The sequence below is a fragment of the Geothrix mesophila genome (assembly GCF_022808835.1).
Lineage (GTDB): Bacteria > Acidobacteriota > Holophagae > Holophagales > Holophagaceae > Geothrix > Geothrix paludis.
On the sequence record NZ_JAKZLD010000002.1, the window covers coordinates 55302 to 168735 of the forward strand.

Genomic DNA, 113434 nt, shown 5'->3' on the forward strand with positions numbered 1-113434 from the left:
GTGCGGGCGGAGGGGCTGGAGGGCGCCCTGAGCCCGGAGCAGGCCACGGCCTTCTTCCGCATCACCCAGGAGGCCCTCACCAACGTGGCCCGGCACGCCGGGGCGAAGGCCGTGGAGATCGCGCTCAAGGTGGACGAGGCCCAGGCCGAACTCTGCATCCGGGACGACGGGCGCGGATTCGGGGACGCCGGGCCGGGCGACCACCTGGGCATCCTCGGCATGGAGGAGCGGATCGGCCTCCTCGGGGGGCGCCTGCAGCTGGGGCGGGCGCCGCAGGGGGGCGCCGAACTGTGCGCGATCCTCCCCCGTGGCATCCTGCCAGGGGAGGACGGAGGCCATGTGGCGCATCCTGCTGGCGGATGATCATGCCCTGCTGCGGTCGGGTCTGCGGCGCATCCTGGAGGAGGCCCTTCCCGGCGTGCAGGTGGGCGAGGCGGGCACCGCGGAAGAGGCGCTGGCTGCCCTGCCGGACGGGGCCTGGGATCTGCTGATCCTGGACATCTCCATGCCCGGGCGGAGCGGCCTGGACATCCTCCCGGACCTCAAGGCCCTGCAGCCCAACCTCCCGATTGTGGTGCTCTCCATGTTCGGCGAGCAGCAGTTCGCCATCCGCGCCCTGAAGGCCGGCGCCTCGGCCTACCTCACCAAGGAACGCGCCCCCGAAGAGCTGATCCAGGCGGTCCGCACGGTGCTCGGCGGCCGGCGGTACATCGGCGCCTCCCTGGCGGAGGCCCTGGCGGCCCATGTCTCCATGGACCGGGAGGGCGCACCCCACGAGCGGCTCAGTCCCCGCGAGTTCGAGGTGCTGCGGCTCATCGCGGCAGCGAAGACGGCCAGCGAGATCGCAGAGGAGCTGGGCCTGAGCGTGAAGACCGTGAGCACCTACCGGGCCCGCATCCTGGAGAAGATGCAGCTCTCCACCAACGCCGAACTCATGCAGTACGCCCTGCGGCACGGCCTGGTGGAGTAGGGCCGCCCGCGGACTGTAGGACGGACACCGACACGGTTCTTCCGCCCGGCCCGCTACCGCGCCCCTGAGCGGCGCCGGATGCTGGGGAGCGGAGGAATCCCATGGCGACGGCCCATCCCAGCCGGGTGACGCAAGCGAGCCTGCTGCGGGTCTGCGCCAGAGAGGCCCGGGAAGGGCTCGCGCGGCTGAACCCCGCCTACTTTTCGCTGGTGATGGCCACGGGCATCCTCGGGACCGCCTGCCACCTGCTGGGCATCCCCCTCCTTCCGAAGCTCCTCCTCTGGGTCAACCTGCCGGCCTACGGCCTCCTGTGGCTCCTCACGCTCCTGCGGCTGGTCCTCCAGCCCCGGGCCTTCGCGTCGGACTGGGCGGACCACGGCCGGGGACCGGGCTTCTTCACCACGGTGGCGGCCACCAGCGTGGTGGGCGTCCAGCTGCTGGCGACCCACCGCTTCGAGGCGGCGGTGCCGCCCCTCTGGTGGCTGGCGCTGGCCCTCTGGGGCGGATGCATCTACGGCGTCTTCGCGGCTCTCACCGTCAAGGAGGGGAAGCCCGGCCTCGCGGAGGGCATCAATGGCGGCTGGCTCTCCGCCGTGGTGGCGACGCAGTCCGTGGCGGTGCTGGGCGCGCTGGCGGGCCCGCGCCTGGGCCTGGACCCGGAGCTGCTGGACCTCCTCCTCGCGAGCTTCTGGCTCATGGGAGGCATGCTCTACATCTGGATGATCTCCCTGATCTTCTACCGCTACACCTTCTTCCGGTTCCAGCCCACGGACCTCCTGCCGCCCTACTGGATCAACATGGGCGCCATGGCCATCTCCACCCTGGCGGGGGCGCTGCTCGTCCGCCGGGCGGAGGGTTCCGCCCTGCTGGCCGGCCTCCTGCCCTTCCTGAAGGGGTTCACGCTGCTGTTCTGGGCCACGGCGACCTGGTGGATCCCCATGCTGGCGGTGCTGGGCGTCTGGCGCTACTTCATGCGCCGGATCCCGCTCCTCTACGATCCCCTCTATTGGGGGGCCGTGTTCCCCATGGCCATGTATACCTTGGCCACCTGGCGGCTGGCGGAGGCCTTCCGGCTCCCGGCCCTCGCCGCCGTGCCCCGGGCCTTCGTCGCTTTGGCCCTCACCACCTGGATGCTCACCTTCCTCGGGCTCGTCCTCAGCCTGCTGCGGGGGCTGCTCCGCCTCCTGAGGCGGCAGGCCCGCCCGTCTGGGGCCCGGCTCCAGCCCTCACCTTCCCATTCCTAGGAGGCTCCCATGCCCGGCCGACACACCCATGCCCTCAAGCACTCCGACACCCTGGCCCTTGCCCAGGAATCCCAGCGGGCCGTGGCCCGCGTCCGCGAGCGCGGTCGCCGCTGGATCCTCACAGGCTGGGCCATCAGCCTGGTGGGCGTCTTCCTCTACTGCCGGGCCCTCTTCGCCGCGGAGGCGGACGGGGACCTGGCCACCCTGCTGAGCCACACGGGCGTCTCGGGCTGGGCGGCCCTGTTCCTCATCGCCATCGGCGTGGTGTTCTGGCTGTCGGGGAACCTCGTGTACCTGAAGGACGCGCTGGACTCCCAGGAGACGGGCCCGGACGGGAAACCCAAAGACCACGGGACGCTCTAGGTGCTCCAGATGCGGCCGCGGGTGCTCAGCAGCGCACCTCGGCATCCTTCCGCACGTAGTACCACCAGTTCAGGGCGAGGCAGAGCACGTAGAAGGCGGCAAAGCCGTAGAGGGCATTCTCCACGGTGACGGCGCCGGGCCTGATCTGGCTCTTGAAGACCGTGGGGATGATGAAGCTGCCGTAGGCCGCGGCCGCACCGGTCCACCCCAGGACGGGGCCGGCGAACTGGGGCTCGAAGATGAAGGGGACCATCTGGAAGGTGCTGCCGTTGCCGATGCCGCTGCCGAGGAACAGCAGCATGAAGCTGGCCATGAAGGCCGCGAAGTGGACCGCGGGGTCGGGCGCGGCGACCGCGGCCTTCACGAAGTGGGCCACCAGGAGGGCGCCCAGGATCTGGATCACGGTGGACCACTGGGTGACCACGCTGCCCCGCAGCTTGTCCGAGAGCCAGCCGCCCACCGGGCGGATCAGGCTGCCGAGCAGGGGGCCCAGGAAGGCGTAGGCCGAGGGGTCCTTCTTGAACACGATCTTGATGAGCAGCGGGAAGGAGGCGCTGTACCCGATGAAGCTGCCGAAGGTCATGATGTAGAGCACGGTCATGATCCAGTTGTGCTTCATGCGGAAGATGGCGAACTGGCGGCCGAGGCTGGCCTTCACCTTGCCGGGGAAGAGCTTCATGGCCCCGAGGCACAGCGCCACCACCAGCAGCACCAGGCCCAGCTGGAGCCCCAGGGGCAGGGCGGGGTTCTTCACGAGGATCCAGGCCCCGACGCCGCTGACCGCCAAGCCCACGGCCTGGAGGGCCAGGATGCGCCCCACGGCCGCGCCGGTGGGCTCGCTGTCGTGGGCCGGCAGGTTGTTCATGCCGAACCAGGAGGCCGCGGTGAAGACCACCAGCAGGGGGACCCACACCAGGGCGCCGTTCTGGATGTAGAGCGCCTTCCCGGCGGCGGTGAGGTGCGGCGCCCCCGCGAGGCCGCCGAAGAGGGCCCCGGCCATCACCACGGGCACGAGGAACTGCATCACGGACACGCCCAGGTTGCCGATGCCGGCGTTGAGGCCCAGGGCCAGCCCCGCGAGGCGCTTGGGGAAGAAGCCGGTGATGTTGGACATGGAGGACGAGAAGTTGCCGCCGCCCACGCCGGACAGCACCGCCAGGGCCGCGAAGGTGGCGAAGGGCGTGCTCCGGTCCTGGAGGGCGATGCCGGCGCCCAGGGCCGGGGCGATGAGGAGGGCCGTGGTGATGCCCACCACATTGCGTCCGCCCGCGAGGGCCACGAGGAAGCTGCTGGGGATGCGGAGGGTCGCGCCCGCCAGGCCCGCGATGCCCACGATGGTGAAGAGCTGGGCGTCGGTGAAGGGGAAGCCCGCGTCCTTCATCTTGGCGGTGAGGATGCTCCAGAACATCCAGACGCTGAAGGCGCACAGGAGGCTGGGCACGGAGCAGGTCAGGTTCCGCCAGGCGATCCGGCTGGCGCCGGCGCGCCAGGACTGGGCGTCCTCGGGTTTCCATTCGGTGAGCTTGGCCATGGGGTCTCTCCAGGGGCGGTTCAGGCGGGTTCGGCGGCGCCGGGGCCGGCGAGGGCAGGGGCGGACGCCGGGCGTTCGAAGCGGGTGAAGAGGGTCTCATTCTGCTCGCGGGTGAGGCGGCGCACCACCGTGTGGAGCCAGACCAGGCAGACGACGGAGAGGGCGGCAAGGAACAGCCACATGGTGGTCCACAGGCCCGTGGCCTTTAGCAGGTAGCCGAAGAGGATGGGCCCCACGAAGCCTCCCAGGCCACCGATGACCCCCACGATGCCGCCCACCACGCCCACCTCGTCCGGGAAGTAGTCCGGGATGTAGCGGTAGACGGCGGCCTTGCCGATGCCCCACACGATGCCCACCACGAAGACCAGGAAGGTGAAGATCCACACGTTGGCCTGGAAGAACACATGGGTGGTGCCCGAGGCCAGCAGCTGCTTCTTCTTCACGCGGTCGCCCACCTTCACCATGGGCGTCTGCCAGAAGCGGCTCTGGGGCAGCACCATCATGCGCCCGTCCTGCCCCTCCGGTTCGGCTCCCTTCGTCCGGAAGGTGTAGGCCGCCCCTCCCACCACGATGCGGTCGGGGCCTACCTCCGTGACCACGCCGCCCACCTGGGCCAGCACCGAAGGTCCCGGACTCTCGATGGACATGCGCGGCACCATGAGGGCCGCGCAGGCGAAGATGCTGAGGCCGAAGGTCCAGTACATGACAGTCCGGGCGCCGAAGCGGTCGGACATCCAGCCCCCCGCCGCGCGGATGAGGCCGGAAGGGAGGCTGAAGAGGGAGGCCAGGAGGCCCGCCATAGCCAGGCTCATGCCGTAGACGCCCACGTAGTAGGGGATCAGCCACTGGGCCAGGGCCACGAAGCAACCGAAGACCAGGAAGTAGTAGAGGCCGAAGCGCCACACGCGCAGGTGGCGCAGGGGTGAGAGCATCTGGACGAAGGTCTTGCCCTTCGCGCCCTCCGCCTTCTTCTCGTGGGTCAGCAGGAAGAAGGCCACGGCCATGACCAGCAGGACCGCCGCATAGAGCTTGGGCAGCGTCCGCCAGGCTTCCAGGTTCGCCCCGCCCGCCGTGAGCTTCTTCAGAAGGAAGGGCGCCCCCATGCTGGTGAGGGCTGAGCCCGCGTTGCCCGCGCCGAAGATGCCGAGAGCCGTGCCCTGGCGTTCCTTGCTGAACCAGACACTGGAATAGGCGATGCCCACGGCGAAGGCGGCACCCGACAGGCCGAAGCCGAGCGAGGCTAGGAGGAAGCCTTGGTAGCTCTGGACGCTGCCCAGCAGCCAGGTGGGCAGGGCCGCCAGCAGGAGGAGGATGGTGTAGACCTTCCGCCCGCCGAAGCGGTCCGTGAGCAGGCCCACGGGCAGGCGCATCACCGAGCCCGTGAGCACGGGGATGCCGATGAGCCAGCCGATCTGGGCCGTGTCCCAGCGGAAGAGGCCGTTCTCCACCAGGAAGGTGACGAGGACGCCGTTCAGGGTCCACACGGCGAAGCAGAGGGTGAAGGCCAGGGTGCTCATGGCCAGGGCGGTGGCGGCTCGGGATCGGTCCGACATGGGCGGCTCCGGGTTTGAATGAAAAGCGGATTTAAATATCCTAAAATAATTCGCGGACTCGATTTCAGATCGTGATGGGGATCACGCGCTCTCGAATATCTATACGGGGGCGGCCACCGCGAGATCCGGGTCCTCGGGCGGTCCGGGGGCGGACTGGGCCGCCTGGAGGTCACGCAGCGAGGTCTGGGCCAGGACCCGGGTGAGGAGGGTCTGGAGGACGTCCCAGGCGGGCCGGATGGGACAGTGGCAGTCCTCGCCTTCGGCCGCGTGGCCCAGCAGGCAGTCCTCGAAGGGCTCCGGCCCCTCCATGGCCAGCACCACCTCCCGCAGGGTGATGTGCTCCGGGGCGCGGGTCAGGCGGAAGCCCCCCGTGGGGCCGCGGAGGGACTCCAGGAGGCCCGCGTGGCAGAGGGCCTGGAGGATCTTGGCCAGGAAGGGGCCGGGCAGGTCCAGCTCCGCGGCCAGGTTCCGGGCCAGCCGGTAGGTGCCATCCCCGGGCATCCGCACGAGGGCCTGCAGGGCGTAGCGCGTGGGGGCGTGGAAGAGGCTGCGCGGGTGCGGACAGCCGGGCTGGGGATGGTTCATGGACCTTCCGGAAGGGAAATAAAAGGAATTTGTAGTCTGAATATAGATCACTCATAAAACGGCGCCATGTCTGAATTTTGTGATTTTGTCACTGCGTAGGTGGGGAGTGCCCTTGCCTCGAGATCTTGAAGAAGACGGAGTCTCAAGATGATGACAAATGTCGATATTCATACTTAATCACTGATAATGAAACATTTTATTTAAATTTCAAATTCCCACAACTTCTGATGTGACCCCCCTTGCGCGGCCAGGGGAGGTGGAGCCATACTTGGCCGAATTTCAGAACAATCATTCCTAAAATTGCCGCGCCTCGTGCCGGCTGCTCCCTCGAGGAGGTGTTGTGTTCCCCAGGATCACGCCAAGGCAGGTGCTCGCCTGGATCTTCCTCGCCGTCCTGGCTCCGGCCCTGGTCGCGCAGGATGCGGAGGCCCAGTTCCGCAAGAGCTGCATGAGCTGCCACACCATCGGGGCGGGCCGGAAGGTGGGTCCCGACCTCAAGGGCCTGGGCCAGCGCCGGCCCCACGAGTGGGCGGCCAAGTTCATCCAGATGCCCTCCGCCCAGCTCGACGGTGGGGATCCCACGGCCGCGGCCCTCCTCCGGGAGTTCAACGGCACGCGCATGCCGGACCTGGGGGTGACCGCCGCCGAGGCCCTGGCCCTCCTCAAGCTCATCGACGACTACACGGCCGCCGGAAGGACCCTCGGCAGCGCGGCCATCGCCCGGGCCGCCACGCCCGCCGACATCCGGAATGGCCAGCAGCTCTTCATGGGATTCACCCGGTTCGCCTCTGGCGCGCCCGCCTGCATGTCCTGCCACAGCGCCCAGGGGCTGGGCGGCTTCGGGGGCGGACGCCTGGGACCGGACCTGACCGGGGCGTCTGGGAGACTGGGCGTGGGCCTGGTGCCCGCCATCGAGAACCCCGCCTTCCCCACCATGCAGGGCGTGTTCCAGAAGACGCCGCTCACGGCGGATGAGGCCTTCCAGGTGGGCAGCTTCATCAAGAGCCTGGCCGCCCAGCCCCCGGCCCGCACGGACATGGCCTTCCCCGTCCTCGGCATCGTGGGCCTCGTCTCCGGGATGCTGCTGGCCGGCCGCCTGGGCCGCCGGCGCTTCCGCGGCCTGCGCCGCAACCTCAAGCCACGCGCCTGATCCGGAAGGAACCGAGACATGACCGAGCGCAAGCAGAGCCACTGGATCACCGACATCGTCGATCCCGAAACCCGCTCCTGGGAGGAGTTCTATCGGAACCGCTGGGCCCACGACAAGGTCGTGCGCAGCACCCACGGCGTGAACTGCACGGGGAGCTGTGGCTGGAACATCTATGTGAAAGAGGGGATCGTCACCTGGGAGATGCAGGTGGTGGACTACCCCCTGCTGGACGAGAAGGTGCCGCCCTACGAGCCCCGTGGCTGCCAGCGCGGCATCAGCTTCAGCTGGTACCTCTACAGCCCCCTGCGGGTGAAGTTCCCCTACATGAGGGGCGCCCTCATGGACCTATGGGAAGAGGCCAAGGGCAAGCACCAGGACCCCGTGGCCGCCTGGGCCAGCATCCAGAACAACCCCGAGAAGCGCTCGCGCTACCAGCGCGCCAGAGGCAAGGGCGGCTTCCGCCGGGCCTCCTGGGGCCAGGTGGGTGAGCTCATCGCCGCCGCCAACATCCACACCATCAAGACCCATGGCCCCGATCGCATTGCCGGTTTCAGCCCCATCCCCGCCATGTCCATGCTGAGCTACGCCGCGGGCTCGCGCTTCCTCCAGCTCATGGGCGGCACCAACCTCAGCTTCTACGACTGGTACTGCGACCTGCCCCCCAGCAGCCCCGAGATGTGGGGCGAGCAGACGGACGTGCAAGAGAGCGCGGACTGGTACAACGCCAAGTTCCTGGCGGTCATGGGCAGCAACCTGAACATGACCCGCACGCCCGACTGCCACTTCGCCGCCGAGAGCCGCCACAACGGCACGAAGATGGTGGTGTTCAGCCCCGACTTCAACCAGGTGGCCAAGTACGCGGATGAGTGGATGCCCGTCCACCAGGGCCAGGACGGCGCCTTTTGGATGGCGGTGAACCACGTGATCCTCACGGAGTTCCACCACCAGAAGCAGGTGCCCTTCTTCCTGGAGTACCAGAAAACCTACACGGACGGGCCCTTCCTGGTGGAGCTGGTGGAGGCCGAAGGCGGGCTCCGCCCCGGCCAGCTCCTGCGGGCCGGGCGCCTCGCGAAGTACGCGGACGAGGAGCACGGCGAGTGGAAGTTCCTCATGTGGGACGAGGCCAGCGCCGCGCCCAAGATGCCCAAGGGCGCCGTCGGCCACCGCTGGGGCACCAAGCCGGGCCAGTGGAACCTGCTGCTCCAGGACGGGAAGGACGACAGCCCCATCGCGCCGTCGTTGACGTTCCTTGGCGAAGGCGTGGAACAGGTGTCGTTCGACGACTTCGCGGGCGGGAGCACCTGCCTGCGCGGCGTGCCCGTGCGGCGCGTGAAGCTGGCCGATGGCTCCGAGGCCACGGTTACCACCGTCTACGATCTGCTCATGGCCCAGTTCGGCGTGGAGCGCGGCTTGGGCGGCGCCTACCCGAAGGACTACGACGACGCCTCCGCCGTCTACACCCCCGCCTGGCAGGAGCGCATCACGGGCCTCTCGCGGCAGAACGTCCTGCGCTTCGCCCGCGAGTGGGCCCGCACGGCCGAACTGACCAAGGGGAAGTGCACCGTCATCATCGGCGCCGGCATCAACCACTGGTACCACAACAACCTCATCTACCGCGCCGCCCAGCACGCGCTGGTCTTCTGCGGTTGCATCGGCACCAACGGCGGTGGCCTCGCCCACTACGTCGGCCAGGAGAAGCTGGCGCCCGTGGCCTCCTGGTCCGCCATCGCCATGGCCCGGGACTGGGTGCCCGTGAACCGCCTCCAGAACGGGCCCAGCTGGCACTACGTCAACTCGGACCAGTGGCGCTACGAGCGCGAGTTCAAGGCCTACAACACCGTGCCCGACGGCAGCAGCCTCGTGGAGGGCCACTGCATGAACATGCAGACCCGCGCCGTGCGCAGCGGCTGGCTGCCCTTCTATCCCCAGTACAACGAAAGCCCGGTGGCCGTGGTGGCCGAAGCCCGCAAGGCCGGCGCCAAGGACGAGGCCGCCATCATCGCCAGCACCGTGGATCGCCTCAAGAAGAAGGACCTCCGCTTCTCTGTGGAGGATCCCGATGCCGCCGAGAACTGGCCCCGGGTCTGGTTCATCTGGCGCGGCAACGCCATCGGCACCTCCGCCAAGGGCCACGAGTTCTTCCTCAAGCACTACCTCGGCACCCACAGCAACGCCATCGCCGAGGAGGTGGCCGAGGGCACGCTGAAGGACGTGACCTGGCGGCCCACCGTGACCGGGAAGATGGACCTGGTGGTGGACATCAACTTCCGCATGGACACCTCGGCCCTGTACAGCGACATCGTGCTGCCCACGGCCACCTGGTACGAGAAGACCGACCTCAACTCCACGGACATGCACAGCTTCATCAACCCCCTCTCGGCGGCAGTCCCGCCCTGCTGGGAATCCCGGAGCGACTGGGACATCTTCAAGGACATGGCCAAGCGGGTGAGCGAGTTGGCCGCCAAGCACCTGCCCGAGCCCATCGAAGACCTCGTCTCCTCGCCCCTCACCCACGACAGCCCGGCGGAGATCGCCCAGCCCCACATCCGCGACTGGATGGCGGGCGAGTGCGAGGCCATTCCCGGCAAGACCATGCCCGGCCTCAAGGTGGTGACGCGGGACTACAAAGCCATCCACGAGAAGTTCATCGCCCTGGGTCCGCTCGTGCGCGAGCAGGGCCTCGGCGCCCATGGCGTGAAGTACCCCATCGAGGACATCTACGACCGCATGCTGGAGACCCACCCCACCGTGGAGGCCGGCGGCCAGAAGCGGCCCAGCCTGGAGGAGGACGTCCACGCCGCCAACGCGCTGCTGCACCTGGCGCCGGAGACCAACGGCGAGCTGGCCTACCGGGCCTACCAATACATGGAAGGGCGCACGGGCCTGCCCCTGAAGGATCTGGCCGAGCCTTACCGGAGTGTGCGGCGCACCTTCAAGGACCTGCTGTCCCAGCCTCGCCGGGTCATCAACAGCCCCTGCTGGTCCGGGCTGGTGGACGACACGCGGCCCTACTCCGCCTTCACCTACAACGTGGAGCGCATGGTGCCCTGGCGCACCCTCACGGGCCGCCAGCACTGCTACCTGGACCACGAGGGCTACCTGGCCTTCGGCGAGCACCTGCCCACCTACAAGCCCACGCCGCCGGCCCAGGTGCTCGGCGACCTGCGCTGCTCCAAGCGCGAGGGGAACACCCTGGCTCTGAACTTCCTCACGCCCCATGGGAAGTGGCACATCCACTCTACCTACGGCGACACCGAGCGCATGACCACCCTGTCGCGAGGCCAGGACCCCCTCTGGCTCAGCGAGGAGGATGCGGCCTCCATCGGCCTCAAGGACAACGACTGGGTGGAGATCCACAACGACAACGGCGTGGTGGTGGTGCGCTGCTGCGTCAGCGCCCGCATCCCGCGCGGCGCCTGCATCCAGTACCACGCCACGGAGCGCACCTACAGCGTGCCCAAGTCCCCCCTGCGCGGTATGAAGCGGGCGGGCATGAACAACAGCCTCACCCGCGCCCGTCTGAAGCCGAACCTCATGGTGGGCGGCTACGGGCAGTTCACCTACCACTTCAACTACTGGGGACCCACCGGCGTGAACCGCGAAACGGTGGTCTACGTCCGCAAGCTCGGCCAGCTGGTCTGGTAGGAGGCGGCCATGACTCATTCAATGGAACAAAAAAGCAACCGCGAAAGGCGCGAAAGGGCGCGAAAGCAAGTCCCGGGTTTTCCTTTTCGCGTATTTTCGCGTGATTTCGCGGATTCAGATTTTTCGCTGAGAGGTCTCTGATGGATATCCGCTCCCAAGTGGCGATGGTGTTCCACCTGGACAAGTGCATCGGGTGCCACACCTGCTCCATCGCCTGCAAGAACGTGTGGACGGACCGCAAGGGCGCCGACTACATGTGGTGGAACAACGTGGAGACCAAGCCCGGCACCGGCTACCCCACCCAGTGGGAGAACCAGGAGGAGTACAAGGGCGGCTGGGTGGTGAAGGACGGCAAGCTCCAGCTGCGCCTCACCTCCAAGGGCAAGTTCCTCCAGAAGATCTTCCACCAGCCGTCCCTGCCCACCATGGACGAGTACTACGAGCCCTGGACCTACCGCTACGAGGATCTCTTCAACGGGCCGGAGCAGGACGACCAGCCCACGGCCATCCCCGTCAGCAAGGTCACGGGCCAGTACATCGACATCGAGGCCGGCCCCAACTGGGACGACGACCTGGGCGGCTCGCCCCTCTACGCCCGAAACGACGTGAATCTCTCGGCCCTCAGCGAGGAGCAGCGGCTCCAGCTGCTCTCCATCGAGACGCTGGTGATGTTCTACCTGCCGCGCATCTGCAACCACTGCGCGAACCCGGCCTGCGTGGCGGCCTGCCCCAGCGGCGCCATCTACAAGCGGGGCGAGGACGGCATCGTCCTCATCAACCAGAACGTCTGCCGCGGCTGGCGTTACTGCGTGTCGGCCTGCCCCTACAAGAAGGTCTTCTACAACTGGAGCACGGGCAAGTCCGAGAAGTGCCTGCTCTGCTACCCCCGCGTGGAGACGGGCCAGGCGCCGGCCTGCTTCCACTCCTGCGTGGGCCGCATCCGCTACATGGGCGTGCTGCTCTACGACGCGGACAAGATCGAGGCCGCGGGCCTGAAGCCCGACGCCGAGCTGGTGACGGCCCATCGCGATCTGTTGGCCGACCCGAACGACCCCGCGGTGATCGAGTCCGCCCGGAAGAACGGCGTCAGCGAGCAGGTGCTGAAGGCCGCGCGGCAGAGCCCCGTCTACCGCTTCGTGAAGGACTGGGGCCTGGCCCTGGCGCCCCACCCCGAGTACCGCACCTTCCCCAGCCTCTTCTACGTGCCGGCCCTGGGCCCCGTCACCTACGCCATGGAGAACGGCGTGGCCCTCAATCCCACGTCCGTGGAGGAGATCTTCGCGCCCCTGGACCAGGCCCGCCTGCCCATGTCGTACCTGGCCAGCCTCTTCGGGGCTGGGCAGGAGGCGCCCGTGCGCTACGCCATGAAGAAGATGCTGGCCATCCGCACCTGGAAGCGCGCCACCGAGGTCGGCGACGTGGACCTGAAGGTGGCCCTGGCGGGCCTCCGCGAGGCGGACTGCGACCCGGAACAGGCCGAGGCCATCTACCGCCTCACGAGCCTCTGCAGCTTCGAGGACCGCTTCGTCATCCCGGCCTCCCACCGCGAGCAGGCGGTGGAGGTGCTCACCAACCCGCTGGAACAGAAGGGGGCGGCGGGATTCGGCTTCCGCGAAGCGCCCCAGAGGGGGTTCTGATCATGCGCATTCCGACGCACCTCATCCCCGGCATCGCCGTCCTGCTGCGCTATCCCGACGAGCGCACCCAGGCGCTGGCGGCCTCCCTGGCGGATGCGGCCATGGGCACGGGCCATCCCTGCCAGGAGCACCTGGAGGCCTTCGCCCTCACGGCCCGCGGCCTGGACCTGCGGGAGCTCCAGGAGCTCTACACCCGGGCCTTCGACCTCACCCCCGAGGGCACGCTGGACATCGGCTGGCACCTCTTCGGCGAGACCTATCAGCGGGGCCAGTTCCTGGCCATGATGCGCCACCACCTTCAGCTCCACGGCCTGGAGGAGGGGGGAAATCTGCCGGACCACCTGCCGAACCTGCTGGACCTGGGCATGCGGCTGGAGCGCCAGGACGCCATGGACCTGGTGGACGACTGCCTCCTGCCGGCCCTGGAGAAGGTGATCCCGGCCCTCCGGGAGAGCCCCTACCACCACGTGCTCCAGGCCCTCTTCCTCATCTTCACCGTAGACCGCAAAGCGGCGGAGGCGGCCTGTGCTGACTAACTTCCTCTTCGTGGGCTTCCCCTACGTGGCCCTGGTGCTGGCCATCGTGGTCAGCATCCTGCGCTTCACCTGGCGGCCCTTCAGCTACTCCAGCCTCTCCAGCCAGTTCCTGGAGTCCGAATCGCTCTTCTGGGGCTCGGGTCTCTGGCACTGGGGCATCCTCTGGGTGCTGTCCGGGCACCTCTTCGCCTTCTTCCTGCCCGAGGCCATCCTGGCCTGGAATGCCCGTCCCCTGCGGCTCTACCTGCTGGAGATCACCGGGCTCTCCATGGCCCTCCTGGCCCTGGTGGGCGTGGTGGCCCTCCTCGTCCGCCGCTTCACGGACCGGCGCGTGAAGGTGGTGACGAGTCCCCTGGACCTCGTGCTGCTCGTGGTGCTGCTCTACCAGGTGGCCAGCGGCATCGACGTGGCCATCCGCTACCGCTGGGGCAGCGCCTGGTTCTCCACCAACGCGGCGCCCTACCTCTGGAGCCTGATCAAGCTGGCGCCCCGGCCCGAGCTCATCGCGCCCCTGCCCTGGATGGTGAAGCTCCACTTCCTGAGCGGCTTCATGGTCATCCTGCTGCTGCCCTTCACGCGGCTCGTCCACTTCCTGGTGGTGCCCATCTGGTACTACTGGCGCCGGCCCCAGGTGGTGATGTGGAACCGGAAGGGGCTCCGGTGAGAGTCAGGACCGTCGCCATCACGGGCGCGGTGGCCCTCGGCGCCTCGCTCATGATCTTCGCCCTGAGCCTGGACACGCGCCTGCTCGGGGACCAGAGCGGCTACAAGCCCGCCCAGCCCATCCCCTATTCGCACGCGCTCCACGCGGGCGAGCTGAAGATGGACTGCCTCTTCTGCCACACCTCGGCGGAGAGCAGCCGCCACGCGGGCATCCCGCCCCTCAGCACCTGCATGAAGTGCCATGAGACGGTGCTGAACCGGGCGGGCACGCCCGTGGGCAAGTCGGATCCCAGCCCGGAGATCCAGAAGCTGCGGGACGCCTACGCCAGCGGCCGGGGCTTCGAGTGGGTCCGCATCCACCGCCTCCCCGCCCACGTCACCTTCCCCCACAGCCGCCACGTGCGGTCGGGCGTGGCCTGCCAGTCCTGCCACGGCGAGGTGCAGGGCATGGAGCGGGTGGAGCAGGCCATGGCCCTGACCATGGGCGAGTGCCTGGCCTGCCACCGCCTTGAAAACCAGAAGCAGCTCCTGGCCGGCCGCCCGCCCCAGGCCCCGACCGACTGCTCCGCCTGCCACCACTGAGGAGAAGCCATGAAGACCTGGAAGAGCCTCGGGGAACGGCGCGGGATGGTCCGGGCCCGGAAGGCCGAGTTCGAGGAGGAGCTGCCCGTGGGCGAGAGCGTCCGGCAGATCAGCCGCCGCGACTTCTTCCGCTTCTCGGGCCTGGGCTTCGCCGCGGGCCTGGCCCTGGGCTGCAAGAGCAAGGTGGTCGAGAAGGCCATGCCCTACCTCAATGCCCGGGAGGGCCTGACCCCCGGCGTGGCCCAGTGGTACGCCACCACCTGCGGCGGCTGCGCCGCGGGCTGCGGCGTCCTGGCCCGCAGCCGCGACGGCCGCCCCGTCAAGCTGGAGGGCAATCCCGACCATCCCGTGAGCCGCGGCGGCCTCTGCGCCATGGGCCAGGCCCAGACCCGGGGCCTCTACGACGAGGACCGCCTGCGTGGCCCGAAGCTGGCCGGGAGGGCCGTGGACTGGGCCGCCCTGGACGCGGACCTCCAGCGCCGCTTCGCCGAGCTGCGGGCCTCCGGCGGCGCCGTGCGCGTGCTGGCGGGCACGATCCTCAGCCCCACGCTGCGGGCCACCGTGCAGGGCTTCCTCGGCACCTTCAAGGACGGCCGCCTGGTGGAGGCGGACGCCCTCAGCACCGCGGCCCTGGCCGCCGCCTACGAGCGCACCCACGGCCAGCGGCTGATCCCGCACTACAAGCTGGAGGAGGCGGACCTCCTCCTGGGCGTCGAGGCGGACTTCCTCGGCACCTGGATGGATCCCGTGGGCTTCACCCGCGCCTACGCCGCGCGCCGCGGGCCCGACAAGCCGCGGCCCATGTCGAAGCACATCCAGGTGGAGAGCGGTCTCTCGCTGACGGGCAGCAACGCCGACGAGCGGGTGCGGCTCGCGCCTTCGGAGGCGGTGCCCTTCCTGGAGGCCCTGGCCCGGCACCTGGGCCTCGTCGTGGAGGGAGGAGCCCTCCCGACGGCCCTGACGGCCAAGGCGCAGGCCCTCGCCCACGAGCTGGAGGCGCACCGGGGCCGGGGCCTCCTGCTCTGTGGCCTCAACGATCTGCGGGCCCAGGAGCTGGTGGCCCGCCTCAACCATGTGCTCGGCCACGAGGGCACCACCGTGGATCTGGCCCGCCCCAGCCTCCAGAAGCGGGGGGATGACCGGGCCCTGGAGGCCCTGGTCCGCGAGATGGCCGAGGGCCGCGTGGGGGCCCTGCTGCTGCTAGGCTGCAACCCCGTCTACGAGCAGCCCGCGGCCTTCGCCGGGGCCTTCGCCAAGGTGCCCCTGCGCCTGTCCCTGGCCCTGACCGAGGACGAGAGCGCCGCCGCCTGCACCCACCTGGCCCCGGACCACCACTGGCTGGAGGCCTGGCGGGACGCTGAGCCCGTGGCGGGCACCGTCTCCCTGGCCCAGCCCCTCCTCCAGCCCCTCTTCGCCACCCGCGACGCCCTGGAGAGCTTCGGCGCCTGGGCGGGACGGCCGGCGCCAGCGCTCCAGGTGCTGCGCGAGCACTGGAAGACGGCCGTATTTCCCCGCCAGAAGGTGGCGGGCGATTTCGAGACGTTCTGGAACACTGCGCTCCAGAAGGGCGCCGCGCAGGTGGACACGGGGCCCGCGCCCCGGTACCGCGAGGGCCGCGTGGGAGGCGCGCCGCGCGGCGCGCGCAAGGACGGCTACGAGCTACTGCTCTACGCCAAGGTGGGCCTGGGCGACGGGCGCCATGCCCACATCCCCTTCCTCCAGGAGCTGCCGGATCCCATCACCAAGGCCACCTGGGACAACTACGCCCAGGTTTCCCCGGCCGCGGCCACGCGGCTGGGGCTGGAGCAGGGGGACCTGCTGCGCCTGCGGCCCGAGGGCCATGCCCTGGAGCTGGAGCTGCCCGTGGTGGTGCAGCCGGGCCTGGACGACCGCACCGTGGCCGTGGCCCTGGGCTACGGTCGCACGGCGGGCGGGAAGGCGGGGCTCGGCGTGGGGAGGAACGTCTATCCCTGGCGGACCTTCGCTTCAGGCTTCCTGGTGGCCGAGGCCGCGCCCCTCCAGGTGCGGCGTGGCTCAGGCCGCGTGGACCTGGCCTGCACCCAGGACCACCACAGCCTGGAGGGCCGGGAGCTGGTGCGGGAGATGGCGCTGGCGCCCTACCTGCGCGATCCCGCTTCGGCCCGCCCCCACGAGCAGCCCGGCCCTTCGGTCTATGGGGAGCATCCCCACGGCGCCCACCGCTGGGCCATGGTCATCGACCTCAGCGTCTGCACGGGCTGCTCCAGCTGCGTGATCGGATGCCAGGTGGAGAACAACATCCCCGTGGTGGGCCGCGAGGAAGTCCGGCGCAAGCGCGAGATGCACTGGCTGCGCATCGACCGCTACTACACCGGCTCCGAGGCCGAGCCCGGCGTCGTCCACCAGCCCATGATGTGCCAGCAGTGCGACCAGGCCCCTTGCGAGAACGTCTGCCCCGTGCTGGCCACGGTGCACAGTGAGGAGGGCCTCAACCAGCAGGTCTACAACCGCTGCGTGGGCACCCGCTACTGCGCCAACAACTGCCCCTACAAGGTCCGCCGCTTCAACTGGTGGGAGTACCCCCACGCCAGCGAGCTGGAGCGCCTGTGCTTCAACCCGGATGTCACCGTGCGCAGCCGCGGCGTCATGGAGAAGTGCTCCTTCTGCGTGCAGCGCCTCCTGGAGGCCAAGATCACGGCGAAGAACGAGGGCCGCGAGCTGAAGGACGGCGAGGCCCTGCCGGCCTGCATGCAGAGCTGCCCGGCCCAGGCCATCGTCTTCGGCGACATGCAGGACCCGGGCAGTCGCATCAGCCAGGTGCTGCGCGACCCCAAGCGCTTCCTGGTGCTGGGCGAGCTGGGCATCGGACCCGCCGTGAGCTACCTGACGAAGATTCGGAACATTGCCGCTGAACCGGCGCAGGGAGGCCACCATGGCGCATGATGCCGACGTGCTGAGCGCCAGCGGGATCCCGGCCGCCGAGGCCGAGCGCTACGGCCACAACCTGCCGCTCATCGACGGGAACAAGACCTACCGCCAGGTCACGGAGGAGGTCTTCGCGCCCACGGAGCGGCGCCCGCCCCTGCGCTGGTGGCTGGCCCTGGCCGTCACCCTCTCCATGCTTTCCCTGGGCGCTTGGGCCGCCACGCAGACCCTCACCCGGGGCATCGGCACCTGGGGTCTCAACCGCACGGTGGGCTGGGCCTTCGACATCACGAACTTCGTGTTCTGGGTGGGCATCGGCCACGCCGGGACGCTGATCTCCGCCATCCTCTTCCTCTTCCGCCAGCGCTGGCGCACCTCCATCAACCGCGCGGCCGAGGCCATGACCCTCTTCGCCGTCATGTGCGCCGGCACCTTCCCCATCATCCACATGGGCCGGCCCTGGCTGGCCTTCTGGGCCACGCCCTACCCCAACACCCGCGGCTCCCTCTGGGTGAACTTCAAGAGCCCGCTGCTCTGGGATGTGGTTGCCATTTCGACCTACTTCATCATCTCGCTCACCTTCTGGTACATCGGCCTCATCCCCGACCTGGCCACCCAGCGGGACCGGGCGAAGACGAAGCTGAAGCGGGCGATCCTCAGCGTCTTCTCCCTGGGCTGGAACGGCTCGAACCGCACCTGGAGCCGCTACGAGACGGTCTATATGCTGCTGGCGGGCCTCAGCACGCCCCTGGTGGTCTCCGTGCACACCATCGTGTCCATGGACTTCGCCACGTCGGTGATCCCCGGCTGGCATGCGACGATCTTCCCGCCCTACTTCGTGGTGGGCGCCGTGTTCAGCGGCTTCGCCATGGTGCTCACCCTCATGATCATCGCCCGCTCGGTGATGGGCCTAGAGGAGTACATCACCCCCCGCCACCTGGAGGCCATGACCAAGGTGGTGTTGGCCACGGGAATGATCGTGGGCATGGCCTACGCCACGGAGTTCTTCACGGCCTGGTACAGCGCGAACCCCTACGAGCGCTACGTCTTCCTCAACCGGGCCCTGGGGCCCTACCAGTGGGCCTACTGGACCATGGTGGGCTGCAACGTGCTCAGCCCCCAGTTCTTCTGGTTCAAGCGGGTGCGCACCACGCCCTGGATGATCTTCGTCCTCACCATCTTCGTGAACATCGGCATGTGGTTCGAGCGCTTCGTCATCATCGTGACCAGCCTCCACCGCGACTACCTGCCCTCCAGCTGGGCCATGTACCGGCCCACCTTCATCGAGGTGGCCATCCTCATCGGCAGCTTCGGGCTCTTCTTCACGCTGTTCCTGGTCTTCACCCGGGTGCTGCCCATGATCGCGGCGAGCGAAGTGAAGGGGGTACTCCAGCATGGCGACCACTGAGATCCGCAACTCCCGCTTCCGGGCCTCCTTCGCGGATCCGGAGCAGCTCCTCCGCGCGGTGGCGCACCTGCGGGCCGCCGGACACCGCGTGCTGGACACCTACACGCCCTTCCCCGTGCACGGCATGGATGAGGCCCTGGACCAGCGCCCCTCGCGGCTGCCCCGGGCCTGCCTGGCCTTCGCCGCCCTGGGCTTGGCCATCGCCGCTGGCCTCCAGATCTGGACCTCCGCCGTGGACTACCCGCTGATCATGGGCGGCAAGCCCCTCCTGGCCATCCCCGCCTTCATCCCCGTGGCCTTCGAGCTGACGGTGCTGCTGGCGGGCCTGGGCGTGGTGGCCAGCTTCTTCCTCGTGGCCCGCATGCGGCCGCGGTGGCGCGTGCCGGACCTGCATCCGGGCGCCAACGACGACCGCTTCATCCTGGCGGCGGAGCTGGCCCCCGATGTGCAGTTCCCCGCCGTGGCCCGCGACCTGGCGGACCTGGGCGCCCTGGAATCCAGCCTGCTGGTGGAGGACCGCTTCCAGCGGGGCGGATCCTTCTGGGATCGTCCCGCAGGCGTCGGCGCCCTGCTGCTGGCCTGCCTTCCGGCCTTCCTCATTCTGCTCCTGGTGCCCGTGCTCAACCGGGACTTCCAGCGCCGGAACCTGGCCTGGGACGGCGGCATGGGCGCGCCCCTCTCGGCCCAGGCCTTCGATGCCAGCGGTGTGCTGCCGGGCGGCAAGGTGCTCCAGGCCCCGCCGCCGGACACCCTGTCACGCCGCGGCGAGCCACCCCTGGCCTACGGGCCGGGCAAGGCGGAGGCCGAGCGCGCCGGGCGCGAGCTGCCGAACCCCTACCAGCCCACCCAGGCCCGCTTCAACCGCGGCAAGCTCGTCTTCGAGCGGGTCTGCGCCACCTGCCACGGCCGGGAGGGCGACAACAACGGCAGCGTCATCGTGGCCCGCGGCGCCTTCGCGCCCACGGTGCTCGTCTCCCCCGTGGTGCGGGACATGCCGGATGGCCGGCTCTTCCACATCGCCACCTTCGGCGGCCCCATGAAGATGAAGGGCTACGGCGACCTCCTCAGCCGCGAGGACCGCTGGAACGTGGTGCTCTACATCCGCGAGCTGCAGAAGGCCGCCCGGCCCGCGCCCACCGCCTCGACGCCCGCCTCCACGGGAGCCCAGCCATGAGCGAGACCTTCACCGTTCCCGTCCGCGACCTCACCAAGTCCGGCATCCCCACGCTGGCGGACATCGGCGAGCGCCTCCGGGGCGGCGCCTGGGCCTTCGTGCTGCTCGGCGCCGGACTCCTGGCCCTGGGCCTCGTGCTCCAGGCGGAGCGGGGCTGGGGCAACCTGCTGCTCACGGCCTTCAACCTGGCCTGCGTGGGCCTGGGCGGCCTCTTCCTCCTGGCCATCCAGTCCATCACCGGGGCCCGGTGGAGCGATCCCATCCTCAAGGCCCACCGGGCCATGCCGGCCCTCCTCCCCCGGGCGGGCCTGCTCATGCTCCTGCTCTGGTTCGGGGCCGCCACGCTCTACCCCTGGGCCCGGCCCCAGGCGACGGTCGACCACGTGCTGCACGGCCGCCTGGGCTGGCTGAACCCGCCCTTCTTCTTCGCCCGCGTGGTCCTCATCTTCGGCGCCTGGATCTGGACGGGGCGCCGGCTCACCCAGCAGGGGAAGGGCGCGGCCCCCTTCATCCTCGTCTTCGGCCTCACGTTCTCCGTGGCCAACTTCGACTGGCTCATGTCGCTGGAGCCGGTGTGGTCCAGCACCATCTTCGCCATCTACGGCTTCTCGGGGATGTTCCTCCAGGGCATCGCCATCGTCACCATCAGCGCCATCGTACTGCGGCGCGTGGGCCTGCTCCCGGCGGTGTCGAAGGCCCAGAACCACGACCTGGGCAAGCTGCTCTTCGCCTTCAGCTGCTTCTGGGCCTACATCTTCCTCAGCCAGTTCCTGCTCATCTGGTACGCCAACCTGCCCGAGGAGACCGGCCCCATGCGCCTGCTGCTGCAGGGCCGCTGGATGCCCCTCTTCTACCTGAACCTGATCCTGAACTTCGGCCTGCCCTTCGTGCTGCTGCTCGGGCGGAAGGCCAAGACCAGCGAGACCGTGCTGCTGGCCACCTGCGCCCTCCTCCTGGCGGGTCGCTGGCTGGACCTCTACCTCCAGATCATGCCGCCCGTGCTCCACGGCCTGGCTCCGGCCTTCGGCCCCGCCGAGCTGGGCGGCATCCTCCTCCAGCTGGGCTTGGGCCACCTCTCCTGCTGGCCCGTCTTCATGAAGGACGCCAACCCCGCCCAGGAGCTGCCCCAGGCGGGGTGAATGACCCTCGGGAAAGATCAAAGCCTCCACGAAGGACACGAAGACGCCCTTCGGGCGCAGGAAGAGCACCAAGAAGCAGGGACCTGCCAAAAACCTGGAGAGTCCCTGCCGCACTGGCTTTCGTGCCCTTGCCTTCCCTTCGTGTCCTTCGTGGAGATCCTTTTTCTCTGAGTGGTCGATCCCTATTCCTTCGGCCCGTATTCCACGGTGCTGCGGAAGGCCAGGAAGAGGCTGATGGCGGTAAGGGCCAGGGAGACGAAGAAGGCGCCGGGGAGGACGCCGCGCTGGCCGTCCAGGACGGCGCCCAGCACAGTTTCGAAGAGGTAGAGCTGGATCACCAGCAGCACAAGGATGACGCCCAGGGCAGCGGGGGAGATGCGGACGCGGGAGGAGGGGGTCGGATTCATGCGGTCACCTCACCCTTCTCGCGGGGGCAGGCCGCGCGGTGGTCCAGGGTCTCCAGGGTGGGCTTGGGCAGCTCGCCCACGGCCCAGAGGGTGCCGTCGGGGCGCACCTCCAGGGCGATGGCGGCCAGGGGCCGGCTGGGCGGGCCCTGCACGGGGAAGCCGCGGTCCGGCTCGAAGAAGCCGCGGTGGCAGGGGCACTCCAGACGCTCGCCCGCGTAGCGCACCGCGCAGCCCAGGTGGGTGCAGGTCTGCCGGTAGGCCCGCAGCTCGCCCTTGGGGGTGCGCAGCAGGATGCAGGCGTCGTGGGCATCGCGGAACTTGAAAAGGCGGCTCTGGCCGGGCTGAAGGTCTGCGGCCAGGCCCAGGGCCACGGGCAGTTCGGCGTGTCTGGCCTCGGGATCGGAGGCGCCCTCCAGGGGCGTCTTCCGCCACCAGAGGTAGCCGATGCCGGCGGTGAATCCGGCGCTCACCACGGCCAGGAAGCGGGCGAACTCGCGGCGGGAGAAGTGACCCTCCTCGGCGAGCTCCAGGGGGAAGGCACGGCGCCACCAGGTCATCAGAGGCCTCCGGCAGTAGGCAGGGAATCATTGATGAGCAACGCCGCATCCAGGTGCAGGGGCGTGTCCGGATCGGGCACCATGATGGCGTTCTTGGTCTTCACCCGCACGCTGCCGATGAGGAAGTCGCGCAGGGGCTTGTTGTGGCGCAGGTTGGCGACCTCGTCCTTGCGGACGAAGAGCAGGGCCTGGCTGGGGCAGACGGTGGCGCACATGGGCTTGTGGCCCACAGAGGTGCGGTCGTAGCAGAGGTCGCACTTCAGCATCTGCTCCAGGCCCGAGAACACGATGGGCACGCCGAAGGGGCAGCTCAGCTCGCAGTTCTGGCAGCCGATGCAGCGGGGCTTCTGGGCGGCGTGCACCACGCCGTCCTCGCTGCGCTTGATGGCGTCCGAGGGGCAGACCTGGGCGCAGATGGGATCCTCGCAGTGCATGCAGACCGTGGGAACCGTCTGCGGGCTGTCGAAGCGGTCCATCTCATCCAGGTGGATCATGGAGCGGCCGCGGTGGGTGCCGCACTCGGCGCAGGCGCCCACGCAGGAGCGGCAGCCGATGCAGCGCTGCGGGTCGATGAAGAAGCCGTAGTCCTGGGGCACCATCAGAACACCCGCTCAGGCATGTCGGTCTGGTTACTGCGGGCTTCGAAGGCCATGCGCTGCAGTTCCGCCAGCTCGGGTGAGAACTGGTCCTTGGTGGTCTTCTTGAGCCGCACGGCGCTCACCTTGAACTCGGGGATCTTCGAGACGGGATCCAGATGCCTCGCCGTGAGCCGGTTGGCGGACAGGGCCCCGGCCCAGTGGTAGGGGATGAACACGGTGTCGGGGCGGATGGTCTTCACCACCTTGGCGGGCAGGATCATGGAGCCCCGCCGCGAGGTGATCTCCACGGCATCGCCTTCCGCCAGGCCGTACTTCTCGGCGAGGCGGGGGTGGATCTCCAGGTAGGGATGCGGGCACTGCTCCACCAGGAAGCCGATGCGCCGCGTCTGGGTGCCGCTCAGGTAGTGGAAGACCACGCGGCCCGAGGTGAGCCAGATGGGATATTCGTCATCCACCACCTCCATGGGCGGGCGCCAGGGCGTGGGGATGAACTTCGCCTTGCCGTCGGGGTGGAAGAACTGGCCGCCTTCGAAGAGACGCGGCGTGCCCGGGTGGTCCTCCGAGGGACAGGGCCAGAACACGCCCATGTTCTTGACGATCTTGTCGTAGGTGATGCCCGCGTAGTCAGCGGTGCCACCTTTCGATGCCACCCGCAGTTCGTTAAAGATGTCTTCGGGCGTCTTGAAGTGGTCGAAGTACTTCCCGCGGCCCAGCCGCTTGGCCAGCTCCACCATGATCTGCCAGTCGGGACGGGCGTCGCCGGGGCATTCCACGGCCTTGTTGATCTTGATGACGCGCCCCTCGGCGCTGGTGGTGGTGCCCTCGTCCTCCTCGTGGAGGGCCGAGGGCAGCACGATGTCGGCGTGCTGGGCGCTCTCGCTGAGGAAGAAATCCAGGCAGACGAAGAACTCCAGCTTGCTGAGGGCCTCGCGGGTGAACTGGCTGTCCGGCAGGGAGACCAGCGGGTTGAAGCAGAGCAGCAGGAGGCCCTTGATTTCGCCAGCGTGGATGGCGTTCATGATCTCCTGGGCGCTCTGGCCCACGCCGGGCAGCTCGTCGTCCGTGCAGCCCCAGACCGAGCAGATGTACTTCCGGTGCTCGGGGTTGCTGATGTCGCGGTTGCCCGGCAGCTGGTCGCACTTGTGGCCGTGCTCGCGGCCGCCCTGGCCGTTGCCCTGGCCGGTGATGGTGCCGTAGCCGCAGCCGGGCCGTCCGATGCGGCCCGTGGCCAGCACCATGTTGATGCAGCCGAGGACATTCTCCACGCCCTTGCTCTGGTGCTCGATGCCCCGGGCATGGAGCAGGAAGCTGGTGCGGGCCTCGCCCCAGATGCGGGCGGCCTTCTCGATGGCCTCCACGGGCAGGCCGGTGACCTGGCTGGTCCACTCCGGCGTGCAGTCCTTCACGGCCTCGACGGCCTGCTCGAAGCCGCTGGTGCGGGCGTTCACGAAATCCCAGTCGATGAGCTTCCACTTGTTCAGCAGGTGCAGAATGCCGTTGGTGAGGGCCGTGTCCGTGCCGGGCTTCAGGGGCAGCACCAAGTCGGCGGTGCGGGCCAGGGGCGTGATGCGGGGATCCACCACGATGAGCAGGGCGCCGCGGTCCCGGGCCCGCCAGATGTAGTCCGTGGTGATGGGCGAGCACTCGGCCACGTTGGAGCCGGCCACCCAGATCACTTCGGCCAGCTCGATGTCCGCCCAGGAGTTGGCGGCGCGGTCGACGCCGAAGGCCTTCTTGTTCCCCGCGCCGGCGCTCACCATGCAGAGGCGGCCGTTGTAGTCGAGGTTCTTCGTCTGTAGGCCCAGGCGCGCGAACTTGCCCGCCAGGTAGCTCTTCTCGTTGGTCAGCGACACGCCGGAGAGCACGGCGAAGGCGTCCTTGCCATGTTCCTTCTGAATGCGCTGGATCTCCGCCACGGTGCGGTCCATGGCCTCGTTCCAGCCCATGGGCTCGAAGCCGTGCTCCGTGCGCTTCATGGCCTTCGTGAGGCGATCCGGGTGGTTGCCCTGGAGGTAGCGCTTCACGCCCTTGGGGCAGAGCTTCCCCTGGTTGAAGGGGAACTCCTCCCAGGGATCGAAGCCGATGACCTTGTTGTCCTTCACCTTGAGCTTGATGCCGCACTGCTGGCCGCAGAAGCAGCAGTGGGTCTCCACCACCTTGTCGGGGGTGGGATCGGACAGCCAGCCCCCGGGAGGGGCGAGGTTCAGGTGGGGGCCGAACTGGGCGCGGAGCTGGTCCTGCGAGAGGGGAAGCGTGCTCATGGTCAGGCCCTCAGGGAGGTGGGATCGGGGATGGGCTCGGCGTGGACCGGGATGGTGGCGAAGGGATCGAAGGCCCCGTGGAGCCGGTCCCCCTGGGCCTTGGCCACCAGACGCCGCTTGCACCTGGGGCAGAGGTCCAGGTGGTGGACGGACGCGCTGTGCCGCGCGCCATCCAGCTCCAGCACTTTCCACAGCTCCCCGAGGTCGCGGCGCTGGTTGGCCCGGATGAAGGGCGCGCCGCAGCCCTTGCAGGCCAGGCGGCCTTCGGCCTCGCCCTCGGCCTTGTAGATCGTCACGCCCAGCTGGGCGGGCCGCTGCACCACGTGGAAGAGCTTGCCGAAGGGCAGGCCCAGCAGCAAGAGAATGACTGTCAGCTCGTGGAGGAAGGCCAGAGTGGCGAAGTTGCGGCCCTGGAGCCACTTCTCCGAGGCGGTGAGCATCAGGCCCGTCATGCTCACGGCGATGAGAAGCACCAGGGGCAGCAGGTCCAGGTCGAAGCGCTGGGTGGCGGTGTCGCCCTCGTCCTGCTTGCGGCGGATGAGGCTCAGCACGCAGCCGGCGATGACCATGACGGCGGCCAGGTCGAGGATGTGGAAGCTGCAGAAGGCGATGAAGCTGTCGAGAGGGAAGGAGCCCGCGGGGAAGCCCAGCACCCAGGCCTGGTAGCGGGTGGCGTCCAGGCCCTCGCTGGTGAACCGGACCCAGCCGAAGACCAGCGGGATGGTCACCGCGAAGCCCAGGAGGCAGCCCCAGGCCAGAAGGGCGTGGGCGCCCCAGCGCTTGAGGGAGCGCTTCTCGATGAAGCGCTGGAGGAGGATCTGGTCCAGGGCCAGCAGGGCCATCTTCGGCAGGGCCCTGAAGACCCGGGGCGAGAGCAGGGTCCGCAGCGTGTGGCGGAAGTACATCCGCGTGGCAGGCCGCTCGATCCAGGAGATGTAGCGGTAGGCCACGCCGAAGCAGGCGAAGAGGGTGGCCAGCAAGTAGCCCAGGAGGGCCGGATCCAGCCAGCGTCCGCCCCGGCTGCCCAGGGCCACGGCCACGCCGAGGGCCAAGGTGGCGAGAGCGGCTCCCAGCAGGGGCCGGGCTTCGAGGTCGAGTTCGGCGAGGAGGCTCATGGCTGGGCTCCAGGGGCAGGCAGGGTGGAAACGGACCGATAAGTCCTAATTTAGGGCAAAACCGGGGCGATTCAAGGCGCAGGATCCAGATCCAGGCCTGAACTCAGGGCTTCTCGCAGGGCGGCCGGCCCTTGCCATCCTTCTGGTGCCGCAGGTCCATGAGCTGGAGGTCCCGGATGGTGGCCTCGGTCATGGAGGTGGCCACCTGGGCCTTCACGGCGCCCCAGGCCTCGTGCAGGGGGCAGGGGTGGTCGCCGCCGCAGGTGGGGAAGCCCATGATGCAGCCGTCCATGGAGTTCGGACCCTCCAGGGCCACGACCACCTCGCCCACGGTGATGCGGTGGGAGGGGCGCAGCAGGCGGAAGCCGCCCTTGGGGCCCCGCACAGATTCGAGGATCTCCGCCTGCACCAGGCCCTGGAGGATCTTCGCCAGGTAGGGGCCGGGGATCTCCAGACGGGACGACAGGTCCTTGGCCAAGCAGAAGCTTCCATCCTCGGGAAGGGCGGCGAGGGCACGGAGAGCGTAGCCTGTGGCGGTCGAGAAGATCATTCCGGAATATTACTTCTGATTTGTAGCACACGGGGGGTGATTCGGGAGTCCATCCCGAGTTGTGATCGAGATCAGAGCAGGGCCCGCCAGAGGAGCAGCAGGCCCAGCACGCTCAGGCCACCCTCCCGCCAGCCCAGGGTGCGGGCAGGGAGGGGCCTGTAGGGGAGCAGGGCCCGGAGGTAGAGCAGGCCGGTCCAGGCGGTCCACAGGAGGCCGCTCGTTCCCCGGGGCGCGAGCAGGATGGCCGACGCGCCGATCAGCAGCAGATGCAGGACATGCACGGGGGTTCGCCGGCGGTTCAGTTCCTCCGGGGCGAGGTGGTGGGCATGGCCCAGGAGCCGTCGGACGTGGGCGAGGTTGGCGCCACCCATCAGGGCCGTCAACAGCCAGGCCCGGCCCGCTTCGGGAAAGGAACTCCCGCCGGCCGTGAGGATGGCGGCAGCCAGGCCCGCGAAGGCGCCCTGGGCGGCCAGCTCCACGGCCAGGGAACGCACGGCCCGCTGAAGGTCGGCCCGGAGGGCGAGGAAGACCAGGGGGGCCGCGAGGGCGAGGGGAATCAGGAATCGTGGGCCCGAAAGCCAGAGGGCGAGACCCCCGAAGGCCCCGGCGAGGCATCCAAACATCAGAAGGGCGCGGACCTGGAGGAGGTCCCGCTGCCCCGTGAGCACCCGCCGGAGGGGTGGCCGAGCCAGGAAGAAAGCCAGGGCGGCCAGGCCCAGGCCCAGCCCGGCCAGGCTCGGCCGGACCAGAAGCCCCAGCACCAATGGGAATCCGAGCATGAACCAGCTCCCGTGCTCCGCGGGCAGGAGGGTGCGCATGGGGGGCAGGATTCGGGACATTTCGGCCCTTTCAGGTCCGAAATAGAGTCTGACCCCAGATCCGCCTCCTGGCCATGCCGGAGATCACAGAGGGGCGGGAAAGAAAGGATCGGAACGCGAAGGGCGCGAAGAAAAGCGCGAATACCGCGAAATCGGGGTCTGGGGCTCTGCGAGGAAGTGTCGACCGCAAGCCGATATCCCTTCGCGCTTCGCGTTCCAGTCCCTGTTCTTATTGTTCCGAGGCGATGACCCGCAGGCCCTCCAGGGCCTCCTCCATGGTGAGGAAGACCGGCAGGCCGGCTTGGCGGAGGCCCTGGCGGTAGGCGTCGTAGATGGCGCCGCCCTCCACGACCACGCCCACCCACTTGCCGCTTTCCAGGGCCAGGTCCTTCAGGGCCCGGGCGAAGGGGCCGAAGGCCGTCGGATCCGCGGTGCCCAGGCGGCGGGTGAGGGGCACCAGGCCCACCACTACGGCATCGGCCTCCGACTGGAGCAGCAGCCTGGTGCCGGCCAGGTAGGCGGCCTCGTCGGCCATGGGCGTGAGGTCCAGGGGCAGGCGGGCGCTCACGAGGCCCGTGAGGCCGTGGGCCTCGATGGCGGCCGCGAGGGCCGCCGTCTCGGCTTCCGTGAGCTTCGCGCCCCGAAAAGGCCCCGTCAGCAGATCCGCTGAGGCCACCGACTCGAAGCCCGCGTTGGTCACGATGGCCACGCGACGGGGCGTCCCCTCGGCATAGGCGGCCAGCCAGGAGAGGGCCGCGTCGAAGGCCTCGATGCGCTCGGCGAGCATGGCGCCCGCCCGGCGCAGCAGGCTGGCCTGGAGCGCGTGGTCGCCCGCCAGGGCGCCGGTGTGGCTGCTGGCGGCGGCCATGCCCTCCTGGCTGCGCCCGCCCTTGTAGAGCAGCACGCGGCGACCCGCGGCGCGGAGCTGCTTGGCGGCTTCGGCCGTGGCCCGGAGGTCCCCGGGGGCGAAGCCCTCCAGGTAGGCGCCCACCACCTTCACGGCGGGATCCGCGCCGAAGCCCGCCAGGAAGTCCGAGCAGCGGAGGTCCATCTGGTTGCCGATGGCCACGGCGGCCCGCAGGCCCAGCTCGGGCCGGCGGCTCAGGCGGGTGATGAGGAAGGCGCCGCTCTGGCTCACCAGGGCCGCATGGCCGGGCCGGGGCCGCAGAGGCAGCTTCTCGTCGGGGATGAAGAGGGTGTTCAGGTCCAGGTCCGGGCTGTAGAGGCCCAGGCCGTTGGGTCCCACCAGGGCCGGCGTCCACTTCCCGGCGCGGCGATGCTCATCCAGGCAGGCCACGAGCTTCTTGCCGAGGCCCTCGGTGTCCGCGCCGTCGCCCAGGCCCCCGGCCACCACGTACACCACCGTGGCGCCGCCGCCCTGGCGGCAGAGCTGCTCCACCACCTCCAGGGTCAGGGGCGCGGGCAGGGAGAGGATGAGCTGGTCCGTGGGGGCCGTGGCCAGGTCGGCGACCGAGCCGAGGCAGGGCAGGCCCAGGAACTCCGTGGCGCCGGGCTTGATGAGGCGGATGGCCCCGGCGGGGAGGGCGGAGCGCTGGACGTTCTCCAGGATGATCCGGCCCACGGTGCCTTCGCGACTGGAGACGCCAGCGATCACCAGGTCGCGGGGCGCCACCAGGGCCCGGTACCAGGACGGGTCCGGCGTGGCGGGCGGTTCGGTCGCGGCCGCCTCGAGGGTGCCCACGCCGTCCAGGGCCGTGGGCAGGCCGTCGCTGTCCAGCACCACGGGATTCAATTCCAGGAGGGTGACGCCTTCGCGGGCCAGACCCTCGGCGGCTTTCCAGAGGCCCTGGAGGAAGGCGAGGAGCTTCCCTTCGTCGGTGAGCGCCTCGGCGCCCCGCTGGCGGCCCAGCCAGGTGCGGCCCAGCCAGTGCTCGCGCAGGTCCGCCAGGGCCTGCTCCGGCGTGCAGAGGGCCAGGGGCCAGATCATGGGCGGGGCCAGGGCGGCCCAGGCGTCCGCCTGGAGGCCACCGATGCCGCAGACCACGAGCCAGCCGGCCTCGGGATCGCGCTTCAGGGAGACCAGGGCCTCCGTGGGCAGCCCCGCCAAGCGTTTGAACGCGACCCTCTCGCACACCAGCCCGCCGATCCAGGGATGGCTGGAGACGCGCTGCTTCATGGCGGCCGCCTCGGCCTTCAGGGCCTCCGGCTCGAAGGGCCCGAAGTGGACGGCGCCCTGGTCGGACTTGTGCCAGAGCTGGTCCGCGATGCCCTTGAGGACGATGGGCTCGCCGGGGACGAAAGGCAGGGGCCCGGCCTCCAGGAAGCCGTGGCGGGGCACCCGCAGGCCGGCGGCGGCGAGCAGGCCGTAGGCCCGCCCCTCGTGGAGGAATCCCGCGGTCGTGTGCATGTCAGGCTCCTACGGGGTCGTGGATCAGGCCGCGGCCGGCCTCGAAAGCCTCGAGGTTCTTCTCGGTGACGCGGGCACCCTTGGTTTCGAAGCGCTGGGCGATGACCTCGCGCCAGACCTCATCCTCGATGGGCAGGAACCGGGAGGCCATGCCCAGCAGGGCCATGCCGCCGGCCTGGCGGTGGTTGAGGCGCCGCGCCAGGTCCTCGGTGTCGATGAGGTGGGCGCCCCGTACCGCCTTGAGGGCGGCGTAGACGTCGTCCAGGGGCGGGTAGCCAGCCATGTCCATCTGGGGCTCCTCCGAGACGACCAGGTGCCCGTCCATGCGGAGCATGGATACGTAGCGCAGGGCCTCCAGGGGTTCCAGGGCGATGAGCAGGTCCGCGCCGCCCTCGTCGAGGATGGGCGAGGTGAGGGGCACCTTCGAGTAGCAGACCTGGGCGTGGACGCTGCCGCCCCGCTGGCTCATACCGTGGATCTCGGATTGCAGCGCATGGAGGTCGCTGCGGCGCAGGGCCTCCAGCAGGATCTGGGCGAGGGAGAGCACCCCCTGGCCGCCGACGCCGGACAGGACGATGCCGTGGATGCGGGACTCGCTCATGGACGGACCTCCGCGCCGCAGCAGGCGGTTTCCTGCCGGGCCTTCTCCTCCCGGTCGTGCTCCTTCAGCACGCCCCGGCGGATGGACTGGATGCACTCGCGACGGAACACCACCACGGAAGGACCGGGGTGCCGCAGGGCCGCCTCCATGGCGGCCACGTTGGTCTCGTGCTGCTTGGGCACGGGCAGCAGCACCTGGAGCTGGTCCTCCGCGATGCCCATGCCGCGCACCATGCGCTCCACCTGGTCGAGGGCCTGGCTGGGCTGCTGGCCGGTCATGCCCACCACGCGGTTGTCGAGGATGACCACGGTGACGTTCACGCCCGCGTCCGCCGCCGTGAGCAGGGCCGGCAGGCCGCTGTGGCCGAAGGTGGAATCGCCGATGACCGCCACCGCGGGGGTCTGGCCCGCCAGGGCGGCGCCCACGGCCATGCTGATGCTGGCGCCCATCTCCACCACCGCGTGGATGGCGGCCATGGGCTCCTGGGCGGCCAGGGTGTAGCAGCCGATGTCACCGAAGACGCGGGCATCCGGGGCGCCCACGTTGGCCAGGGCCTGCTGCACGGCCCCGTAGGCATCCACGTGGCCGCACCCGTCGCAGAAGCGGGGGGCGCGCACGGGCAGTTCCAGGCTGATGGCCGCCTTTCCCGTGGGAGGCTCCAGGTCCAGGGCCTTCTTCAAGAGGCGGGGGGACAGCTCCCCGGTCCGGGGCAGGGCGCCGTCCAGGCGGCCCCGGACGGCGGCCGTGCCGCGGAGGCCGAGGCGCTCCTCCAGCACCGGGTAGTCCTCCTCGAAGACCAGCACCTCGTCCACCTGGCCCAGGAAGGCCTGCTCCAGGGCGGGGTCCACGGGATACGCGGCGATCTCCAGGCGGGGCAGGGCGGCGAGCCCGGGGTTCTCGTGCAGCAGCTGGCCGAAGTAGGCCCGCCCCATGCCGGCCAGGGCCACGCCGCGGCGGACGGTGCCGGGGATCAGGCGGTTGAGGGGGGTGGTCTCGGCCATGAGGCGGGGCTGCTTGTCCAGCAGGTCCACATAGCGGCGGCGGGCGTTGGAGGGGATGAGCACCCAGTCCTGGATGGTGGACTCGGGCGCCAGGCCGAGGCTGGTGGGAGCCTGGGTGGCCCGGCGGGCCAGGGCGGCCCGGCAGTGGGCTAGACGCGTGACGATGCGGAGCATCACGGGCACCTGGAGGGCCTCGGACAGCTCGAAGGCCCGGAACGTGAAGTCGTAACATTCCTGGACGGTGGAAGGTTCGAGGCATGGCAGCCAGGCGAATTCGGCCAGGCGGCGGCTGTCCTGCTCGTTCTGGCTGCTGTGCATGCCCGGATCATCGGCCACCAGGAGGACCAGGCCGCCCCGGACACCCGTCAGGGCCGAGTTGGCGAAGGCGTCCATGGCCACGTTCAGGCCCACGTGCTTCATGGTCACCAGGGCGCGGTGCCCGGTGTAGCTCAGGCCAAGGGCCAGGTCGTAGGCCACCTTCTCATTGGCCGCCCACTGGGCCACCCGGCCGTCCTGGGCGCCATGGATGAGCAGCTCGACGGCCTCGAACCCCTCTGTGGATGGCGTGCCCGGGTAACCGAACGCGCCCTTGATGCCGGCATCGAAGGCGGCGCATCCCACCGCCTCCACCCCCAGCGCGAGGGTGCTCTGTGTCATTGAAAACCTCCAACCTTTTCCAAGCCGGAAGTATGCAGAGTCGCGCCAGTGCCCGGGGTCACAGGGAGTGTGGTCCGACCAGGGGAAGCAGACCGGATGTCCGGGAGCGGACACTTGGCCCCGTATTCCGCGAACCCGGGGTTCCCATGCCAGAAATCCGGCCTCGAAGGCGGGAACCTTCACCCAGTGTCAAAGGTCACAACTTTGTCCGCTGAGGGTAAATCTGTTGGAACCGAAATCCCTCGAATGGTCTATTCCGGGGCATCGTCATTGATCCAAATAGATAATTTTAATTGCTTTAATAAAAATGGGTGAATGCCTTCAAATGTCTTAATTAACCATACGTTCATGAACGAATCGAGCATTTTCACCCTTGAGGTAGCCAGAGTGGGGACTATAGTTTTGTTTCTGACGCCAGGATCTACTTTCATCCGCGTCTCAGCTTGCACTGGCCGGCTTTTCCAAAGATTCCACTTCTGTTTCTTCTGCCATTCCACCCCGGTCCATTCACGCCACCGCATGAGGCGAATCATGAAGCCACGAACCCAAGTGGTCCTGCTTGCCACACTGATGTCTGCCACGGCCTGGGGCCAGGAGGTGAGCCTCTACGGCACCACCATGGCCCAGATGTGGAAGCAGGAGACGCCGGGCTTTGACAAGGCCACCTTCACCCCGGCCACCCAGTACCTGGGCATCGACGCCACCAAACTGGGCATGGACAACTTGTCCCTGCACCTCTTCGGCTGGGGCCGGACGGATCTCCGTGACGCCAGCAACTTCGACGGTTCGAAGTCCGGCGGCTACCTGAACTACGGCTACCTCCAGTACCGCTTCGACCAGGCGAACGCCGAGATCAAGGCCGGGCGCTTCACCACCAACCAGGCCACCGGCTTCGAGCAGGTGGACGGCGTCAGCGTCCGGACCGACCTGCGGGGCGGCTTCACCCTGTCGGCCTTCGGCGGGAAGCCCGTCTACTACAAGACGGTGGATCCCCGGAACCAGTCCGACTACGAATACCAGCGGGACTTCATCTTCGGCACCCGCCTCGGCTGGCGCGTCGCCCAGACCGCCGAGGTCGGCATCTCCTACCTCCAGGATGGATCGAAGGCCGCCAAGGATCTCGACATCCCGTCCCCGACCGATTACACCCGCAAGATGCTGGGCGCTGATGTCCACTTCGGCGCCGGCGCCCTCCTGGACTTCCGCGGGCGGACGGTGTTCAACGTCGCCAACGAGAGGACCAACCTCGCCGAGCACGACTACACCGCCACCGTGAAGCTGGGCAGCCAGGTCACCGTGACCGGCAACTATGCCGAGCGGGATTTCGTCAACTACTTCGCCGGGACGAACCTGCCCTCCCTCTTCCGCCAGGACGAGAACGACCTGTTCCGCGGCTTCGGAGGCAGCGTCACCTGGAACGCCCCCACGGGCGTCCAGCTGGTGGCCGACTACCGCCACATGCACCGCGAGACCTTCGGCGACGTGAACCGCGCGGGCGGCGAGTTCCGCTGGTCCACCAGCGAGCGGACCTTCCTCGGCGGCATCGGCGCCCACTGGGTGAACGCCGCCAACACCAAGTTCGTGGATCCCGCCACCCCCTACCGGAGCCTGAGCCACAAGGAGGCCCGCATCTGGGGCATGGTCAACCGGGGCAAGCTCTCCGCCAGCCTGGACGGCATTCTCCAGCGCTACGAGAACGACAACCCCTACCTCGTCGGAATCCGGAACCTGTATGAGGTGGTGGGCTCGCTCGGGTACCAGGCCACCTCGAACGTGAAGGTGTCCGGCGATGTCAGCTACGGCAGCACCGCCGTCGCCAAGCACGAGACCCGCGGCCTGCTGCGGGCCGAGTACCGCTTCGGCTTTGCCAAGAAGGGAGGCCGCTAATGGCCCGGAAGACCGTATTCCAGATCATCGGCATCGCCCTGGGGCTCGGCGTCCTGATGGCATGCAGCCTCATCTCGCCCGAGGCGAGCTTCGCGGCGACCCACCCCCAGGAGTTGGGCGCGGGTCGTCCCATCTGCTCCGAGTGCCACAGCAATGACGTGGCCAAGGGTGCGCAGAAGCCCTTCGCCGCCTTCGACCACACGCCCACCTTCGTGAAGGACCACCGCTTCCAGGCCAACCAGGATTCCAACACCTGCGCCGCCTGCCATGCCCAGTCCTTCTGCGCCGACTGCCACGGTGGCAAGGTCCCCATGAAGCCCTCCACCCGCTTCAGCGACCGGCCTGACCTGCAGTCGCCGCACCGGGGCGACTTCATGACCCAGCACCGCATCGAAGGAAAGATGGATCCGTCGAGCTGCTACGCCTGCCACGGCCGAGCCAACAACGACAAGTGCGCAGCCTGCCACCGGTAGAGATCCGCATCGCGTCCAAGGGGAACACCATGAGCCGAATGAAACTGATGGCCGGAAGCTGCTTCGCGCTGGCCCTCGCGCTCCTCGCCTGGGGCTGCGCCGGGACCGCGGGCAAGGCCGCTCCGTTCAATCCCACCACCGGGCAGCACCCTGCGAACTGGATCCAGGTCCACTACGCGGAATACGTGAAGGCCCCGGACCAGTGCCGGAGCTGCCACGGATCGACCTCCGATCCCGCCCAGGCCGGCGGCATCTCGAAGGTCAGCTGCTTCAGCTGCCACACCAGCGTGAACCACCCCGCCGGCTGGGCCGATCCCAGCCAGCACGGCCGCCTCGGCGCCCAGGCGGCGCCGGCCGTGACCCAGATGGTCAGCGGCGCGGTGGTCGACGGCGCAGGCTTCGCCTACTGCACCAAGTGCCACGGCCCCAACTACACCGATGGCCCCGCCGTGTCCTGCAAATCCTGCCACACCAAGGCGCCCCACCCCGACGCCCCCTGGCGTGGTCCCACGTTTGTTTCGCCCAGCCATGTCAACACGAACAGCGGGAATGCCCCGGCGTGCGCCCAGTGCCATGCCAACGGCGCCAACTCCTCGCTGAAGCCCGTGACCCCGGCGCCCGCCGGCACCGCGCCCGGCTGCTTCAACAACACCCTGTGCCACGGCACGAGCTTCCAGTAAGGAGGTGCCTATCCAGCCAAGCCGACAGACACCTTCACCCACCGCCCACCCAACCGCAGTTTGACTCCCCTAAGGAGAATGCAGCATGCAACACCGACCTTTGAAACAGCTCTGCGGCCTGATCGCCACCGCAGCCGTCGCCCTGGTGCTGATCGGCTGTAACGGCAAGACGGGCCCCGCCGGTGCGAACGGCACCAACGGCACCAACGGCACCAATGGCACCAATGGCACCAATGGCACCAACGCCGTCATCACCGTGAACGCCGCCCAGCTCACCCCCGACCAGTGGGGCCAGCTGTCCCTCAACGGCAGCGTCACCAGCGTGACCATGGGCGCCAAGCCCGTCGTCAACTTCACCGTCACCGACGGCAAGGGCACCCCTGTCAGCGGCCTCGGCTTCACCAGCAAGTCCTCCAGTGCCCTAGCCCCCAGCTACACCAACTTCGCCTTCACCGTGGCGAAGCTCGTGCCCGGCGCCAGCGGCAGCCCCAGCAAGTGGGTGAGCTACGTCGTCACCACGATGCCGACCATCGACACCAAGACCGGCAACACCATCGCCTCCGTGCCCAGCACCCCGAGTACCGACAACACCGGCACACTGGTGGATCACGGCGATGGGTCCTACACCTACACCTTCTACCGCGACATCACCGCGGCCCAGGCGTTCCTGAACAACTACACCTACGACGCCACGAAGAACCAGGTCCGTGACGACCTCGGCGACGTGACCTACAACGCGAACCTGGTCCATCGCATCGCCATCCAGATCGGTGGCAACGCCCGCGGCACCAGCACCAACACGCCCGACGGCTCCAACAGCGGCATCACCGGCGTGCCCATCCTGACTCCGGCGAACATCACCTACGATTTCGTGCCCGCCACTGGCGCGGCCGCCGCGACCACGGATACGCGCAACATCGTGGATATGGCTTCCTGCAACAAGTGCCACACCCGCTTTGAGGTGCATGGCGGCAACCGCATCGATCCCCGTTACTGCGTGGTCTGCCACAACGACCAGCGCAAGTACGGCTTCAAGGAAGCTGCCACCACTGCCACCGGCTATGATCCCAACGACGTGGCCGCCACGTCTTCGACTGGCACCAAGACCTATGGTCAGCGCAAGATCAACGGTCTGGCCGTGGGCGACTTCCCCGCCTTCATCCACCGCCTCCACATGGGCGAGGAACTCTCCAAGACGGGCTACCTCTACGCGGGCGTCCCCTTCAACGAGACCACCTACCCCCAGGACCTGCGGAACTGCTCCACCTGCCACACCGCGTCCATCGCCGCCACCCCCCAGGGTGATGCGTGGAACACCAACCCGAACCGCATGGCCTGCGGCGCCTGCCACGACGCCATCGACTGGAACACCGGCGCCAACCACGGCGGCGGCGCCCAGACCAGCGACCTGCAGTGCAGCGGCTGCCACGGCTCCGCTGGCATCAAGCTCAACCACATCCCCGTGTCGCCCAAGAACGACAGCTTTGCCACCGGCGCCTACACCAATGGTTCCTACCTGGCCGGCGACCGCAACAACCTGCCTCCGGGCGCCATCAAGATCGACTACGACCTGAAGAGTGTCACCCTCAACGCCACCCGTAATCCGGTGTTCACCTTCAAGTTCAAGCAGACCCTCAACGGCACGACCTCGGACGTGGTCTTCAACACCTACGCGGCCGGCACGGTCACCGAGATGATGAACAACTTCGTGGGCAGCCCCAGCGTCTACATGGCCTTCGCCGTGCCCCAGGACGGCATCACTGCTCCCGCCGACGTGAACGCCACGGCTTCCGCCTACATCAAGAAGGTCTGGAACGGCACCGCCACCGGCACCGGCGTCGGCACCCTGACCGGCCCTGACGCCAGCGGCTACTACACGCTGACCATGACTGGTGTGGTGATTCCCGCCAATGCCACGCTGCTGCGCGGCGGCCTCGGCTACACCTACAACAAGAACAGCCAGCCCCTGACCCAGACGAACGTTCCCAATCTGGGCACCACCAGCTTCGCCTACGATCCCGTCACGATGCTGGGCGGCCTGAGCGTTCCCGCTCCCAACAAGTTCATGACCGTCAGTGGTTCCACGGCCCGTCGCAACATCGTGGATTCCGCCAAGTGCAATGACTGCCACAAGACCCTGGGCGTCTTCACCGCCTCCGCCTACCACGCGGGCGAGCGCAACAACGCCGAGTCCTGCCACTTCTGCCACAACCCCAACCAGACCAGCAGCGCCTGGAGCGCGAATGCCAGCACCTTCCTCCACGGCATTCACGGCGGCAGCAAGCGCACCGTGCCCTTCACCTGGCATGCCCCGTCCCCGACGGACACCTTCGCCAACGTGACCTACCCGGCGATCCTCAACAACTGCGAAGCCTGCCACGTTCCGGGTTCCTACGACTTCAGCAACAGCACCAACGCTGCGGCCATCCCGAACATGCTCTTCAGCACCGTCGCCAAGGGCACCTACAACACGGATCCCACCACCAACCCCACGGGCTACTTCTCCATCTCGCCCTACGTGGATGGCACCGGTGCGACCAACTACGGCACGGGCCCGAGCTACAGCGCTGCCACTGGCACGCTGACCCAGGACGTCGCCGGGACCAACCTCGTGATCTCCCCGATCACGGCGGCTTGCGCCTCCTGCCACGATTCCTCGGCGGCTGTCGCCCACTTCAAGGGCAACGGTGGCTCCTTCTACGACACCCGCGCCACCGCCCTGCTGAAGGTCGAGCAGTGCATGGTCTGCCACGGCTCCGGCCGCACGGCCGACATCAAGGCCGTCCACATGACCTTCAAGTGATGTCCCCCGCCGGGATGGGGCTCCGGCCCCATCCCGGCGACCTTTGAGCACCACCGAAAGGACCCGGACGCTTCTCGCTCCGGGTCCTTTCCCATTTCCCGCCCTCATGGCCGATTGACATGGCCGCCATCGCGGCTGGAGAATTCGGCCTCCGGTTCACGAGGTCCCCATGAAGCACCCTCTTCTGAAGCTGACCCTGGCCGCCATGGCCCTCCTCTCTCCCGCCCTTCAGGCTCGGGCCCAGGAGGAGACCGACCCGCCGCGAAAGGTCGAATCCAAGAGCGCCAAGGTCGCCAGGGAAGCCAAGACCAAGACCAATGCGGCCAAGGTCAAGGCCCGGGCCAAGGCCAAGGCCGAAGCCGAAGCAAAGGCCATCGACATCAACAGCGCCACCAAGGACCAGCTGAAGACCCTTCCTGGCATCACGGACGCCTATGCCGACAAGATCATCGCGGGCCGTCCCTACCTCTCCAAGGCCTTCCTGGTGACGAAGAACGTCCTGCCGAACGACCTCTTCCAGACCCTTCGGAGGCGCATCGTGGCCCGGCAGCCCGGGGTGAAACCCCAGACCCGCTAGACCCAGGTCTCACCGCCAGACCAGCCCCCGGGGAGGACCCGGGGGCTTTTTCGTGCCCGGACCTCCAGGCCCGATTCATTGTCACGGGCCGTGTGACAGAGGTCACAAGGTCGGTTGACTCTATAAAATACCGGAGGATCCTCATTGACGAAATCCTGATGGAGTAGCTGCTCAGGAGGTGTGTGCTCCTCATGCCACAGACCACCGGCCATGCACTGATCGTCGTCCTCCCCCACCCGGAGGATGGCGGGCGCTACCTGGCCCGCTGAGCGCTTCCGGCACCTCGTCCCATCCACGCATCCGATTCACTCAAGGAGGATGAACCATGCAACACCGGCCCTTGAAACACCTTTGTGGCGCCATCGCGGCCACCACCCTGCTCCTGGCGCTGATCGCCTGTGACGGCAAGACCGGTCCGGCCGGAGCGAACGGCGCCAACGGCATCAACGGCACCAATGGCACCAACGGCACCAATGGCACCAACGGCACCAACGCCGTCATCACGGTGAACGCCGCGCAGCTCACCAGTGACCAGTGGGCGAAGCTATCTCTCAAGGGATCCATCAATAGCGTCACCATGGGCGGCGCACCTGTCGTGACCTTCACGATTACGGATGGCACGGGCACTCCGGTGAGCGGCCTGGCCGTCAAGAACGCGAGCGGGAACTACCCCAACTTCGGCTTCAGCATCGCCAAGCTGATCCCCGCCGCGGCGGCCACGGGAACCCCCAGCCGCTGGGTGAACTACGTCGTCACGGAGACCCCCGCCGCCGGACAGACGGCCGTGCCCCACTTCGCGGAGCATGAGAACGACGGAACGCTGAAGGACAACCTCGACGGCACCTACACCTACACCTTCGCCCTGGACATCACCAAGGTCAAAGGCTACGTGGATGCGGCCACGGTCTACGATGCCACCCACCTCAAGGCTGACCTGGACGACCTGACCTACGATCCGACCCTCACCCACCGGCTGATCATCACGGCGGGCGGGAATCAGCCCGGCACCACGATCCAGACGCTGGATTCCGCCAACCTGGCCTACGACTTCATCCCCTCCACGGGCAAGGCCGTCACCGCCACGGATCCCCAGCGGGTGATCGCCGACCAGGCGGCCTGCAACAGCTGCCATACCAAGCTGTCCTTCCACGCCAACTACTTCCCGCCCATCCATGACGTCCTGCTGTGCGTGGTCTGCCACACCGAGCAGCACAAGTACGGCGCCACCGAATCCCTGCCCGCCACGGGCAACGTCCTTGTCCCCGGCGCCTACGGCATCTTCACCGCGCGGCTCCAGGATCGCGCGTTGCCCAACTTCCCCAACATGATTCACAAGATCCACACGGGTGAGCTCCTCACCTACCAGGGCTACAACCAGTTCGGCACCCAGTACAACGAAGTGACCTACCCGCAGGACCTGCGGAACTGCACCAAGTGCCACAGCGCTTCCGCGGCTCCCCAGGGCGGCAACTGGGCCACCACCCCCAGCCGCCTGGCCTGCGGCGCCTGCCATGACGCCATCATCTGGGCCACCGGTGCCAACCATGCCGGCGGCGCCCAGATGAACGACCAGAACTGCGCCGGCTGCCACGGGGCCTCGCAGATGCAGGTCATCCACACTCCGCTGGTGGCCCCCAACAGCAACTGGGGCCCCGGAACCCACACCAACGGGTCGTACGTCGCGGACTACAAGGGCATCCTGCCGGCCGGCGCACACCAGATCACCTACGACCTGAAGAGCGTCACCCTGAACACCAGCGCCCAGCCGGTCTTCACCTTCCGGTTCCTCAAGGACGGCGCCCCGGTGGCATTCAACACCTACGCCGCCGGCGTCACCACGGAGCTCATGGACGGGTACGTGGGCAGCCCCAGTCTCTACCTGGCTTACGGTCTGCCGCAGGATGGCATCGCCGCTCCGGCCGACTGGAACGCCACCACGAGTGCCTATCTGAAGAACATCTGGAACGGGACCCAGGCCACCAACACTTCTGGATCCTCGAGCGCCGGGACCTTGACCGGACCTGATGCGGACGGTTACTACACCGCCACCCTCACCGGCGTGATGATTCCCGCCACCGCCACGCAGATCACGGGAGGCATCGGCTACGTCTACAGCTACGGCACCCAGCCCCTGACCCAGATTGACCTGCCGGATGCCATCTTCGCCTACGATCCGGTCACGACCAAGGGCGGCCTGAGCGTTCCGGCGCCCAACGTCACGAAGCTGGTCAGCGGGACCTTGCCCACCGGCTTCGCGGCCCAGAAGGCCCGCCGCTCCATCGTCTCCAACCAGAAGTGCAACGACTGCCACGCCTATCTGGGCGTGTTCACCGAGAAGGTCTATCACGCCGGCGAGCGCAACGACGCGCCGACCTGCACCTTCTGCCACAACGTGAACCGTGTGAACAGCGGCTGGGGCGTGAACATCAAGGATGCCGTCCACGCCATCCACGCGGCCGACAAGCGGGTCAACAAGTTCTCCTGGGAAGTCTCCGCGGGCGACTACTACTGGGAGGTCACCTACCCGGCCATCCTGAACAACTGCGAGGCTTGCCACGTGGCCGGCTCGTACGACTTCAGCAACAGCACCAACGCCGCCGCGCTGCCGAATCTCCTCTGGACCACCGTGGCCACCGGCACCACGCCCGCGACGATCAACTACGTCAAGGGTGACGGCACCGACGTCCTTCCGGGCACCTACTATTCGCCCTTCGTGACCGCGGCGACCACCTACGGCTCCGGCTACGCGTTCAATGTCAACGCCGGCAACACGGGCGCGAACTACACCAACGCGGCGTCCACGACGCTGGTGAGCTCGCCGATCACCGCGGCCTGCTCCAGCTGCCACGATTCCGCGGCGGAGATCGCCCACTTCCGGGGCAACGGCGGGGCCTTCTATGAACCCCGCGCCACGGCGCTCCTCAAGGTCGAGCAGTGCATGGTCTGTCACGGCCCCGGCCGCACGGCGGACATCAAGGCTGTCCACATGACGTTCAAGTGACATGAGGGGCCAGGGCCTCGGCTCTGGTCCGCCGCTCCACCCCTTCCGGGACCCGGCGCCTTCAGGCTTCGGGTCCCGGTTTTCATCTGGTCGACCGGAAAAACCGCGCGCCTGAGTCTCAGCGGAGAGTTGGAAAATCTGCTGCCGTGGAGGTCCTCTATGCATCTTATTGCTACATAGGAAGAGATCTATCGTTTTGATGTCCACCATTTGATTTTCCAAACAGGGATTCGGTGGTGACTCGAGTCACAAGGGCGGTTGACTCATTAAATTACCGTTAGATCATCATTGACGAATCCCTGACGGAACATTCCTACCGGGAGGTGTGTGGTGTCCATGTCACAGGCCATCGCCCGTGCGAGGCGCGCCCTTCCCGGAAGGCGTTCTCCAGTGCTCGTGCTCGCAGGAGGCGACGACTGCGCTGATACGACGGAATCCCTTTCCAACCCCTACCCCACAACGCAGCTCGACTCCCTGAAAGGAGCATGAAGCATGCAACAGAGACCTCTGAAACAGCTCTGCGGAGCCCTCGTGACGGCCGCGGCGCTTCTGACGCTGATCGCCTGCGACGGCAAGACCGGTTCTGCCGGCGCGAACGGCCTCAACGGCACGAACGGCACCAACGGCACGAACGGAACCAATGGCACCAACGGCACCAATGCCGTTCCGCTTGTCGATGTCGCCAAGCTGTCCCCTGAGCAATGGGCCGCCCTCAAGCCGGTGGGCCAGATCACCGGTGTCACCATGGGCGCCGCTCCGGTGGTGAACTTCAAGCTCACGGACGCCGCCGGCACGCCCATCGTGGGCCTCGGCGCCGTCACGTCGAAGAGCACCGTCCCCGATCGGAGTGGCAACCTCGCCACGCTGACCGGCTATCCCAACCTGGCCTTCGCCGTCGCGAAGCTGGTGCCCGAGGACGCCGCCACGAAGGCTCCCAGCAAGTGGGTCAGCTACATCGTGACCTCCGTGCCGGTCATCAAGGCCTCCACCGGCGCCGCGATCGCGGCCGGCCCCACCACGCCAACCACCGACAACACCGGCACGCTGGTGGACAACGGCGACGGCACCTACAAGTACACCTTCTACCGTGACATCACCAAGACGCAGGCTGCTCTGGACGCGGCGACCTACACCGCTCCCAGCGTCAAGGCCGATCTGGGCGACGTGACCTATGCGCCCACGCTCGTCCATCGCATCACCCTGCAGTTCTCGGGCAACGCCCCCGGCACCGGCAGCAACACGCCTGATGGCGTCACGCTCACTCCGGGTGTCGCGTTGGAGAACCCCATCAACGTGATCTATGACTTCGTGCCTTCCACCGGCGCCGCTGTGGCGGCCGGCACGGACATCCGCGATGTCGTCTCCATCAACCGCTGCAACGAGTGCCATGGCAAGCTGGCCTTCCATGGCGGCGGCCGCGTCGAAGCCCGCTACTGCGTGGTCTGCCACACGGACCAGCGCAAGTTCGGCCGCGCTGAAGCCACCACCACGGCCACCGGCTACAGCGGCAGCACCTACAAGATCAACGGCAAGGCCGCTGGCGACTTCCCCACGATGGTGCACCAGATCCACATGGGCAAGGAGCTGACCAAGACCGGCTACAACTACGCGAACGTGCTCTACAACAACATCGGCTACTCCATCCTCGATGGCGGCCAGAAGATGTGCCTGAAGTGCCACTCGGCCGTGCCCCAGTCCACGAACTGGAACACCAAGCCGACCCGGCTGGCCTGCGGCTCCTGCCACGACCAGGTGGACTTCGCCACCGGTGTGAACCACATGCCCGGGACCAACGTCCCCCTGACCGACGACCAGGCCTGCACCATCTGCCACACGTCCGACGCGATCACGACCTATCACATGGCCAACAACGTGACGCCCAACAACCCGAGCATCCCCGCCGGGCTCAAGAACGTCACCTACGAGATCAAGTCCGCCGCGGCCACCGACACGACCGCGACCGTGGTCTTCAAGGTCAAGGTCGACGGCGCCAACGCGACCTTCCTGGCCCCCGCGGCCGGCATGGCCAACCCCCTGGATGGCTTCACGGGCTCCCCCAGCTTCCTGCTGGCCTACGCGCTGCCCCAGGACGGCGTGGCCGCCCCCGCCGACTACAACAACATCGGCAGCGGCACCTCCAACTTCCAGCCCATCAGCGTCTCCATCGCCAACCTGCTGGACCCCAACTACGCCGCCACCCGCGGAACCCTCTCCGGGCCCGACGCGGACGGCTACTACACCGCCAACCTGGTGGGCACGAAGATCTTCCCCGTCGGGGCGAAGATGCGTTCCGTGTCCCTGCAGGGCTACTTCACCCAGATCATTTCCGCGGGTAACGTGGCCCGCCACGCCATTTCGGTCATCAAGACCGTGACCGGCGACACGGCCCGCCGCACCGTCATCGATTCCGCCAAGTGCGCCAAGTGCCACGAGTGGTTCGAAGGCCACGGCGGCAACCGCGTCTACGAAGTCCAGGTTTGCGTGCAGTGCCACGTGCCCGGCCTGACCACCAGCGGTCGCGGCATCTCCGATACCGCCCTGAACGCCTATACGTTCTCCACTTCCGACCAGGCCATCCTCACCGCCTGGCAGTTCGACAAGACCCTGCCGAACGCCGCCCTGGCGTTCCCGCAGGTCACCAACAACTTCAAGGACATGATCCACGGCCTGCACGCCGGGAAGGATCGCAACGACTCCATCAAGATCGCCCGCGATCGGACGCCGTCCGCGATCAACCTCATCGACGGGGCGAACATCGGCTTCCCCGGCATCCTGAACAATTGCCAGAGCTGCCATACCCCCACCGGCTACAGCGGCGTGCCCGCCAATGCCCTGGCCTCCCGCCAGGAAGCGGACAACGGCGTGTTCCTCAATGGCACCAACCGCACGCCGGCGGATGCCAAGGCCGCGCTGACCACCAACAACGCCAATGACCTGGTGACCACGCCCTTCACGGCCGCCTGCGTCAGTTGCCACGACAGCACCATTTCCAAGGCCCACATGAACCAGCAGGGCGGGCAGGTCCTGGTGCTCCGCAGCGGCCTCAACCTGGCCGGGGAATCCTGCGGCACCTGCCACGGGGCCGGCGCCACCTTCGATCCCGCCAAGGTGCACTAGACAGCCACCACAGCCTGGAAGGGACGGGATTCCCGTCCCTTCCACCACCTTCTTCGACCCGGAACCTGTCCAGGATCCGGGTCGAATTCTTACGAAGGGGCTGGGGCGGGTCTGTGTTTTTTTACAATCTACATCCAGATGGTGACGAAGATCACAAGGGTGGTTGACTCGTTAGATTACCGACGGATCCTCATTGATGAGGCCTCAAGACAACCCTCTCCATGGAGGTGCGTGTGCTCCCCTTGTCACAGACCACCGGTTACGCGCTGCGCGCCATGCGATGCCTCCAGGAACCCGGTGGACAACCGGTCCTGGTGGAATCCGTGGCGGACTACACCGGCATCCCGAGATCCTACCTTTCGAAGCTGGTCCACAAGCTGGCCAAGAAGGGCCTGGTGACCGCCCGCCGCGGCCATCACGGCGGGGTCGTCCTGGCCAAGCCCTCGACGGAGATCACGCTGGAGGACCTCTCCGAGGCCATCGACGGCGTGGCCTGGCGCAAGCGCTGCCTGATGGGACTGGCCGGGTGCACAGAGGAGACGCCCTGCGTGCTCCATGAGTACTGGAAGCAGACCCTGCAGGAGATCCTGGTGCGCCTGCGCTCCGTCACCCTGGCGGACATGGCCCGTCATCAGGATCCGGGCGTGGAGCGCTTCCGCGCCGACCATGGCTTCCTGGCCACGACCGAGGCGGCACGGAATCACGCTCCGGTCTGAAGATCCGGAGCGGATGATCCGGGGCGGGGGATCAGGCCTTCTTCGCGGTGGCCTTCGCAGCCGCGGGCTTCCGGGCCGGCGCCTTCGCCCCGGTCGGCTTGGCGGCCTTCTTGGGCTTGGGCTTGAGCTTCTTCTCGGGGAGCGCATCCGCCAGGCGCCAGGTGCGGCTCTGCTGCTCGAAGGCGCGGATCTCCTCCAGGGAGATGTCCTTCAGGCAGCGATGGATGTGGTCGCGCTCGGACTTCCAGAAGGTGTGGGCGGGGCATGCCCGCTCGTCGCTGCATTCCTTGAAGCCCAGCAGGCACTGGTTCCGCCACTCGGAGCCGTCCACCGCCTCGGCGATGAGGTCCAGGGTGATCTCCTTGGCGGCCAGGGCCAGCACCACGCCGCCCTTGTTGCCGCGCTTGGCCAGCACCAGGCCCACCTTCGCGAGCTTGTGGATCATCTTGGAGAGGTAGGGCCGGGGGAAGCCCGTGCGGGCCGCCACGTCCACCACCAGCGTGGGCTTGCCACCGGGATCCTCGAGGCAGCTCATGGCCAGGACTGCGTAACCGGAGGACTGGGACAGTGGGAGCATGGTCACCTACGCAAGATGGAAGATGATTCGATCAAGAATGATAGACGATATTCAGGTCAATCACATCCAAAGAGTATGATTTCTTTCACAATGGCCAAGGCCCCCGGTTCTCCGGGGGCCTTGTGGGTAAAAGAAGGCATTAGGCCTTCCAACCATTGAGAATTCGCATGTAGTTCGCGCGGGTGAAGGCCTGGGTGCTGGGGCACTTCTGGAGGCTCATGCTGCCCCGGGCCTGGGCCAGGGATTCGTATTCGTGTTCGTCCAGCCATTCGTCCAGGGCGGCGCGGGACTGGGCCAGCCGCTCGGGACCGTGGATGAGCAGGGCGGAGACCATCTGCACCGCGTCCGCGCCCGCCATGACAGCCTTGAGGGCGCCGATGCCATCGTGGACACCGCCGGTGACCGCGAGGCTGCCCTTCACATGGCTGCGCAGCACGGCCAGCCAGCGAAGCCGCAGAAGCAGCTCCTCGGGGCTGGACAGCTGGAGGTTCGGTTCCGCGGTCAGCTCCTCCACATTGATGTCGGGCTGGAAGAAGCGGTTGAAGAGCACCAGTCCGTCGGCCCCCGCGGCCTCCAGCTCGCCGGCGAAGTGGGCCAGGGAGGAGAAGAACGGCGAGAGCTTCACGGCCACGGGGATCTTCACCTGGGACTTCACGACGCGGATCACGTCGAGGGTGCGCTTCTCCACGGCGGCGGCGGATTCCTTGGGATCCGTGGCCAGGTAGTAGACGTTCAGCTCCAGGGCGTCGGCGCCGGCCTGTTCCATGAGCTTGCTGTAGTGCAGCCAGCCCGCGGAGGTGGTGCCGTTCAGGGACGCGATGACCGGGACCGAGACCGCCGCCTTGATGCGGTGGATCTGCTCGAGGTACTTCTCGGGCCCCAGGCGGAAGTCGTCGGGCTGCGGGAAGTAGGACAGGGCCTCAGCGCTGGAGTGCGAGCTGAGCTGCATGTCCATGATGGTGCCCTCTTCCTCGCGGGTGATCTGCTCCTCGAAGAGCGAGTGCATCACGATGGCGGAGGCACCGGCATCTTCGAGGCGCTTGACCATGCCCATGTCGTCGACCATGGGCGAGGCGCCCGCCATCAACGGATGGGCCAGCTTGAGGCCGAGGTAGGTGGTGGAGAGGTTCATGGATTCCCCCTTCAGCTTTCCTTGCCCTTGATGGAGAGCTTCGCGAGCTGTTCATAGACCGAGAAGCGGTTGGTGGTGTCGTGTTGCGCCTGGGCGAGCAGCTTCTTGAAGTGCTCGGGATTCTGCTGCTCGATCATGCGGTAGCGGGTCTCGTTGCGCACGTACTGGCCGAGCTCGATCTTCGGCGCGCCGGAGTCCATCTGGAGCGGCGTCTCGCCCCTGTCCATGCGGCGGGGGTCGAAGCGGAACAGCGGCCAGTGGCCGGAATCCACGGCCATCTTCTGCTGGTCGGCGCCGTGGGCCAGGTCGTAGCCGTGGGCGATGCAGTGGCTGTAGGCAAGGATGAGGCTGGGGCCGTTGTAGGACTCGGCTTCCTGGAAGGCCTTCACGGTCTGCATGTCGCGGGAGCCGAAGGCCACCTTGGCCACGTAGATGCCGCCGTAGGTCATCGCGATCATGCCCAGGTCCTTCTTGGGCATGGCCTTGCCGGCCATGGCGAACTTGGCGCCGGCACCCATGGGCGTGGACTTGGAGGCCTGGCCGCCCGTGTTCGAGTAGACCTCGGTGTCGAGCACCAAGACGTTCACGTTCCGGCCGGAGGCGAGGACGTGGTCGAGGCCGCCGTAGCCGATGTCATAGGCCCAGCCGTCGCCGCCCACGATCCAGACGCTCTTGTTGACCAGGTAGTCGGCCAGATCGTAGAGCATCTTGGCCTCGGGCTCCTTGAGGCCCGCCAGCTTCTGCTTGAGGGCCTCCACGCGCTCGCGCTGGGCCTTGATGCCGGCCTCGGTGCTCTGGTCGGAGGCGGCGATGCCGGCGATGAGCTCATCGCCGAGCTGGGCGGTCATGCGGTGCATCAGCTCCAGGGCGAACTCCTGGTGCTTGTCCACGGAGAGGCGCAGGCCCAGGCCGAACTCCGCGTTGTCCTCGAAGAGGCTGTTGGCCCAGGCGGGGCCGCGGCCGTCCTTGTTGACGGTGTAGGGCGTGGTAGGCAGGTTGCCGCCGTAGATGCTGGAGCAGCCCGTGGCGTTGGCGATGAGGGTGCGGTCGCCAAAGAGCTGGGTGAGGAGCTTGATGTAGGGCGTCTCGCCGCAGCCGGAGCAGGCGCCGCTGAACTCGAAGAGCGGCTCGAGGAACTGCGTGCCCTTCACGTCCAGCTTCACTGTGGTGCGGTCAGCCTCGGGCAGGTCGAGGAAGAACTTGAAGTTCGCCGCCTCGGGCTCACGCAGCGGGGCCTGGGGCACCATGTCGATGGCCTTGTGCTTGGGGTTGCTCTTGTCCTTCGCGGGGCAGACCTCCACGCAGAGCGTGCAGCCCGTGCAGTCTTCGGGGGCCACCTGGATGGTGTACTTCTGGCCCTTGTATTCGGGACCCTTGTAGTCCACGGCCTTGAAGGTGGCCGGCGCGCCGTCCAGCTCGGAGGGATCGTAGACCTTGGCGCGGATGGCGGCGTGGGGGCAGGCCATGGCGCACTTGTTGCACTGGATGCAGATGGAGGCGTCCCACTCGGGGATGTCCAGCGCGATGTTGCGCTTCTCCCACTTGGTGGTGCCCACGGGCCAGGTGCCGTCCACGGGGAAGGCGCTGACAGGCAGCAGGTCGCCCTTGCCCTCCATCATCACGGCGGTGACGCGCTTGACGAAGTCCGGAGCCTCGTCGGCCACCATGGGCGGTCGCTTGCGGGTGGCGGTCACCTTGCCGGGCACCGTCACCTGGTGCAGGTGGGCCAGGGTCTCATCCACGGCCACGAAGTTCTTCTGGACGATGGCGTCGCCCTTCTTGCCGTAGGTCTTCTTGATGGCCTTCTTGATCTGCTCGATGGCCTCCTCGCGGGGCAGCACGCCGGAGATGGCGAAGAAGCAGGTCTGCATGATGGTGTTGATGCGCACGCCCATGCCGGTGTTCTTGGCCACTTCGTAGGCGTCGATCACGTAGAGTTTGAGGTTCTTCTCGACGATGGCCGACTGCACTTCCACGGGCAGGGTGTCCCAGACCGTCTCGGCGCTGTTCGGGGTGTTGAGCAGGAAGGTGGCGCCGGGGACGGCGGTCTCGAGCATCTCGTACTTGTCGAGGAAGCTCGTCTGGTGGCAGGCGATGAAGTTGGCCTTGGTCACCAGGTAGGCGCTCTTGATGGGACGGGGCCCGAAGCGCAGGTGGCTGATGGTGATGGCGCCGGACTTCTTGGAGTCGTAGACGAAGTAGCCCTGGCCGAAGTTCGGGGTCTCCTCGGCGATGATCTTGATGGAGTTCTTGTTGGCGCCCACCGTGCCGTCGGCGCCCAGGCCGTAGAACAGGGCGCGGGTCACGTCGGCGGGCTCCACGTCGAAGTGGGCGTCGTAGGTCAGCGAGCTGTGGCTGATGTCGTCCATGATGCCGACGGTGAAGTGGTTCTTCGGCGCGTCCTTGGCCAGGTTCTCGTAGATGCCCTGGACCATGGCCGGCGTGAATTCCTTGGAGGACAGGCCGTAGCGGCCGCCCACGACGATGGGATCGAGCTTGGTGTGGCCTTCCTCGCGGCCCTCGCGCAGGGCGGCGATCACGTCCAGGTGCAGGGGATCGGCGGGGGCGCCGGGCTCCTTGCAGCGGTCCAGGACGGCGATCTTCTTCACGGAGGCGGGCAGGGCGCGGACGAACTCGGGGATGGCGAAGGGCCTGAAGAGGCGGACCTTCAGCACGCCGACCTTCTCGCCCTGCTTCATGGCCCACTCGACGTACTCGTGGGTGACGTCGCAGCTCGAGCCCATGGTCACGATCACGCGCTCGGCCTCGGGGTGGCCGAAGTAGTCGTAGAGGCGGTACTGGCGGCCGGTGAGGGCGGCGAAGCGGTCCATCTCCTGCTGCACAATGGCCGGGAAAGCCGCGTAATAGGGCGTGCAGGCCTCGCGGGCCTGGAAGAAGGTGTCAGGGTTCTGGGCGGTGCCGCGGATCATCGGGTGATCGGGCGTCAGGGCCATCTTGCGGAAGTCGGCCACCAGCTCGTCGGGCACCATGTGGCGGAGGTCCTCGTCATTGAGGATCTCGATCTTGGCCACCTCGTGGCTGGTGCGGAAGCCGTCGAAGAAGTGGAGGATGGGCACCCGGCTGCGCAGCGTGGCGGCGTGGCAGATGGCGGCGAAGTCGTGGGCCTGCTGGACGCTCTCGGAGCTCAGCATGGCGAAGCCGGTCTGGCGGCAGGCCATGACGTCCGAGTGGTCGCCGAAGATGCTCAGGGCGTGGGCGGCCAGGGTGCGGGCGGTGACGTGCATGCAGAAGGGCGTCAGCTCGCCGGCGATCTTGTACATGTTCGGAATCATCAGGAGCAGGCCCTGGGACGCCGTGAAGGTCGTCGTGAGGCTGCCGGCCTGGAGGGCGCCGTGGACGGCGCCGGCGGCGCCGCCTTCGGACTGCATCTCGATGACCGAGGGAATGGTCTTCCAGACGTTGGTCTTCCCCTGAGAGCTCCACTCGTCCGCCCACTCGCCCATGTTGGAGGAGGGCGTGATGGGGTAGATGGCGATGACTTCGCTGAGGCGGTGGGCGACCGAGGCGGTGGCCTCGTTCCCATCCAGGGTCTTCATCAAGCGCTTGCTCATGGTTTCGCTCCTTCCGGCGTGCTTCTTCGGGGCGCTTCCGGGGATAGGTTTCAGGACAGGCAATCCAGGATCGGGACAGGCAACAAGGCAGGCCCATCATATCTGATGGATTGGTCAATATTCATCACAAGATGGTCCAGTGGTCAGACCGCAACCTGGGGCTCCCCCATGAGGCGGCGGTGCATGGCGGCGGCGGCCCGCCGGCCCTGGCCCATGGCCAGGATGACCGTGGCGCCGCCGGTGATGACGTCGCCGCCCGCGAACACGCCGGGCAGGGAAGTCTCACCGGTTTCGTTGTCGACGACAACAACCCCGCCCTTGAGGGTCTTGAGGCCCTTGTCGGTCTGGGCGATGAGGGGGTTCACATCGAAGCCCAGGGCGACCACCAGGGTGTCGCAGGGGATCATGATGCGCTCGTCGGTCATCTTGGGGCTGCGGCGGCCGTCGGGGCCGGGCTCGCCCAGCTCCATCACGGCGCACTCGGCATGGGTCATCCAGCCCTTGTCGTTGCCGTGGAGCTGCACGGGCGTGCAGAGGAACTTGAACTCGACGCCCTCCTCGTGGGCGTGCTCCAGCTCCTCCTTGCGGGCCGTGGATTCCTTCACCGTGCGGCGGTAGACCACCGTGACCTTCTCGGCGCCCATGCGGCGGGCGGCGCGGGAGGCGTCCATGGCCGTGTTGCCCGCGCCCACGATGATGACGTTCTTGCCGACGGTCACCGGCGTGCCGTACTCGGGGAAGAGGTCGGCGCGCATGAGGTTGATGCGGGTGAGGAACTCGTTGGCGGTGTAGACGCCCTTGTACTCCTCGCCGGGGATGCCCATCATCTTGGGCAGGCCGGCGCCGGTGCCCATGAAGATGGCGTCGTGGTCCTTGCGCAGGTCATCGAGGGTCATGCTGCGGCCCACGAGGGTGTTCATGATGAACTTCACGCCCAGGCGGCGGAGGGTCCCCACTTCCTGGTCCACGATCTTGTTGGGCAGGCGGAACTCGGGGATGCCGTAGAGCATCACGCCGCCCGGCTTGTGGAGGGCGTCGTAGACCGTGACCTGGTGCCCCTTCTTGATGAGCTCGCCGGCCACCGTGAGGCCCGCGGGGCCCGCGCCGATGACGGCCACCTTCTTGCCCGTGGGGGCTTCCACCGGGGGCAGCTCGTCCGAGCCCAGCATGGAGTCGGAGGCGTAACGCTCCAGGCGGCCGATGGAGACGGGCAGGCCCTTGATGCCCACCACGCACTTGATCTCGCACTGCTTCTCCTGCGGGCAGACGCGGCCGCAGACGGAACCCAGCGAGGAACTCTCCTTGATGATGCGGGCGGCGCCCTGGGGATCCTCGTGGACGATCTCCATGAGGAAGGCAGGGATGTTGATATTGACCGGGCAGCCCTCGATGCAGGCGGGGTGCTTGCACTGGATGCAGCGGGCGGCCTCGAGCCGGGCCTGTTCGGGCGAGAGGCCCAGGCTCACCTCGTCGAAGTTGCACACGCGCAGCTCCGGCGGCTGGCAGGCCATCTCCTGGCGGGGGATCTTCATCTTCTGGCTGGGCTTGATGGTGTTCAGATCCAGGTTCTGCCAGTCCAGCTCGGTGACGGGCTCGTTCAGGTACTTGGAGTAGTCCACGGGGCCCGTGGCGGCCACGCGGCCGATCTTGCACTCGGAGGGATCGCAGGCGTCGTGCTCCTCCGCCTTGTACCAGTCCTGGCGCATGCGGAGCATGTTGAAGTCCACCTGGTGGCCGTCGAAGTCGGGGCCGTCGAAGCAGGCGAACTTGGTCTGGCCGCCCACGCTGACGCGGCAGCCGCCGCACATGCCCGTGCCATCCACCATGAGGGCGTTGAGGCTCACGAGCGTGAAGATGCCGTGGGGCTTGGTCAGGTCCGAGACGGCCCGCATCATGGGCAGGGGGCCGACGGCCACCACCTGGGCGACCTTCTCGCGGGCGATGATGTCCTTGAGGGCGTCGGTCACCAGGCCCTGGCGGCCCAGGGTGCCGTCGTCAGTGGTGACGATGAGCTCGGCGGAGGCGGCGCCCAGCTCGTCGGCCAGCAGCACGCGCTCCTTGCTGCGGCCGCCCAGGATGGTGATGACGCGACGACCCTGGGCGTGGAGCTCCTCGGCGGCGGGCAGGATGGCGGCGGAGCCGTAGCCGCCCGCCATCAGCACGATGGTGCCCTCCTCCACCAGCTCCGTCGGCGTGCCCATGGGGCCGGCCACGGCGAAGAGGCGATCGCCGGCGCTGAGCCTGCCCATGGCCTTCGTGGTGGCGCCCACCTCCTGCATGATGAAGTGGATGTAGCCCTTCTTCGCGTCGCCGCCGGCCAGGGTGAGGGGGATGCGCTCGCTCTCGGGGAACGGCGCGACCATGAAGAACTGGCCGGGCTTGCGGCCGCGGGCCACCTGCGGGGCCTGGACGATGAAGGACCAGGTCTCGGGGGCGATGAGCTTCTTCTCGAGGATGAGGTAGCCGTCCTGGGTCTCCTCGTCGGACCAGTACATGGACTTCCCCTTGAGGAGGGGCAGCATGAGCCGCTCTTCCATCTCGATGTGGTCGCGGACCAGATCCACGAGCCGCTGCCCCTGCAGCGTGAGGGCCTGGGGCGCCCGGACCTGGCCTTCGTTGATCTCGGAGAGCAGCTGGAGGGTCAGATCCCACATCTGGCGGTGCTCGTCCTGGATGCGCTGCACCAGGGACTCGGCCCCGAGCTCCTCCAGCAGGGGCAGCAGCTCGCGCTCCTCGGCCTCGTTGTGGGGCTTGAGCTCCTCATAGACCCACCGGGCCCCGAGATCCACGCGCTTCCAGTCCCCGGCCCCGATGGCCTTGGCCATGTCGGTCAGCTGCTTCTGGGCTTCCTGGTGGGTGGCATGCCAGTGCGGCGCGGGCAGGTTCTCGGCGGTGATGAGCGGGCGGGCCGTGTCGGACATGGAAGCCTCCAGATCCGTTCAGCATGCGATGACCGCCCGGGGATTTCTGTGTCTAAAAACCTAATCGGGGACACTTGTGACTCATGCCACAGGGGCCTGGAATCATAAGGACTTAGCTAGAGTATCAATCATTCTGTATGGATTATCTGGTTGTTAATATCCGACCCCCGCCACCCGGTGGCCCCTGACCTCGGGTCAGCAACTGGCGGATCCGGAAGGGCTTCGGGAGAACACTGTCAGGCGGCGGAACAGCGGCGTCCTTCGAGAGCTCCGCCTGACCCCGGCTGTGGAGTGGTGGGGGTGATGCGACGGGATCGAGACTCTGAATCGATTCCACCAGGTCGACCTCCTCCATGGAGGGGTGCCCGCAGCCCGGCAGGTCGCATGGAATGGCGCTCCGGGAGAGGCCGGGCCTGCGGTAGGGTGGAGGCCCCGGAGGCCTCCCTGTGGACCTGCTCGACGAGTTCCTGCCCTACGCCCAGAGCTGCCTGAAGCACGCCTCGGAGCGGGCCCGGCTGGCCGCCATCCTCACTCTCTGGGTGGCCAAGTGGCGGGGGAAGCACCGGGTGTTCGACTACTCCCGCAGCCACCACGGGGCCTTCTTCCACTTCAACCAGCTCATGGACGGCAAGTGGGTCCAGGCCTTCACCTTCGTGGCCACCCGCCGAGAGGGCGTCTGCCTGCGCGGGCCCGATCCCGATCGCACGCGGAAATCCCACAAGCTCCGCCGCAACGCCCTGGACGCCGCCCCGCTGGACGCCCTCTTCGAGGCCTGGTCGCAGCACCCCGAGGCCCGACCCGCCGGTCATGCCGTGGAGTTCTTCCTGGACGAGACCCCCGACGAGGTGTGGGCGGCCTGCCTGGCGGAGGTCGTGACCTGCCTCGGGGCCTGAGATCAGGGAAAGCAAAAGGCGGAACGCGAAGGGCGCTAAGAAAGGCGCGAAGGATAAAAGGATGTCCTATTTGGACCGAGCCTCTCTTCGCGGTCTTCGCGCCTTCACTCGCGTCCTTCGCGTTCCTCGGTTTCTCCTTGCAGGCCAAGGTCTTTTCCGGCAAGGTGTCTAGACCGTGATGACCGCCTCCCGCGCCTTCTTCTTTAGCTTTCGCACCTCGGGTGCGAGGGTAGGCGGCGTCTAGACCCGGAACCGCTTCGAACCATCGCCCCCGAGACCGCAAGGCTCGGGGGTTTTCGCATTCCAGGAGTCCACCATGACCGAGATCCCGTCCCTCCCCGGCCTCCGCCAGGCCATCGACGCCGTGGACGACCAGGTGCTGGCCCTGCTGAACCGCCGGGCGGCCCTGGCCGCGGAGGTGGGCCGCCTCAAGGCCGAGGCCGCGCCCGACGCCCTCTTCCATGCCCCCGCCCGGGAGCGGGAGGTGCTGGCCCGCCTGGAGGCCGCGAGCGCCGGACCCTTCCCGGCCCCGGCCGTTCGCACGGTCTTCCAGGAGATCATGAGCGCCTGCCTCAGCCTGGAGAAGCCGCTGCGGGTGGCCTTCCTGGGCCCCGAGGGCACCTTCACCCACCTGGCGGCGCGCCACCAGTTCGGCGGCTCCGGCCAGGCCCTGCCCCAGGGCACCATCCAGGCTGTCTTCCAGGCCGTGGAGCGCCAGCGCGCCGACTACGGCGTGGTGCCCGTGGAGAACGCCACCGAGGGCTCGGTGGACTCCACGCTCGACGCCTTTCTCGACAGTTCCCTGGCCATCTGCGCGGAGATCCTCCTGCCCGTGGACCAGGCCCTGCTGCTGCGGCCGGAGCTCGAGGTCGGCGGCGTGCGGCGGGTCTACTCCCATCCCCAGGCCCTGGGCCAGTGCCGGCGCTGGCTGGAGGCGCACCTGCCCGGGGTCGACCGCGTCGAGGCGCCCTCTACCTCGGAAGCCGCCCGCCTGGCCCGGGAGGACGCCGAGGGCGCGGCGGTGGCCTCCGAGCTGGCCGCGGATCTCTTCGGCCTCCGCGTGGCCGAGACGAAGATCCAGGACCTGGCCGCCAACGCCACGCGCTTCCTGGTGCTGGGGCCGAAGTCCGCCGAGCCCACGGGCCGCGACCGCACCACCCTGCTGGCCATGGCCCAGGACGGCCCCGGCGCCCTGCTGCGCCTGCTGGAGCCCCTGGCCCGGCGGGGCCTGAACCTCAGCCGTATCCAGAGCCGGCCCACCCGGCGCAAGCTCTGGGAATACGTCTTCTTCCTCGATGTGGAGGGCCATGCGGCGGACCCGGCGCTGGCGGAGGCCCTGGAGGAGCTGCGGGGCGTCTGCGCCTCGCTGAAGGTTCTGGGCAGCTACCCCCGGGCGCTGGAGGTGGCGCGATGACCGGCTGGACCTGGACCCCCGATTCCTGGCGCGGCCTGCCCGCCGCCCAGCAGCCGCGCTACCGCGACGCCGCGGCGGTGGAGGCGGCCCTGGCGGAGCTGCGGGAGCTGCCGCCCCTGGTGGTGGCCGAGGAGGTGGACCACCTCCGGAGCCTGATCGCCGAGGCTGCCGCGGGAAGGCGCTTCCTCCTCCAGGGTGGCGACTGCGCCGAGGCCTTCGCGGACTGCCGCGGAAGTCTCATCCAGGACAAGCTGCGCGTGCTGCTCCAGATGTCCGTGCTCATCACCCACGGCGGCCGCACGGGCGTGGTCCACCTGGGCCGCATCGCGGGCCAGTACGCCAAGCCCCGCAGCGGGGACACGGAGCTGGTGGACGGCCATCGCGTGCCCGTCTACCGCGGGGACCTCATCAACGGGCTCGATCCGACCCAGCGCGAGGCCGATCCCCGGCGCCTCCTGGAGGCCTACCACCGCGCCGCGGCCACCCTGAACCACCTGCGGGCCTTGGTGGACGGCGGCTTCGCGGACTTGCACAACCCGGAACATTGGGACCTGCCCTGGAGCCGCGAGGACGCGGGCCACTACCTGGAGACTCTGGAGCAGGTGCGGGTCTCCCTCGACTTCGTGAAGTGCCTGGGCGGCCTGCCCGAGCACCTGCGCACCGGCGAGCTGTTCACCAGCCACGAAGCCCTGCACCTGCCCTTCGAGACGGCGCTCACCCGCTGGGTGCCCGAGAAGGGGGCCCACTACAACCTGGGTGCGCACTTCCTCTGGATCGGCGAGCGCACCCGCCAGCTGGACGGCGCCCACCTGGAGTACATCCGCGGCCTGGCGAACCCCATCGGTCTGAAAGTCGGCGCTTCCATGACGCCGGAGCAGCTGCGACAGGTGCTGTCCAAGCTGGATCCCCAGCGCCAGCCGGGACGCCTCACCCTCATCACCCGTTTCGGGGCGGGGAAGGCGGGCCGCGTGCTGCCCGCCCTCATCGAAGCCGCCCGGGCCGAGGGCCATCCCGTGCTGTGGAGCTGCGACCCCATGCATGGCAACGGGCGTACGACCAAGGGCGGGCTCAAGACCCGGGACTTCGGCGACATCCTCCAGGAGCTGCGCGAGGTGGCCGACCTGCACCGCGCCCACGGCTCGCGGCTGCGCGCCGTCCATTTCGAGCTCACCGGCGAGCCCGTCACAGAGTGCACCGGTGGCGTAGAGGGCCTCGTCGAGGCCGACCTGGAGCGGGCCTACAAGAGCGGCTGCGACCCCCGCCTCAACCGCAGCCAGAGCCTGGAGATGGCCTTCCTCATCGCCCAGATGATGCGGAGGGCGTGAGGCTACTGCGCGGCGCTCCACGCCATCTGGTTCCGGTAGTCGGTGACGAAGGCCTTCTTCTCGGCGCTGTAGTTGCAGCCGCCGCCGGTGGTGGTGGGGCCGACGGCGACGAGGCCGAGGTCGATGGTGGGGGGGAAGGCCTTGAGGGCGCGGTCCACGGCCTCCTGGGCGGGGAGGCCCCGGGCCAGCAGGTCGTAGGTGGCCTTGGCCACCAGGTGCTTGATGATGTCCTCGCCGTTGCCGGTGCAGGCCACGGCGCCCTTGGGGCCGGCGTAGATGCCCGCGCCGAACATGGGCACGTCGCCCACGCGGCCGTAGAAGGTGATGGTGGTGCCGCCGGTGCTGATGGCGGCGGCGAACTGCCCTTTGGCGTCGCGGGTGACGCAGCCCACGGTGTCCGAGGGGCCCAGCGCTTCTTTCAGCGGCGTGGGGAAGTTCCAGGCCTTCTTCCAGTCGTAGCGCTTCCAGGCCTCGAGCTGGCGCGGGTCAGAGCCCTTGAGGATGGCCTGCACGCGCTGGAAGCGGGCCTTGTTCTCGGTGCAGGTGGGATCGTAGTCGGGGAAGCCCATGGCCCGGGCGAAGCGCGTGGCGCCCTCGCCCACGATGAGGAGGTGGGGCGTGTCCATGACCTTGCGGGCCACCAGCACGGGGTTCTTCACGCGCTCGATGGCGGCCACGGCGCCGTAGCCGCCGGTGGCGCCGTCCATGCAGGCGGCGTCCATCTGGATGGTCTTGCCGTCCAGGCGGATGTTGGCGCCGGTGCCCGCGTTGAAGCGGGGATCATCCTCCAGCACCACCACGCCGGCCAGGGCTCCCTCCAGGGCGCTGCCGCCGGCCTTCAGGGCCGCCAGGGCTTTGGCCGCGGCCGGATCCGTCCCGTCCATGCGGGTGCGGGGGCTGCCGGCGCCGCCATGGACCACCGCGGCAGGTGGCGCCGCGGGAAGGGCGGCCGTAGGCGCGGCCGCGCCGAGGAGGGTGGCCAGGGCCAGGGTGACGAGGGCGTGTCGGGGCGTCATGGGGAGATCCTACCCCGGATGACTGGAGGATTTCCTAGCCGCCAATGCGGGACATCTCCACCTTGGGCAGGCCGGGCGTGGCCCCGCGCCGGAGCTCGGAGTAGCGGTCCTCCCGCCGCTTCCAGTGGAAGCCCAGGAGGCTGGCGAGGTCCCCGTCGCTGTGGCCGCTGCGGAGCAGCCCCTTGAGGTCCAGGCCCTGCCCCGCGAAGAGGCATGTGTAGAGACTGCCCTCAGCGGAGAGGCGGGCCCGGTTGCAGCCGCGGCAGAAGGGGGCGGTGACGGAGGCGATGAGGCCCACCTCGCCCTTGCCGTCGCGGTAGCGCCAGCTCCGCGCCACGGCGTCCTCGCCGGCCTCGAGGGTCTCCAGGAGCCAGCGGGCGTTGAGTATCTGGTGCACCTGGGCCGCGGGAACCACGGACTCCATCCGCCAGCCGTTGGTGGTGCCCACGTCCATGAACTCGATGAATCGCAGGGTGTGACCTTCGTCGCGGGCGAAGGCGGCCAGGTCGATGATCTCGTCGTCGTTCAGGCCGCGTTTGAGCACGCAGTTCAGCTTGACGGGGCTGAAGCCCGCGGCCCGGGCGGCCGTCACGCCCGCCAGCACGCGGTCCAGGGGCAGGTCCGTGTCGCTGATGGCCCGGAAGCGGTCGGGGCGCAGGGTGTCGAGGCTGACGGTGATCCGGTTCAGGCCGGCTTCCTTCAAGGGACGGGCCAGGTCGGGCAGGAGGACGCCGTTGGTGGTGAGGGCGAGATCCTCCAGGCCGGGCAGCGCCGAGAGCATGCGCACCAAGGCGGGCAGCTCCCGGCGCATGAGGGGCTCGCCCCCCGTGAGGCGGATCTTGGTGACGCCGAGGCTGATGAAGATCCGCGCCAGCCGGGTGATCTCCTCGAAGCTGAGCAGGGCCTCCCGGGCCAGGAAGGGGTAGTCCGGCCCGAAGACATCCTTGGGCATGCAGTAGGTGCACCGGAAGTTGCAGCGGTCGGTGACCGAGATGCGCAGCGCCTTGAGGGGGCGGCCCAGGGTGTCGCGAGGCTCCATTCCCCAAGCATAATTTCATTTAATGCGTCAGAATGGACTGTTTGATTGGACCGCTGAACATGGGCTTTTTCGATCGCTTCCGTTCCCGCGCCGACGAGGCGCCCCTGCCGTCGCTGGCCACCCTGCTGGAGACCCGGGGCCTGCCCGCGTCCCTGCCGGGGCTGGAGGCGCTCGTGCCGACCTTCGAGGCCCACCGCCGGGCGGAAGAGCGTGAAGCCTGGGCAGATGCGGTGGCGGAGACCCATCGGCTGGGCCTGCCCCTCCCGGAGCCCTGGATCGACGCCCAGGACCACCTGCTCCCGGAGCTGGTGCCCACCTGGCGGGCCGAGCGCGAGGGCCGCTGGAGCCACGCCTTCATCGACGGCCTGACGGCGCGGATCCGCGTGGCTGAGGTGGTGATGCCCGCCGCCTGGCTGCGGATCTGGGACCAGCCCGCCGAGGACGTGCTGGATCTGGCCCTGGACCACCTGCGCCACCGCAGCGAGGGCGCCTTCGTGCGGCTGCCCTCGGGCATCTACCAGGCGCCCTGGCACGACGGGGCCGACGCGGCCCGCCTGCTGCTCCCCGAGGTCTGGCACGGCCTCTTCAAGGACCAGCATCCCTTCCTGGCCATCCCCACGGCGGACACCCTGCTGGCGGCGCCCCAGATCCTGCTGCCCAAGCTCATGGAGGAAGTGGGCCGGGCCCTCCAGGCGAAGGGCCAAGCCGGGAGCCAGACTGGCGCCCAGCCCCTCCAGCTGGCTGTGCTGGAGCGCATCGGCGACAAGCTGGTGACCGCCCGGCTCCAGGAGCCCCATCCCATGTCGGCCCCCCAGCGGGAGCTGAAGAACATGGACTTCCTGGAGGCCCTCCGGAACCAGGAGAAGGACCTGGACCCCGGTCTGGGACGCCCGGCCCCGGTCCTCCTGCTGAAGACCGGCCAGGGCAAGCCCCTCACCATGGCCACCTGGACCGACGGGGCCCCGACCCTGCTTCCCGAGGCCGATCTCATCGGCTTCGCCGGCCCGGACGGCGAGCCGCTGGGGATCTACTGGCGCCAGTCCCTGCCCCGCATGCACGAGGTCCGCGGTACCGCCGTGGACATCTGGGGGCCCCGGCGCGTCCGCTACGAAGGCTTCCCCACCGCCGAGCAGATCGCCCGCCTGGAGCCCTTCGCCACCGCGGAGCAGATGAAGTCCCTCCAGGCCCAGCCCGGGGTGCAGCCGGGGTCCCGGCCCTCCGCACCGAAGGCAGTGGCCCCCGCCGGCGCCCCGTTCAGCGCCCAGGGCGCGGCGCCCCTGCCGAAGCATCTCCGGGGCGCTGGCCTGGGCGTGCAGGACAAGGACTAGCTTCACCCGCCCAGCGGAAAGATTGGGAACGCGAAGGGCGCCAAGACGCCCTGCGGGCGCGATCAGTGGACCAGAGACCGTAGGCCCGGATGTCCTGTGCCGGAGCAATGGAGCCGCCTTCGCGTCCTTGACTTACCCCTTCGCACCCTTCGCGTTCCCGTCTTTCGCCTTCGGTCAGATCAAAAACGGCGGCGGCCTTTGGGGGACCGCCGCCGTCTGCCGACCCCTTCCAAGGGCGCGCAGGTCGATGATGCTTACACTTCCACGGCGGTGCTCTTCATGCCGAGGCGCTCGCGGATGAGGCCCTCCACCTCGTCCGCCAGCTCGGGATTGTCGGTGAAGAGCTTCTTCACGTTCTCGGCGCCCTGGCCCAGGCGGCTGTCCTTGTAGCTGTACCAGGAGCCGCTCTTCTGGATGATCTCCAGCTGGGTGCCCAGCTCCACCAGCTCGCTGGTGCGGCTGATGCCCTCGCCGTACATGATGTCGAAGGTGGCGATCTTGAGGGGCGGGGCGACCTTGTTCTTCACGACCTTCACCTTGGTCTTCTTGCCCACCACGGAGGAGTCCTCGTCCTTGGCGGCCACCAGGGGATCGCCCGTGTTGCCCTTGATGCTCTGGATGCTGCGGACGTCCAGGCGCACGGAGGCGTAGAACTTCAGTGCGTTGCCGCCGGTGGTGGTCTCGGGATTGCCGAACATCACGCCGATCTTCATGCGGATCTGGTTGATGAAGACGACGCAGCTGCGGGTCTTGCTGATGGTTCCGGTCATCTTGCGGAGGGCCTGGCTCATGAGGCGAGCCTGGAGGCCCACGTGGCTGTCGCCCATCTCGCCGTCGATCTCGGCCTTGGGCACCAGGGCGGCCACGGAGTCCACCACGATGATGTCCAGGGCGCCGCTGCGCACGAGCTGGTCGCAGATCTCCAGGGCCTGCTCGCCGCTGTCCGGCTGGCTGATGAAGAGGTTGTCCACGTCCACGCCCAGCTTCTTGGCGTATTCGGGGTCCAGGGCGTGCTCGGCGTCGATGTAGGCGGCCAGGCCGCCCTTCTTCTGGGCCTGGGCCACCATGTGCAGGGCCAGGGTGGTCTTGCCGCTGGCTTCCGGCCCGTAGACCTCCACGATGCGGCCCTTGGGCACGCCGCCTACGCCCAGGGCGCTGTCCAGGGCGATGGAGCCGGTGCTGATGACCTCGAGGCCCTCGGCGGGGCTCATGCGGTCGCCCAGCTTCATGATGGAACCCTTGCCGAAGGCCCGCTCGATGTCGGCCACGGTGCGGGACAGGGCTTTCAGGCGGTCATCTTGTTCGGCTGCGGCCATGGGGTCCTCCGGAAGGGGTGCTTTCCAGGATGGATTCAAAAAGCGAAAAAAACAAGAAAATCTTTTCGGCCACCCCCGAGGGCCGGGTCCACCAGCCTAGCGCAGCTTGACGTCCCGCCCACGCCAGTGGTTCACCCCCCGGAGGCGGTCCGCGAAGGCCCAGGCGGTGCCGGCCGCGAAGACCAGGGCATCCAGGGGCCAGAGGGCCCAGAGCAGGTCCATGGGCCGGCCGGTCATGCGCTGCTGGACGTCCCCCGCCAGGGCGGGCACCAGCAGCCAGAGCAGCAGCGCCAGGCCCGGGTGGCCCGTGAAGGGCAGCCAGAGGGGGGCGAGCATCACCAGGGCCACGGGCGGGAGGAGCAGGGGGAGGAGCCCCCAGGCGGGCAGGGCGGCGGCGTTCTTCCGCATGGCCCGCACCAGTTCCCCCAGGCCGTGGTACATCCGCAGGTGCAGGTCCGGGCCGCCCCGGGCCACCCGGTTCACGAAGCCGGCCTGTTTCATCCGCCGGGCCAGCATCATGTCGTCGATGGCCTCCAGGGGGGCCGCCGCGTGGCCACCGGCGGCCTCGTAGGCCTCCCGCCGGACCAGGGTGAAGCCTCCCACGCCGCAGAAGGCCGGATGGCGGGGATTGGGCACCTGGTGGGGCGGCACCAGCAGCTGGAAGGCCGAGGCCGCCAGGGGCAGCACCACCCGCTCGGCAGGTCCCACGGCGTCCACGCCGGGGATCAACGCCAGGATGTCCGTCGGCTGGGCCAGGGCGAAGGCCACGGCTCGGCGCAGCAGGGTCGGCGAGGCCTGCACGTCCCCATCCGCGAAGAGCAGCCATGCGGCGCCCTGGGCTTCAGGTTGGCGGACGGCCAGGTCCAGGGCGTGATTCTTCCCCAGCCAGCCCGGGGGCAGGCGGTCGTTGCGGACGACCCGGAGGCGGTCCGGTCGGGCCTGCGCACGGGCCTGGAGGATCTCCGGGCTGCCGTCCGTGGAGCCGTCATCCACCACGACGATCCGCAGGGCCGGGTAGTCCTGGGCCAGCCAGGAGTCGATGGCGGCGGGCAGCTCGAGGGCCTCGTTCCGGACGGGGATGCAGAGGCACACGGAGGGCGGGTCCGCTGGCAGGGCGGGATCCGGGGCCAGGGCGGGCAGCCGGGTCCAGTGCCGGCGCAGGAGGGCCAGCCCCGCGAGGAGCAGGGTGGCGGCGATCCATGCGGCGAGGTCGATCCAAGGCATGTCCCAGGCTAGCCCGAACGGGCAGACTGGCGGCGTGGGTTAACCTGGGGGCCTCTCCGGGAGCGTCATGGACGAGCTCGGCCCACCCACCCCCGTGCTGCGCCGCCTCCGGCGCCCGGACGACGTGCCCGGGATCCGGGACCTGATGGCCCGCGTCTATCCGCCGCCCCATGGCCCAGAGGCCGTGTGGTCCGCCGAGAACCTCCTGCGCCACATCGAGCGGTTCCCCGAGGGCCAGATGGTGGTGGAAGCGGGCGAGCGCCTCGTCGGGACCTCCACGGCCCAGCGGGTGCCCCTGGCGGCGGCGCTGGCCCCCCACACCTGGTCCCTGATCACAGGGCGGGGCAGCCTGTCCACCCATGATCCCGAGGGGGACGCCCTCTACGGCGTGAACATCGCGGTGGATCCCGCCTGGCAGGACCAGGGCATCGGGCGGCTTCTCTACGAGGGCCGCATCGAGCTGGGCCGGCGTCTGGGCTGCCGCGCCTTCGTGGCCGGGGCCCGCATCGCCGGCTACCACCGCGTGGCCCACGAGATGAGCCCCGAGGCCTACGTGGAGGCCGTGGTGGCCGGCCGGATCTTCGACCCCACCCTGTCCAAGCAGCTCCGCGTGGGCTTCCAGGTCCGCGGGGTGCTGCGGGACTACGCTCCGGACCCGGAGACCCTGGGCCACGCTGCCCTTATCGTCATGGAACTCTGAGGAGGCGACGGCATGCGCTTCAAGGCTCCCACCCCGTTCCTGTCCCGCCCGGTGCGGGTCTGCGGCATCCAGTACGCCCTGCGGCCTGTGGCCGACTTCGCCGCCTTCGCCACCCAGGTGGAGAACTACGTGGATGTGGGCGACGACTACGACGCGGACGTCATCGTGTTTCCCGAGCTGCTGGCGGTCCAGCTGCTGAGCTGCCTGCGGCCCGGCTTCCCGCCCCCCGAGGCCATGCGGGAGCTGGCGGAGCGCTTCACGACCGACTACGAGGGCCTGTTCCTCCACTTGTCGCGCAAGTACGACCGCATCATCGTGGCGGGCACCCACCCGCGCTTCGTGGACGGGAAGCTGCAGAACGTGGCCTCCATCTTCGTGCCGGGCCACGGGCCGGTCCACCAGCCCAAGCTCCACCTCACCCCCACGGAGCGGAACGTCTGGCACTTCGAGCCGGGCCAGGAGATCCACATCATCGACACGGACTTCGGGCGGATGGGCGTGTCCATCTGCTACGACGTGCAGTTCCCCGAGGTGGCGCGGATCCAGGCGGAGCAGGAGGTCCAGCTGCTGGTGGTGCCCTACCTGACGGACGACCGCCGGGGCTACAGCCGCGTCACCACCTGCGCCCGGGCCCGGGCCGTGGAGAACCAGATCTACGTGGTGACCGCGGGCATGGTGGGCAGCCTGCCCCTCATCACGGACCTCACGGCGCAGTACGCCCAGAGCGGCGTCTACACGCCCTCCGACTTCCCCTTCCCCATGGACGGCATCGCCACGGAGGCCGCCGCCAACTCCGAGATGGTGCTGGTGGGCGACATCGACCTGGCCGTGCTGGACCAGACCCGGGCGCGGGGCTCCGTGCTGAACCACCAGGACGCCGCGCGCGACGGGCTTCACGTGACCTTCGAGGGCCGCATCCACGTCCATCACCTGCCCTGGCTGAAGCAGGCCGAAGGAACCGGGACGGCGGAGAGCTGAGGGCGCCCGTTCGGTGATGGTGGCCCGTTGGGGCCCCTGAGCGGGGATGTCTGTGAACCGTGAGGTATCCTCGGGTCAAATCTTGTCCCGAGGCACCGGATGACCCTGGCCTTCCTGGTTCACGACCCTCTCGCCGGCACCCTGATGCTGCTGGCGTTGCTGTGGCTCTCCGCCAAGGTGGGTGGCGAGCTGGCCGTGCGCCTGAAGCTTCCTGCGGTCACCGGCGAGCTGGCGGCGGGGCTGGCCCTCACAGCCCTGCACCGGGCCTGGCCCCTGGTGCCAGAAGTGGCGGCCTCTCCCGCCGCCGAGCTGCTGGGGGGTCTCGGCGTGGTGGTCCTCATGTTCGCCGTGGGCCTGGAATCCACCGTGCCGCAGATGATGAAGGTGGGCGCGGCCTCGCTGCGGGTGGCCTCCATCGGCGTGGTCGCGCCCATGGCCGCGGGTCTGGCGGGGGCCTGGCTCCTGCTGCCCGCGGGCTCGCCCTTCGTGCTGGACCTCTTCATCGGTGCCTGCCTCTGCGCCACCAGCATCGGCATCTCCGCCCAGGTTCTGCGGGAGAAGGGCGCGGCGGATTCGGTGGAGGGCCGCATCATCGTGGGCGCCGCCGTGGTGGACGACGTGCTGGGCCTGCTGGTACTGGTGGCTGTGTCGGGTCTCGTAGGGGCCTCGACCACGGGCGGGCCGGGCGGATCAGGCGGCTCCCTGGGCTCCGAGCTGGCGAGAACCCTCCTCCTCGCCCTGGGTTTCCTCGCGGCCGCGCTCACGCTGGGCCGCCTCGCCACGCCACGCCTCTTCCGCCTGGCCAGCCGGTTCCGGGGCGAGCAGGTGCTGCTGCCGCTGGGCCTCGGCTTCGCCTTCCTGCTGGCTTGGCTGGGCAGCCTGGCGGGCCTGGCCTCCATCGTGGGCGCCTACGCGGCGGGCCTCATTCTTGAGCCTGCGCACATCGAGGACCTGGAGCGCCGTGAACGGCACACCCTGGAGGAGCTGGTGCATCCCCTCGTGATGGTGCTGTCGCCCCTCTTCTTCGTGCTCATGGGGGCCAAGGTGGATCCCACCGCCCTCTTCCGGCCCGCGACCCTGGGCTTCGCGGCCGTGCTGGCCCTGCTGGGCGTGGTGGGGAAGTACGTGGCGGGCTACACCGGAGGCCGGGGCACCCGCGCGGCCGTGGTGGGCTGGGGCATGGTGCCCCGCGGCGAGGTGGGGCTCATCTTCGTGGCCACCGGCGCCCAGCTCCAGTGGCATGGCACTCCCCTGCTGAGCCCTGACATCCAGGCGGGCATCATCGGCGCCCTCCTCCTCACCACCGTGGCCGGGCCGGTGGGGCTGGGGTGGGTGCTGAGGCGGAACGGTCAGCCCTGAAGCTGGGCCCGCAGCCACCGGGCCGTGTCGAGGTAGCTGGGCCCGTCGTGGATGAGGTTCCGGCCCCTGGCGATGCCGGAATGGATGATGCGCGGGTTCCAGTCCCAGCCCCGCTCCGCCAGCAGGGCCCGGGCGTCCACCGGGTGCTCGGGTTCCTGGAACAGGACGATCGCCTCGGGGCGGGCGGTTCGGACGGCCGGGAGGTCGGGATGGGGATAGGCCTCGGAAGCAAGGGCGGGCGCGGGCTGTCCACCGGCCAGCTCCACCAGGTCATGGATGAAGGAGAGTCCCCCGACGCCCCGGAGGTGCCTCCCGCACCAGAGCTCGACGAAGACGGTCGGACGACGGCCGGGCGACCCGGCCAGCTCCGCGAAGCCGGCCTCCATGCGGCGGCAGAGGGCCCTGGCTTCGGCCACGCGGTGCATGAGTCCGCCCAGGAGGATCTGGTTTTCCAGGATGCCGAACCGGCTGGCGGGGAGGGGCAGGGCGTAGACGGGAAGGCCCGCCTCCGCCAGCCGGCGTCCGAGGGTGGCCTGGATGCCGGAGGTCACCAGGACCAGGTCGGGGTCCAGGGCCCGGAGGGCGTCGAGGTCGACCTGCAGGTAGTCCCCGACGACGGGAGCCTGGAGGTGGTCGACATAGCGCCCGCAGTAGGGCGTGACACCCGCCAACGCCGCTTCACAGCCGATCGCGACCAGCGTCTCCGTGGCGCTGGAGACGAAGCTGACCACACGCTGGGGAGGGGCGTCGAGGTTGAGGCGTGTGCCGTGCACCGGGCAGGTCACTCGCACGGCAGTTCCGGCACCAGGCTCTCCACGAAGGTGGCCTCCACGCGGAAGACCTGACGGATGAGGGCGGCGGTGAGGACCTCGTGGGGGCGGCCGTCGCCGACGAGGTGGCCCCGGTCGAGCACGAGCACGCGGTCGAAGCGGTAGGCGGCGCGCAGGTCGTGGAGGCTCACCAGCACCGTTCCACCCCCGCTGGCCAGGCGCCGGGCCAGACGCATCACCTCCAGGGCGTGCCGCACGTCCAGCTGGGCCACGGGCTCATCCCAGAGCTGGATGGGCGCCTGGGTGGCGAGGGCCCGGGCGAGACTCACTCGGTGGCGCTCGCCGCCCGAGAGGCGCGTGGCGGGGCGGTCGGCGAGGTAGGCCAGGTCCAGCTCCGCCAGGGCCTCCACCACGCCGGTGGGGTCGTCGCCCCAGGCGTAGCGCCCCTGGGCTACGACCTCTCGCACGGGGAAGGCGAACTCGAAGTGCGCCTCCTGGCCCACCCAGGCGAGCCTCCGGGCGCGCTCCGCCGCGGGAATGTGCGACAGCGCCTGTCCATTCCAGAGGACCGTGCCATGGGCGGGCAGCAGCCCCGCCAGGGCCTGGATGAGGGTGGACTTCCCCGCGCCGTTGGGTCCCACCAGGGCCACGAGCTCGCAGGGGCCCAGGTCCAGCGACACGGCCTCGAGGCGACCCGGCACCGAGAGGTGGGAGGCGTGGAGGGCGGCGGTCATCGCGGCCTCCGCAGCAGCCACAGGAAGAAGGGGCCGCCGACCAGGGCCGTCACCACGCCCAGGCGCAGGCCGAGGGGGAAGAGGCGGGTGATCAGGTCGCAAGCGAGGAGGAAGGCCGCGCCACCCAGCATGGAATAGGGCAGCAGGCGCCGGTGGGCCGGGCCGAAGGCCAGGCGGAGGATGTGCGGCACCACCAGGCCCACGAAGCCGATGATGCCGCCTACTGCGGTGGCTAGGGCGGTGAGGATGGTGGAGAGGACGATGAGCTGGCGGCGCAGGCGGCGCACGTCCACACCCAGGCTCTGGGCGCTGTGCTCCCCGAGGCTCAGCAGGTCCATGGCCCGGCCCAGGGGCAGCAGGAGGAGGCAGCCCGCGAGGATGGCCGGCACCCCCATCCACACGTGCTCCCAGCTGCGGCTCTCCAGGCCGCCCATGAGCCAGAAGAGGATCTGGGCGTTCACCTCGAAGTGGCCGGCGGTGGTGGTGAGGAGGAAGCTGGTGCCCGCCCCGAGCAGGGCGTTCAGGGCCACGCCCGAGAGCAGCAGCCGCTCGGTGCCGGCCCCCCGCTGGGCCAGCATCAGCACCGCGCCGGTGGCGCCGAAGGCGCCCAGCACCGAGGCGGCGGGCAGGGCCCAGATCGTGGCGGCCGCGAAACCACCCGCCGGGGCCAGGGCCAGCACGGCCACGGCGCCCAGGGCCCCGCCGCTGCTGACGCCCAGCAGGCCCGGGCTGGCGAGCGGGTTGCGGAAGAAGGCCTGCATCACCACGCCGCTGGCGCCCAGGGCCGCGCCCGCCGCCAGGCCCACCAGGGCCCGGGGTAGGCGGAAGTCGCGCACCACCGTCCGGGCGATGTCATCTCCGCTGCCGCCGAGGGCCGACAGCACCTGGCCGAAGGACAGCCGCAGCTCGCCGAAGGCCAGCGAGGCCAGGAAGGCCAGTACCAGCAGCGCCACCAGCGCCGGGACGGCCAGGCGTGCTCTCACCTGAAACGTTCCGGATGGAGGGCCCGTGCCAGCCGCTCGTAGGCGTCGATGCGGTGGTGGGAGACGCTGGACATCAGGGCGCCGGGGAGGACCACGAAGCGCCCGGCCTTGAAGGCAGGCAGGACGCGGTAGTGGGGAATCTCCGCCAGCTTGGCGCGGATGTCGGAGCCGTCCGGGCGGTCTCCCGAGACCACCAGCACCTCGGCGTTCCAGGTGAGGAGCTTCTCCGAAGGCGTGGGGGCGTGACCCTTGAGGCCGGCCTCCGCGGCCACGTTCACGGCCCCGGCGTGGTCGCAGAGGTCCTGGAAGGTGGTGCCCGAGCCCGCGGTGAACGGATAGGCCCCGGCGGTGAGCACCCGGGTGGGCCGCACCCCCCGGAGTCGGGTGGCGAGGTCCTGCACCCGGGCCCGGCAGCGGGTGATGAGGGCCTCGGCGCGGGCCTCCTGGCCCAGCTCGTGGCCGAGGGACCGCAGGCTGGCGTAGACATCCTCCAGCGTGTCGAAGCGGTCCAGCACCACGAGCCGGACCCCGGCCCGCCGGAGCAGGGCCAGGGTCTCGGGACGGGTGAAGCTGGCGGCCAGCACCAGGTCGGGGCGGAAGCGCAGCACGCTTTCCGCGTCGCTGTCCTTGAGGGCCGGGAACCGCTGGGCCTCGCTGGCCGCGGCGCTGAACCGCGCGTCGCGGCCGATGTGGCTCAGGGCGGCGATCTGGCCGGGATCTGCCAGGGCCAGCAGCAGCTCGTCCGTGCCCACGGTCTGGCTCACCACCCGCTGTGGCCGCGCGGCCAGCAGGGGCAGGCCCGCGATCGACGAAAGGAGCGCCAGCAGCAGGAGGGCAAGCCAGCGTCGCATCACCACCTCCAGGTCACGGCGAGGGTCCAGCGGGGGCCGGGGGCCGGGAAGCCGTAGACCAGGCTGGCATCGCCGTCCTGATCGTAGCGGCCGCTGAGCCAATCCTGGACCGTCTGTTTCGGCTGGAGCAGGTGCTCGCCCCGCAGGGAGAGCGTCAGGCCCTTCACGGGCTCGTGGGAGAGGCCCACGGCCAGGTCGCGGTAGGGCTTGCGGGTGGAGAGGATTTCGTAAGTGGTGTCGTTCAGGTCGTAGCGGGGGCCGATGCGCGCGAAGCGGACATCGGCGCGCCAGGCCCCGGACTGGACGAAGGCCGCCACGGCGCCCGTGAAGAAGGGGTGGCGCAGGATGGCGGTGGTCTGCTGGCCGAAGCGGTCGGCCTCGGTGTTGTGGTCGAGGTCGCGGGTCTCCTGGCTGCGGAGGATCAGGTCCCAGCCGTAGGCCACCGCCTCGCCACCCCGCCAGCCCAGCGCGCCCTCCAGGCTCTGGGCCCGGATGGAGCCCTGGTTCGCGTAGTGGGAGGTGAAGAGGGGCGGCCAGGACCAGCTGGTGTCGTAGACATAGGCCAGCAGCTCGTCCACGCGGGTGCGCTGGGCCTCCAGGCGGTATTCCCAGTGGCCGCCGAACTGGCCCGTGGCGCCCAGCTGGATCGTGCGACTGCGCTCCGGATGGATCGGATAGGCGGTGGCGTCCTGGCTCTCCGCCTGGGCGTTCAGGGCGAACTCCGTGGTGCTGGGCATGCGGAAGCCCTGGCCCGCGCTGGCGTAGAGGCGCAGCTCGGGCGCCATCCGCCAGTTGAGGCCCATGCGCCAGGTGCCCGCTTCCGCGCTCCCGGCCCGGCTGCGCAGCCCGGTGTCGGTGCGGGTGAGGTCCCGGTGGCCGGCGTCGCGGCGGAGGCCGGCCACCCAGTCCAGGCCCTCGGCGAGGGTCCAGCGCAGCTCCAGGGCCCCGGCCAGGTCGTGTCCCTCGCCCCGGTAGGGAATGGCGGCGTAGGTGTTCGGGTCGTAGTAGTTCCGGGCGTGGGCCGTGTCCACGCGACCCTCCAGGCGCCCCGAGATCCGGAACGCGGGGGCGGGCGTCCAGTGCAGCGTCAGCTGGTCCTCCACGCGCCGGAAGTCCCGGTCCGTCTGCTCCCGGTGGGGTCCGCCGGGATCGCCCGTGCGGCCTTCCAGGGCCTGGAGGGTGTTCTCCAGCGACAGGGTGGGCGCCAGGGCCCAACGCAGGCCGGCACCCCAGCTCTCCTGGCGCGTGCGCATCTCGCGCTGGGGCTCGTAGGCGCGTACCGCCGGAAAGCCCAAGGTGGTGAAGGGGGTGGTCGCCGTCTGGCCGCTGTTGCGGTAGAAGGCGGTCAGGTCCGCCTCGCCGAGCTTCGCTCCCATCCGCAGGAAGCCGCCGGCCTGGCGGAAGGTGTCGTCGGGGAAGCCGCTCTCCTGCTTCTGGGCCTCGGCCCCCGCGGCGATCCAGCCGCGGGAGCCGGTCACCTGGGCCTGGGCGGAGCCGCTCCGCAGGCCGTCGGTACCTCCCTTCAGGGTGGCCTCGCCGTGGCAGCCGTCGGCTCCGCGGCCCAGGCTGGTGAGGGCGATGACGCCGCCGATGGCGTCGCTGCCGTAGAGCACGGATGAGGGGCCGAGGACCAGCTCCACCCGCGCGATGCCCACGAGGCTGAGGGCGCCCAGGTCGGGGCTGGGGGCCGTGGGATCGTTGAGACGCATCCCGTCCAGCAGGACGACCACGTTACGGCTGAGGGTGCCATTGAGGAAGGCGGAGGCCTGCTTGCCGGTGCCGCCACTCGCCATCACGGCCCCGGGTTGGAGGACCTCCAGCAGGTCCGCCAGGGTGCGGCTGCCCAGGCGGGCCAGCTCCTCGGCTTCCACGATGCGGACGGGGGAGGGCGTGCGGGCGACCTCGACGGGCTGGGACTCCGCGCTGACCGTGACCGTGGCCTCGGCGGGCTTGTGGTCGGCCTCGCCGGCCACGGAGAGGGCGGACACGGCCGCCAGGGAGAAGAGAATGCGGGCAGAACCCATCATGCCTCCACGCATGAGGTCGCGGCGGCTGGGCGTCCCGCAGGGGAATGGCCCGGCCCGTTCCCGCGACGGGGGGTGAGGTGCGGGACCGGTCTCCGGGCTCGCACGCGACAGGAGCCTTTCGGCGCCCTCCGAACCTTCCCGGGACGATCCCAGTGACTCGGACTTGAGGTCTCACACCCGGTGACGCGTGGGCGTGGTGCATACCGTTGCGGGGCAGCGCAGGAGTCTCACCTGCTTCCCGTGCATCCAGCACGAAATTGTCAGGCTTCAGAGAACCACGGCGCCGGTGGATTCCGCAAGTACAATGGCCGCATGCGAGCACCCATCGGCATCATCGGCGGCAGTGGACTCTACCGGATGGAGGGGCTCTCCCTCGACCGGACGGAGCTGGTGCAGACTCCCTTCGGCGCGCCTTCGGGTCCCGTGCACCTCGGCGCCCTGGACGGCATCCCCGTGGCCTTCCTGGCCCGCCACGGCGAAGGCCACCGCTTCACCCCCAGCGAGGTGAACTACCGCGCGAACCTCTGGGCCCTGAAGTCCCTGGGCGTCGAGCGCCTCATCTCCGTCTCCGCCGTGGGCAGCCTCCAGGCCCGCCACAAGCCCGGCGAGCTGCGCCTCGTGAGCCAGTTCATCGACAAGACCCGCCACCGGAAGGACACCTTCTTCGGCGAGGGGCTGGTGGCCCACGTGAGCTTCGCGGAGCCCGTCTGCGCGCACACGACCGCGGCCCTGCTCAAGGCTGGACAGGCCCTGTCCATTCCCATCGAGGGGGGCGCCACCTACGTCTGCATGGAGGGACCGGCCTTCTCCACCCGCGCCGAGAGCCGCCTGCACCAGAGCTGGGGGGCGGACCTCATCGGCATGACCCAGGTGACCGAGGCCCGCCTGGCCCGCGAGGCGGAGCTCTGCTACGCCTGCATCGCCCTGGTGACGGACTACGACGCCTGGCGCGAGGAAGAGGAGGGCGTGGATGCCGCCTCGGTGCTGGAGGTGATGCACGCCAACGTGGACAAGGCCCAGCGCCTGCTGCGCGCGGTGGTGCCCGGCCTTTCCGGGGCCCCGCGGACCTGCGCCTGCGGCGATGCCCTGAAGGCGGCCCTTTTCACCGCCCCCGAGGCGGTCACCGAGGACGCCCGCAAGCGACTGGACCTGCTGGTGGGCCGGTACGGATACGGAACCCGCGGATGAGCCCGGCCCAGGCCAGTCCCAAGCTCCAGGCCCTGCTGAAGGACTTCCAGCAGATCGCGAGCATGTCGGGCTACCTGAACCATGCCTTCGACCCTCCGCAGCTGCGGCTGTTCTTCACGCTCTATGGCCGCGTGATGGTGACCTCCCCCGACGAGGGTCTGGCGCTCACGCCGCGGCTCCAGGCCTGGTGCGAGCGCTTGTCGGTGGACCTTCGGGAGGGCAGCTCCTCCGCCATCATGCCGCCCCAGATCCAGGTCAGCACCCCCCAGACCCTGCCGGACGGCCGCGACTACCTCGTGGCCACCCTGACCTTCAACACCAAGGTCACCGACACCTCGTACCTCCGCGTCCGCACCGCCGTCCTGGCCGCCTACCAGGAGGCCGTGAAAATGCGGGAGGCGGGACTGGGGGCGGACCTCGCCGGCTGAGCGCCATGGCCAGCTATCCTGGGGATCTCCCCGGCGGGAGCCCCGGAGGGCCCATGCCCCGATGCTTTAGTGCGCCAGGCGCCGCGATCCTGCTGGTTTCGGCGGGGCCTCTGCTGCTCGGCATGGAACGCGCGCCGCTTCCCTTCAAACCCTCCCCCGTCCCCGGTGGCGTGGCAGTGGTGGTTCTCGCGGGCGGGAAGACCGCGCCGAAGGCGACCTACCGCGGAGAGCCCGTGCTGGTGCGGCGGAGCGGCCGGGGCTGGGTGGCGGTGGTGGGCATCCCGCTCAGCGCGAAGCCGGGGCGGCAGGAGATCGAGGTGGAGGGGCGGTCCATCCCCTTCACCATTCGTCCCAAGCGCTACCCGGAGCAGCGCATCCGCCTGAAGGACGAGCGCCAAGTGACGCCGAACGCCGAGGACGAGGCGCGCATCGCCCGGGAGCAGGCGCTGATGGGACCCGCCTGGAAGGCCTGGCCCGAGGGACAGGTGCCGACGCTGCGCTTCCAGCAGCCCACGCCTGGCGACCTCACCAGCTCCTTCGGCCTGCGGCGGATCTTCAACGGCCAGCCCCGGGCCCCTCACGCGGGGCTCGACATCAAGGCTCCGGCGGGCCAGGCCGTGCGTGCCCCCGCCGCGGGCGTGGTGGTGCTCACAGGCGACTTCTTCTTCAGCGGCAACGCCGTGTTCCTGGCCCACGGCGAAGGCGTGGTGAGCCTCTTCGCCCACCTGTCGAAGGTCATGGTGACCCAGGGCCAGGTGGTAAAGGCTGGCGACCTCCTGGGCGAGGTGGGAATGACGGGGCGCGCCACTGGGCCGCACCTGCACTGGTCCCTCAGCCTCAACAACGCCCGCGTGGACCCGCGGCTCTTCCTGGAGCGGTGATGATCCATCGGGTGGGGACAGCGGCCCTTCTCGTCTCGATCCTCGCGACTCCGGCGCTGGCGGGCGAATCGGCGGCTTCCGCCGCGGCGGCCTTCCAGGCGTTCTGGGCCCGGGCCGAGGGCCGACCCTTCGACGTCCAGGCGGCCCTCTGGGACCGGATGATCGAGGCGCCGCGCCGGGCCCTCTACGACGCGGCCGTCTGGGAAACGCGGGACCATCCCGACGGAGGGGCCCGGAAAGCCCGCCTGCTCCGGCAGCGGTTCGACGCCTACAGGCGCCTCGCGGCCCGGATTCCAGCGGAGGAGCGGGCGCTCGAGCAGGCACTCCCCGGCACGCAGGCCCGGTTCAAGGCCTTTTTCCCCGACGCGCCCGCTCGCCCGCCGGTCCATCTGGTGCTGGCCCCCGGCTTCGACGCCAAGAGCGCCGTGGGGCCGGACGGCGCCCCGGTGTTGCTGCTGGCGGTGGATTCGCTGGCCCTCGAGGACGCCGACCTGAGTGTCCTCCTGCCTCACGAGCTGTTCCACCTCTACCACGCCCGCCGCGCCGGCGTGCTCAACGATGGGGTGATGCCCGGGGCCACGCTGCTGCTGCCCCTCTTCGCCGAGGGGATCGCCACCTTCATCAGCGCGACCCTGGCCCCCGACCGCACGGAGGGCCAATGGCTGCTCCAGGAGGACCTGGGGGCGCTGCCCCTGGATCGGCTGCCCGAGCTCAGCCGACACTTTCTCGCGGATGCCGACCGGTTGGCGGCCGACCCGGCGCATCCGGAGGCCTTCCGACGGTGGTTCAACGCCTCGCCGGCAGGGTCTCGCGGCGACCTGCCGGACCGGACGGGGTATTGGCTGGGACTCCAAGTCATCCGCCACCTGGCCCGGGCCCACACCCTGCAGGAGATGGCCGCCTGGCCGCCCGCGCGGGCCGAAGCGGAGGCACGGGGGGCGCTGAGGGCCCTGGCAGAGCTCCCGCAAACCACGCCCTGAGCCCCGCCTGGAGATCGGGCCGGATCACCCCGCGGCGGGACGGTGGCCCTTCGTCTGCACGAGGATGACGCCCAGGATGGCGATGGCGCCGCCCAGGATGGTGAGCAGGGACGGCACCTCGCCGAGCCACACCCAGGCGATGAGGCTGGCCAGCACCGGCGAGAGGTAGAGGAAGCTGGAGAGCAGGGAGGCGGGCATGCGGGAGAGGGCGAGATTCCACAGCACGTAGGCGATGGCACCCGGGAAGACGCCCAGGTAGATCACGGCCGCCGTCGCCGAAGGCACGGCCATGGGCATGCGGTGGACCAGGCCCGGCAGGAAGATGAGCATGGGCAGGGTGCCCGCCCAGATGGAGTAGCAGGTGAAGGCCAAGGCGGAATGGCGGCGGAAGCTCCGCTTGGAGAGGATGGAATAGACGGCGGCCACGGCGGCGGACAGCAGGATGAGCAGGGCGCCGGGCGTGAAGCGCAGGCCCCGGCCGCTGCTGAGGGCGATGAGGGCCACGCCGGTGAAGGCCACCAGGATGCCACCCCAGCCGAGGCGCGTGAGGCGCTCGCCCAGGAAGAGGGCCGAGAGCAGGGCGGTGAACACCGGGCCTGCCGCGATGAGCAGGGAGGCCGCGCCCGCCTGGACCGTCAGTTCCCCGAAGTTGAGGGCCACGTGGTAGACGCTGATGCCCAGGAAACCGGCTAGGGCGATCACGGGCAGGTCCCGCCGCTCCGGCAGCCGCATGCGCGTGGCCAGCGCGTACAGCGCGAGGACGATGGAGGCCGTGCCGAAGCGCAGCAGGGCGAGCTCGCCGGGGCCGTAGCCATCCAGGCCCGGCATGCCCGCCGGCGTGATCCGCAGGCCGGCCCGGATGCCGGCGAAGGCCGAGGACCACAGCAGCAGCACGCCGGCGATGGCCAGCCAGGTCCGGGGATCGCGCTTCCAGGTCATGCTTCCACGCTAGCGCGGAAGCCGGGCCAGCCGCTCCCGCAACGCCGCGCAAGCCCGGGCGCGGTGGCTGAGGGTGTGCTTGGTCTCCGGGGGCAGCTCGCCGAATGTCCGGTCGAAGCCGTCGGGGATGAAGATGGGGTCGTAGCCGAAGCCGCCGTCGCCGCGGTGATCGAAGGCCAGGGAGCCTTCCACTGCCCCGCTGGCCGTGAGGGGCTCGCCGCGGAGGGGCGCGTAGGCCAGCACGCAGACGAACCGGGCCGACCGGTCCGCCCCATCGGGGACCATGGCCAGCAGGCGCCGGTTCTTGTCGCGGTAGGCGGGCAGGTCCGGCGCGAAGCGGGCGGAGAGCACACCCGGGCCGCCCCACAGCGCATCCACGCAGAGGCCGGAATCGTCCGCCAGCACGCCATCCACGGGCTCCCGGCCGTGCGCCAGCCACCAGGCCCGCGCACCCTCCACCTTCTGCAGGGCGTTGTCCTGAAAGAAGGCGCCCGTCTCCGACAGCTCCGGTGCCTCGGCGGGCCAGGGCACAAGCGTGACGCCCGGCAGGAGCTCCGCGAACTCGCGCAGCTTGCCGGCGTTCCGGGAGGCGAGAAGGACTTTCAGCATCGGGGCATCACCTATTCATCAGAGCTAAGGAATGTTGAAAGCGGAGGGCAGCAGAGGAAAGGAGGAAAGCGGAGAAAGGAACCCGGGGGCCTCAGCGGGCTACTTCAGGAAGTGCCTCCGCTTTCCTCCGCCCCTCCGTTTTCCTCCGCTTATCTCAATTCTTTCAACCTTCAGCACCCGACAACTTCCGTGTACCAGCTGCGGGCGCGCTCGGGGGTCATGGGGCCGTGGACGAGGGCGCGGCCGTCGGCGAAGAGGGTGATCTCGTCGGGGCCCTCCTGGCCCTTGAGCATCATTCCGGCCTGCCTCCAGGGGCTGCGGGTGCGGGTTTCCAACCGAGCCTTGAGGGCCGCCAGGTCCAGCTTCCCGGGTGGGTTCACGCGGATCTGCACACCCTCCAGGCCGCAGAGGGCGCTGGCCTTCAGCGTCCACCGCGCGTCCAGGAACTCGGTGATCTTCCCCGTGCAGAAACGGCAGCGGGTCTTGGGCGGCTTCAGGAACTGGCGCTCGTCGTGCCAGAAGTCGAAGCGGGCCAGGTCGGCATGGGGCGTCTTCCCGGTGAGGATCTTGATGGCCTCCAGGGCGGCCCAGCTGGCGATGACGCCCACGGCGGGGCCCAGCACGCCGGCGCTGTCGCAGGTGTCCACGTCGCCGCCGGCCGGGGGTTCTTCGATGAGGCAGCGCAGGCAGGGGGTGTGCGGCGGGTTCAGGGGCCAGACGACGCCTTCGCCGCCGATCGCACCCGCGTAGATCCAGGGTGTCCCCGTGAGGATGGCCACGTCGTTGATGAGGAAGCGGGCCTCGAAGTTGTCGGTGCCGTCGCAGATGAGGTCGAAGCCGGACAGCAGCTCCCGGGCGTTGCCGCTGGTGAGGTCGGCCACGACGGCTTCCAGTTCGATGGAAGAGTTGGCTTCGCGCAGCCGTTCCGCGGCCACCTCGGCCTTGGGCCGTCCCAGGTCCGACTCGCCGTAGAGGAGCTGGCGCTGGAGGTTGCTCGTCTCCACCAGGTCCCGGTCGATGAGGGTGAGGTGGCCCACGCCAGCCCGGGCCAGCCAAGGCGCGATGACGGAGCCCAGGGCCCCCAGGCCCAGCACGGCCACGCGCCTGGTACGCAGGGCCCCGTCCGCCTCGCGGCCGAGAAAGATGCGTTGCTTGGCGTAACGGTCGGACATGGTGCCCTGTTGGCCTCCGCTTTCCAGTCTAGAGGCAACGGCGCCCGGTGGACGCGGCCCATCCGGGAGGGCCATCGGAGGCTCCGATGGCTCCCATCGAATCTTCCCGTTTCCGATCGGGGCCCTTCCGCCGGGATACTCCCCCATCCGCCGGGGGATCCAGCGGGAAGGAGGAACATGGACATGATGAACGCACGCCTGCCCCGCCACATCCTCGTCGTCGGTGGGAGCTCGGGCATGGGGCTCGCTCTGGCGGGAAGCCTGCTGGCCCAGGGTGATGCCGTCACGATCGCGGGCCGATCGCCGGAGCGGCTGGCGAAGGCCTGCACCGAGCTGGCCGCTCTGGGGCGGCCCAGGACCCTCGTGGCGGATGCCACGGAGGAGGCGGATGTGGTCCGGCTGTTCGAGGAAGCCGGACCGCTGGATCACCTCGTGACCACGGCGGCCGACATGAGCGGCGCCTACGCCCCGCTCCCGGACCTGGAGGTGGCGGCCGCCCGGCGGGTGATGGACTCCAAGGTGATCGGCCCCTGGCTGCTCGCCAAGCACGGCGCGCCGAGGCTGGCCCCCGGAGGAACGATCACCTTCACCTCCGGCATCGCCGCCCATCGCCCGCTGCCGAAAGGCTCCCTGGTGGCGGCGGCCAACGGCGCGCTGGAGTCGCTGGTGCGGGCGCTGGCCGTTGAACTGGCGCCCATTCGGGTGAATGCGGTCTCTCCCGGGTGGGTGGACACGCCGATCTGGGAGGCCGTCGCGGGGGCCGGCAAGGCCGAGATCCTGGAAGGCATGGCGCGACGCTTGCCCGTCGGGAGGATCGGAAGACCCACCGACATCGCCGAAGCCATCGAGGCCGTGATGCGGAATGGATTCATCACGGGTGCGGTGCTTCACGTGGATGGCGGCCATCGCCTCATTTGACAAACCAGGGCCCCTGGCGGCACAAGGCCAGGAACGACCCGAGCGCAGGCGACGGCTCCCGGTGTTTCCGCCACAACAGGGTGATCTGGGCAGAACGGAGGGGGCCGTCCCAGGGGAGGGCCACGAGGCTCCCGCGCAGGACGGCCTCGGCCACCGCGGCGAACGGAACCAGAGCGCAACCCGACCCCGCCTCCACGAGGGACCGGATGGCCCCCAGGCTGCTGAACTCCCCGGCGATCCTGGGTGGGGGGAGGGCGGCCGCCTCGAAGGCGCGGTCGAGCAGGTGCCGGTAGACGCAACCGGGTTCCGTCGCGAGGAAGGCCTCGGCGGCCAGGTCGCCGGGGCGGACCGGGCCGAGGCCATCCAACCGGTGGCCCGGGGGGATGGCCAGCACCAGCCGCTCCTCGCCGACGGATTCTTCCTGGAGGTCGGGGTCCCCGCCCTGGGGGCCGAGCACGAAGGCGGCATCCAGGATCCGGCCCTTCACGCGTTCCCGCAGCTCGCGGCTGTTGCCGGTCCCCAGCACGAGCTTCACGCCGGGGTGCGCCCGGCCGTAGGCCGCCAGCAGCGCCGGCACCCGGCCCGAGGCGAGGGTTTCGAGGGCGCCCAGCCTCAGGGTGCCCGCCATGGCCGTCGCCGAGTCGGCCACGGCGTTCCGGGCCTCCGCGGCCAGGTCCAGGAGTTCCTGGGCGTAGGTCAGCAGCCGGGCCCCGGCGGGGGTCAGGGCCAGCTTCCGGCCAGAACGGTCAAACAGGGCGGTTCCGAGGTCCTGCTCCAGGGCCTGGACCTGCTCGGTCACGCTCGACTGGGCGAGGTGCAGCCGTTCGGCGGCGCGCGTGACATTCAGGGTGGCCGCCACCATCGCGAAGGTTTCCAGATGCCGGAACTGCACGTGCCTGCCCTCCCGAGAAGCGACCAGCCGCCTGGGTCGGCTGAAATGAAGCGCGGCGCCCGAGGGGGCGCCGCACTGATAGCTGAAAGCTGACAGCTGAGAGCTACTTAGTTCCCGCCCTGTCCGGCCTCGGCCATGGCCTTCTCGTACTCGGCCTGGAGGCGGCTGGCGTCGGAGATGGCGAACTTGTAGATGTACTCGAAGCGGTCGGCGCCCTTGGTGAGGGCGATGATCACCTCGTAGACGCCCTCGGCGGTCACTTCGAAGGGAGCCGCGATGACGTTGAAGGTGCCTTCCTTGGCGCCGTCGGGGATCTGCACGTCGCTGTCGCGGATCACATCCTTGCGGTCGCCGGTGGGGCTCACGATGGAGAAGCCGAACTTGAACTGGCCGTCCATGCGGGAGAAGCGGGTGTAGAAGCACACCTTGGGCAGGGTGAAGGGCACCTGGGGCACCACGATGTGGTGGTCGTACAGGCCCATCAGCGAGGTCTTGCCGCCCATCTCCTGGCGGATGTCATCGCAAAGCAGCGTGAATTCATGCTTGGGGGCCTTGATCTGGACTTCTTGCATGTGGGCTCCGGAAAGAGGGGGCATCCTTGGGTGAAGGGAAAGTTTACCCTTGAAGACGGTCCCATCCAACCACGGGTTGGCGGCCGGTCCCGGAGGCTGCATGCGCCATTGGTTCTGGATCCTGTTGATCGCGCTGGGCCTCCAGGCCCAAGAGGCCCGGATTCAGATTCTTGGCACCACGGACATGCACGGGCACGTCATGGCCGAGGACACCTTCAGTCTCCAGCCCGCGAACCAGGGGTGGGCGAAGGTCGCCACGCTGATCCGCCGCCAGAAGGCCCTGAACCCGGACACGATCCTGGTGGACTGCGGCGACACGATCCAGGGCGAACCGCTCAACTACGTGCGGAACACCCTCCGCCGCGACCTCCCGGAGCCCAGCGTGGCCATCATGAACGCCCTGGGCTATGCCGCCATGGCCGTGGGCAACCACGAGTACGACTTCGGCCAGGACCTGCTGCACGAGGTGGAGAAGCAGGCCCGGTTCCCCTTCCTGTCGGCCAACACCCACACGGCCAAGGGCGGCCAGGCCTTTCCCGCCCATGTCCTGGTGACCGTCGGCGGCATCCGGGTGGCTCTCGTGGGCTTCACCACCCCTCGAACCGCCGTCCTGGCGGGACCGCAGAACGGGGCCGGCCTGGCCTTCCGGGACATCGTCACCACCGCCCGCGAGCTGGTGCCCCGCCTCCGCGACAAGGAGAAGGCCGACGTGGTGGTGGCCCTGGTCCACTCGGGCCTGGGGCAGGTCGATGGCAGGGAGGGCGACGAGAATGAGGCGCTCCGCCTGGCGGATCAGGTGCCCGGCCTCGATGCCATCCTCACGGGCCACACCCACCAGGCCATCCAGACCGAGCACAAGGGGATTCCCATCCTGCAGGCCCAAGCCCATGGGCGCGCTCTCGCCGTGGTGGACCTGAGCCTGCGGAAGGAGCGGGGCCGCTGGCAGGTCGTCGCGAGCCAGGGCAGGCTCATCCGGCCGGAGTCCGACACGCCGGTGGATCCGGAGGTGCTGAGCCTGACCGCGGACCTGCGCACGGCCACGGACCGCTACCTCGACACCGCCGCCACCAGCCTGGTGGTGGACCTGGACAGCCGCTGGTCCCGCATGGAGGACACGCCCCTGATGCAGCTCATCCACCAGGTGCAGCGGCAGGCCACGGGGGCCCAGCTTTCCGCCGCGGCCAGCCCCGGGGCCAAGCTCTTCATCCCCAAGGGCCCCACCAGCGTGCGGCAGTTCTACGCCCTGGCACCCTACGAGAACCAGGTGGCGCGCATCCGCATCACCGGCGCCCAGCTCAAGGCCTACCTCGAGCACGCGGCCCGGCACTACACCTACAGCTGGGAGCCGGAGCTCTACAACCGCGATGTGCCCATCCACGACTTCGACCTGGTGGATGGCGTGGCCTACGCGCTGGACCTGGGCCGGCCGGTCGGCAGCCGGGTGGTCGGCCTCAGCTTCCAGGGCCAGCCCGTGAAGCCCGCCCAGACCTTCACGCTCGCCCTCTCCACCTACCGCCTGTGGGGCGGCGGTGGCTACATGGAGGCCATCGGCTTCAAGGGCGCCCCGGACCTGGTGACCGAAACCTCCCAGCGCAACCTGCTGCTGGCCTATGTCCTGGCCCATCCCGTGCTGAATCCGACCGTGCCCAACGCCTGGCGGACCATCCCCTACCTGGATCGGGAGCGGGTCCTGAATCAGGCCCGGTGATCCCCGGCGCGGGCTGCCGGAGCTACTTGACGCCCACCAGCATCAGGCCGCCCTTGGGGTTGACGAACACCGCATCCGAATCGAGGACACCCACCAGGATGTGGCTCTCGTCCAGGCCGGTGGGCAGGAAGTCGAGGGTGGCGTGCGGGAGGTCCAGCCGGGCCAGGGCCAGGCCCTGGAGGGTTCCCCGCTGGGCGGCCGGCACCTGGGAGGCCTTCACGGCCGCGAAGATCACCCCCTTGCCCACCCAGACCGCCAGGGGGCCGCGGTTGGTGGTGTCGCCCTCGAGGGCCGGGGCGGGGGCTCCGTGGAACTTCAGGGCGGTCTCGCCGATCTTCCGGCCGGTGTTGGCGTCCAGGATGCTGAGGTTCAGGGAGCTGCCGTCGGCCATCAGGATGTTGCCGCTGTCGTCCAGTGCGAGGGGGCGCCGGTTCTGGGGGGCCGGGCCGTCCTTCTTCGAGGGCTTCGCGCCGAAGGACCAGATCACCTCCGCGTTGCGGAAGTCGCGCTTCTCGACATAGGGCTCGGAGGTGCGGAAGGAGAGGATGATGCCCACCGCGTCCCAGCAGACATCGCTCACTTCGGCGTGGAGCTTCACGCGGTCCAGGACCCGGCCGGTCCGGTCGATGTGGGTCAGCGAGGTCCCGTGGGCGATCCATGCGGTGTTGCGGGGGTCGATGACCCAGCGCTCCGGCTCCTCATCGAGCTTCCCGAGGGGCAGGGTTCCCAGGAGGCCGCCATCCCGGACCCAGGTGTAGAGGCTGCGCGTGGAGGCGTCATAGAAGGTGAAGGAATCATCCCGGTCCTGCTTGGCCCAGCTGGTCGCCTTGCCGGCCGCATCCCAGGCCTGGGCCGAAGCCGTCACGGAGGTTAGGCAGAGGAGGGCGCCCAGGATGGACGCGTAGATAAGGGATGACCTCACGAGAGCCTCGGGGAAAAGAGCGCGCTGCTACGGCGGGTTGGGACCAACCATAGGAATTCCATTCGTCTTTCGCAAGGTTTTACTTTAGATGTCGCGGAAGAAAGTCCGGATCCTGTCTTCGAGCGCCTCGGGGCTGAGGCCCTCCTCTTCCAGCAGGCGCTTGGGATCGCCATGGTGGATGAGGTGGTCGGCAACGGCGCAGCGGAGGAGGGGCCGAATCAGGCCCGCGTCGGCCAGCGACTCGGCCACGGCCCCGCTGAAGCCGCCGGGGGCGCAGCCTTCTTCGAGGGTCACCACGGCCTTGCAGCGACCCGCCCAGGCATGGATGAGGGCACCGTCCAGGGGCTTCACGAACCGCGCGTTGATGACGGCGCAGGAGATCCCCTCCCCGGCCAGAACCTCCGCGATCCTCCGGGCCGGCTCCACCATGGCGCCCAGGGCGCAGAGCAGCAGGTCGGTCCCTTCGCGCAGCAGCTCGCCCTTGCCCACGGGCAGGGCCGTGATGGGCTCCTCCAGGGCCACACCCAAACCGTTGCCACGGGGGTAGCGCAGCGCGGCGGGATGGCCGCAGTAGAGGGCCGTCAGCAGCATGCGCCGCAGCTCGTTCTCGTCCTTGGGGGCCATGAGGATGAGGTTGGGCAGGCACCGCAGGTAGGCCAGGTCATAGAGGCCGTGGTGGGTGGGGCCATCGGCGCCCACGATGCCGGCCCGGTCGAGGGCGAAGGTCACGGGCAGGTCCTGGATGCAGACGTCGTGGGCCACCTGGTCGAAGCCCCGCTGCAGGAAGGTGCTGTAGATGGCGCATACGGGCCGCATGCCCTGGGCCGCGAGTCCGGCGGCGAAGGTGACGGCGTGCTGCTCGGCGATGCCCACGTCGAAGCAGCGGTCCGGGAAGGCCTTCTGCAGCAGGTTGAGCCCGGTGCCGTCGAGCATGGCGGCGGTGATGCCCACGATCTTCTCGTCCCGCCGGGCCAGGTCCACCAGGGCCTTGCCGAAGATGCTGGTGTAGCTGGGCGGGGCCGGCTTGGCCGGGTCCCCCTGGACCTTGATGATCTCGCCGGACTCGGCGTCGAAGGCCGTCACGCCGTGCCACTTCAGGGGATCCTGCACGGCGGGCTCGTAGCCGTAGCCCTTCTTGGTCTGCACGTGAAGCAGGACGGGGCCGTCCTTCATCTTCTCCTTGGCCTCGGCCAGGGCCTTGGACGTGGCGTTCAGGTCATGGCCGTTCACGGGCCCGATGTAGCGGAAGCCCAGGTCCTCGAAGAGCAGGCCCGGTACCATCAGGCGCTTGATGCTTTCCTCACTCCACTTGGCGGCTTTGGCGACGCCCTTGCTGAGGCCTTCCAGCGGGATGGCCTTGATGGCGTGCTCGATGCGGTCCCGCCAGCGCTGATAGTACTGGCCCGACATGATCTGGTTCAGGTAGCCCTGCAGCGAGCCGACATTGGGATTGATGCTCATGTCGTTGTCGTTGAGGATCACCAGGAACTTCTTCGTCTCCAGGTAGCCGGCCTGGTTGAGGCCTTCGAAGGCCATGCCGGCGGTCATGGAGCCGTCGCCGATGACGGCGATGCAGGCGTGGTCCTGCTTCTGGAGGTCCCGCGCCTTGGCCATGCCGAGGGCGGCGGAGATGCTCGTGCTGGCGTGGCCGGCGCCGAAGTGGTCGTAGGGGCTCTCGTCCCGCTTGAGGAAGCCCGACAGGCCGTGGTGCTGGCGCAGGGTGGGGAAGCGGTCCTTGCGGCCCGTGAGGATCTTGTGGGGGTAGGCCTGGTGGCCCACATCCCACACGATGCGATCCTGGAGGAAGTCGAAGTGGTGGAAGAGGGCCACCGTCAGCTCCACCGTGCCGAGGTTGGAACTGAAGTGGCCGCCGGTCTCGGACACGGAGGCGATGATGAAGGCCCGTACCTCCGCCGCGAGCTGCGCGAGCTGCTCCGGCGTGAAGTGGCGGACTTGCTGGGGGGCGGCCAGGGAGTCCAGCAGGGGATAGGGGGTGGCCAGTGGCTCCACCTGGACGCCTATTTCGCCCGCTGGGCCAGATACCGGGCCCAGGCTGCCAAGGACGTGCGATTGGGAAGGGTTGCTAGATGACATAAGGCATTCTCGGTCGCTTCACTCAGGGCTTTGCGGGCGCCGTCCAGGCCCAGGAGGGAAGGGTAGGTGATCTTACCCTTGCCCGCATCTTTTCCGGCGCGCTTGCCCAGGTCCGCGTCGGTGGCGGTGGCGTCCAGGATGTCGTCCTGGATCTGGAAGGCGAGCCCGATGGCTTCGCCGTAGGCCCGCAGGGCGGAACGGTCCGCGGGGGTCGCGCCGCCCAGCACCGCGCCGATCTCCAGCGAGGCGCGCAGGAGGGCGCCGGTCTTGAGGCGGTGGATGAGGCGCAGGTGGTCCAGGTCGTAGCTGTCCAGCGTTTCGCCTTCGAGGTCGAGGGCCTGGCCCCCGGCCATGCCTCGCCAACCCGCGCCTTCGGCCAGGAGGGCCAGGGCCTCGGCCCGGCGGACGGGATCGAGGTCCGCGGAGGCCAGCACGCCGAAGGCCTCTGTGAGGAGGGCGTCGCCGGCCAGGATGGCGTGGCCCTCGCCGAAGACCTTGTGGTTGGTGGGCCGGCCCCGCCGCAGGTCGTCGTCGTCCATGGCGGGCAGGTCGTCGTGGATGAGCGAATAGGTGTGGACGTATTCCAGGGCCAGGGCGCCGGGGAGAGCCTGTGCCGCCGTTCCGCCCACGGCCTCGGCGGCCAGCAGGCAGAGGACCGGCCGCACGCGCTTGCCGCCGGCCTCCAGGCTGTAGCGCATGGCCTCGCCCAGGCGGGCCGCTTCGCCCTCCCGGAAGGGGGCCGTGAGACGGACGTCCAGCAGGGGGAGCAGGCGGTCCAGGTCGGCCTGCACCTGCGAGGCGGGCTCGTTCATCGACCTTCCCTGCCTTCGTCCAGGGGTTCGGCCCGGTATTCGCCGCCGAGGCCGGCCTTGAGGACCTCCACGCGGCGCTGGGCGTCGGCCAGCTGCTTCTGGAGGGCCTGGCTGAGCTGCACGCCCTCCTCGAAGCGGGCCAGGGCCTCTTCCAGGCTGAGGCTGCCGGACTCCAGCTGCTGCACCAGGGCCTCCAGCCGGTCCAGGCCATCGTCGAAGGAGGGTTGGGCGCTCATGGGGATTCCGCAAGGAAGGGGCCCGCTAGCTGATCGCTGGGGGCCCCGCCCAGTCTACCGCTTCCCCTTCACGGCGTCCTTCATCTCCTTGCCGCCGTCCTTCATGGTGTAGTCCGCGGGCAGGGCCCAGGTGCTTTCAGGAATGGCGGCGGTGGAGACGTCCGTGGCCACGGTGGTCACGTCCGTGCCCATGAGCCCGGTGATGTGGGTCTTCAGGGGCACGCCCTTGAGCTTGGCCGTCTCCTGGTAGACCCGCTTGAAGAGGGCGCCCATGGGTCCCGGGACGCGGTTCAGCATGGCCATGGACTTGGCGTAGTCCTTGACGGGGAATTGGAGCGACGGATCGATGCTCAGCTCTTCCACCATCTTGCCGAGGATGACGCGCACCTTCTTGCAGGGCCGGCCCAGGACGGTGTCCGGCCCCAGGTGCTCGACCTTCACCTCGGACACGTCGCCGAACATCATCTTCGTCACCATCTCGGGCATGCCGGCCATCTGCTCTTCCAGGGCCTGCATGGCTTCCTGCATGTCCTTGAACGTCATCTTGGTGATGACCTTCTTCCCGTGGTCGATGCTGTAGATCACCTCGTGGCCGTAATCCACCAGGCTGTCGACCTTCGATCCGGCGTGGTTGATGCGCATCCGCGTGGCGCTCAGGTACTGGACCTGGGAGCCGTCCTTGGCCAGGGCGCCCTTGCCCGTGACCTGGGAGGTGATGGTGAGGTCGCCCGCGGCGAGGCTGACCAGGGAGGCGGCTATTCCGAAGGCAAGAGCCAGAAGGGTTCGCATGGGAATTCTCCGTTGGAGGGATGCCGTGAGCATACCCTGGGGACTCGCCGGGGGCCAGGTGGGATACCTTCAAGGGTGGGGGTGGCCATGGCCCGTGTCCTCGTGGTGGATGACAGCAAGGAGACCTGCGAGTTCCTGGAGGAGCTGCTGGGGACCATGGGCCTCGACGTCGCCAAGGCGACGCATCCCGACCGGGCCATCGAGCTGCTGCGGAAGGGGGGTTTCGACCTGCTCCTGTCGGACATCAACCTCGAGGCGAAGAAGGACGGCCTGGACCTGTTGCGGGAAGCCAAGCCCCTGGGGGTGGACACCATCCTGCTGTCGGGCTTCGGCACCCTGGAGACCGCCATCGAGGCCGTGCGGGAAGGCGCCTTCGACTTCCTCAGCAAGCCCTGGAACAACGAGGAACTGAAGGCCCTGGTGACCCGCGCCCTGGCCCGGCGGCAGTCGGCCGGCCAGGGGGAGGCCCCGGACGCCTCGCCCAAGGTCAAGCGCAGCCTCATGATCGGATCCAGCCCGAAGATGATGGCGGTCTACAAGACCATCGCGAGCCTCCAGAACAGCCGGGCCACGGTGCTCATCACGGGGGAGAGCGGCACCGGCAAGGAGCTGGTGGCCCGCAGCATCCATCTCTCCAGCGACCGCCGGGACCGCGCCTTCGTGGCAGTGAACTGCGGCGCCCTCACAGAGACTCTGCTGGAATCCGAGCTGTTCGGGCACGTGAAGGGGTCCTTCACGGGCGCCGTGGGCGAGAAGCCGGGCCTCTTCGAGGAGGCCTCCGGCGGCACCATCTTCCTGGATGAGATCGGAGAGACCAGCCCCAGCTTTCAGGTGCGCCTGCTGCGGGTGCTGCAGGAGCAGGAGATCCGCCGCGTGGGCGGCAACAAGACCATCAAGGTGGATACCCGGGTCATCGCCGCCACCAACCGGGATCTCCAGCAGATGGTGAAGGCGGGGGCCTTCCGCGAGGACCTCTACTACCGCCTCAGCGTCGTGGAGCTGGCCGTACCGCCCCTCCGCGAGCGCGGGGACGACGTGGGCGCGCTCCTGGACCACTTCCTGGCGGAGTTCGGGCAGAAGGATCAGCAGACCTACCGCCTGCATCCGGAAGCCCGGCGGGTGCTGGAGGCCTACTCCTGGCCGGGCAACGTGCGGGAACTGGGCAATGCCGTGGAGAACCTCACCCAGCTGAGCCGCGGCCGGGAGATCACCGTGGACGACCTGCCGGCCAAGATCCAGGCCGACGTGCTCAAGCGGGCCCTGCTCAAGCCCGAGCCTTCCGAGGAGGCCCCCTCCCTGATCGAGGATTGGCCCTCCCTGGACGAGCTGGAGCGCCGCTACATCCAGATCCTGCTGGGCCGCCACAAGGAGAAGCAGCGCATCGCCGACATCCTGGGGGTGGACAGGACCACCCTCTACCGGAAACTCAAGCGCTACGGATTCCACGACGGGGAGTAGCAGGCTGCCACGAGTGGCAGAATGCAACGGGTTTTCCAGGATAAGCTGTTGTCTAAGTGTTGTATTAAGTAGAATTAAAATTTGGCCCAGATGATGCAACCCTGGCGGCACTTCCGGCCGTGCCGGATCAACCCAGGGAGAACCCCCATGAAGAAGCTTGCTGCGCTGCTCGTCGCCGCCGCTCTGATCAGCCCCGTGTTCGCGGAAGAGGCGAAGAAGCCTGAAGCGAAGAAGGTCGAGACCAAGAAGGCCGAGAAGAAGGCTGAGAAGAAGGCCGAGCCCAAGAAGGAAGAGGCCAAGAAGGCCCTGACCGTCGCCGACGAGAAGAAGGCCGAGGCCGCCCCCAAGGCCGAGAAGAAGGCTGAGGCTGCTCCCAAGGCCGAGAAGAAGGCCAAGAAGCACCACAAGAAGGCCGAGAAGAAGGCCGAGCCCGCCGCTCCTGCCGCCGAGAAGAAGGCCCTGACCTCCGAGGAGAAGAAGGCCGAGAAGAAGGCTGAGCCCAAGAAGGAAGAGAAGAAGGCCGAGAAGAAGGCTGAGAAGAAGGCCGAGGCCAAGAAGGCCATGACCGCCGAAGAGAAGAAGGCCGAGGCCGCTCCCAAGGCCGAGAAGAAGGCCAAGAAGGCGAAGAAGGCTGCCAAGAAGGCCGAGCCCGCCGCTCCCGCCGCCGAGAAGAAGGCCCTGACCTCCGAGGAGAAGAAGGCCGAGAAGAAGGCCGAGCCCAAGAAGGAAGAGAAGAAGGCTGAGAAGAAGGCCGAGGCCAAGAAGGCCATGACCGCCGAAGAGAAGAAGGCTGAAGCCGCCCCCAAGGCCGAGAAGAAGGCCAAGAAGGCTGCCAAGAAGGCCGAGAAGAAGGAAGAGGCCAAGAAGTAACAGGCTTCACCGGTTCACGAAAAAGCGGGCTCCGGCCCGCTTTTTCGCGTACGGCTTTCCGGCGGGACGCCCCCGGGCCATGATGGGAACCATGATCGACCCGCTCCTCGACCTCACCGCAGAGATCCGTGCCCGGCTCCAGCCGCTTCCCGAGGGGCGGAGGCCCCAGCTCCTGGGGTGCGTGGAGGGCGCCTGCCTGCTCCACGATCATGCGGGGCTGCACCATCGGACCTCGGCGCAGGCGGCCCTCCCCGCCGGGCCCTGGGACCTGTCCCCCCTCATCGACCACACCCTGCTGAAGGCCGAGGCCACCGGCGCGCAGGTGGAGGTCCTCTGCGCCGAGGCCCTGAAGCACGGCTTCGCCTCAGTCTGCGTCAACCCCCTGTGGGTGCCCCTGGCCTCGTCCCTGCTGAAGGGCAGCGCCGTCCGGACGTGCACGGTGGTCGGCTTCCCCCTGGGGGCATCCTCCCTGTCCGCCAAGGCCCACGAGGCAGAAGTAGCCGTGAAGGAGGGGGCGCAGGAGGTGGACATGGTGCTGGCCGTCGGCGCCGCGAAGGGCGGCGACTGGGACACGGTCCGCCGGGACCTGGAAGGGCTGAGGGCGGCCGTTCCCGCGCCCACGGTGCTCAAGGTCATCCTGGAGACCTGCCTGCTCACGGATGCCGAGAAGGAGCGGGCCTCGGCGCTCGCGCTGGAGGCGGACCTCGACTTCGTGAAGACCTCCACGGGCTTCTCAACGGGCGGCGCCACCGAGGCTGATGTCGCGCTCATGCGCCGGACCGTGGGCACGGGCATGGGCGTGAAAGCCTCCGGCGGCATCCGCACCTACGAGAAGGCGTTGGCCATGGTCCTGGCCGGGGCCACCCGCCTGGGGCTTTCCGCCTCCGTGGCGGTGATTCAGGGGGGAGCCGGCTCGGAGGCCTACTGAAAAGTGCTATCCTCACAGATAGCAGTCCCGGCGGAGGTTCTTGTGGCAAAGCTTGATCTCATCATGTTCGAGGAGGAGTACAAGCTCCTCCACGAGATCATCGGCCGCCTCCAGAAGGACGCCTCCGCCAAGGTGGTGTTCCTGGTGGACAAGAACGGCCAGCAGATCGCCGCCGCGGGCGACGTGAAGAGCATCGACGCCACCAGCCTCGCCTCCCTCACCGCCGGCAACGTGGCCGCCACGGATGGCCTGGCCAAGCTCATCGGCGAAAAGGAATTCAGCCTGCTCTTCCACGAGGGCGAGCGGGACAACCTGCATATCTCGATCGTGGGCAAGCGCGGGATCCTGGTGGTCATCTTCGATCAGAATTCCAGCCTGGCGCTGGTGCGGCTGCGGGTGAAGAAGGCCAGCAAGGAGCTCCAGGAGATCTTCGACCAGGTGGAACAGCGCGCGCAGAAGGAATCCGACAGCGGCAACCGCTTCGAGAGCCCCTTCTCGGAGATCACCGACGAAGACATCGACCGCCTCTTCGGCGACTAAGCCTGAGGCGCGGACATGACCTTCATCAACTACGCGTCCCGCGAGATCAACTGCAAGATCGTCTACTACGGCCCCGGCCTCTGCGGCAAGACGACGAACATCCAGTGGATCTACGAGCAGGCGAACCCCGACAAGAAGGGCAAGCTGGTCAGCCTCGCCACCGAGACCGATCGCACCCTCTTCTTCGACTTCCTGCCCCTGGACATGGGCACGGTCAAGGGCTTCAAGGTGCGGTTCCACCTCTACACCGTGCCCGGCCAGGTGTTCTATGACGCCAGCCGCAAGCTCATCCTGCGCGGCTGCGACGGCATCATCTTCGTGGCCGACAGCCAGAAGGCCCGCATGGAAGCCAACATCGAGTCCATCGCGAACCTGGCGACCAACCTCAAAGAGAACGGCTTCGACGTCCGCAACATTCCCTATGTCCTCCAGCTGAACAAACGGGACATGCCTTCTGCCGTGCCCGTGGCCGAGATGGAGCGCCTGCTCCGATTCCGGAGCGAGCCCATGATCGAAGCCGTGGCCAGCCAGGGCACCGGCGTCATCGAGACCCTCAAGGCCGCCGCCCGCCAGATCCTGATGGAACTCCAGAAGAACTAGGGCGGACGACGAGGATCACAGGTCCCGCCCCTCCCCGCTTGAATCCAGGCCTGCCTCCGGTAGAATGGACGTTCACGCTTTCCGGAGTAGCTCAGGGGTCAGAGCGGGTGACTGTTAATCACTAGGTCGGGGGTTCAAATCCCTCCTCCGGAGCCAACAAAGAACAAGGGGTCCCACCGGGACCCCTTGTTCTTTGTTGGGCTAGGACCTGGCGGATTTGGACCCCCGAGTGGCAGCCGGCCCGCGAGTGCGCCGCTCCGGCAGCGCGGGGCGCTACCGGAGCGGATGAAGCACGAGTGGTTCGCCGGCAACGGGTTCAAATCTCCACGCCTCTGGGTTCACCTGGAGAGCAACCCGGAGGCCTCGACTCACAAACGACCCAGCGAGGAGTGGAAGCGCCCTGCGCAGCAGGGCGGGTCAGGCGAGTGGCAGCCGGCCCGCGAGCGCATCCTCTGGCAGACTTGAAAGGCGGGACCTGTCATCACACCCGTTCCGGAGGAGATCCCCATGCGCCATGCGATGCCCGTCTGGCCCCTTGCCCTGCTGGCGCTGGTGCTTACGCCAGCGACACCCGCCCAGGCGGCTGGGCGCACCAAGGCGAAGGCGCCCGCCCTGGTCACAACAGCCAGCGGGTTGAAGTACCTGGACACGAAGGTGGGCACGGGAGCCGCGCCCCAGCGGGGCCAGCGCTGCCTCGTCCACTACACGGGCTGGCTGTCGGACCACGGGAAGAAGGGGAAGAAGTTCGACAGCTCCGTGGATCGCGGCGAGCCGCTGGCCATCCCCATCGGTGTGGGCCGTGTCATCAAGGGCTGGGACGAGGGGCTCATGACCATGAAGGCGGGCGGCAAGCGCACCTTGTACATCCCCGCGGCGCTGGGCTACGGCGCCCGTGGCGCCGGCGGAGACATCCCGCCCAACGCCGACCTGATCTTCGATGTGGAGCTGCTGGGGGTCCAGTAGCTCTCGCAGCCGACGGCCCGGAAAAAAACAGAACGCGAAGCGCGCGAAGCGCCTTCCGGGCGAGCAAAGGGCGCAAAGGGTGATTTGGGTTCTTGAGCCCAGATGGTTCTGTGTCCCGCGAGCCAACCTTCGGGGGCTTCGCCCGGAGCTTGGCTCCGCATCGCGCTCTTCTCGTTCCGGCTTGTGGTTTTTGGGTGGCGTTCGAGCCTTGTCGGAGTGGGATCGGCCTCAGTCGACCGCCAGGGCCTGGACCAGGTCCGCGCGCAAGTCCCGCACGTCCTCCAGGCCCACGGAGAGCCGGATGAGGTCGTCGCTGATGCCGGCGCGCTTCCGGGCCTCGGGCGTCATGGAGGCGTGGGTCATGGAGGCCGGGTGGGCCACCAGCGACTCCACGCCACCCAGGCTCTCCGCCAGGGTGAACCAGCGCAGCCTCCGGAGCACGTGGTTCAGCCGCTCCGGCCCGCCCTCCTTCAGCTCGAAGCTGAGCATGGCGCCGAAGCCGCGCTGCTGCCGCTTTGCCAGCCCGTGCTGCGGGTGGCCGGGCAGGCCCGGGTAGTGGACCTTCCCCACGGCGGGGTGGGCCGCCAGGAACTCTGCCAGCACCTGGGCCGTGGCCTCGTGCTGGCGCATGCGGAGGGGCAGCGTCTTCAGGCCGCGCAGCACCAGGAAGCAGTCGTGGGGCGCCTGCGAGGTGCCCAGCAGGTTGTTCACGCTCTGGATCTGCTGGGTGAGGGCCAGGCGGCCCGGCCCGGCCACCACGGCCCCGCCCACCACGTCGCTGTGGCCGTTGAGGTACTTGGTCGTGGAGTGGATGACGAGGTCGGCGCCCAGCTCGAAGGGCCGCTGGAGGTAGGGCGAGAGGAAGGTGTTGTCGACGGCCACGAGGCAACCCGGCTGGCGATGGGCCAGCTCCGCCACCGCGGCGATGTCCGTGAGGCGCAGCAGGGGATTCGAGGGCGACTCGATCCAGATCAGGCGCGTGTTGGGCCGGAGGGCCGCCGCCACCGCCTCGAGGTCCGCGAGGTCGAGGTAGGTGACCTCCAGGCCGTAGAAGCGCTTGGCGTGCTCCAGCAGGCGGAAGGTGCCGCCGTAGCAGTCCACGGTGCAGACGAGGTGGCTGCCGTGGGGCAGCAGGTTCAGGACCACGAGGATGGCGCTCATGCCCGTGCTGGTGCAAGTGGCGCCGTGGCCGCCCTCCAGCAGGGCGAGGGCTTCCTCCAGGGCCGCCCGGGTGGGGTTGCCGCTGCGGGTGTAGTCGTAGCCGGCGTTGGTGCAGATGTCCTTGAAGGCGAAAGTGGACGAGAGGTACAGCGGCGGCATGACCGACCCATAGGCCGGATCGGGCTGCACGCCCGCATGCACGCACTGGGTGGCCAGGCCCGCGTCCGGCACCAGCCCGGCCCGGTGGATCCAGCCGGCCTCGCTCTCCCGTGCCGGGGGCAGGATGGTGAAGTGGTAGGCCGGGTTGCCCGGCACGTTGGTATCGAGGTACTGCTCGCTCAAGGGAGCCTCCGTGGTGGAGGATCTCCGTCGTTCCACTGCGATCCAAATCAGAGTGCCTAACCAAACCCCCACGGGGCCGCGCGAGGGCCACCGGGCGAGCGAGGCGAGGAACGCGAGGAGACGCGTAGCGGGTACTACGCGCGACGAGCGTGACGCGGCACCGCGACGCCCGCTGGCCCTCGCCCGGAGGGAGAAAGCCAGGTGGGCGCCCCGCGGCGTCACGGCCCTTGAACGATGAACCACATCGCCCTGCGGGCCCTTCCTTGCGGTGCATCCCGCCTGGCTTTCTCGCGGCCCGGTCGGGGTTTGGTTAGGCACTCTAACGAAGGGGCCCGATTTCTCGGGCCCCTTCGCATGTCAGCTTCTGACACGTCAGCATCTTTCCGCGGTCGATCAATCGACCGCGGCAGGAATTGGCACCTTGCTCTCGCAGGTTGCCAAGGTTTCACAGGGCCCGTCCCTCCACCTTTCTGGATATCGCGTGATGAAACTGACAAAGATCCTGTGGACGACCAGTATGGAGAGCCGGGAAAGGTCTGCCAACAAGTAATTGACACCAGGCTCGCGGATCAAAGGGTGATGCGGGTTCCCAGCACCTGCAGGAACTGGGCGATCCAGGCGGGATGGGCGGGCCATGCCGGGGCGGTGACGAGGTTGCCGTCCGTGACGGCGCCATCGATGGCGATGTCGGCGTACTTCCCCTTGGCCACTTCCACTTCGGCGCGGCAGGCGGGATAGGCGGAGCAGGTGCGTCCCTCGAGCACGCCCGCGGCGGAGAGGATCTGGGCGCCGTGGCAGATGGCGGCCACGGGCTTCTTGGCGGTGAAGAAGTGGCGAACGATCTCCAGCACCTTGGGGTTGAGGCGCAGGTACTCGGGGGCGCGACCGCCGGGGATCACCAGGGCGTCGTACTGGTCCGGTTTGAGGTCCGCGAAGGTGGCGTTGAGGGCGAAGCGGTGGCCGGGCTTTTCGGAGTAAGTCTGGTGGCCTTCGAAGTCGTGGATGGCCGTGGCCACGGACTCGCCGGCCTTCTTGTCGGGGCACGCGGCGTGGACCGTGTGGCCCACGGCGAGCAGGGTCTGGAAGGGCACCATGATTTCGTAGTCCTCTCCGAAATCGCCCACGAGCATGAGGATCTTCTTCGCGGCCATGACTGCCTCCTGGATGAGAAACCGCCCCGATGATACGCGCCCATCCACGAAAAAGCCCCGCCGGTGGCGGGGCTTTTTCGTGCAGGGAGCGAATCAGGCCTTCTGATAGACCTCGGCGCCCTTCTGCACGAACGTCTCCGCCATCTCCTCCATGCCCTTCTGCAGGGCCTCCTCCTCGTTGTAGCCATGCGCTTCGGCGTACTGCCGCACGTCGTCCGAGATCTTCATGGAGCAGAAGTGGGGGCCGCACATGGAGCAGAAGTGGGCGGTCTTGGCGCCCTCGGCGGGCAGGGTCTCGTCGTGGAACTCGCGGGCGGTGTCGGGGTCCAGGGCCAGGTTGAACTGGTCCTCCCAGCGGAACTCGAAACGAGCCTTGCTCATGGCGTCGTCCCAGAGGCGGGCGCCGGGGTGGCCCTTGGCCAGGTCCGCGGCGTGGGCCGCGATCTTGTAGGTGATGACGCCGTCCTTCACGTCCTTCTTGTTGGGCAGGCCCAGGTGCTCCTTGGGTGTCACGTAGCACAGCATGGCGCAGCCGTACCAGCCGATCATGGCGGCGCCGATGGCCGAGGTGATGTGGTCGTAGCCCGGCGCGACGTCCGTGGTGAGGGGGCCCAGGGTGTAGAAGGGCGCCTCGTCGCAGACTTCCAGCTGCTTGGTCATGTTCTCCTGGATGAGGTGCATGGGCACGTGGCCGGGGCCCTCGATCATCACCTGCACATCGTGCTTCCAGGCGATCTTGGTGAGCTCGCCCAGGGTCTCCAGTTCGCCGAACTGGGCCTCGTCATTGGCGTCGGCGGTGCTGCCGGGGCGCAGGCCGTCGCCCAGCGAGAAGGCCACGTCGTAGGCCTTCATGATCTCGCAGATCTCCTCGAAGTGCGTGTAGAGGAAGTTCTCCTTGTGGTGGGCCAGGCACCACTTGGCCAGGATGCTGCCGCCGCGGGAGACGATGCCCGTGACGCGCTTGGCGGTCAGCGGCACGTAGCGCAGCAGCACGCCGGCGTGGATGGTGAAGTAGTCCACGCCCTGTTCGGCCTGCTCGATGAGCGTGTCGCGATAGATCTCCCAGGTGAGGTCCTCGGCCTTGCCGTTCACCTTCTCGAGGGCCTGGTAGATGGGCACCGTGCCGATGGGTACGGGGCTGTTGCGCAGGATCCACTCGCGGGTCTCGTGGATGTTCTTGCCCGTGCTGAGGTCCATCACCGTGTCGGCGCCCCAGCGGATGGACCAGGCCATCTTCTCGACCTCCTCCTCGATGCTGGAAGCCACGGCGGAGTTGCCGATGTTGGCGTTGATCTTCACCAGGAAGTTGCGGCCGATGATCATCGGCTCGGTCTCCGGGTGGTTGATGTTGGCGGGGATGATGGCGCGGCCCCGGGCGACCTCGTCGCGCACGAACTCGGGCGTGATGCGGCTCTTGGTCCCGGCGGCCTCGCGGCCCAGGTTCTCGCGGATGGCGATGAACTCCATCTCGGGAGTGATGATGCCCTGCCGCGCGTAGTGCAGCTGGGTGACGTTGCGGCCGGCCTTGGCGCGCAGGGGCTTGCGGTCCGCGTGGAACCGGATGGCGTCCAGCTCCTGGTCGCGCTCGCGGAGCTTGCGGTAGAGGCTGGTGGCGCCGGGCAGCGCCTCCACGTCGCCCCGGCCCAGGATCCAGTCCTGGCGCAGCGGGGTCAGGCCCTTGGCCACGTCGATGGCCACGGCGGGATCGGTGTAGGGGCCCGAGGTGTCGTAGAGCACCACGGGCGGATTCTCGGTGAGGCGGTCCTGGAAGTCCCGGGTGGGCTGCAGCTGGACCTGCCGGAAGGGCACCCGGACGCCCGGGAGGCTGCCGGCCACGTGGATCTTGGTGGAGGCGGGGAAAGGCTTCAGGCAGGCCGCCAGGGCCGTGCCGTCCATGGGGGCGGAACCGGATTGCATGGTCATGAAAACTCCGGACTTGTTGAGGTCGGGCCGGGATTGATCCCTGAATCAGCAAGTTTATCGCGAGGGGGGCCGGGGGGACGAATCCAAAACGCGGCGCACAGGAGAGGTGGAGCGCCGCATCCGTCCGGATGCGCGATAATTGATTACAGGAGGGACCATGCCGCGACGCGTCTTGTTCATCAGCAGCCTGGCCCTGGGGCTGGTGGCCGCCCCGCGGCCCCAGGAGGACCCCGTGATGAAGATCCGGGCCCAGCGGGCCTCGGCCCAGGGGATCTCCGAAGGGGACCTCCCGCCGGTGCCCAGGGGCATCGTCGAGCCGCCCCCCCTGCCGCCGCCGGAAGCCCACGTGAAGGACACGCGGAAGGGCCGGCGGGTCAAGGGCAAGGTCCGCAAGCGGAGCAAGGCGGCCTCGGCCAAGGGGAGGGGCTCTGTGTCCCGCTCCAAGCTGCCGGCCCACCGGAAGGCGAAATGAGGATCGGCGTCCTCACCTCCGGGGGGGACGCTCCGGGCATGAATGCCGCCATCCGTGCGGCGGTCCGTCAGGCGGACGCCCTGGGGTATGAGGCCTGGGGCATCCGGCGCGGCTACCAGGGGGTGCTGGAGAAGGACTGGTCCCCCATGCCCAGCCGCGCCTGCGCCAACATCCTCCAGCGGGGCGGGACGGTGCTGCACACAGCCCGCTGCCCGGAATTCCACGAGGCGGCTCGGCGCGCCGAGGCCGCGGCGAACCTGCGGGAGGCGGGCATCCAGGCCCTGGTGGTCATCGGCGGGGATGGCAGCTTCCGGGCCGCCGAGGCCCTCCACCGGGAGCAAGGCGTCCCCTGCGCGGGCATTCCGGGCACCATCGACAACGACCTGCCCGGCACGGACCGCACCCTGGGTTTCGACACCGCCCTGAACACCGCCGTGGAGGCCATCGACCGCATCCGGGACACGGCCTCCAGCCACGGGCGGCTCTTCCTGGTGGAGGTCATGGGCCGCAGCTCGGGCATGCTGGCCGTCCACACGGCCCTGGCCTGCGGCGCCGAGGCCGTGCTGTTTCCCGAGTCGCCGGACGGCTCCTACCAGGCCCTGGTGGCGCGCCTCAACGCCAACTGGCTGCGGGGCAAGCGCAGCTCCATCGTGGTGGTGGCCGAAGGCGACGGCCTGGGCAGCGCCGTGGCCGTGGGCGACCGGCTTCGTCGGGACTACGGCCTGGATCTGCGCGTGGTGGTGCTCGGCCACATCCAGCGGGGTGGGAGCCCTTCCGCCCTGGACCGCATCTGGGGCTGCCGCTGGGGCGCCGAGGCCGTGCGGCTCCTGGACGCGGGGCAGGGCGGCTTCTACCTGGGCGAGGTGGCCGGGGCCCTCGCGGTCCAGCCCCTGGCCCGCATCCTCGATTCTCCGCCTGCGCCTCCGGAGGACCTGAGCGACCTGGTGGACGTCCTTTCACGCTAGGTGGCTTGTGAGGGGCGCGGGCCCATGTTCCCCTGGAAGGTCGCAGGATTGCAGGAGGCAGGTGATGTCGGATAGCCACAAGGATTCCCTGGTCGCCGTCGTCATGGCCGGGGGGCGGGGAACCCGGTTCTGGCCCCGCAGTCGCAATGCCCGCCCCAAGCAGTTCCTGGCCATCGTGGGCACAGAGACGCTGCTGCACCAGACCGTGCGCCGCCTGGACGGCCATGTGGCCCCCGAGCGCATCTTCGTGGTGACCACGGAGGACCTGGCCGCCGAGACGCGCCGCATGCTGCCCGAGCTGCCGCCGGAGAACGTGATCGTGGAGCCCGAGGGCCGCAACACTGCGCCCTGCCTGGCTCTGGCCCTGGTTCAGATCGAGCGGAAGGTGCCCCATGGCGTCATGGCCGTGCTGTCGGCGGACCACTGGATCGGCGACCGGGACCTGTTCCTGGAGGACCTGGACACGGCCGTGAAGCACGCCGCCTGGGAACACGAGCTGGTCACCTTCGGCATCAAGCCCACGTACCCGGAAACGGGCTACGGCTACATCGAATCCGAGGGCCACGGCCCCGTGCAGAAGGTGGTGGCCTTCCGCGAGAAGCCGCCGGTGGAGGTGGCGGTCCAGTACCTCGAATCCGGCCGCCACTACTGGAACGCCGGCATGTTCGTGTGGACCCTGACCGATTTCCGCGAGGGGCTGGCGAAGCATGCGCCGGAGGTGCTGAAGCCCCTGGACGCCTGGGTGGCGGCGGGCGCCGATCCCGCAGCCCTCGGGGCCGCCTACCGGCAGCTGCCCAAGGTGGCCATCGACGTGGCGCTCATGGAGAAGGCCGAGACGGTGGCGGTGGTGCCCACCCGCTTCCGCTGGTCCGACGTGGGCTCCTGGCCCGCGGCCATTGAGTTCCAGGAGACCGATCCCGAAGGCAACGTAAGCCAGGGCGAGACCCTGCTCCTGGACACCCGCAACAGCGCCTTCTTCGGGGGCAAGCGCCTCATCGCCGCCAGCGGCGTGGATGACCTCATCGTGGTGGACGACGACGACGCCCTCCTCATCTGCCACCGCGACCGCGCCCAGACCGTCAAGCAGATCGTCGAGCGCCTCAAGGCCGAGGGCCGCGAGGATCTGCTCTAGCCTGAAGACTGAAGACTGAAGACTGAAGACTGAAGACTGAAGACTGAAGACTGAAGACTGAAGACTGAAGACCGAGGACCGACCATGCAGCGACCTGACACCCTTCACGTAGACAAGCCCTGGCGGACGGGGCCCCGTCCGCGAATCCGAAGGATGAGCGGGAGCACGCCACGGGCCTGGCGTGCGATCCGGGGGTAGTCCCGGAGCCCCCCGCGAGGCGGGCCGAGCGGCGATGATGAACGGACTTTTCCAGCGAGCAGAGACCATGCAGCGACCCGACACCCTCCACGTAGACAAGCCCTGGGGCTCCTTCGACCAGTACGCCCTCAACACGCCCTGCACGGTGAAGATCCTCACCTGCAACCCTGGCCAGAAGCTCAGCCTCCAGCGCCACGCGCACCGCGGCGAGCTGTGGGTGGCCCTGGATCCGGGCGTGGTGGTGGACCGCGATGGCGCGGAGCTTCGTCCCACCGTGGGCGAGGAGGTCTGGCTGCCCCAGGGCAGCACCCACCGCCTGCGCTGCGACGCCGGCGCCCTCCATCCGGTGCGCGTGCTGGAGGTGAGCCTGGGGACCTTCGATGAGGCGGACATCGAGCGGCTCCAGGACGACTACGGGCGCCGCTGATGCGGGCGGCCCTGCTCTTCACCGCCGCCCTGCCTATCCTGGCCCAGAGCCCCACTCCGGAGGGCGGCGAGATCCTCGGCCGGGTGGACCGCTTGCGCCACCCCTGGCCCGCCTTCACGGTGGAGCTGGCCATGAAGGCGCCGGGGGTGGTCCAGCGGTGGAAGGTGTCGGCCCGCGAGAACGGCGACGCCCGGCTGGACGGGCTCTCCGAGAAGGAGAAGGGTCGCGCCGTGCTGCTCCTGGGCGACGAGATGTGGCTGCTGCTGCCCGGCACGAAGCGGCCGGTGAAGGTCTCGCCCCAGCAGCGCCTCATGGGCCCCGCCGCGGGCGGGGACGTGGCCCGCACGCGGTTCCGGGATGACTATGCCGTACGGGAGGTGACGGAAGCGTCCCTGGAGGACCGGGCCTGCTGGCGGCTGGACCTGGCGGCCAAGCGGCCGGCCCTCAGCGCCCGCCAGGTGATCCTCTGGGTGGCCAAGGAGGGGTCGCTACCCCTGAAGGCGGAGTTCCGGTTGGCCTCCGGGCGCCTGGCCCGCACGGCCCGCTTCGGCCCGCCGGTCCAGGCCCACGGGCAGTCCGTGCTGTCGCGCCTCGAGATCGAAGAGGCCGGCGGCGGCAAGGCGGAGCTGACCTTCGCGAACTGGACCCGGGGCGGCGTGGCGTCCGGGGTCTTTGACGTTCCGGGGGCCGGGCGGTGATAGAATGGTCGTCGAGGTGCCCGCGAGGGCTTCCTGCCACCAACCGTCCCACCAATCGATCCCAGCCCCGTTCGCGGGGCTCCCGCTGAAACGCCCCACCACTCGAAACCCCGCCAAATCTACCCTCACGAAGCGCCCGTACCTCCGGGCGCTTCCTTTTTGGGACGAGCTTTTGGTGCGGGGCCTGGGCCGCAATCTGTCCTCGGACCGGGGTGGGGCCGCTGGCACAATGGAAGGATTCGGAGGATTTATGTCCACGCCCAAGCTCGGACCCGTCGGCAGCTATGTGAAGCACCACTTCCGGCATTTCAATGCCGCGGCCCTGGTGGATGCCGCCGAGGGCTACCGGGTCTACCTGGAGAAGGGCGGCAAGATGATGGTGACCCTGGGCGGGGCCATGAGCACCGCCGAGCTGGGCCTCTCCTTCGCCGAGATGATCCGCCAGGACAAGGTGCACCTCATCGTCTGCACGGGCGCCAACCTGGAGGAGGACATCTTCAACCTGGTGGCCCACGACTTCTACGAGCGCGTGCCCCACTACCGCGATCTGACGCCGCAGGATGAGGCGGGTCTCCTCGCCCGTCACATGAACCGCGTGACCGACACGTGCATCCCGGAGATGGAGGCCATGCGCCGCATGGAGAAGGCCATGCTCGAGGTGTGGATGGAGGCCGACGCCAAGGGCGAGCGCTACTTCCCCCACGAGTTCTTCCAGAAGGTGCTGAAGAGCGGAAAGTACGAGCAGTACTACCAGATCGACCCCAGGCATTCCTGGATGCTGGCGGCCCTCGAGAAGAACGTGCCCATCGTGGTTCCCGGCTGGGAGGACAGCACCCTGGGCAACATGTTCGCGGCCGCCGTCATCCGCGGCGACGTGAAGAACGTCCACACGGTGCGCACCGGCATCGAGTACATGACCTGGCTGGCCAAGCACTACCAGGAAGTCACCAAGACCTCGCCCCTGGGTATGTTCCAGATCGCGGGCGGCATCTCCGGCGACTTCCCCATCTGCGTGGTGCCCATGCTGCACCAGGATCTGGAGCTGACCGACGTGCCTCTCTGGGGCTACTTCTGCCAGATCAGCGACTCGACCACCAGCTACGGCTCGTACTCCGGCGCCGTGCCCAACGAGAAGATCACCTGGGGCAAACTGGGCATCGACACCCCGAAGTTCATCATCGAGAGCGACGCCACCATCGTGGCTCCGCTGATCTTCGCCTACCTGCTGGGCTGGTAGATCCGTCCAGGGAAAGCACAAGGCAAAAACACTCGCAGAGGGACCCAGAGGAAGTGGAGGCCGCAGAGAAGAGGATCCATTTTTCTCCGCGTTCCTCTCCTTCCTCGTCCTTTCTCCGCGAGTGTTTTTAGGGCTGTTTCAAGCCTCGGATGCGAGGTTCCATGGCCTCACCGGATCGGACGCTCGCGGCGGGACATGCCACCTATCCTAGACAGATGATGGTTGGCCGCTTCGCCCCCTCGCCCACGGGCATTCTGCATCTGGGAAACCTGCGCACGGCGCTGGCGTCCTGGCTGTCGGCGCGCTCGGCGGGGGGCCGGTGGCTCATCCGCGTGGAGGATGTGGACGGCCCCCGCTGCCGCCGGGACCTGGGCGAGGCGCAGCTGCGGGACCTGGCCGCCCTGGGGCTGGTGTCGGACGGGCCCGTGAGCTGGCAGTCGGAGCGCGGCGCAGCCTATCGCGCGGCCCTGGAGACGCTGCATGCGGCCGGGCGCCTGTATCCCTGCGCCTGCACCCGCAAGGACCTGCAGCTGCTCGCCTCGGCGCCCCACACGGAGGACGGCCTGCGGCCCTACCCCGGCCGCTGCCGGGGCCGGGCCTGGGAGGGCTTTGATCGGGCCTTGAGGCTGCGGCTGCCGGAAGGTCCGGTGGCCTGGGAGGACTGCGTGCTCGGGCCCCAGGCGGACGATCCCGCCGCCCTCACGGGCGATCCGCTCCTGTTCCGCCGCGACGGCTGCTTCGCCTACCACCTGGCCGTGGTGGTGGACGACGGGGCCCAGGGCGTGACGGAGGTGGTGCGGGGCGCGGACCTGCGGCCCGTCACCGCCACCCAGGTCCGCCTGCAGGAGGCCCTGGGCCTGCCGCGCCCCGCCTATGCCCACCTGGGCCTGGTCGTAGCCCCGGATGGAAGCCGCCTGGGCAAGCGGGCCGGAGCGCTGGGTGTCGAGGCCCTGGTGGTCCGGGGGGGCGCCGTGCCCGAGATCCTGGGCTGGCTGGGCTGGAGCCTGGGCTGCCTGGACCGACCCGAATCCTGCGCCGCAGCCGACCTGATTCCCCACTTCGACTGGGCCCGCGTCCCGAAGGGTGAGATCCGCGTGCCTGGCCCTTGGGCTACTTGATCGAGGGGTCGAGCTTCTTCAGCTCGGTCCATAGGAAGTCCGCGCTCGCCACCTCACGACCGTCCTTGTAGCGGATCCTGTAGGGCTGGCCGCTCAGGGAGCTGCCCGTGCCGCAATAGCGGATGAAGTCCGCCGCGGATTGGACGCGCTTGCCGGCGTTCTTCCACTTCAGGCGCAGGTGGTCCCCCGCGGCCTTGGCGTCGTGCTCCGAGCCGTTGCGCAGGAACAGGGCCTGGCCCTGCAGGGCCTCAATGGCCTTGATGAGCGTCTCGATCTTTTGGGTCTCGGGCGCGGGGGCCTGGGCGAGGAGGACGATGGGCATGAAAGCACTTTAGCCGAGGGCCGTGAGCTTATGGGGCGCCGCGACGGCCCTCAGCCAAAGGATGCGGCCCTCTTCGTCCACATCCAGATGCAGGGTCCACCGCGGCGCCACCTGGGCGTTGGCCGGAGTCCAGGTGCCCACCTGGGTGGGCAGGCCATTGAGTTCCCGCAGCTCCAGCCGGAGGCCCGCGCCCAGCTTCGGGAGGCCCGCGAAGAAGTGGGCCACCGCAGCCGCGCCGACGATCGGCGCCTTGCCCGCGGCGTAGACGCCACCGCCGTCTCCGCAGGCTTTCACGTTGGGTGCGAAGAGGGCCTCCAGCGCCGCCAGGTCCTGCTTGGCGAGGGCCTCCTGGAAGGCCATCAGGGCGCGCTGGGTGAGCTCCCGCCGCGCCTTCGAAGGGTAGGCGGGGCGCTGCAGGGCCTTCTTCGCGCGGTGGAGGGCCACCTTCACGTTGGCTGCACTCAGCCCCAGGGCTGTCGCCGTCTCTTCCACGGAGTGGTCGAAAACCTCACGCAGCAGGAAGACCGCGCGTTGCTGGGGTGTGAGCTTTTCCAGGGCGACGAGGAAGGCGTAGGAGCCACTCTCCAGCAGGTCGAAACCTTCCTGGGGCGGCGCCACCGCAGGCGCTTCCACCTCCAGCGGCGCGGGACCGGGAAGCCAGATGCCCGGGTAGGTCTGGGCGTGCCGGCGGCGCAGCAGATCCTTGGCAAGGTTCACCGCCACCGCCACGAGCCAGGGCTTCAGCGGTGCGGCCGTATCCCTGGGCGGCCGCTCCAGGGCGCGGAGGTAGGTCTCCTGGACGACGTCTTCCGCGTCGGCGACGCAACCCGTCATGCGGTAGGAGAGGCTCCACAGCAGGCGCCGGTGCGCCTCGAAGGCCTCCGTGAGCAGGGCGGCCTCCATCAGGCGCAGGCCGCCATGGCCGCCGCGGCCAGGCCCGCGCGATGGCCACTGGCCAGGCTCGCGTCCGCCAGCCAGCCCACCTCGCCCACCCAGTCCCCGGCGAGGTGGACGCCTGGAAGGCCGAGATCCTCCGAGACGGGCCGCCGCCGGCCCGGTTCGTCCAGCACGGAGGCGACGGGGGCGCTGGGGAGGAAGCGGGCGTGGAGCAGCACCTTCCGCCACCCCGGTTGCAGCCGGTCCATGAAGGCTTCCAGTTGCGAGCGCATCGCGGCAGGTTCCTCCCCGGGGAGGCCCTCATGGTAGCGAACCAGGTGGACGAGGGCCGCGCCTTCGGGCGCGATGTGGGCCGCTTCGGATTGGGCCACCATGAAAAGAGGGGTGTCGATGCCGAGGCCCAGGTTCACGGCCTGGTCCGGCAACCGCGAGAGGCAGAGGTCCAGGCAGGAGGCCGTGACGGCCCGCGCCTCGCCGAGGACGGCACGCAGCCGCGAGGCCGCAGGCACGGGCAGCAGGTCGAGGGTCTCGGCGGGAGGAAGGGCGAGGATGACCTCGTTGGCTTCGCAGGTTTCCCCTGATTTCGTGCGAACCAGGTGGGCCTCGCCGTTGGCCTCCACGCCCGCCACGGACTGGCCGCCCTTCAGGGTCGCTCCCTCGGCCTCGGCGGCCCGGGCGAGGCGCTCCACGAGGCGGGCCCATCCGCCGTGGACATAGTAGACGCCCTTCTGGCTCTGCTGCATGCGGCGCAGGGCCGTGGAGGCCCGCAAGCGGTTCAGATCCCCCACGTACGCGTTCGTGCGCAGGGTGGCGTCCATGATCTGGCGCAGTCGGGCATCCGGGATGTGCCGTTCCAACCACTGGCGGCAGGTGAGATCGGCGGCCTCCCGCAGATCCGCCTTCGACAGGCGGCCCATGAGGGATAGGAAGGCCCCCTTCTCCTTCCAGCTCAGCAGACCCGTCGAAAGCATGGAGAGGGGGCCCACGGGCAGGAGGTTCAATCGGCCTTCCCGCAGGGTGAGACCTTTGGGCTTCGGTTCCGCTCCCTCGGGCAGGAGGTTCAGGTCTCGAAGCAGGGTGTAGCCCGGGCCCGCCTTGTAGAGGGCGTGGCCCCCCAGGTTGAGCTGGAAACCATTCCAATCCTGGGTCTGGGCGCGGCCTCCGAAGGCCTCACCCCGCTCCAGCACAAGGGTGCTCCTGCCCGCCCGGGCGGCCGTGAGGGCGGCCATGAGCCCAGCCAATCCCCCACCGATGACGACGACGTCGGTCTTCCGCTGCATGTGAACCTCCTGCCCACGTCACGGAGCAGGGGGTCGCTTGGTTACACCTGCATGCAAAAGGACCCGGCGGGGCCGGGTCCTTTTCGACATATTTAGAGCAGCTGTTAGGCCAGCTTGTTCACTTTGTCGGCCAGGCGGGACTTGGTGCGGTCCGCGGCGTTCTTGTGCATGACACCCTTCCGGCAGGCCTTGTCCACGAGGCCCTGGGTCAGGGGCAGCTGCTTGGCGGCCTCGGCCTTGTTGCCGCCGGCGATGAGGGCCAGGAAGCTCTTGACGGCCGTCTTCAGGGTCGAGCGGTTGCTGCGGTTGCGGAGGCGGGCCTCGGCATCGCGACGGGCCTTCTTGGCAGCGGACTTGTGGTTGGCCATGGGCGGGATCTCCAGCTCCCCTGGAAACCCCGGGAAGCGCGAAAGACCATCCTATCGCAAAAAGCCTGATGGTCAAGGGCAAAAGGCGGGGCTGAAGGCCCATTCGCCCCCTTCCGGAGCGCCCCTCCCCAGGGCATCCTAGTCGGAGGCGAATGGCCTCCCGGGAAGGATGGGGTCATGCCTCAGAAGAAATTGGAGTCCGTCGTGGATCTGGCGGCGAAGGCGAAAGCCCTGCGCCGGGACGTGCTGCTGCAGGTCTACAAGGCCCAGAGCGGCCACCCCGGCGGAAGCCTGAGCTGGATCGACATCGGTGTGGCGCTCTACTTCCACGAGATGACCGTGTTTCCCGAGGACCCCGCGAACCCCGCTCGCGACCGCTTCGTGCTCTCCAAGGGCCACGCCTGCCCGGCCCAATATGCCCTCCTCGCGGACCAGGGCTTCTTCCCGAAGGCCTGGCTGGAGACCTTCCGCCAGTACCCCACCAAGCTCCAGGGTCATGCCGAGAACCACTACACGCCCGGCGTGGAAGTCACCACCGGCAGCCTGGGCCAGGGCCTGCCCCAGGCCGTGGGCATCGCCCTGGGCCTGAAGGTGCAGAAGGCGGCCCAGCGCGTCTACTGCGTGGTGGGTGACGGCGAGAGCCAGGAGGGCGTGATCTGGGAGGCGGCCATGGCCGCGCCCCACCACAAGCTGGACAACCTCTGTGTGTTCCACGACCTGAACGGCCTGCAGATCGACGGCGAGGTGAAGAAGGTCATGAACATCAACCCGGTGGCGGACAAGTGGCGCGCCTTCGGCTGGGCCGTGAAGGAGATCGACGGCCATGACTTCACCCAGATCCTGGAGGCCCTGGCCTGGGCCCGGACCGTGAAGGGCCAGCCGGTGATGATCTGCGCCCGCACCGTGAAGGGGAAGGGCGTGAGCTTCATGGAGAACCAGGCCGGCTGGCACGGCGTGGCCCCTAAGACCGAAGACTACGAGAAGGCCCTGGCCGAGCTGGCCGACTAAGGACTGAAGACCGAGGACTGACCCTGATGGATGCATTGCGACACACCTTCGAACAGCGGCTGGCGGCGGCCCTTCCCGGCGTGGAGATCACGCTGGAGCGGCCGAAGACCGGCGAGCTGGGGGACCTGGCCTTCCCCTGCTTCCGCGCCGCCAAGCAGCTGGGGAAGAACCCCGTGCAGCTGTCGCAGGAGCTGGCGGCTTCCATCGCCATCGAGGGGACCACGCTCGTCGCCGCCGGTCCCTACCTGAACCTCAAGCTGGCGCCGGAGACCCGCGCCAAGGCCGTGCTGGGGGCCATCCTGGAGGCGCCGGCGGGCCGTCCCTATGGCTCGCGAGTGGCCAACGGCAAGAAGGTGATCGTCGAGTACAGCTCGCCCAACATCGCCAAGCTCTTCACCATCGGCCACCTGCGCTCCACCATGATCGGCCACACCCTGGCCCAGGCCCACCAGTTCCTCGGCTACGAGGTGATCCGCCTCAACCACCTGGGCGACTGGGGCACGCAGTTCGGAACCCTGCTGGCGGCCTACACCCGCTGGGCCCAGGACGGGAACGCGGACCTGGAGCAGGACTTCGGCTGGGCCGAGCCCGCGCCGGAGAAGCGCCGCACGCCTCTGTTCCGGCTCTTCCAGCTCTACGTGCGCTTCCACGCCGAGGAGGAGAACGACCCGGCCATGCGCGACGAGGCCCGCGGCTGGTTCCGGCGCCTGGAGGAGGGCGACCCTGAAGCCCGCCGACTCTGGAGCTGGTTCCGGGAGATCTCCCTGCGCGAGTTCCAGCGCATCTACGACCGCCTGGGCGTGAGCTTCGACACGCTGGAGCAGGGCGAGGCCTTCTACGAGGATCGGCTCGTCCCGACCATGCAGCGACTGGAAGACGCGGGCCTGCTGGTGGAAGGCAACAACGGCGCCCGCATCGTGGATCTGGAGGACGTGGGCATCAGCACGCCCTGCCTGGTACAGAAGGCCGATGGCACCAGCATCTACGCCACCCGCGACCTGGCGGCGGCCCTCTACCGGAAGGAGGCCTATGCCTTCGACCGCTGCCTGTATGTCGTGGGCACGGACCAGGTGCTGCACTTCCAGCAGATCTTCGCCGTGCTCGACAAGCTGGATCCCTGGTTCAAGGGCCGCATGCTGCACACGCCGTTCGGCATGGTGAAGCTGCCCGAGGGCAAGATGAGCACCCGCAAGGGCAATGTCATCTTCCTGGAGGACGTGCTGGACGAGGCGCGCGACCGTGTGGCCGCCATCATCGACGAGAAGAATCCCGAACTGGCCAACAAAGCCGAGGTGGCGGAGATGCTGGGCATGGGCGCCGTGGTGTTCTTCGACGCCATGAACGACCGCGTGAAGCCCATCACCTTCACCTGGGACCGCGTCATCGCCCTCGACGGCGACACGGGCCCCTACGTGCAGTACGCCCACGCCCGCATCATGAGCGTGCTGCGCAAAGCTGGCGGCGACTGGGCCGCGAAGGCCCAGATCCAATCAACGAGTGGTCCTGTCCTTTCCTTCCTGGAAGCGCAGCTTCCGGGAAGCCATGAAGGCCTCGCCGCGCCCGAGGCCCAGGCCCTGCTCTTTGAGCTGGCCGGGCTCCCCGGTGCGATCTCGGCCGTGGCGGACGGCTGCATGGCCACGCCCCTCGCGCGCCAGCTCGTGGCCGTGGCCCGCTCCTTCAGCGGCTACTACACCAACTGTCCCATCCTCGCCCCGGAGAATGCGCCGGAAGTCCGCGACGCCCGCCTCACCCTCTGCGTCGCCACCGCCCGCGCCCTCCGCCAGGGCCTCCACCTCATGGGCATCCAGGCCCCGGAGGAGATGTGAACCTCGCCGAACCCCGCTTTCAGGAGATCCCATGACCAAGTACGTGTTCGTGACCGGCGGTGTGCTGTCGAGCCTGGGCAAGGGGATCGCGGCGGCCAGCCTGGGCGCGCTGCTGGAGGCCCGGGGGCTGAAGGTGACGCTCATGAAGATGGATCCCTACCTCAACGTGGATCCGGGCACCATGTCGCCGTTCCAGCACGGCGAGGTGTTCGTTACGGACGACGGTGCCGAGACGGATCTGGACCTGGGGCACTACGAGCGGTTCACCTCGGTGCCCACCACGCAGAACCACACCATCACGACGGGCCGGATCTACAACACGGTGATCCAGAAGGAGCGCCGCGGCGACTACCTGGGCAAGACCGTGCAGGTGATCCCTCACATCACCGACGAGATCAAGGGGGTGATGAAGAAGGTCGCCAAGGACATGGACGTGGTGATCATCGAGATCGGCGGCACGGTGGGCGACATCGAGAGCCAGCCCTTCCTGGAGGCCATCCGGCAGTTCAAGCTGGAGGTGGGCCTGGATTCCCAGATGAAGGCCAACGCCCTCAACATGCACCTCACGTATGTGCCCTTCATCAAGGCCGCGGGCGAGCTGAAGTCGAAGCCGACCCAGCACAGCGTGAAGGAGCTGCGGGCCCTGGGCATCCAGCCGGACGTGCTGCTCTGCCGCGCGGAGCAGGACATCCCCCGCGATCTGAAGGACAAGATCGCCCTGTTCTGCTCCGTCACGCCGGATGCCGTGTTCAGCTGCCGGGACGCCCACTCCATCTACGAAGTGCCCCTGAACCTGCACCTGGAGGGCCTGGACGCCAAGGTCGCCGCGCTGCTGGGCCTCGGCGAGAAGGAACCGGATCTGAGCGCCTGGCAGAACCTCCTCCAGCGCATCCGCAACCCCAAGGGCAGCGTGCGCATCGGCATCGTGGGCAAGTACGTGGAGTTCAAGGAGAGCTACAAGAGCCTCATCGAGGCCCTCCACCACGCCGGCTACGGACTGGAGACCCACGTGGACCTCAAGTGGATCGAGGCCGAGGACCTGGAGAACCAGGACCCGGCGGCCTTCCTCCAGGACTGCCACGGCATCCTCGTGCCCGGCGGGTTCGGCGTGCGCGGCACCCGGGGCATGATCAAGTCCATCCAGTACGCCCGCGAGCACAAGATCCCCTTCTTCGGCATCTGCCTGGGCATGCAGATGGCCTCCGTGGAGTTCGCGCGGAATGTGGCGGGCCTGGAGGGCGCCGACTCCACCGAGTTCGACGACGCGCCCAAGCACCGCGTGATCTTCAAGCTGCGCGAGCTGGTGGATGTGGAGGAACTGGGCGGGACGATGCGCCTTGGCGCGTATCCCTGCCGCCTCGCGCCGGACAGCCAGGCCGCGAAGGCCTATGGCAGCACCGAGATCAGCGAGCGTCACCGGCACCGCTACGAGTTCAACCACGAGTACCGGAAGGCCCTGGAGGACAAGGGCCTCTGCTTCACGGGCATGAGCCCCGATGGCGTCTTCGTGGAGATCGTGGAAGTGAAGGACCATCCCTACTTCCTGGCCTGCCAGTTCCACCCCGAGTTCAAGAGCCGGCCCCTCAATCCGCACCCGCTGTTCACGGCCTTCGTGAAGGCCAGCGCCGCCAACCGCGACTGATCGCCCCCCCTCCCTCAGGGAGGCCATTGTCGGGACAGGGATGAATTCTCTGTCCCGACGGCGTTTGGAAGGAATCTGAAAGGTTGGTGGTGCTCCACTGGGGGTGCCGGGAAGATTATCGGAAGGTCATCAAACTGGCATCGTAATACGACCCAAGAGTAATCTTTGGTTGGCTCAAAAAGATGATCCAAATATCATCTATATGGATCCGGACCTCTCCTGACGGACCGGAGTTCCAGCTCATTGCCAAAGACGGCCGAGGAGAGTTCATGCAACTGTCGGGTTTGCGATACGGCTCTAAGCTTCTGCAGCTGGTTGAATTTCCTGTGGCGGAGTTCATCGACGGTTCCGCCACCAACCAGGAGATCCAGCAGTTCCTGGAGAAGCACCAGAAGCTGGTGGTGAAGCCGGTCTTCTACGGCGGCGTGGGCAAGAAGGGCAAGGCGGGGCTGGTGCGCGTGGTGGGCACGCTCCAGGAGGCCCTGCAGGCCAAGCGCGAGCTGTTCTTCGCGCAGCACACCTACGGGAACAAGCCCGTCACGGCCAATGGCGTGACCATGGAAGCTTTCGTGCCCTCCGACCTGGAGGTGTACTTCAGCATCAGCAGCTCCAGCGCGTATCGGGGCCCCGTCTTCACCATCACCCCTTGGGGTGGGGTGGACATCGAGGAGCTGCCAGCGGAGAAGAAGGCGGTCGTGGAGATCGACCCCTTCATCGGCATCAACGCCTTCGAGATCACCAACGCCCTCACCGACACGGGCTGTCCCGAGGCCTTCATCTCGGCGCTGGTCCAGCATCTGCCGAAGCTCTGGGAACTCTACGATGGCTACGGGCTGACCACCATCGAGCTCAATCCCATCCGGGTCCAGCGCCGGAGCAACCAGATCCTGCCCGTGGCCTGCGACGTGAAGGCCAGCTTCGACCAGGACAACCCGGCCTGGAAGCGCATCGGGCTGCCCGACTCGCTCTTCCAGACGGAAACCACGGCCTTCGAGGCCGACATCAACGAGCTGCGCACCCACCAGGGCCAGAGCGACGTGCTGGAGATGAATCCGCACGGGACCATCCTCCCCTTCATGTTCGGCGGGGGCGCGAACAGCGCGGGCACCGAGGCCCTGGGCGAGGCCGCGATCTTCTCCTCGGATTTCGGTGGGAACCCCCCCTACGAAAAGATCTACGAGATCAGCCGCATCGTCTTCGAGCACTGGTACCAGCAGGCCAACATGCTCCTGCTCATCGGCGGCAAGGCCAACAACACGGACATCTACGTGACCTTCAAGGGCGTGTTCGACGCCCTGCGCGACCACGTGGCCAAGGCCGGCTGGAAGCCGCTCTACGTGGTGGCGGGCCGGGGCGGGCCGAACGTGGTCAAGGGCATGTTCTACGCGAAGGACATCCTCGACCGGCTGCGGATGCCCTACAAGATGTTCGGCCACGACACCTCCATGATCCTCACCCTCGAGTACGCACGGAAGATCGACCGCTGGTGGGGCGCCGAGGGGGCCGCGGCCTACCGCAAGCAGATCGAAACCCAGGTGCGGGCCTAGGAGGCATCCATGCGACGGCTGAAGACGAAGCCCTTCCCTTACTACGTGGGCCTGCACTCCCTGGAGGAGCTCGCCACCCGCGAACACCGCGTCTGCGTGATGAACATCCTGGGCAGCGAGAGCCGCAAGGTCACGCCCATCTCCCACGAGTACAGCGGCGGCAACGTCGTGGCCGGCGTCCAGTACGGACGCCGGGGCGCCCTGGAGACGAAGCTGGGCAGCATCCCCGTCTACCGCAGCATCCGCGAGGTCATGGAGCAGGGCATCGCCTTCGACATGGGCGTGGTCTACATCCCGCCCCTCGGCGTGTGCAAGGCCGTCTCCGAGCTCGTGACCCACAACGAGGCGCTGAAGCGCATCGTCATCGTCACGGAGAAGGTGCCCGCGCGGGATTCGCGAAACATCCGGGCCCTCTGCCAGGAGGCGGGCGTGGACGTCATCGGCGCCAACTGCCTGGGCATGGCCAACGCCTGGGACCGCGTCCGCATCGGCGGAAGCCTGGGCGGCGACCGGCCCGAAGAGACCCTGGTGAAGGGTTCCATCGCCATCCACTCGAACTCCGGCAACTTCACCACCACCATGGCCGAGTACCTCCGCACCGCGGGCTTCGGCATCAGCACGGCGGTCTCGAGCGGGAAGGACGTCTACATCCACTTCGCCCTGCCCGAGTTCCTCTACGCGGCTCAGAACGACCCCCGCACCAAGGCGGTGGTGATCTACGTGGAGCCCGGCGGCTACTACGAGAAGATGGCGCTCGACTGGATCAAGGACCGCACCTTCGGCTTCACCAAGCCGATCATCGCCTGTGTCACCGGGCGCTGGAAGAAGCACATCACCCGTGCCTGCGGCCATGCCGGGGCCCTCTCCGGCAGCGGCGACGACGCGGAGAGCAAGGAACGCTGGTTCGACGAGTACTTCGGGGTGGACGTCTTCGATCCGAAGACCCGCCAGGTCAGCAAGCGCGGCGTCCGGGTTCCGAGCATCCAGTACATCCCGGACGCGGTGCGCGCGGTCTTCGAGAAGATCGACGAGGCGCCCGACTTCCCCGCCACTGGGGACCTCTCCCTGAAGCTCTGGCTCAGCGACGGCAGGGTCCACCTCCCGCCTCACCTGGACCTGCCCGTGGTGCAGGCCCCGGCCCCCTACGACCGTCAGATCGTGGAGGTGAACAAGCAGGTGGGCGCCCACTACCTCCGCCAGAACATGGCGGACAAGTCCGGGGCCTCGCGGATGAGCCCCGAGACCCAGATCGCGGAGCTGCACGGGAAGTCCGTGCTGGACCTGTCCCGACGCACCCTGGAGGAGAACCTCTACTTCGCCCTGGCGAAAGTGATGCCCGAGAAGACGGACATCCCCACCCTGAACTTGATCCTGAACCTGTTCATGAAGATCGACGAGCGGCGGATGGAGCTGATCGACGTGGGCCGGGCCAACGGCTGCACTCCCAACGCCTACCTGGCCTCCCAGATCGCCCTCGTGGGAGACAAGGAGCTGCTGGCGAAGTCCCGCGAGCAGGCCAGATTCATCATCGACCTCATCCGCGAGTTCAACCTGGATGAGCACACCAAGAGCTTCCCGGCGGCCCTGGACGAGTTCGTCCAGGCGCACCTGCTGACCTCGGAGCCCTCACGGAAGACGGACGTGTCGGACCTGCTGCTCAAGGAGGTGCGGAAGTCCAGAAAGTCCTGCGTGGCCCTGCGGGTCTGCCAGCACATCATCGACCTGGCGGAGAAGGGGGGGCGGGAGATCCGGGACGCCTACGAGTTCCTGCTGGCCACCATCGCGGTGTG

At 68.7% G+C, this 113434-nt stretch carries 98 protein-coding genes, 1 tRNA gene and 2 riboswitches (2 of these 101 only partly in view); of the genes, 55 read left to right on the forward strand and 44 right to left on the reverse strand.

Annotated features, from left to right (window positions below; all coding sequences use genetic code 11):
* From MLG87_RS07680 to MLG87_RS07695, 4 genes are all read left to right on the forward strand, one after another.
* A protein-coding gene (locus MLG87_RS07680) for a sensor histidine kinase (RefSeq protein WP_243294614.1) crosses the window boundary here: on the forward strand, positions 1–363 show its final stretch. The gene continues 1407 nt to the left of window position 1, outside the view; 363 of the gene's 1770 nt are visible here — the last part of the coding sequence; its start codon lies beyond the left edge, outside the window; it ends in the stop codon at positions 361–363.
* Positions 338–970 (forward strand): response regulator, encoded by a 633-nt coding sequence (locus MLG87_RS07685; RefSeq protein WP_243294615.1) that lies wholly within the window; start codon positions 338–340, stop codon positions 968–970. Before MLG87_RS07680 ends, MLG87_RS07685 begins: the two co-directional genes overlap by 26 nt.
* Before the next feature lie 101 nt (positions 971–1071).
* A complete protein-coding gene (locus tag MLG87_RS07690) occupies positions 1072–2214 on the forward strand; it encodes a tellurite resistance/C4-dicarboxylate transporter family protein (RefSeq protein ID WP_243294616.1) in 1143 nt (380 codons plus the stop codon).
* 9 nt (positions 2215–2223) lie between these two features.
* A complete protein-coding gene (locus tag MLG87_RS07695) occupies positions 2224–2577 on the forward strand; it encodes a hypothetical protein (RefSeq protein WP_243294617.1) in 354 nt (117 codons plus the stop codon).
* A gap of 25 nt (positions 2578–2602) precedes the next feature.
* Here the strand turns inward: MLG87_RS07695 and MLG87_RS07700 are convergent, their stop codons facing one another.
* From MLG87_RS07700 to MLG87_RS07710, 3 genes are all read right to left on the reverse strand, one after another.
* On the reverse strand, positions 2603–4108 hold the full coding sequence (locus MLG87_RS07700) for an MFS transporter (protein ID WP_243294618.1): 1506 nt from the start codon (positions 4106–4108) through the stop codon (positions 2603–2605).
* Positions 4109–4128: 20 nt separating this feature from the next.
* Entirely contained in the window at positions 4129–5661 is a 1533-nt protein-coding gene (locus MLG87_RS07705; protein ID WP_243294619.1) for an MFS transporter, read from the reverse strand.
* 99 nt (positions 5662–5760) lie between these two features.
* Positions 5761–6246 (reverse strand): RrF2 family transcriptional regulator, encoded by a 486-nt coding sequence (locus MLG87_RS07710; RefSeq protein WP_243294620.1) that lies wholly within the window; start codon positions 6244–6246, stop codon positions 5761–5763.
* A gap of 340 nt (positions 6247–6586) precedes the next feature.
* On the opposite strand from MLG87_RS07710, the gene MLG87_RS07715 reads away from it, so the two are divergent.
* The 10 genes from MLG87_RS07715 to MLG87_RS07760 all read left to right on the forward strand — a co-directional run bounded on the left by MLG87_RS07715 (position 6587) and on the right by MLG87_RS07760 (position 21084).
* Positions 6587–7396, forward strand: coding sequence for a c-type cytochrome (locus MLG87_RS07715; RefSeq protein WP_243294621.1), 810 nt, complete (start codon positions 6587–6589; stop codon positions 7394–7396).
* A gap of 18 nt (positions 7397–7414) precedes the next feature.
* Positions 7415–11041, forward strand: coding sequence for a nitrate reductase subunit alpha (locus tag MLG87_RS07720; protein ID WP_243294622.1), 3627 nt, complete (start codon positions 7415–7417; stop codon positions 11039–11041).
* 140 nt (positions 11042–11181) lie between these two features.
* Complete coding sequence (gene narH / locus MLG87_RS07725; protein ID WP_279341183.1) at positions 11182–12678, forward strand: nitrate reductase subunit beta; 1497 nt, start codon at positions 11182–11184, stop codon at positions 12676–12678.
* Between the two features lie 2 nt (positions 12679–12680).
* Complete coding sequence (locus MLG87_RS07730) at positions 12681–13214, forward strand: nitrate reductase molybdenum cofactor assembly chaperone (RefSeq protein ID WP_243294623.1); 534 nt, start codon at positions 12681–12683, stop codon at positions 13212–13214.
* Positions 13204–13878, forward strand: a complete 675-nt coding sequence (gene narI, locus MLG87_RS07735; protein WP_243294624.1) for a respiratory nitrate reductase subunit gamma — start codon at positions 13204–13206, stop codon at positions 13876–13878. The genes MLG87_RS07730 and narI overlap by 11 nt, the downstream gene beginning before the upstream one ends.
* Positions 13875–14459: a cytochrome c3 family protein gene (locus tag MLG87_RS16285; RefSeq protein ID WP_243294625.1), complete on the forward strand. Its 585-nt coding sequence runs from the start codon at positions 13875–13877 to the stop codon at positions 14457–14459. The genes narI and MLG87_RS16285 overlap by 4 nt, the downstream gene beginning before the upstream one ends.
* Positions 14460–14468: 9 nt before the next feature.
* Positions 14469–17381 carry a TAT-variant-translocated molybdopterin oxidoreductase gene (locus MLG87_RS07745; RefSeq protein WP_243294626.1) on the forward strand — a complete coding sequence of 971 codons (2913 nt, stop codon included), beginning with the start codon at positions 14469–14471 and terminating at the stop codon, positions 17379–17381.
* Complete coding sequence (nrfD, locus tag MLG87_RS07750; protein ID WP_243294627.1) at positions 17371–18771, forward strand: NrfD/PsrC family molybdoenzyme membrane anchor subunit; 1401 nt, start codon at positions 17371–17373, stop codon at positions 18769–18771. The genes MLG87_RS07745 and nrfD overlap by 11 nt, the downstream gene beginning before the upstream one ends.
* Positions 18758–19945 (forward strand): quinol:electron acceptor oxidoreductase subunit ActD, encoded by a 1188-nt coding sequence (locus MLG87_RS07755; RefSeq protein WP_243294628.1) that lies wholly within the window; start codon positions 18758–18760, stop codon positions 19943–19945. Before nrfD ends, MLG87_RS07755 begins: the two co-directional genes overlap by 14 nt.
* Complete coding sequence (locus tag MLG87_RS07760) at positions 19942–21084, forward strand: hypothetical protein (RefSeq protein WP_243294629.1); 1143 nt, start codon at positions 19942–19944, stop codon at positions 21082–21084. Before MLG87_RS07755 ends, MLG87_RS07760 begins: the two co-directional genes overlap by 4 nt.
* Positions 21085–21266: 182 nt before the next feature.
* Here the strand turns inward: MLG87_RS07760 and MLG87_RS07765 are convergent, their stop codons facing one another.
* From MLG87_RS07765 to MLG87_RS07815, 11 genes are all read right to left on the reverse strand, one after another.
* Positions 21267–21491, reverse strand: coding sequence for a DUF6755 family protein (locus tag MLG87_RS07765; RefSeq protein WP_243294630.1), 225 nt, complete (start codon positions 21489–21491; stop codon positions 21267–21269).
* On the reverse strand, positions 21488–22048 hold the full coding sequence (locus MLG87_RS07770; protein WP_243294631.1) for a QcrA and Rieske domain-containing protein: 561 nt from the start codon (positions 22046–22048) through the stop codon (positions 21488–21490). The genes MLG87_RS07765 and MLG87_RS07770 overlap by 4 nt, the downstream gene beginning before the upstream one ends.
* Entirely contained in the window at positions 22048–22647 is a 600-nt protein-coding gene (locus MLG87_RS07775; protein ID WP_243294632.1) for a 4Fe-4S dicluster domain-containing protein, read from the reverse strand. The genes MLG87_RS07770 and MLG87_RS07775 overlap by 1 nt, the downstream gene beginning before the upstream one ends.
* Positions 22647–24908: a molybdopterin oxidoreductase family protein gene (locus tag MLG87_RS07780; RefSeq protein ID WP_243294633.1), complete on the reverse strand. Its 2262-nt coding sequence runs from the start codon at positions 24906–24908 to the stop codon at positions 22647–22649. The genes MLG87_RS07775 and MLG87_RS07780 overlap by 1 nt, the downstream gene beginning before the upstream one ends.
* A gap of 2 nt (positions 24909–24910) precedes the next feature.
* The gene (locus MLG87_RS07785) at positions 24911–26023 is read right to left on the reverse strand and encodes a hypothetical protein (protein ID WP_243294634.1); all 1113 of its coding nucleotides are present in this window, start codon (positions 26021–26023) and stop codon (positions 24911–24913) included.
* Between the two features lie 103 nt (positions 26024–26126).
* A complete protein-coding gene (locus MLG87_RS07790) occupies positions 26127–26573 on the reverse strand; it encodes an RrF2 family transcriptional regulator (protein WP_243294635.1) in 447 nt (148 codons plus the stop codon).
* A gap of 71 nt (positions 26574–26644) precedes the next feature.
* A complete protein-coding gene (locus tag MLG87_RS07795) occupies positions 26645–27412 on the reverse strand; it encodes a YwiC-like family protein (protein WP_243294636.1) in 768 nt (255 codons plus the stop codon).
* A 208-nt stretch (positions 27413–27620) separates the two neighbouring features.
* Positions 27621–29759, reverse strand: coding sequence for an acetate--CoA ligase family protein (locus tag MLG87_RS07800; RefSeq protein ID WP_243294637.1), 2139 nt, complete (start codon positions 29757–29759; stop codon positions 27621–27623).
* 1 nt (position 29760) lies between these two features.
* Positions 29761–30360, reverse strand: a complete 600-nt coding sequence (locus MLG87_RS07805; RefSeq protein WP_243294638.1) for an indolepyruvate oxidoreductase subunit beta — start codon at positions 30358–30360, stop codon at positions 29761–29763.
* On the reverse strand, positions 30357–32018 hold the full coding sequence (locus tag MLG87_RS07810) for a thiamine pyrophosphate-dependent enzyme (protein ID WP_243294639.1): 1662 nt from the start codon (positions 32016–32018) through the stop codon (positions 30357–30359). The genes MLG87_RS07805 and MLG87_RS07810 overlap by 4 nt, the downstream gene beginning before the upstream one ends.
* Positions 32019–32269: 251 nt before the next feature.
* Positions 32270–32551, reverse strand: a complete 282-nt coding sequence (locus MLG87_RS07815; protein ID WP_243294640.1) for a hypothetical protein — start codon at positions 32549–32551, stop codon at positions 32270–32272.
* On the opposite strand from MLG87_RS07815, the gene MLG87_RS07820 reads away from it, so the two are divergent.
* From MLG87_RS07820 to MLG87_RS07855, 8 genes are all read left to right on the forward strand, one after another.
* Positions 32550–33905, forward strand: coding sequence for a hypothetical protein (locus MLG87_RS07820; RefSeq protein WP_243294641.1), 1356 nt, complete (start codon positions 32550–32552; stop codon positions 33903–33905). The genes MLG87_RS07815 and MLG87_RS07820 overlap by 2 nt on opposite strands.
* Positions 33905–34378: a hypothetical protein gene (locus MLG87_RS07825; protein WP_243294642.1), complete on the forward strand. Its 474-nt coding sequence runs from the start codon at positions 33905–33907 to the stop codon at positions 34376–34378. The genes MLG87_RS07820 and MLG87_RS07825 overlap by 1 nt, the downstream gene beginning before the upstream one ends.
* Before the next feature lie 29 nt (positions 34379–34407).
* A complete protein-coding gene (locus MLG87_RS07830) occupies positions 34408–35058 on the forward strand; it encodes a hypothetical protein (RefSeq protein ID WP_243294643.1) in 651 nt (216 codons plus the stop codon).
* A gap of 85 nt (positions 35059–35143) precedes the next feature.
* Positions 35144–37861 (forward strand): OmcA/MtrC family decaheme c-type cytochrome, encoded by a 2718-nt coding sequence (locus MLG87_RS07835; RefSeq protein ID WP_243294644.1) that lies wholly within the window; start codon positions 35144–35146, stop codon positions 37859–37861.
* A gap of 169 nt (positions 37862–38030) precedes the next feature.
* Positions 38031–38438, forward strand: coding sequence for a ComEA family DNA-binding protein (locus MLG87_RS07840; RefSeq protein WP_243294645.1), 408 nt, complete (start codon positions 38031–38033; stop codon positions 38436–38438).
* A gap of 325 nt (positions 38439–38763) precedes the next feature.
* Positions 38764–41439 (forward strand): OmcA/MtrC family decaheme c-type cytochrome, encoded by a 2676-nt coding sequence (locus tag MLG87_RS07845; RefSeq protein ID WP_243294646.1) that lies wholly within the window; start codon positions 38764–38766, stop codon positions 41437–41439.
* A 492-nt stretch (positions 41440–41931) separates the two neighbouring features.
* A complete protein-coding gene (locus MLG87_RS07850) occupies positions 41932–44556 on the forward strand; it encodes an OmcA/MtrC family decaheme c-type cytochrome (protein WP_243294647.1) in 2625 nt (874 codons plus the stop codon).
* 233 nt (positions 44557–44789) lie between these two features.
* Positions 44790–45272: an RrF2 family transcriptional regulator gene (locus MLG87_RS07855; protein WP_243294648.1), complete on the forward strand. Its 483-nt coding sequence runs from the start codon at positions 44790–44792 to the stop codon at positions 45270–45272.
* A gap of 31 nt (positions 45273–45303) precedes the next feature.
* On the opposite strand, the gene MLG87_RS07860 is transcribed toward MLG87_RS07855, so the two are convergent.
* The 4 genes from MLG87_RS07860 to gltA form a co-directional block, all read right to left on the reverse strand.
* A complete protein-coding gene (locus MLG87_RS07860) occupies positions 45304–45849 on the reverse strand; it encodes an RrF2 family transcriptional regulator (RefSeq protein WP_243294649.1) in 546 nt (181 codons plus the stop codon).
* 139 nt (positions 45850–45988) lie between these two features.
* Entirely contained in the window at positions 45989–46981 is a 993-nt protein-coding gene (locus tag MLG87_RS07865) for a dihydroorotate dehydrogenase-like protein (protein WP_243294650.1), read from the reverse strand.
* Positions 46982–46992: 11 nt separating this feature from the next.
* The gene (nifJ, locus tag MLG87_RS07870; RefSeq protein WP_243294651.1) at positions 46993–50553 is read right to left on the reverse strand and encodes a pyruvate:ferredoxin (flavodoxin) oxidoreductase; all 3561 of its coding nucleotides are present in this window, start codon (positions 50551–50553) and stop codon (positions 46993–46995) included.
* A 143-nt stretch (positions 50554–50696) separates the two neighbouring features.
* On the reverse strand, positions 50697–53474 hold the full coding sequence (gene gltA, locus MLG87_RS07875) for an NADPH-dependent glutamate synthase (protein ID WP_243294652.1): 2778 nt from the start codon (positions 53472–53474) through the stop codon (positions 50697–50699).
* A gap of 446 nt (positions 53475–53920) precedes the next feature.
* Here gltA and MLG87_RS07880 point away from each other — a divergent pair, with 446 nt between their 5' ends.
* From MLG87_RS07880 to MLG87_RS07890, 3 genes are all read left to right on the forward strand, one after another.
* Positions 53921–54367: a hypothetical protein gene (locus MLG87_RS07880; RefSeq protein ID WP_243294653.1), complete on the forward strand. Its 447-nt coding sequence runs from the start codon at positions 53921–53923 to the stop codon at positions 54365–54367.
* Positions 54368–54683: 316 nt separating this feature from the next.
* Entirely contained in the window at positions 54684–55781 is a 1098-nt protein-coding gene (gene pheA / locus MLG87_RS07885; protein ID WP_243294654.1) for a prephenate dehydratase, read from the forward strand.
* Positions 55778–57106: a 3-deoxy-7-phosphoheptulonate synthase class II gene (locus tag MLG87_RS07890; RefSeq protein ID WP_243294655.1), complete on the forward strand. Its 1329-nt coding sequence runs from the start codon at positions 55778–55780 to the stop codon at positions 57104–57106. The genes pheA and MLG87_RS07890 overlap by 4 nt, the downstream gene beginning before the upstream one ends.
* A 2-nt stretch (positions 57107–57108) precedes the next feature.
* Here MLG87_RS07890 and MLG87_RS07895 read toward each other — a convergent pair whose 3' ends face one another.
* Positions 57109–58122 carry an isoaspartyl peptidase/L-asparaginase gene (locus MLG87_RS07895; RefSeq protein WP_243294656.1) on the reverse strand — a complete coding sequence of 338 codons (1014 nt, stop codon included), beginning with the start codon at positions 58120–58122 and terminating at the stop codon, positions 57109–57111.
* 34 nt (positions 58123–58156) lie between these two features.
* Positions 58157–59161: a GTP 3',8-cyclase MoaA gene (gene moaA / locus MLG87_RS07900; protein WP_243294657.1), complete on the reverse strand. Its 1005-nt coding sequence runs from the start codon at positions 59159–59161 to the stop codon at positions 58157–58159.
* Positions 59162–59220: 59 nt separating this feature from the next.
* Here moaA and MLG87_RS07905 point away from each other — a divergent pair, with 59 nt between their 5' ends.
* Positions 59221–60489: a hypothetical protein gene (locus MLG87_RS07905; RefSeq protein WP_243294658.1), complete on the forward strand. Its 1269-nt coding sequence runs from the start codon at positions 59221–59223 to the stop codon at positions 60487–60489.
* Between the two features lie 254 nt (positions 60490–60743).
* Here MLG87_RS07905 and recA read toward each other — a convergent pair whose 3' ends face one another.
* Both recA and MLG87_RS16090 read right to left on the reverse strand, forming a co-directional pair.
* Positions 60744–61805: a recombinase RecA gene (recA, locus tag MLG87_RS07910; RefSeq protein WP_243294659.1), complete on the reverse strand. Its 1062-nt coding sequence runs from the start codon at positions 61803–61805 to the stop codon at positions 60744–60746.
* Positions 61806–61901: 96 nt separating this feature from the next.
* Entirely contained in the window at positions 61902–63029 is a 1128-nt protein-coding gene (locus MLG87_RS16090) for a glycosyltransferase (RefSeq protein ID WP_279341184.1), read from the reverse strand.
* Between the two features lie 67 nt (positions 63030–63096).
* On the opposite strand from MLG87_RS16090, the gene MLG87_RS07920 reads away from it, so the two are divergent.
* The 3 genes from MLG87_RS07920 to MLG87_RS07930 all read left to right on the forward strand — a co-directional run bounded on the left by MLG87_RS07920 (position 63097) and on the right by MLG87_RS07930 (position 66066).
* Positions 63097–63729, forward strand: coding sequence for a GNAT family N-acetyltransferase (locus MLG87_RS07920; RefSeq protein WP_243294660.1), 633 nt, complete (start codon positions 63097–63099; stop codon positions 63727–63729).
* Positions 63730–63741: 12 nt separating this feature from the next.
* Positions 63742–64707, forward strand: a complete 966-nt coding sequence (locus MLG87_RS07925) for a carbon-nitrogen hydrolase family protein (protein WP_243294661.1) — start codon at positions 63742–63744, stop codon at positions 64705–64707.
* 99 nt (positions 64708–64806) lie between these two features.
* Positions 64807–66066: a cation:proton antiporter gene (locus tag MLG87_RS07930; protein ID WP_243294662.1), complete on the forward strand. Its 1260-nt coding sequence runs from the start codon at positions 64807–64809 to the stop codon at positions 66064–66066.
* Here MLG87_RS07930 and MLG87_RS07935 read toward each other — a convergent pair.
* The 5 genes from MLG87_RS07935 to MLG87_RS07955 are packed head-to-tail and all read right to left on the reverse strand — an operon-like array spanning position 66057 to position 71431.
* Positions 66057–66857 (reverse strand): ABC transporter substrate-binding protein, encoded by an 801-nt coding sequence (locus MLG87_RS07935; protein ID WP_243294663.1) that lies wholly within the window; start codon positions 66855–66857, stop codon positions 66057–66059. The two genes, MLG87_RS07930 and MLG87_RS07935, sit on opposite strands and share 10 nt — an antisense overlap.
* Entirely contained in the window at positions 66848–67570 is a 723-nt protein-coding gene (locus MLG87_RS07940; protein ID WP_243294664.1) for an ABC transporter ATP-binding protein, read from the reverse strand. The genes MLG87_RS07935 and MLG87_RS07940 overlap by 10 nt, the downstream gene beginning before the upstream one ends.
* Positions 67567–68553, reverse strand: a complete 987-nt coding sequence (locus MLG87_RS07945; protein WP_243294665.1) for a FecCD family ABC transporter permease — start codon at positions 68551–68553, stop codon at positions 67567–67569. Before MLG87_RS07945 ends, MLG87_RS07940 begins: the two co-directional genes overlap by 4 nt.
* Positions 68550–69404 (reverse strand): ABC transporter substrate-binding protein, encoded by an 855-nt coding sequence (locus MLG87_RS07950; RefSeq protein ID WP_243294666.1) that lies wholly within the window; start codon positions 69402–69404, stop codon positions 68550–68552. The genes MLG87_RS07945 and MLG87_RS07950 overlap by 4 nt, the downstream gene beginning before the upstream one ends.
* Positions 69404–71431 carry a TonB-dependent receptor plug domain-containing protein gene (locus tag MLG87_RS07955; RefSeq protein WP_243294667.1) on the reverse strand — a complete coding sequence of 676 codons (2028 nt, stop codon included), beginning with the start codon at positions 71429–71431 and terminating at the stop codon, positions 69404–69406. The genes MLG87_RS07950 and MLG87_RS07955 overlap by 1 nt, the downstream gene beginning before the upstream one ends.
* Positions 71432–71497: 66 nt before the next feature.
* Positions 71498–71696: riboswitch (cobalamin riboswitch) on the reverse strand.
* A gap of 47 nt (positions 71697–71743) precedes the next feature.
* On the opposite strand from MLG87_RS07955, the gene mtnP reads away from it, so the two are divergent.
* The 4 genes from mtnP to MLG87_RS07975 are packed head-to-tail and all read left to right on the forward strand — an operon-like array spanning position 71744 to position 74908.
* Positions 71744–72619, forward strand: coding sequence for an S-methyl-5'-thioadenosine phosphorylase (gene mtnP, locus MLG87_RS07960; RefSeq protein WP_243294668.1), 876 nt, complete (start codon positions 71744–71746; stop codon positions 72617–72619).
* A complete protein-coding gene (locus MLG87_RS07965) occupies positions 72616–73047 on the forward strand; it encodes a hypothetical protein (RefSeq protein ID WP_243294669.1) in 432 nt (143 codons plus the stop codon). The genes mtnP and MLG87_RS07965 overlap by 4 nt, the downstream gene beginning before the upstream one ends.
* A gap of 53 nt (positions 73048–73100) precedes the next feature.
* Entirely contained in the window at positions 73101–73928 is an 828-nt protein-coding gene (locus tag MLG87_RS07970; protein WP_243294670.1) for a peptidoglycan DD-metalloendopeptidase family protein, read from the forward strand.
* Positions 73928–74908 (forward strand): DUF2268 domain-containing putative Zn-dependent protease, encoded by a 981-nt coding sequence (locus MLG87_RS07975; RefSeq protein ID WP_243294671.1) that lies wholly within the window; start codon positions 73928–73930, stop codon positions 74906–74908. Before MLG87_RS07970 ends, MLG87_RS07975 begins: the two co-directional genes overlap by 1 nt.
* A gap of 24 nt (positions 74909–74932) precedes the next feature.
* Here MLG87_RS07975 and MLG87_RS07980 read toward each other — a convergent pair whose 3' ends face one another.
* From MLG87_RS07980 to MLG87_RS07990, 3 genes are all read right to left on the reverse strand, one after another.
* Positions 74933–75847 (reverse strand): DMT family transporter, encoded by a 915-nt coding sequence (locus MLG87_RS07980; RefSeq protein ID WP_243294672.1) that lies wholly within the window; start codon positions 75845–75847, stop codon positions 74933–74935.
* A gap of 9 nt (positions 75848–75856) precedes the next feature.
* Positions 75857–76456 (reverse strand): non-canonical purine NTP pyrophosphatase, encoded by a 600-nt coding sequence (locus MLG87_RS07985; RefSeq protein ID WP_243294673.1) that lies wholly within the window; start codon positions 76454–76456, stop codon positions 75857–75859.
* A 170-nt stretch (positions 76457–76626) separates the two neighbouring features.
* Positions 76627–77628 carry a ThiF family adenylyltransferase gene (locus MLG87_RS07990; RefSeq protein ID WP_243294674.1) on the reverse strand — a complete coding sequence of 334 codons (1002 nt, stop codon included), beginning with the start codon at positions 77626–77628 and terminating at the stop codon, positions 76627–76629.
* A gap of 183 nt (positions 77629–77811) precedes the next feature.
* Here MLG87_RS07990 and MLG87_RS07995 point away from each other — a divergent pair, with 183 nt between their 5' ends.
* Positions 77812–78546: an SDR family oxidoreductase gene (locus MLG87_RS07995; RefSeq protein ID WP_243294675.1), complete on the forward strand. Its 735-nt coding sequence runs from the start codon at positions 77812–77814 to the stop codon at positions 78544–78546.
* On the opposite strand, the gene MLG87_RS08000 is transcribed toward MLG87_RS07995, so the two are convergent.
* Both MLG87_RS08000 and MLG87_RS08005 read right to left on the reverse strand, forming a co-directional pair.
* Positions 78539–79438: a LysR family transcriptional regulator gene (locus MLG87_RS08000; protein ID WP_243294676.1), complete on the reverse strand. Its 900-nt coding sequence runs from the start codon at positions 79436–79438 to the stop codon at positions 78539–78541. The genes MLG87_RS07995 and MLG87_RS08000 overlap by 8 nt on opposite strands.
* A 107-nt stretch (positions 79439–79545) precedes the next feature.
* Complete coding sequence (locus tag MLG87_RS08005; protein ID WP_243294677.1) at positions 79546–80010, reverse strand: DUF6941 family protein; 465 nt, start codon at positions 80008–80010, stop codon at positions 79546–79548.
* 100 nt (positions 80011–80110) lie between these two features.
* On the opposite strand from MLG87_RS08005, the gene MLG87_RS08010 reads away from it, so the two are divergent.
* On the forward strand, positions 80111–81718 hold the full coding sequence (locus tag MLG87_RS08010; protein ID WP_243294678.1) for a bifunctional metallophosphatase/5'-nucleotidase: 1608 nt from the start codon (positions 80111–80113) through the stop codon (positions 81716–81718).
* Positions 81719–81740: 22 nt separating this feature from the next.
* Here MLG87_RS08010 and MLG87_RS08015 read toward each other — a convergent pair whose 3' ends face one another.
* The 5 genes from MLG87_RS08015 to MLG87_RS08035 all read right to left on the reverse strand — a co-directional run bounded on the left by MLG87_RS08015 (position 81741) and on the right by MLG87_RS08035 (position 86571).
* Positions 81741–82640: a hypothetical protein gene (locus tag MLG87_RS08015; protein ID WP_243294679.1), complete on the reverse strand. Its 900-nt coding sequence runs from the start codon at positions 82638–82640 to the stop codon at positions 81741–81743.
* Between the two features lie 84 nt (positions 82641–82724).
* The gene (gene dxs / locus MLG87_RS08020; RefSeq protein ID WP_243294680.1) at positions 82725–84650 is read right to left on the reverse strand and encodes a 1-deoxy-D-xylulose-5-phosphate synthase; all 1926 of its coding nucleotides are present in this window, start codon (positions 84648–84650) and stop codon (positions 82725–82727) included.
* A gap of 8 nt (positions 84651–84658) precedes the next feature.
* Positions 84659–85546, reverse strand: coding sequence for a polyprenyl synthetase family protein (locus MLG87_RS08025; RefSeq protein ID WP_243294681.1), 888 nt, complete (start codon positions 85544–85546; stop codon positions 84659–84661).
* Positions 85543–85782: an exodeoxyribonuclease VII small subunit gene (gene xseB / locus MLG87_RS08030; RefSeq protein ID WP_243294682.1), complete on the reverse strand. Its 240-nt coding sequence runs from the start codon at positions 85780–85782 to the stop codon at positions 85543–85545. The genes MLG87_RS08025 and xseB overlap by 4 nt, the downstream gene beginning before the upstream one ends.
* A gap of 54 nt (positions 85783–85836) precedes the next feature.
* A complete protein-coding gene (locus MLG87_RS08035) occupies positions 85837–86571 on the reverse strand; it encodes a hypothetical protein (protein ID WP_243294683.1) in 735 nt (244 codons plus the stop codon).
* A gap of 87 nt (positions 86572–86658) precedes the next feature.
* Between MLG87_RS08035 and MLG87_RS08040 the strand changes: the two genes are divergently transcribed.
* From MLG87_RS08040 to MLG87_RS08075, 8 genes are all read left to right on the forward strand, one after another.
* The gene (locus MLG87_RS08040) at positions 86659–88029 is read left to right on the forward strand and encodes a sigma-54-dependent transcriptional regulator (protein ID WP_243294684.1); all 1371 of its coding nucleotides are present in this window, start codon (positions 86659–86661) and stop codon (positions 88027–88029) included.
* Positions 88030–88176: 147 nt separating this feature from the next.
* On the forward strand, positions 88177–88899 hold the full coding sequence (locus tag MLG87_RS08045; RefSeq protein WP_243294685.1) for a hypothetical protein: 723 nt from the start codon (positions 88177–88179) through the stop codon (positions 88897–88899).
* Between the two features lie 91 nt (positions 88900–88990).
* On the forward strand, positions 88991–89827 hold the full coding sequence (deoC, locus tag MLG87_RS08050) for a deoxyribose-phosphate aldolase (RefSeq protein WP_243294686.1): 837 nt from the start codon (positions 88991–88993) through the stop codon (positions 89825–89827).
* Between the two features lie 42 nt (positions 89828–89869).
* On the forward strand, positions 89870–90367 hold the full coding sequence (locus MLG87_RS08055) for a roadblock/LC7 domain-containing protein (RefSeq protein ID WP_338028454.1): 498 nt from the start codon (positions 89870–89872) through the stop codon (positions 90365–90367).
* Between the two features lie 15 nt (positions 90368–90382).
* Positions 90383–90967: a GTP-binding protein gene (locus MLG87_RS08060; protein ID WP_243287104.1), complete on the forward strand. Its 585-nt coding sequence runs from the start codon at positions 90383–90385 to the stop codon at positions 90965–90967.
* Between the two features lie 80 nt (positions 90968–91047).
* Positions 91048–91123, forward strand: a tRNA-Asn gene (locus MLG87_RS08065).
* Positions 91124–91252: 129 nt separating this feature from the next.
* Complete coding sequence (locus MLG87_RS08070) at positions 91253–91432, forward strand: hypothetical protein (RefSeq protein WP_243294687.1); 180 nt, start codon at positions 91253–91255, stop codon at positions 91430–91432.
* A 54-nt stretch (positions 91433–91486) separates the two neighbouring features.
* The gene (locus tag MLG87_RS08075) at positions 91487–91930 is read left to right on the forward strand and encodes an FKBP-type peptidyl-prolyl cis-trans isomerase (protein ID WP_425250884.1); all 444 of its coding nucleotides are present in this window, start codon (positions 91487–91489) and stop codon (positions 91928–91930) included.
* Between the two features lie 228 nt (positions 91931–92158).
* On the opposite strand, the gene MLG87_RS08080 is transcribed toward MLG87_RS08075, so the two are convergent.
* The 3 genes from MLG87_RS08080 to thiC form a co-directional block, all read right to left on the reverse strand.
* Entirely contained in the window at positions 92159–93433 is a 1275-nt protein-coding gene (locus tag MLG87_RS08080) for a trans-sulfuration enzyme family protein (protein ID WP_243294689.1), read from the reverse strand.
* 372 nt (positions 93434–93805) lie between these two features.
* A riboswitch (SAM riboswitch) is annotated at positions 93806–93914 on the reverse strand.
* Between the two features lie 88 nt (positions 93915–94002).
* Positions 94003–94584 (reverse strand): DJ-1/PfpI family protein, encoded by a 582-nt coding sequence (locus MLG87_RS08085; RefSeq protein ID WP_243294690.1) that lies wholly within the window; start codon positions 94582–94584, stop codon positions 94003–94005.
* Between the two features lie 93 nt (positions 94585–94677).
* Positions 94678–96507, reverse strand: coding sequence for a phosphomethylpyrimidine synthase ThiC (gene thiC / locus MLG87_RS08090; protein ID WP_279341185.1), 1830 nt, complete (start codon positions 96505–96507; stop codon positions 94678–94680).
* A 157-nt stretch (positions 96508–96664) separates the two neighbouring features.
* On the opposite strand from thiC, the gene MLG87_RS08095 reads away from it, so the two are divergent.
* The 7 genes from MLG87_RS08095 (at position 96665) to gluQRS (ending at position 102754) form a co-directional block, all read left to right on the forward strand.
* On the forward strand, positions 96665–96979 hold the full coding sequence (locus MLG87_RS08095; protein ID WP_243294691.1) for a hypothetical protein: 315 nt from the start codon (positions 96665–96667) through the stop codon (positions 96977–96979).
* Positions 96976–97944, forward strand: a complete 969-nt coding sequence (locus MLG87_RS08100; RefSeq protein WP_243294692.1) for an ATP-dependent 6-phosphofructokinase — start codon at positions 96976–96978, stop codon at positions 97942–97944. The genes MLG87_RS08095 and MLG87_RS08100 overlap by 4 nt, the downstream gene beginning before the upstream one ends.
* A 64-nt stretch (positions 97945–98008) precedes the next feature.
* Positions 98009–99076: a mannose-1-phosphate guanylyltransferase gene (locus MLG87_RS08105; protein WP_243294693.1), complete on the forward strand. Its 1068-nt coding sequence runs from the start codon at positions 98009–98011 to the stop codon at positions 99074–99076.
* 265 nt (positions 99077–99341) lie between these two features.
* The gene (locus MLG87_RS08110; RefSeq protein ID WP_243287095.1) at positions 99342–99701 is read left to right on the forward strand and encodes a phosphomannose isomerase type II C-terminal cupin domain; all 360 of its coding nucleotides are present in this window, start codon (positions 99342–99344) and stop codon (positions 99699–99701) included.
* The gene (locus MLG87_RS08115) at positions 99701–100399 is read left to right on the forward strand and encodes an outer membrane lipoprotein-sorting protein (RefSeq protein WP_243294694.1); all 699 of its coding nucleotides are present in this window, start codon (positions 99701–99703) and stop codon (positions 100397–100399) included. The genes MLG87_RS08110 and MLG87_RS08115 overlap by 1 nt, the downstream gene beginning before the upstream one ends.
* A 250-nt stretch (positions 100400–100649) precedes the next feature.
* Positions 100650–101636, forward strand: a complete 987-nt coding sequence (locus tag MLG87_RS08120; protein ID WP_243294695.1) for a deoxyhypusine synthase family protein — start codon at positions 100650–100652, stop codon at positions 101634–101636.
* Between the two features lie 161 nt (positions 101637–101797).
* Positions 101798–102754: a tRNA glutamyl-Q(34) synthetase GluQRS gene (gene gluQRS, locus MLG87_RS08125; RefSeq protein ID WP_243294696.1), complete on the forward strand. Its 957-nt coding sequence runs from the start codon at positions 101798–101800 to the stop codon at positions 102752–102754.
* Here gluQRS and MLG87_RS08130 read toward each other — a convergent pair.
* The 4 genes from MLG87_RS08130 to rpsT all read right to left on the reverse strand — a co-directional run bounded on the left by MLG87_RS08130 (position 102747) and on the right by rpsT (position 105621).
* Positions 102747–103076, reverse strand: a complete 330-nt coding sequence (locus MLG87_RS08130) for a DUF5329 family protein (protein ID WP_243294697.1) — start codon at positions 103074–103076, stop codon at positions 102747–102749. The genes gluQRS and MLG87_RS08130 overlap by 8 nt on opposite strands.
* Before the next feature lie 9 nt (positions 103077–103085).
* The gene (locus MLG87_RS08135) at positions 103086–103979 is read right to left on the reverse strand and encodes a sigma-70 family RNA polymerase sigma factor (RefSeq protein ID WP_243294698.1); all 894 of its coding nucleotides are present in this window, start codon (positions 103977–103979) and stop codon (positions 103086–103088) included.
* Positions 103979–105253 carry a phytoene desaturase family protein gene (locus MLG87_RS08140; RefSeq protein ID WP_243294699.1) on the reverse strand — a complete coding sequence of 425 codons (1275 nt, stop codon included), beginning with the start codon at positions 105251–105253 and terminating at the stop codon, positions 103979–103981. Before MLG87_RS08140 ends, MLG87_RS08135 begins: the two co-directional genes overlap by 1 nt.
* A 104-nt stretch (positions 105254–105357) precedes the next feature.
* The gene (rpsT, locus tag MLG87_RS08145) at positions 105358–105621 is read right to left on the reverse strand and encodes a 30S ribosomal protein S20 (RefSeq protein WP_243287088.1); all 264 of its coding nucleotides are present in this window, start codon (positions 105619–105621) and stop codon (positions 105358–105360) included.
* Positions 105622–105798: 177 nt separating this feature from the next.
* Here rpsT and MLG87_RS08150 point away from each other — a divergent pair, with 177 nt between their 5' ends.
* The 5 genes from MLG87_RS08150 to MLG87_RS08170 form a co-directional block, all read left to right on the forward strand.
* The gene (locus tag MLG87_RS08150; RefSeq protein WP_243294700.1) at positions 105799–106629 is read left to right on the forward strand and encodes a transketolase; all 831 of its coding nucleotides are present in this window, start codon (positions 105799–105801) and stop codon (positions 106627–106629) included.
* A 26-nt stretch (positions 106630–106655) separates the two neighbouring features.
* Complete coding sequence (argS, locus tag MLG87_RS08155; protein ID WP_243294701.1) at positions 106656–108455, forward strand: arginine--tRNA ligase; 1800 nt, start codon at positions 106656–106658, stop codon at positions 108453–108455.
* 31 nt (positions 108456–108486) lie between these two features.
* Positions 108487–110097: a CTP synthase gene (locus MLG87_RS08160; protein ID WP_243294702.1), complete on the forward strand. Its 1611-nt coding sequence runs from the start codon at positions 108487–108489 to the stop codon at positions 110095–110097.
* A gap of 326 nt (positions 110098–110423) precedes the next feature.
* On the forward strand, positions 110424–111644 hold the full coding sequence (locus MLG87_RS08165; protein ID WP_243294703.1) for an ATP citrate lyase citrate-binding domain-containing protein: 1221 nt from the start codon (positions 110424–110426) through the stop codon (positions 111642–111644).
* A gap of 9 nt (positions 111645–111653) precedes the next feature.
* Positions 111654–113434, forward strand: the 5' portion of a protein-coding gene (locus MLG87_RS08170; protein ID WP_243294704.1) for a citrate/2-methylcitrate synthase. It continues 946 nt past the right edge of the window; 1781 of the gene's 2727 nt are visible here — the first part of the coding sequence; the start codon lies at positions 111654–111656; its stop codon lies off the right edge, out of view.

What these genes read in the sequence shown, in the direction of transcription:
- MLG87_RS07685 (WP_243294615.1), top strand. Translation starts at nt 338, where the DNA reads ATGTGGCGCATCCTGCTGGCGGATGATCATGCCCTGCTGCGGTCGGGT.
- MLG87_RS07690 (WP_243294616.1), top strand. Translation starts at nt 1,072, where the DNA reads ATGGCGACGGCCCATCCCAGCCGGGTGACGCAAGCGAGCCTGCTGCGG.
- MLG87_RS07695 (WP_243294617.1), top strand. Translation starts at nt 2,224, where the DNA reads ATGCCCGGCCGACACACCCATGCCCTCAAGCACTCCGACACCCTGGCC.
- MLG87_RS07700 (WP_243294618.1), bottom strand. Translation starts at nt 4,108, where the DNA reads ATGGCCAAGCTCACCGAATGGAAACCCGAGGACGCCCAGTCCTGGCGC.
- MLG87_RS07705 (WP_243294619.1), bottom strand. Translation starts at nt 5,661, where the DNA reads ATGTCGGACCGATCCCGAGCCGCCACCGCCCTGGCCATGAGCACCCTG.
- MLG87_RS07710 (WP_243294620.1), bottom strand. Translation starts at nt 6,246, where the DNA reads ATGAACCATCCCCAGCCCGGCTGTCCGCACCCGCGCAGCCTCTTCCAC.
- MLG87_RS07720 (WP_243294622.1), top strand. Translation starts at nt 7,415, where the DNA reads ATGACCGAGCGCAAGCAGAGCCACTGGATCACCGACATCGTCGATCCC.
- narH (WP_279341183.1), top strand. Translation starts at nt 11,182, where the DNA reads ATGGATATCCGCTCCCAAGTGGCGATGGTGTTCCACCTGGACAAGTGC.
- MLG87_RS07730 (WP_243294623.1), top strand. Translation starts at nt 12,681, where the DNA reads ATGCGCATTCCGACGCACCTCATCCCCGGCATCGCCGTCCTGCTGCGC.
- MLG87_RS07745 (WP_243294626.1), top strand. Translation starts at nt 14,469, where the DNA reads ATGAAGACCTGGAAGAGCCTCGGGGAACGGCGCGGGATGGTCCGGGCC.
- nrfD (WP_243294627.1), top strand. Translation starts at nt 17,371, where the DNA reads ATGGCGCATGATGCCGACGTGCTGAGCGCCAGCGGGATCCCGGCCGCC.
- MLG87_RS07755 (WP_243294628.1), top strand. Translation starts at nt 18,758, where the DNA reads ATGGCGACCACTGAGATCCGCAACTCCCGCTTCCGGGCCTCCTTCGCG.
- MLG87_RS07760 (WP_243294629.1), top strand. Translation starts at nt 19,942, where the DNA reads ATGAGCGAGACCTTCACCGTTCCCGTCCGCGACCTCACCAAGTCCGGC.
- MLG87_RS07765 (WP_243294630.1), bottom strand. Translation starts at nt 21,491, where the DNA reads ATGAATCCGACCCCCTCCTCCCGCGTCCGCATCTCCCCCGCTGCCCTG.
- MLG87_RS07770 (WP_243294631.1), bottom strand. Translation starts at nt 22,048, where the DNA reads ATGACCTGGTGGCGCCGTGCCTTCCCCCTGGAGCTCGCCGAGGAGGGT.
- MLG87_RS07775 (WP_243294632.1), bottom strand. Translation starts at nt 22,647, where the DNA reads ATGGTGCCCCAGGACTACGGCTTCTTCATCGACCCGCAGCGCTGCATC.
- MLG87_RS07780 (WP_243294633.1), bottom strand. Translation starts at nt 24,908, where the DNA reads ATGAGCACGCTTCCCCTCTCGCAGGACCAGCTCCGCGCCCAGTTCGGC.
- MLG87_RS07785 (WP_243294634.1), bottom strand. Translation starts at nt 26,023, where the DNA reads ATGAGCCTCCTCGCCGAACTCGACCTCGAAGCCCGGCCCCTGCTGGGA.
- MLG87_RS07790 (WP_243294635.1), bottom strand. Translation starts at nt 26,573, where the DNA reads ATGATCTTCTCGACCGCCACAGGCTACGCTCTCCGTGCCCTCGCCGCC.
- MLG87_RS07795 (WP_243294636.1), bottom strand. Translation starts at nt 27,412, where the DNA reads ATGTCCCGAATCCTGCCCCCCATGCGCACCCTCCTGCCCGCGGAGCAC.
- MLG87_RS07800 (WP_243294637.1), bottom strand. Translation starts at nt 29,759, where the DNA reads ATGCACACGACCGCGGGATTCCTCCACGAGGGGCGGGCCTACGGCCTG.
- MLG87_RS07805 (WP_243294638.1), bottom strand. Translation starts at nt 30,360, where the DNA reads ATGAGCGAGTCCCGCATCCACGGCATCGTCCTGTCCGGCGTCGGCGGC.
- MLG87_RS07810 (WP_243294639.1), bottom strand. Translation starts at nt 32,018, where the DNA reads ATGACACAGAGCACCCTCGCGCTGGGGGTGGAGGCGGTGGGATGCGCC.
- MLG87_RS07820 (WP_243294641.1), top strand. Translation starts at nt 32,550, where the DNA reads ATGAAGCCACGAACCCAAGTGGTCCTGCTTGCCACACTGATGTCTGCC.
- MLG87_RS07815 (WP_243294640.1), bottom strand. Translation starts at nt 32,551, where the DNA reads ATGATTCGCCTCATGCGGTGGCGTGAATGGACCGGGGTGGAATGGCAG.
- MLG87_RS07825 (WP_243294642.1), top strand. Translation starts at nt 33,905, where the DNA reads ATGGCCCGGAAGACCGTATTCCAGATCATCGGCATCGCCCTGGGGCTC.
- MLG87_RS07830 (WP_243294643.1), top strand. Translation starts at nt 34,408, where the DNA reads ATGAGCCGAATGAAACTGATGGCCGGAAGCTGCTTCGCGCTGGCCCTC.
- MLG87_RS07835 (WP_243294644.1), top strand. Translation starts at nt 35,144, where the DNA reads ATGCAACACCGACCTTTGAAACAGCTCTGCGGCCTGATCGCCACCGCA.
- MLG87_RS07840 (WP_243294645.1), top strand. Translation starts at nt 38,031, where the DNA reads ATGAAGCACCCTCTTCTGAAGCTGACCCTGGCCGCCATGGCCCTCCTC.
- MLG87_RS07845 (WP_243294646.1), top strand. Translation starts at nt 38,764, where the DNA reads ATGCAACACCGGCCCTTGAAACACCTTTGTGGCGCCATCGCGGCCACC.
- MLG87_RS07850 (WP_243294647.1), top strand. Translation starts at nt 41,932, where the DNA reads ATGCAACAGAGACCTCTGAAACAGCTCTGCGGAGCCCTCGTGACGGCC.
- MLG87_RS07860 (WP_243294649.1), bottom strand. Translation starts at nt 45,849, where the DNA reads ATGCTCCCACTGTCCCAGTCCTCCGGTTACGCAGTCCTGGCCATGAGC.
- MLG87_RS07865 (WP_243294650.1), bottom strand. Translation starts at nt 46,981, where the DNA reads ATGAACCTCTCCACCACCTACCTCGGCCTCAAGCTGGCCCATCCGTTG.
- nifJ (WP_243294651.1), bottom strand. Translation starts at nt 50,553, where the DNA reads ATGAGCAAGCGCTTGATGAAGACCCTGGATGGGAACGAGGCCACCGCC.
- gltA (WP_243294652.1), bottom strand. Translation starts at nt 53,474, where the DNA reads ATGTCCGACACGGCCCGCCCGCTCATCACCGCCGAGAACCTGCCCGCG.
- pheA (WP_243294654.1), top strand. Translation starts at nt 54,684, where the DNA reads ATGACCGAGATCCCGTCCCTCCCCGGCCTCCGCCAGGCCATCGACGCC.
- MLG87_RS07890 (WP_243294655.1), top strand. Translation starts at nt 55,778, where the DNA reads ATGACCGGCTGGACCTGGACCCCCGATTCCTGGCGCGGCCTGCCCGCC.
- MLG87_RS07895 (WP_243294656.1), bottom strand. Translation starts at nt 58,122, where the DNA reads ATGACGCCCCGACACGCCCTCGTCACCCTGGCCCTGGCCACCCTCCTC.
- moaA (WP_243294657.1), bottom strand. Translation starts at nt 59,161, where the DNA reads ATGGAGCCTCGCGACACCCTGGGCCGCCCCCTCAAGGCGCTGCGCATC.
- MLG87_RS07905 (WP_243294658.1), top strand. Translation starts at nt 59,221, where the DNA reads ATGGGCTTTTTCGATCGCTTCCGTTCCCGCGCCGACGAGGCGCCCCTG.
- recA (WP_243294659.1), bottom strand. Translation starts at nt 61,805, where the DNA reads ATGGCCGCAGCCGAACAAGATGACCGCCTGAAAGCCCTGTCCCGCACC.
- MLG87_RS16090 (WP_279341184.1), bottom strand. Translation starts at nt 63,029, where the DNA reads ATGCCTTGGATCGACCTCGCCGCATGGATCGCCGCCACCCTGCTCCTC.
- MLG87_RS07920 (WP_243294660.1), top strand. Translation starts at nt 63,097, where the DNA reads ATGGACGAGCTCGGCCCACCCACCCCCGTGCTGCGCCGCCTCCGGCGC.
- MLG87_RS07925 (WP_243294661.1), top strand. Translation starts at nt 63,742, where the DNA reads ATGCGCTTCAAGGCTCCCACCCCGTTCCTGTCCCGCCCGGTGCGGGTC.
- MLG87_RS07930 (WP_243294662.1), top strand. Translation starts at nt 64,807, where the DNA reads ATGACCCTGGCCTTCCTGGTTCACGACCCTCTCGCCGGCACCCTGATG.
- MLG87_RS07940 (WP_243294664.1), bottom strand. Translation starts at nt 67,570, where the DNA reads ATGACCGCCGCCCTCCACGCCTCCCACCTCTCGGTGCCGGGTCGCCTC.
- MLG87_RS07950 (WP_243294666.1), bottom strand. Translation starts at nt 69,404, where the DNA reads ATGCGACGCTGGCTTGCCCTCCTGCTGCTGGCGCTCCTTTCGTCGATC.
- MLG87_RS07955 (WP_243294667.1), bottom strand. Translation starts at nt 71,431, where the DNA reads ATGATGGGTTCTGCCCGCATTCTCTTCTCCCTGGCGGCCGTGTCCGCC.
- mtnP (WP_243294668.1), top strand. Translation starts at nt 71,744, where the DNA reads ATGCGAGCACCCATCGGCATCATCGGCGGCAGTGGACTCTACCGGATG.
- MLG87_RS07965 (WP_243294669.1), top strand. Translation starts at nt 72,616, where the DNA reads ATGAGCCCGGCCCAGGCCAGTCCCAAGCTCCAGGCCCTGCTGAAGGAC.
- MLG87_RS07970 (WP_243294670.1), top strand. Translation starts at nt 73,101, where the DNA reads ATGCCCCGATGCTTTAGTGCGCCAGGCGCCGCGATCCTGCTGGTTTCG.
- MLG87_RS07975 (WP_243294671.1), top strand. Translation starts at nt 73,928, where the DNA reads ATGATCCATCGGGTGGGGACAGCGGCCCTTCTCGTCTCGATCCTCGCG.
- MLG87_RS07980 (WP_243294672.1), bottom strand. Translation starts at nt 75,847, where the DNA reads ATGACCTGGAAGCGCGATCCCCGGACCTGGCTGGCCATCGCCGGCGTG.
- MLG87_RS07985 (WP_243294673.1), bottom strand. Translation starts at nt 76,456, where the DNA reads ATGCTGAAAGTCCTTCTCGCCTCCCGGAACGCCGGCAAGCTGCGCGAG.
- MLG87_RS07990 (WP_243294674.1), bottom strand. Translation starts at nt 77,628, where the DNA reads ATGTCCGACCGTTACGCCAAGCAACGCATCTTTCTCGGCCGCGAGGCG.
- MLG87_RS07995 (WP_243294675.1), top strand. Translation starts at nt 77,812, where the DNA reads ATGATGAACGCACGCCTGCCCCGCCACATCCTCGTCGTCGGTGGGAGC.
- MLG87_RS08005 (WP_243294677.1), bottom strand. Translation starts at nt 80,010, where the DNA reads ATGCAAGAAGTCCAGATCAAGGCCCCCAAGCATGAATTCACGCTGCTT.
- MLG87_RS08010 (WP_243294678.1), top strand. Translation starts at nt 80,111, where the DNA reads ATGCGCCATTGGTTCTGGATCCTGTTGATCGCGCTGGGCCTCCAGGCC.
- MLG87_RS08025 (WP_243294681.1), bottom strand. Translation starts at nt 85,546, where the DNA reads ATGAACGAGCCCGCCTCGCAGGTGCAGGCCGACCTGGACCGCCTGCTC.
- xseB (WP_243294682.1), bottom strand. Translation starts at nt 85,782, where the DNA reads ATGAGCGCCCAACCCTCCTTCGACGATGGCCTGGACCGGCTGGAGGCC.
- MLG87_RS08035 (WP_243294683.1), bottom strand. Translation starts at nt 86,571, where the DNA reads ATGCGAACCCTTCTGGCTCTTGCCTTCGGAATAGCCGCCTCCCTGGTC.
- MLG87_RS08040 (WP_243294684.1), top strand. Translation starts at nt 86,659, where the DNA reads ATGGCCCGTGTCCTCGTGGTGGATGACAGCAAGGAGACCTGCGAGTTC.
- MLG87_RS08045 (WP_243294685.1), top strand. Translation starts at nt 88,177, where the DNA reads ATGAAGAAGCTTGCTGCGCTGCTCGTCGCCGCCGCTCTGATCAGCCCC.
- deoC (WP_243294686.1), top strand. Translation starts at nt 88,991, where the DNA reads ATGATCGACCCGCTCCTCGACCTCACCGCAGAGATCCGTGCCCGGCTC.
- MLG87_RS08060 (WP_243287104.1), top strand. Translation starts at nt 90,383, where the DNA reads ATGACCTTCATCAACTACGCGTCCCGCGAGATCAACTGCAAGATCGTC.
- MLG87_RS08070 (WP_243294687.1), top strand. Translation starts at nt 91,253, where the DNA reads ATGAAGCACGAGTGGTTCGCCGGCAACGGGTTCAAATCTCCACGCCTC.
- MLG87_RS08075 (WP_425250884.1), top strand. Translation starts at nt 91,487, where the DNA reads ATGCCCGTCTGGCCCCTTGCCCTGCTGGCGCTGGTGCTTACGCCAGCG.
- MLG87_RS08085 (WP_243294690.1), bottom strand. Translation starts at nt 94,584, where the DNA reads ATGGCCGCGAAGAAGATCCTCATGCTCGTGGGCGATTTCGGAGAGGAC.
- thiC (WP_279341185.1), bottom strand. Translation starts at nt 96,507, where the DNA reads ATGACCATGCAATCCGGTTCCGCCCCCATGGACGGCACGGCCCTGGCG.
- MLG87_RS08095 (WP_243294691.1), top strand. Translation starts at nt 96,665, where the DNA reads ATGCCGCGACGCGTCTTGTTCATCAGCAGCCTGGCCCTGGGGCTGGTG.
- MLG87_RS08100 (WP_243294692.1), top strand. Translation starts at nt 96,976, where the DNA reads ATGAGGATCGGCGTCCTCACCTCCGGGGGGGACGCTCCGGGCATGAAT.
- MLG87_RS08105 (WP_243294693.1), top strand. Translation starts at nt 98,009, where the DNA reads ATGTCGGATAGCCACAAGGATTCCCTGGTCGCCGTCGTCATGGCCGGG.
- MLG87_RS08110 (WP_243287095.1), top strand. Translation starts at nt 99,342, where the DNA reads ATGCAGCGACCCGACACCCTCCACGTAGACAAGCCCTGGGGCTCCTTC.
- MLG87_RS08115 (WP_243294694.1), top strand. Translation starts at nt 99,701, where the DNA reads ATGCGGGCGGCCCTGCTCTTCACCGCCGCCCTGCCTATCCTGGCCCAG.
- MLG87_RS08120 (WP_243294695.1), top strand. Translation starts at nt 100,650, where the DNA reads ATGTCCACGCCCAAGCTCGGACCCGTCGGCAGCTATGTGAAGCACCAC.
- gluQRS (WP_243294696.1), top strand. Translation starts at nt 101,798, where the DNA reads ATGGCCTCACCGGATCGGACGCTCGCGGCGGGACATGCCACCTATCCT.
- MLG87_RS08130 (WP_243294697.1), bottom strand. Translation starts at nt 103,076, where the DNA reads ATGCCCATCGTCCTCCTCGCCCAGGCCCCCGCGCCCGAGACCCAAAAG.
- MLG87_RS08135 (WP_243294698.1), bottom strand. Translation starts at nt 103,979, where the DNA reads ATGGAGGCCGCCCTGCTCACGGAGGCCTTCGAGGCGCACCGGCGCCTG.
- MLG87_RS08140 (WP_243294699.1), bottom strand. Translation starts at nt 105,253, where the DNA reads ATGCAGCGGAAGACCGACGTCGTCGTCATCGGTGGGGGATTGGCTGGG.
- rpsT (WP_243287088.1), bottom strand. Translation starts at nt 105,621, where the DNA reads ATGGCCAACCACAAGTCCGCTGCCAAGAAGGCCCGTCGCGATGCCGAG.
- MLG87_RS08150 (WP_243294700.1), top strand. Translation starts at nt 105,799, where the DNA reads ATGCCTCAGAAGAAATTGGAGTCCGTCGTGGATCTGGCGGCGAAGGCG.
- argS (WP_243294701.1), top strand. Translation starts at nt 106,656, where the DNA reads ATGGATGCATTGCGACACACCTTCGAACAGCGGCTGGCGGCGGCCCTT.
- MLG87_RS08160 (WP_243294702.1), top strand. Translation starts at nt 108,487, where the DNA reads ATGACCAAGTACGTGTTCGTGACCGGCGGTGTGCTGTCGAGCCTGGGC.